The sequence below is a fragment of the Streptomyces sp. A0642 genome (assembly GCF_004795105.1).
GTDB lineage: Bacteria > Actinomycetota > Actinomycetes > Streptomycetales > Streptomycetaceae > Streptomyces.
Window position 1 is genome coordinate 1 of record NZ_SSBL01000009.1, and the last position, 114,535, is coordinate 114,535.

The 114,535-nt window shown below is 72.8% G+C and carries 97 protein-coding genes, 1 pseudogene and 1 riboswitch (1 of these 99 cut by a window edge); of the genes and pseudogenes, 58 read left to right on the plus strand and 40 right to left on the minus strand.

Features of this window, described 5'->3' with window-relative positions:
• Window positions 1-4: 4 nt before the first annotated feature.
• The 7 genes from E6R60_RS17780 to E6R60_RS17810 form a co-directional block, all read right to left on the minus strand.
• On the minus strand, window positions 5-970 hold the full coding sequence (locus tag E6R60_RS17780) for a DUF389 domain-containing protein (RefSeq protein ID WP_136327559.1): 966 nt from the start codon (window positions 968-970) through the stop codon (window positions 5-7).
• Window positions 971-997: 27 nt separating this feature from the next.
• Window positions 998-1,993, minus strand: coding sequence for a type I pantothenate kinase (coaA, locus tag E6R60_RS17785; protein ID WP_136327560.1), 996 nt, complete (start codon window positions 1,991-1,993; stop codon window positions 998-1,000).
• Between the two features lie 177 nt (window positions 1,994-2,170).
• Window positions 2,171-3,616 (minus strand): argininosuccinate synthase, encoded by a 1,446-nt coding sequence (gene argG / locus E6R60_RS17790; protein WP_136327561.1) that lies wholly within the window; start codon window positions 3,614-3,616, stop codon window positions 2,171-2,173.
• Between the two features lie 101 nt (window positions 3,617-3,717).
• Complete coding sequence (locus E6R60_RS17795; RefSeq protein ID WP_206309446.1) at window positions 3,718-4,641, minus strand: RNA polymerase sigma-70 factor; 924 nt, start codon at window positions 4,639-4,641, stop codon at window positions 3,718-3,720.
• Between the two features lie 139 nt (window positions 4,642-4,780).
• Window positions 4,781-5,254 (minus strand): carboxymuconolactone decarboxylase family protein, encoded by a 474-nt coding sequence (locus tag E6R60_RS17800; RefSeq protein ID WP_136327563.1) that lies wholly within the window; start codon window positions 5,252-5,254, stop codon window positions 4,781-4,783.
• A 403-nt stretch (window positions 5,255-5,657) separates the two neighbouring features.
• On the minus strand, window positions 5,658-6,164 hold the full coding sequence (locus tag E6R60_RS37015; RefSeq protein ID WP_206309447.1) for a carboxymuconolactone decarboxylase family protein: 507 nt from the start codon (window positions 6,162-6,164) through the stop codon (window positions 5,658-5,660).
• Between the two features lie 189 nt (window positions 6,165-6,353).
• Window positions 6,354-7,337, minus strand: coding sequence for an Lrp/AsnC ligand binding domain-containing protein (locus tag E6R60_RS17810; protein WP_136327564.1), 984 nt, complete (start codon window positions 7,335-7,337; stop codon window positions 6,354-6,356).
• Window positions 7,338-7,463: 126 nt separating this feature from the next.
• Here E6R60_RS17810 and E6R60_RS17815 point away from each other — a divergent pair, with 126 nt between their 5' ends.
• The 9 genes from E6R60_RS17815 (at window position 7,464) to E6R60_RS36765 (ending at window position 17,014) form a co-directional block, all read left to right on the plus strand.
• Window positions 7,464-8,957, plus strand: coding sequence for an MFS transporter (locus E6R60_RS17815; protein WP_136327565.1), 1,494 nt, complete (start codon window positions 7,464-7,466; stop codon window positions 8,955-8,957).
• Window positions 8,958-9,233: 276 nt separating this feature from the next.
• Complete coding sequence (glmS, locus tag E6R60_RS17820) at window positions 9,234-11,081, plus strand: glutamine--fructose-6-phosphate transaminase (isomerizing) (RefSeq protein WP_136327566.1); 1,848 nt, start codon at window positions 9,234-9,236, stop codon at window positions 11,079-11,081.
• Window positions 11,082-11,109: 28 nt separating this feature from the next.
• Window positions 11,110-11,478, plus strand: coding sequence for a holo-ACP synthase (locus E6R60_RS17825; protein WP_136327567.1), 369 nt, complete (start codon window positions 11,110-11,112; stop codon window positions 11,476-11,478).
• Window positions 11,479-11,545: 67 nt separating this feature from the next.
• Complete coding sequence (locus E6R60_RS17830) at window positions 11,546-13,012, plus strand: NAD(P)H-hydrate dehydratase (protein WP_136327568.1); 1,467 nt, start codon at window positions 11,546-11,548, stop codon at window positions 13,010-13,012.
• A 31-nt stretch (window positions 13,013-13,043) separates the two neighbouring features.
• A complete protein-coding gene (locus E6R60_RS17835; protein WP_136327569.1) occupies window positions 13,044-13,430 on the plus strand; it encodes a DUF488 family protein in 387 nt (128 codons plus the stop codon).
• Between the two features lie 82 nt (window positions 13,431-13,512).
• Complete coding sequence (alr, locus tag E6R60_RS17840) at window positions 13,513-14,682, plus strand: alanine racemase (protein ID WP_136327570.1); 1,170 nt, start codon at window positions 13,513-13,515, stop codon at window positions 14,680-14,682.
• 126 nt (window positions 14,683-14,808) lie between these two features.
• On the plus strand, window positions 14,809-16,032 hold the full coding sequence (locus tag E6R60_RS17845; protein ID WP_136327571.1) for an alpha/beta hydrolase: 1,224 nt from the start codon (window positions 14,809-14,811) through the stop codon (window positions 16,030-16,032).
• A gap of 109 nt (window positions 16,033-16,141) precedes the next feature.
• Window positions 16,142-16,702 carry a tRNA (adenosine(37)-N6)-threonylcarbamoyltransferase complex ATPase subunit type 1 TsaE gene (tsaE, locus tag E6R60_RS37020; RefSeq protein WP_206309448.1) on the plus strand — a complete coding sequence of 187 codons (561 nt, stop codon included), beginning with the start codon at window positions 16,142-16,144 and terminating at the stop codon, window positions 16,700-16,702.
• Window positions 16,703-16,843: 141 nt separating this feature from the next.
• Entirely contained in the window at window positions 16,844-17,014 is a 171-nt protein-coding gene (locus tag E6R60_RS36765; RefSeq protein ID WP_168713633.1) for a hypothetical protein, read from the plus strand.
• 84 nt (window positions 17,015-17,098) lie between these two features.
• Here E6R60_RS36765 and E6R60_RS17855 read toward each other — a convergent pair whose 3' ends face one another.
• A complete protein-coding gene (locus tag E6R60_RS17855; protein WP_240802610.1) occupies window positions 17,099-17,659 on the minus strand; it encodes a hypothetical protein in 561 nt (186 codons plus the stop codon).
• Between the two features lie 159 nt (window positions 17,660-17,818).
• Here E6R60_RS17855 and tsaB point away from each other — a divergent pair, with 159 nt between their 5' ends.
• From tsaB to E6R60_RS17900, 9 genes are all read left to right on the plus strand, one after another.
• Window positions 17,819-18,466, plus strand: a complete 648-nt coding sequence (gene tsaB, locus E6R60_RS17860; RefSeq protein WP_136327747.1) for a tRNA (adenosine(37)-N6)-threonylcarbamoyltransferase complex dimerization subunit type 1 TsaB — start codon at window positions 17,819-17,821, stop codon at window positions 18,464-18,466.
• Window positions 18,463-18,966 carry a ribosomal protein S18-alanine N-acetyltransferase gene (rimI, locus tag E6R60_RS17865; RefSeq protein ID WP_136327573.1) on the plus strand — a complete coding sequence of 168 codons (504 nt, stop codon included), beginning with the start codon at window positions 18,463-18,465 and terminating at the stop codon, window positions 18,964-18,966. The genes tsaB and rimI overlap by 4 nt, the downstream gene beginning before the upstream one ends.
• Window positions 18,966-20,069 carry a tRNA (adenosine(37)-N6)-threonylcarbamoyltransferase complex transferase subunit TsaD gene (gene tsaD, locus E6R60_RS17870; RefSeq protein WP_136327574.1) on the plus strand — a complete coding sequence of 368 codons (1,104 nt, stop codon included), beginning with the start codon at window positions 18,966-18,968 and terminating at the stop codon, window positions 20,067-20,069. The genes rimI and tsaD overlap by 1 nt, the downstream gene beginning before the upstream one ends.
• Window positions 20,066-20,344 carry a hypothetical protein gene (locus E6R60_RS17875; RefSeq protein WP_136327575.1) on the plus strand — a complete coding sequence of 93 codons (279 nt, stop codon included), beginning with the start codon at window positions 20,066-20,068 and terminating at the stop codon, window positions 20,342-20,344. The genes tsaD and E6R60_RS17875 overlap by 4 nt, the downstream gene beginning before the upstream one ends.
• A 135-nt stretch (window positions 20,345-20,479) precedes the next feature.
• On the plus strand, window positions 20,480-20,836 hold the full coding sequence (locus tag E6R60_RS17880; RefSeq protein ID WP_136327576.1) for a YciI family protein: 357 nt from the start codon (window positions 20,480-20,482) through the stop codon (window positions 20,834-20,836).
• Between the two features lie 55 nt (window positions 20,837-20,891).
• A complete protein-coding gene (locus E6R60_RS17885) occupies window positions 20,892-22,142 on the plus strand; it encodes an RNA polymerase sigma factor (protein ID WP_136327577.1) in 1,251 nt (416 codons plus the stop codon).
• Between the two features lie 63 nt (window positions 22,143-22,205).
• The gene (locus E6R60_RS17890; protein WP_136327578.1) at window positions 22,206-22,676 is read left to right on the plus strand and encodes a VOC family protein; all 471 of its coding nucleotides are present in this window, start codon (window positions 22,206-22,208) and stop codon (window positions 22,674-22,676) included.
• A 24-nt stretch (window positions 22,677-22,700) separates the two neighbouring features.
• Window positions 22,701-23,366, plus strand: coding sequence for a hypothetical protein (locus E6R60_RS17895; RefSeq protein ID WP_136327579.1), 666 nt, complete (start codon window positions 22,701-22,703; stop codon window positions 23,364-23,366).
• A 53-nt stretch (window positions 23,367-23,419) separates the two neighbouring features.
• Window positions 23,420-23,785, plus strand: coding sequence for a hypothetical protein (locus E6R60_RS17900; RefSeq protein ID WP_136327580.1), 366 nt, complete (start codon window positions 23,420-23,422; stop codon window positions 23,783-23,785).
• Window positions 23,786-23,797: 12 nt separating this feature from the next.
• Here the strand turns inward: E6R60_RS17900 and E6R60_RS17905 are convergent, their stop codons facing one another.
• Window positions 23,798-25,045 (minus strand): methyltransferase domain-containing protein, encoded by a 1,248-nt coding sequence (locus tag E6R60_RS17905; protein ID WP_136327581.1) that lies wholly within the window; start codon window positions 25,043-25,045, stop codon window positions 23,798-23,800.
• 96 nt (window positions 25,046-25,141) lie between these two features.
• Here E6R60_RS17905 and E6R60_RS17910 point away from each other — a divergent pair, with 96 nt between their 5' ends.
• Both E6R60_RS17910 and E6R60_RS37475 read left to right on the plus strand, forming a co-directional pair.
• Complete coding sequence (locus E6R60_RS17910) at window positions 25,142-26,164, plus strand: polysaccharide deacetylase family protein (RefSeq protein ID WP_136327582.1); 1,023 nt, start codon at window positions 25,142-25,144, stop codon at window positions 26,162-26,164.
• Window positions 26,161-26,286: pseudogene (locus tag E6R60_RS37475) on the plus strand (polysaccharide deacetylase family protein); the annotation flags it as partial. The gene E6R60_RS17910 and the pseudogene E6R60_RS37475, both read left to right, overlap by 4 nt.
• Here the strand turns inward: E6R60_RS37475 and E6R60_RS17920 are convergent.
• A complete protein-coding gene (locus tag E6R60_RS17920; protein ID WP_240802619.1) occupies window positions 26,277-26,864 on the minus strand; it encodes a hypothetical protein in 588 nt (195 codons plus the stop codon). The pseudogene E6R60_RS37475 and the gene E6R60_RS17920 sit on opposite strands and share 10 nt — an antisense overlap.
• Before the next feature lie 341 nt (window positions 26,865-27,205).
• On the opposite strand from E6R60_RS17920, the gene groES reads away from it, so the two are divergent.
• Both groES and groL read left to right on the plus strand, forming a co-directional pair.
• Window positions 27,206-27,514, plus strand: a complete 309-nt coding sequence (gene groES, locus E6R60_RS17925; protein WP_024490209.1) for a co-chaperone GroES — start codon at window positions 27,206-27,208, stop codon at window positions 27,512-27,514.
• A gap of 103 nt (window positions 27,515-27,617) precedes the next feature.
• Window positions 27,618-29,240 carry a chaperonin GroEL gene (gene groL, locus E6R60_RS17930; protein WP_136327583.1) on the plus strand — a complete coding sequence of 541 codons (1,623 nt, stop codon included), beginning with the start codon at window positions 27,618-27,620 and terminating at the stop codon, window positions 29,238-29,240.
• Between the two features lie 566 nt (window positions 29,241-29,806).
• Here the strand turns inward: groL and E6R60_RS17935 are convergent.
• The 5 genes from E6R60_RS17935 to E6R60_RS17955 form a co-directional block, all read right to left on the minus strand.
• Window positions 29,807-30,835, minus strand: a complete 1,029-nt coding sequence (locus E6R60_RS17935) for a hydroxyacid dehydrogenase (protein ID WP_136327584.1) — start codon at window positions 30,833-30,835, stop codon at window positions 29,807-29,809.
• Window positions 30,836-30,871: 36 nt separating this feature from the next.
• The gene (locus E6R60_RS17940) at window positions 30,872-31,726 is read right to left on the minus strand and encodes a carbohydrate ABC transporter permease (RefSeq protein WP_136327585.1); all 855 of its coding nucleotides are present in this window, start codon (window positions 31,724-31,726) and stop codon (window positions 30,872-30,874) included.
• Window positions 31,723-32,616 (minus strand): sugar ABC transporter permease, encoded by an 894-nt coding sequence (locus E6R60_RS17945; protein WP_136327586.1) that lies wholly within the window; start codon window positions 32,614-32,616, stop codon window positions 31,723-31,725. The genes E6R60_RS17940 and E6R60_RS17945 overlap by 4 nt, the downstream gene beginning before the upstream one ends.
• On the minus strand, window positions 32,616-33,944 hold the full coding sequence (locus E6R60_RS17950) for a sugar ABC transporter substrate-binding protein (protein ID WP_136327587.1): 1,329 nt from the start codon (window positions 33,942-33,944) through the stop codon (window positions 32,616-32,618). Before E6R60_RS17950 ends, E6R60_RS17945 begins: the two co-directional genes overlap by 1 nt.
• Window positions 33,945-34,091: 147 nt before the next feature.
• A complete protein-coding gene (locus tag E6R60_RS17955) occupies window positions 34,092-35,177 on the minus strand; it encodes a substrate-binding domain-containing protein (protein WP_136327588.1) in 1,086 nt (361 codons plus the stop codon).
• Between the two features lie 210 nt (window positions 35,178-35,387).
• On the opposite strand from E6R60_RS17955, the gene E6R60_RS17960 reads away from it, so the two are divergent.
• A complete protein-coding gene (locus E6R60_RS17960; RefSeq protein ID WP_168713634.1) occupies window positions 35,388-36,917 on the plus strand; it encodes a right-handed parallel beta-helix repeat-containing protein in 1,530 nt (509 codons plus the stop codon).
• 8 nt (window positions 36,918-36,925) lie between these two features.
• Here E6R60_RS17960 and E6R60_RS17965 read toward each other — a convergent pair whose 3' ends face one another.
• Window positions 36,926-37,699 (minus strand): SDR family oxidoreductase, encoded by a 774-nt coding sequence (locus tag E6R60_RS17965; protein WP_136327590.1) that lies wholly within the window; start codon window positions 37,697-37,699, stop codon window positions 36,926-36,928.
• 10 nt (window positions 37,700-37,709) lie between these two features.
• Window positions 37,710-38,423 carry an MOSC domain-containing protein gene (locus E6R60_RS17970; RefSeq protein ID WP_136327748.1) on the minus strand — a complete coding sequence of 238 codons (714 nt, stop codon included), beginning with the start codon at window positions 38,421-38,423 and terminating at the stop codon, window positions 37,710-37,712.
• A gap of 89 nt (window positions 38,424-38,512) precedes the next feature.
• Between E6R60_RS17970 and E6R60_RS17975 the strand changes: the two genes are divergently transcribed.
• A complete protein-coding gene (locus tag E6R60_RS17975) occupies window positions 38,513-39,403 on the plus strand; it encodes a LysR family transcriptional regulator (RefSeq protein ID WP_136327591.1) in 891 nt (296 codons plus the stop codon).
• Between the two features lie 94 nt (window positions 39,404-39,497).
• On the opposite strand, the gene E6R60_RS17980 is transcribed toward E6R60_RS17975, so the two are convergent.
• Window positions 39,498-39,824, minus strand: coding sequence for a WhiB family transcriptional regulator (locus E6R60_RS17980; RefSeq protein WP_018550557.1), 327 nt, complete (start codon window positions 39,822-39,824; stop codon window positions 39,498-39,500).
• A gap of 411 nt (window positions 39,825-40,235) precedes the next feature.
• On the opposite strand from E6R60_RS17980, the gene E6R60_RS17985 reads away from it, so the two are divergent.
• From E6R60_RS17985 to E6R60_RS18000, 4 genes are all read left to right on the plus strand, one after another.
• A complete protein-coding gene (locus tag E6R60_RS17985; RefSeq protein ID WP_003948568.1) occupies window positions 40,236-40,847 on the plus strand; it encodes a response regulator transcription factor in 612 nt (203 codons plus the stop codon).
• A gap of 417 nt (window positions 40,848-41,264) precedes the next feature.
• The gene (locus E6R60_RS17990) at window positions 41,265-41,840 is read left to right on the plus strand and encodes a sigma-70 family RNA polymerase sigma factor (RefSeq protein WP_136327592.1); all 576 of its coding nucleotides are present in this window, start codon (window positions 41,265-41,267) and stop codon (window positions 41,838-41,840) included.
• Window positions 41,841-41,999: 159 nt separating this feature from the next.
• Window positions 42,000-43,502 (plus strand): IMP dehydrogenase, encoded by a 1,503-nt coding sequence (gene guaB / locus E6R60_RS17995; RefSeq protein ID WP_136327593.1) that lies wholly within the window; start codon window positions 42,000-42,002, stop codon window positions 43,500-43,502.
• A gap of 104 nt (window positions 43,503-43,606) precedes the next feature.
• Entirely contained in the window at window positions 43,607-44,731 is a 1,125-nt protein-coding gene (locus E6R60_RS18000; protein WP_136327594.1) for a GuaB3 family IMP dehydrogenase-related protein, read from the plus strand.
• A gap of 76 nt (window positions 44,732-44,807) precedes the next feature.
• Here the strand turns inward: E6R60_RS18000 and E6R60_RS18005 are convergent, their stop codons facing one another.
• Window positions 44,808-45,401 carry a hypothetical protein gene (locus E6R60_RS18005; RefSeq protein ID WP_136327595.1) on the minus strand — a complete coding sequence of 198 codons (594 nt, stop codon included), beginning with the start codon at window positions 45,399-45,401 and terminating at the stop codon, window positions 44,808-44,810.
• 106 nt (window positions 45,402-45,507) lie between these two features.
• The gene (locus E6R60_RS18010) at window positions 45,508-46,770 is read right to left on the minus strand and encodes a nucleotide sugar dehydrogenase (RefSeq protein ID WP_136327596.1); all 1,263 of its coding nucleotides are present in this window, start codon (window positions 46,768-46,770) and stop codon (window positions 45,508-45,510) included.
• 248 nt (window positions 46,771-47,018) lie between these two features.
• On the opposite strand from E6R60_RS18010, the gene E6R60_RS18015 reads away from it, so the two are divergent.
• From E6R60_RS18015 to E6R60_RS18045, 7 genes are all read left to right on the plus strand, one after another.
• Window positions 47,019-48,725, plus strand: coding sequence for a glycerol-3-phosphate dehydrogenase/oxidase (locus E6R60_RS18015; protein ID WP_136327597.1), 1,707 nt, complete (start codon window positions 47,019-47,021; stop codon window positions 48,723-48,725).
• 377 nt (window positions 48,726-49,102) lie between these two features.
• Window positions 49,103-51,055, plus strand: coding sequence for a serine/threonine-protein kinase (locus E6R60_RS18020; protein WP_136327598.1), 1,953 nt, complete (start codon window positions 49,103-49,105; stop codon window positions 51,053-51,055).
• Between the two features lie 200 nt (window positions 51,056-51,255).
• Window positions 51,256-53,952, plus strand: a complete 2,697-nt coding sequence (locus E6R60_RS18025; RefSeq protein WP_136327599.1) for a protein kinase — start codon at window positions 51,256-51,258, stop codon at window positions 53,950-53,952.
• A gap of 134 nt (window positions 53,953-54,086) precedes the next feature.
• Window positions 54,087-55,751 (plus strand): serine/threonine-protein kinase, encoded by a 1,665-nt coding sequence (locus tag E6R60_RS18030; protein ID WP_240802611.1) that lies wholly within the window; start codon window positions 54,087-54,089, stop codon window positions 55,749-55,751.
• A gap of 263 nt (window positions 55,752-56,014) precedes the next feature.
• Window positions 56,015-57,643 carry a succinic semialdehyde dehydrogenase gene (locus E6R60_RS18035; RefSeq protein WP_136327600.1) on the plus strand — a complete coding sequence of 543 codons (1,629 nt, stop codon included), beginning with the start codon at window positions 56,015-56,017 and terminating at the stop codon, window positions 57,641-57,643.
• A 41-nt stretch (window positions 57,644-57,684) separates the two neighbouring features.
• On the plus strand, window positions 57,685-59,523 hold the full coding sequence (locus E6R60_RS18040) for a GMC family oxidoreductase (protein WP_136327601.1): 1,839 nt from the start codon (window positions 57,685-57,687) through the stop codon (window positions 59,521-59,523).
• Window positions 59,524-59,843: 320 nt separating this feature from the next.
• Window positions 59,844-61,682 (plus strand): peptidase, encoded by a 1,839-nt coding sequence (locus E6R60_RS18045; protein ID WP_136327602.1) that lies wholly within the window; start codon window positions 59,844-59,846, stop codon window positions 61,680-61,682.
• Between the two features lie 395 nt (window positions 61,683-62,077).
• On the opposite strand, the gene E6R60_RS18050 is transcribed toward E6R60_RS18045, so the two are convergent.
• Window positions 62,078-62,386: a chorismate mutase gene (locus E6R60_RS18050; RefSeq protein WP_136327603.1), complete on the minus strand. Its 309-nt coding sequence runs from the start codon at window positions 62,384-62,386 to the stop codon at window positions 62,078-62,080.
• Between the two features lie 371 nt (window positions 62,387-62,757).
• Between E6R60_RS18050 and guaA the strand changes: the two genes are divergently transcribed.
• The 4 genes from guaA to E6R60_RS18070 all read left to right on the plus strand — a co-directional run bounded on the left by guaA (window position 62,758) and on the right by E6R60_RS18070 (window position 67,349).
• The gene (guaA, locus tag E6R60_RS18055; RefSeq protein WP_136327604.1) at window positions 62,758-64,344 is read left to right on the plus strand and encodes a glutamine-hydrolyzing GMP synthase; all 1,587 of its coding nucleotides are present in this window, start codon (window positions 62,758-62,760) and stop codon (window positions 64,342-64,344) included.
• A gap of 181 nt (window positions 64,345-64,525) precedes the next feature.
• A complete protein-coding gene (locus E6R60_RS18060; protein ID WP_136327605.1) occupies window positions 64,526-65,296 on the plus strand; it encodes a class II aldolase/adducin family protein in 771 nt (256 codons plus the stop codon).
• Between the two features lie 127 nt (window positions 65,297-65,423).
• The gene (locus E6R60_RS18065; protein WP_136327606.1) at window positions 65,424-66,689 is read left to right on the plus strand and encodes a hypothetical protein; all 1,266 of its coding nucleotides are present in this window, start codon (window positions 65,424-65,426) and stop codon (window positions 66,687-66,689) included.
• A 150-nt stretch (window positions 66,690-66,839) separates the two neighbouring features.
• Entirely contained in the window at window positions 66,840-67,349 is a 510-nt protein-coding gene (locus tag E6R60_RS18070) for a DoxX family protein (protein ID WP_136327607.1), read from the plus strand.
• Here the strand turns inward: E6R60_RS18070 and E6R60_RS18075 are convergent.
• Both E6R60_RS18075 and E6R60_RS18080 read right to left on the minus strand, forming a co-directional pair.
• Window positions 67,256-67,519, minus strand: a complete 264-nt coding sequence (locus tag E6R60_RS18075) for a hypothetical protein (RefSeq protein WP_136327608.1) — start codon at window positions 67,517-67,519, stop codon at window positions 67,256-67,258. The two genes, E6R60_RS18070 and E6R60_RS18075, sit on opposite strands and share 94 nt — an antisense overlap.
• Window positions 67,506-68,822: a PspC domain-containing protein gene (locus E6R60_RS18080; RefSeq protein WP_136327609.1), complete on the minus strand. Its 1,317-nt coding sequence runs from the start codon at window positions 68,820-68,822 to the stop codon at window positions 67,506-67,508. The genes E6R60_RS18075 and E6R60_RS18080 overlap by 14 nt, the downstream gene beginning before the upstream one ends.
• A 172-nt stretch (window positions 68,823-68,994) precedes the next feature.
• Here E6R60_RS18080 and E6R60_RS18085 point away from each other — a divergent pair, with 172 nt between their 5' ends.
• Window positions 68,995-70,293: an ATP-binding protein gene (locus tag E6R60_RS18085; protein WP_136327610.1), complete on the plus strand. Its 1,299-nt coding sequence runs from the start codon at window positions 68,995-68,997 to the stop codon at window positions 70,291-70,293.
• A complete protein-coding gene (locus E6R60_RS18090; protein WP_136327611.1) occupies window positions 70,277-70,981 on the plus strand; it encodes a response regulator transcription factor in 705 nt (234 codons plus the stop codon). The genes E6R60_RS18085 and E6R60_RS18090 overlap by 17 nt, the downstream gene beginning before the upstream one ends.
• A gap of 29 nt (window positions 70,982-71,010) precedes the next feature.
• On the opposite strand, the gene E6R60_RS18095 is transcribed toward E6R60_RS18090, so the two are convergent.
• Together E6R60_RS18095 and E6R60_RS18100 are read right to left on the minus strand one after the other, a co-directional pair.
• Window positions 71,011-71,778 (minus strand): GNAT family N-acetyltransferase, encoded by a 768-nt coding sequence (locus E6R60_RS18095; protein ID WP_136327612.1) that lies wholly within the window; start codon window positions 71,776-71,778, stop codon window positions 71,011-71,013.
• Window positions 71,779-71,819: 41 nt separating this feature from the next.
• Entirely contained in the window at window positions 71,820-72,887 is a 1,068-nt protein-coding gene (locus tag E6R60_RS18100) for a C40 family peptidase (RefSeq protein WP_136327613.1), read from the minus strand.
• Window positions 72,888-73,241: 354 nt separating this feature from the next.
• On the opposite strand from E6R60_RS18100, the gene E6R60_RS18105 reads away from it, so the two are divergent.
• Window positions 73,242-73,595 carry a hypothetical protein gene (locus tag E6R60_RS18105; RefSeq protein WP_136327614.1) on the plus strand — a complete coding sequence of 118 codons (354 nt, stop codon included), beginning with the start codon at window positions 73,242-73,244 and terminating at the stop codon, window positions 73,593-73,595.
• A 122-nt stretch (window positions 73,596-73,717) separates the two neighbouring features.
• Here the strand turns inward: E6R60_RS18105 and E6R60_RS18110 are convergent, their stop codons facing one another.
• Both E6R60_RS18110 and E6R60_RS18115 read right to left on the minus strand, forming a co-directional pair.
• Complete coding sequence (locus E6R60_RS18110; protein ID WP_136327615.1) at window positions 73,718-74,620, minus strand: hypothetical protein; 903 nt, start codon at window positions 74,618-74,620, stop codon at window positions 73,718-73,720.
• Window positions 74,621-74,997: 377 nt separating this feature from the next.
• A complete protein-coding gene (locus E6R60_RS18115; protein WP_136327616.1) occupies window positions 74,998-76,161 on the minus strand; it encodes a C40 family peptidase in 1,164 nt (387 codons plus the stop codon).
• Window positions 76,160-76,325, minus strand: a riboswitch (cyclic di-AMP (ydaO/yuaA leader). It overlaps the preceding gene by 2 nt.
• 259 nt (window positions 76,326-76,584) lie before the next feature.
• Between E6R60_RS18115 and pcrA the strand changes: the two genes are divergently transcribed.
• Window positions 76,585-79,023: a DNA helicase PcrA gene (pcrA, locus tag E6R60_RS18120; RefSeq protein ID WP_136327617.1), complete on the plus strand. Its 2,439-nt coding sequence runs from the start codon at window positions 76,585-76,587 to the stop codon at window positions 79,021-79,023.
• Between the two features lie 55 nt (window positions 79,024-79,078).
• Here the strand turns inward: pcrA and E6R60_RS18125 are convergent, their stop codons facing one another.
• Together E6R60_RS18125 and E6R60_RS18130 are read right to left on the minus strand one after the other, a co-directional pair.
• Complete coding sequence (locus tag E6R60_RS18125) at window positions 79,079-80,620, minus strand: M23 family metallopeptidase (RefSeq protein ID WP_136327618.1); 1,542 nt, start codon at window positions 80,618-80,620, stop codon at window positions 79,079-79,081.
• Between the two features lie 285 nt (window positions 80,621-80,905).
• Window positions 80,906-81,796, minus strand: a complete 891-nt coding sequence (locus tag E6R60_RS18130; protein ID WP_136327750.1) for an alpha/beta fold hydrolase — start codon at window positions 81,794-81,796, stop codon at window positions 80,906-80,908.
• A 483-nt stretch (window positions 81,797-82,279) separates the two neighbouring features.
• Here E6R60_RS18130 and E6R60_RS18135 point away from each other — a divergent pair, with 483 nt between their 5' ends.
• Window positions 82,280-82,693 carry a cobalamin B12-binding domain-containing protein gene (locus E6R60_RS18135; protein WP_136327619.1) on the plus strand — a complete coding sequence of 138 codons (414 nt, stop codon included), beginning with the start codon at window positions 82,280-82,282 and terminating at the stop codon, window positions 82,691-82,693.
• 585 nt (window positions 82,694-83,278) lie between these two features.
• On the opposite strand, the gene E6R60_RS18140 is transcribed toward E6R60_RS18135, so the two are convergent.
• Entirely contained in the window at window positions 83,279-84,979 is a 1,701-nt protein-coding gene (locus E6R60_RS18140; protein WP_136327620.1) for a DUF5691 domain-containing protein, read from the minus strand.
• 14 nt (window positions 84,980-84,993) lie between these two features.
• A complete protein-coding gene (locus E6R60_RS18145; protein ID WP_206309449.1) occupies window positions 84,994-86,412 on the minus strand; it encodes an SWIM zinc finger family protein in 1,419 nt (472 codons plus the stop codon).
• A 117-nt stretch (window positions 86,413-86,529) separates the two neighbouring features.
• On the opposite strand from E6R60_RS18145, the gene E6R60_RS18150 reads away from it, so the two are divergent.
• The 5 genes from E6R60_RS18150 to sucD all read left to right on the plus strand — a co-directional run bounded on the left by E6R60_RS18150 (window position 86,530) and on the right by sucD (window position 93,857).
• Window positions 86,530-87,642, plus strand: a complete 1,113-nt coding sequence (locus E6R60_RS18150) for an AAA family ATPase (RefSeq protein WP_136327621.1) — start codon at window positions 86,530-86,532, stop codon at window positions 87,640-87,642.
• Entirely contained in the window at window positions 87,639-90,095 is a 2,457-nt protein-coding gene (locus E6R60_RS18155) for a DUF5682 family protein (protein WP_136327622.1), read from the plus strand. Before E6R60_RS18150 ends, E6R60_RS18155 begins: the two co-directional genes overlap by 4 nt.
• Before the next feature lie 29 nt (window positions 90,096-90,124).
• Window positions 90,125-91,393 (plus strand): VWA domain-containing protein, encoded by a 1,269-nt coding sequence (locus E6R60_RS18160; protein ID WP_168713635.1) that lies wholly within the window; start codon window positions 90,125-90,127, stop codon window positions 91,391-91,393.
• Between the two features lie 376 nt (window positions 91,394-91,769).
• Window positions 91,770-92,951 carry an ADP-forming succinate--CoA ligase subunit beta gene (gene sucC, locus E6R60_RS18165; RefSeq protein ID WP_136327623.1) on the plus strand — a complete coding sequence of 394 codons (1,182 nt, stop codon included), beginning with the start codon at window positions 91,770-91,772 and terminating at the stop codon, window positions 92,949-92,951.
• 21 nt (window positions 92,952-92,972) lie between these two features.
• On the plus strand, window positions 92,973-93,857 hold the full coding sequence (gene sucD, locus E6R60_RS18170) for a succinate--CoA ligase subunit alpha (RefSeq protein WP_136327624.1): 885 nt from the start codon (window positions 92,973-92,975) through the stop codon (window positions 93,855-93,857).
• A gap of 158 nt (window positions 93,858-94,015) precedes the next feature.
• On the opposite strand, the gene E6R60_RS18175 is transcribed toward sucD, so the two are convergent.
• The gene (locus E6R60_RS18175; RefSeq protein ID WP_136327625.1) at window positions 94,016-95,644 is read right to left on the minus strand and encodes a helix-turn-helix domain-containing protein; all 1,629 of its coding nucleotides are present in this window, start codon (window positions 95,642-95,644) and stop codon (window positions 94,016-94,018) included.
• 125 nt (window positions 95,645-95,769) lie between these two features.
• On the opposite strand from E6R60_RS18175, the gene E6R60_RS18180 reads away from it, so the two are divergent.
• Window positions 95,770-97,515, plus strand: a complete 1,746-nt coding sequence (locus E6R60_RS18180; protein ID WP_136327753.1) for a DUF6350 family protein — start codon at window positions 95,770-95,772, stop codon at window positions 97,513-97,515.
• Here the strand turns inward: E6R60_RS18180 and E6R60_RS18185 are convergent.
• On the minus strand, window positions 97,505-98,443 hold the full coding sequence (locus E6R60_RS18185) for a hypothetical protein (protein WP_136327626.1): 939 nt from the start codon (window positions 98,441-98,443) through the stop codon (window positions 97,505-97,507). The two genes, E6R60_RS18180 and E6R60_RS18185, sit on opposite strands and share 11 nt — an antisense overlap.
• A gap of 363 nt (window positions 98,444-98,806) precedes the next feature.
• Here E6R60_RS18185 and purN point away from each other — a divergent pair, with 363 nt between their 5' ends.
• Both purN and purH read left to right on the plus strand, forming a co-directional pair.
• Window positions 98,807-99,463: a phosphoribosylglycinamide formyltransferase gene (gene purN, locus E6R60_RS18190; RefSeq protein WP_136327627.1), complete on the plus strand. Its 657-nt coding sequence runs from the start codon at window positions 98,807-98,809 to the stop codon at window positions 99,461-99,463.
• Entirely contained in the window at window positions 99,450-101,003 is a 1,554-nt protein-coding gene (gene purH, locus E6R60_RS18195) for a bifunctional phosphoribosylaminoimidazolecarboxamide formyltransferase/IMP cyclohydrolase (protein WP_136327628.1), read from the plus strand. Before purN ends, purH begins: the two co-directional genes overlap by 14 nt.
• Before the next feature lie 116 nt (window positions 101,004-101,119).
• Here the strand turns inward: purH and E6R60_RS18200 are convergent, their stop codons facing one another.
• Window positions 101,120-101,890 carry an RDD family protein gene (locus E6R60_RS18200; RefSeq protein ID WP_136327629.1) on the minus strand — a complete coding sequence of 257 codons (771 nt, stop codon included), beginning with the start codon at window positions 101,888-101,890 and terminating at the stop codon, window positions 101,120-101,122.
• Between the two features lie 231 nt (window positions 101,891-102,121).
• Here E6R60_RS18200 and E6R60_RS18205 point away from each other — a divergent pair, with 231 nt between their 5' ends.
• From E6R60_RS18205 to E6R60_RS18215, 3 genes are all read left to right on the plus strand, one after another.
• On the plus strand, window positions 102,122-102,991 hold the full coding sequence (locus E6R60_RS18205) for a bifunctional methylenetetrahydrofolate dehydrogenase/methenyltetrahydrofolate cyclohydrolase (protein WP_136327630.1): 870 nt from the start codon (window positions 102,122-102,124) through the stop codon (window positions 102,989-102,991).
• Between the two features lie 20 nt (window positions 102,992-103,011).
• Window positions 103,012-103,626 carry a DUF3017 domain-containing protein gene (locus E6R60_RS18210; RefSeq protein WP_136327631.1) on the plus strand — a complete coding sequence of 205 codons (615 nt, stop codon included), beginning with the start codon at window positions 103,012-103,014 and terminating at the stop codon, window positions 103,624-103,626.
• 941 nt (window positions 103,627-104,567) lie between these two features.
• Window positions 104,568-105,557, plus strand: a complete 990-nt coding sequence (locus E6R60_RS18215) for a malate dehydrogenase (RefSeq protein WP_136327632.1) — start codon at window positions 104,568-104,570, stop codon at window positions 105,555-105,557.
• Between the two features lie 93 nt (window positions 105,558-105,650).
• Here E6R60_RS18215 and E6R60_RS18220 read toward each other — a convergent pair whose 3' ends face one another.
• Together E6R60_RS18220 and E6R60_RS18225 are read right to left on the minus strand one after the other, a co-directional pair.
• Window positions 105,651-106,379 carry an isocitrate lyase/phosphoenolpyruvate mutase family protein gene (locus E6R60_RS18220; RefSeq protein WP_136327633.1) on the minus strand — a complete coding sequence of 243 codons (729 nt, stop codon included), beginning with the start codon at window positions 106,377-106,379 and terminating at the stop codon, window positions 105,651-105,653.
• A 46-nt stretch (window positions 106,380-106,425) separates the two neighbouring features.
• A complete protein-coding gene (locus E6R60_RS18225) occupies window positions 106,426-106,932 on the minus strand; it encodes a carboxymuconolactone decarboxylase family protein (protein ID WP_136327634.1) in 507 nt (168 codons plus the stop codon).
• Window positions 106,933-106,979: 47 nt separating this feature from the next.
• Between E6R60_RS18225 and E6R60_RS18230 the strand changes: the two genes are divergently transcribed.
• A complete protein-coding gene (locus tag E6R60_RS18230) occupies window positions 106,980-108,383 on the plus strand; it encodes a PLP-dependent aminotransferase family protein (protein ID WP_136327635.1) in 1,404 nt (467 codons plus the stop codon).
• A 52-nt stretch (window positions 108,384-108,435) separates the two neighbouring features.
• Here E6R60_RS18230 and E6R60_RS18235 read toward each other — a convergent pair whose 3' ends face one another.
• Window positions 108,436-109,293, minus strand: a complete 858-nt coding sequence (locus E6R60_RS18235; protein WP_136327754.1) for a hypothetical protein — start codon at window positions 109,291-109,293, stop codon at window positions 108,436-108,438.
• Window positions 109,294-109,600: 307 nt separating this feature from the next.
• Window positions 109,601-110,806, minus strand: coding sequence for an ornithine--oxo-acid transaminase (gene rocD, locus E6R60_RS18240; RefSeq protein WP_136327636.1), 1,206 nt, complete (start codon window positions 110,804-110,806; stop codon window positions 109,601-109,603).
• Between the two features lie 196 nt (window positions 110,807-111,002).
• On the opposite strand from rocD, the gene trpS reads away from it, so the two are divergent.
• Together trpS and E6R60_RS18250 are read left to right on the plus strand one after the other, a co-directional pair.
• Window positions 111,003-112,016 carry a tryptophan--tRNA ligase gene (trpS, locus tag E6R60_RS18245; RefSeq protein ID WP_136327637.1) on the plus strand — a complete coding sequence of 338 codons (1,014 nt, stop codon included), beginning with the start codon at window positions 111,003-111,005 and terminating at the stop codon, window positions 112,014-112,016.
• 106 nt (window positions 112,017-112,122) lie between these two features.
• Entirely contained in the window at window positions 112,123-112,713 is a 591-nt protein-coding gene (locus tag E6R60_RS18250) for a 2'-5' RNA ligase family protein (RefSeq protein WP_136327638.1), read from the plus strand.
• Between the two features lie 139 nt (window positions 112,714-112,852).
• On the opposite strand, the gene E6R60_RS18255 is transcribed toward E6R60_RS18250, so the two are convergent.
• On the minus strand, window positions 112,853-113,653 hold the full coding sequence (locus E6R60_RS18255; protein ID WP_136327639.1) for a decaprenylphospho-beta-D-erythro-pentofuranosid-2-ulose 2-reductase: 801 nt from the start codon (window positions 113,651-113,653) through the stop codon (window positions 112,853-112,855).
• A gap of 80 nt (window positions 113,654-113,733) precedes the next feature.
• Window positions 113,734-114,535, minus strand: the 3' portion of a protein-coding gene (locus tag E6R60_RS18260) for an FAD-binding oxidoreductase (RefSeq protein WP_136327640.1). 560 nt of this gene lie beyond the right edge of the window; the window shows 802 of its 1,362 coding nt (coding positions 561-1,362); its start codon lies beyond the right edge, outside the window; its stop codon occupies window positions 113,734-113,736.

Sequence of the window (114,535 nt, forward strand, 5' to 3'; positions counted from 1 at the left end):
CGCCCTATGCGTCCGCGCCCAGCGGCGCCTTCGCGTTCGTCCGCTGGCGGCGGCGGGCGGTGCGCCACAGGGCCTTCTGGGCCAGCAGCGTGAGCGTCCCCGCCAGCACGATCCCGCCGAGGTTCGCCAGCAGCTGCTGGATCGATCCCGTCATCTGGCCGTAGTCGCCGTAGCTGAACGCCACCGCCGCGTTGGCCGCGGCCGGCACGGTCGTCACCGAGATCGCGACACCGATCAGCGCCCCGGACTTCGCCGAGGTCAGCGAGAGCGTCCCGGCGATGCCCGCGAGGAACGCCACCACGAACGACAGCCAGTCCGGCTGCCAGACGAACGCCGTGTTGGGCCGGGCCCCCTCGATCATGGCCTCGTCGAACAGTCCGAAGGCGTCCATCAGCCAGGCGAAGCCGGCGGTCACCGCCATGGCGGCGGCGAATCCGCCGATCAGCGCCCACAGCGACCGCCCCACCAGACGCGGGGCCCGTTGCACCAGCGCCGTGGAGATTCCGGCCAGCGGCCCGAACTCCGGGCCCACCGCCATCGCTCCCACGATCAGGATCGCGTTGTCGAGCATCACACCGCAGGCGGCGAGCATCGTCGCGACCGCGAGGAACGCCACGTAGGTGACGCTGAACGTCGAGTCCTCGTGGGTGACGTCGGTCAGCTCCTCCCACAGCACCGCGTCCGCGCCCTCGCCCGGCGCCTCCGCCTCGGCCAGGTCGGCGCGGGCGGAGAGCGTCAGGTCCATGTTCTCGACGGTGATCGCGCCGTACTTGTCGACCCCGAGCCGCCGCAACGCGCCGATCAGCTCGTCGCCGGCCTCGCGCGCCACGTCGCACAGGACGACGTCGCCCACCGGGTCGCGCGCCACCCCGGGCAGCACCGCGAGATGGGCCGTGCCGACGGTCCGTTCCAGCAGGCCCGTCACCTCGTCCGTACGGTCGGCCGGGACGATCAGGCGGAGATGCAGCACAACGCTCCTTGTGAGGACGTGATCCGGTCAGAGCTTGCGCAGGGACAGCCGCTGGACCTTGTGGTCGGGGCCCTTGCGCAGCACCAGCGTGGCACGGCCGCGGGTCGGCGCCACGTTCTCCACCAGATTGGGCTTGTTGACGGTCCGCCACATGGTCGCCGCGTACGCCATCGCCTCCGCCTCGGAGACCTGCGTGTACTTGCGGAAGTACGAGGACGGGTCCTGGAACGCCGTGGCGCGCAGCTTGCGGAAGCGGTTGAGGTACCAGGTCTCGATGTCCTCGGGCCTGGCGTCCACGTACACGCTGAAGTCGAAGTAGTCCGCGAGGCCGACGCGGGTGCGGCCGTCCTTGCCGGGCAGTGCGGGCTGCAGGACGTTCAGCCCTTCCACGATGAGGATGTCCGGACGCCGCACGGTGAGCCGCTCGTCCGGCACGATGTCGTAGATCAGGTGCGAGTAGACGGGCGCGGTCACCTCGTCCTTGCCCGCCTTGATGTCGGCGACGAAGCGGGTCAGCGCGCGCCGGTCGTACGACTCCGGGAAGCCCTTGCGCGACATCAGGCCGCGCGCGTGGAGCTCCTTCATCGGCAGCAGGAACCCGTCCGTGGTCACCAGCTCCACCCGCGGGTGCTCCGGCCAGCGGGCCAGCAGCGCCTGGAGGATACGGGCGCTGGTGGACTTGCCCACCGCGACACTGCCCGCGACCCCTATGACGAACGGTGTCCCGCGCTGCGCACCGTGCCCGTTGCCGGCGTCCCCGAGGAAGGTGTTCAGGGCCCCGCGCAGCCCGGATGTGGCCTGGACGTACAGATTGAGGAGGCGCGAGAGCGGCAGGTAGACGTCCCGCACCTCGTCGAGGTCGATGACGTCCCCGAGTCCGCGCAGCCGCTCCACCTCATCGGCGGTCAGCGGCAGCGGCGTCTTGTCGCGCAGCGCGCTCCACTCCGCCCGGGAGAGGTCGACGTACGGCGTCGCGGCGGGCTCGGCGCGTCGGTTCGTGCTCCGTGTGGGCGAGGTGATCACGGGTTCATTGTCGCGGGAGTTGCCGCGGAGTGGGGGGTGGGGTCGGTCACGTGGGGGACGGGGGCGGAGGGGCCGCCCTCCCCGCGCCCGGCCTCACGGCCGGGGGCGGGCTTTTCGACCCAGGAAAGCGGAAGGCCGCCCGGCGCACGGGGCGCCGGGCGGCCTTCCGCCCCGGAGCTAGTCCGTGCCGGACTCCATCGCGGCGCGGTCCAGCATCTCGTCCGTTTCGGAGACCTCGCCGCGGGAGGCGATGGCCTCGGCGCCGCCCTCCGGGAGGGAGCCGATCAGGCCGGTCGCGGCGGCCTGGGCCGCCCCGATGGCCGGGTTGGCGTTGCCGATCAGGCCGAGGCCCGCGTACTGCTCCAGCTTGGCGCGGGAGTCGGCGATGTCGAGGTTGCGCATCGTGAGCTGGCCGATCCGGTCGACCGGGCCGAACGCGGAGTCCTCGGTGCGCTCCATGGACAGCTTGTCCGGGTGGTAGCTGAACGCCGGGCCCGTCGTGTCGAGGATCGAGTAGTCCTCGCCGCGCCGCAGCCGCAGCGTCACCTCGCCGGTGACGGCGGTGCCGACCCAGCGCTGGATCGACTCGCGCACCATGAGCGCCTGCGGGTCCAGCCAGCGGCCCTCGTACATCAGCCGGCCGAGGCGGCGGCCCTCGTTGTGGTACTGGGCGAGGGTGTCCTCGTTGTGGATGGCGTTGACCAGACGCTCGTACGCGGCGTGCAGCAGGGCCATGCCGGGGGCCTCGTAGATGCCGCGGCTCTTGGCCTCGATGATCCGGTTCTCGATCTGGTCGGACATGCCCATGCCGTGGCGGCCGCCGATGGTGTTCGCCTTCATCACCAGGTCGACGGCGGACTCGAACTTCTCGCCGTTGATGGTCACCGGGCGGCCCTGGTCGAAGCCGATCGTGACGTCCTCGGTCCGGATCTCGACCGAGGGGTCCCAGAACTTCACGCCCATGATCGGGTCGACGCTCTCCACGCCGGTGTTCAGGTGCTCCAGCGTCTTCGCCTCGTGGGTGGCGCCCCAGATGTTGGCGTCGGTGGAGTACGCCTTCTCCGTGCTGTCCCGGTACGGCAGATCATGGGCGACCAGCCACTCCGACATCTCCTTGCGGCCGCCGAGCTCGGTCACGAAGTCCGCGTCGAGCCAGGGCTTGTAGATCCGCAGGTGCGGGTTGGCGAGGAGACCGTAGCGGTAGAACCGCTCGATGTCGTTGCCCTTGTACGTGGAGCCGTCGCCCCAGATCTGCACGTCGTCCTCAAGCATCGCCCGCACCAGGAGCGTGCCCGTCACGGCGCGGCCGAGCGGCGTGGTGTTGAAGTACGCCCGCCCGCCCGAACGGATGTGGAACGCGCCGCAGGTGAGCGCGGCCAGCCCCTCCTCGACGAGCGCCGCACGGCAGTCGACCAGGCGCGCGAGCTCGGCGCCGTAGGCCTTGGCGCGGCCGGGCACGGAGGCGATGTCGGGCTCGTCGTACTGACCGATGTCGGCGGTGTAGGTGCACGGGACGGCGCCCTTGTCGCGCATCCACGCGACCGCGACCGAGGTGTCGAGGCCGCCCGAGAAGGCGATGCCGACGCGCTCGCCGGTGGGCAGGGAGGTGAGGACCTTAGACATAGGAAGATTATGCATCATCTCGCATGATCATGCAACGCGAGGTTCCTTCCGCGTCTCCGGATCCGGCGGCCGGGGCCCGAGCCGGCTGCACCGCTCCCGGGTCACCCCCTGTCGTGGCGGGCCCGCTTCACCTCGTCGCTGACGGTCCAGGCGTCGGCGACCGGTCCCAGGTGGCCGAGCTTGTCGGGGTTGATCACCGTGCGGATGGTCTGGATCTGCCCGTCGAGCACGTCGAGGGCCAGCGCCTGGAGCACCTTGCCGTCCCTGTCGCGGAAGACGGCGCCGGGCTGGGCGTTGACCTCGTGGAGCTCGAACGTGACGTCGATCCGGGCCAGCAGCGGGAAGACGGACGCCAGCAGGCGCGCCACGTTATCGGCGCCGGCGACCGCCCTGGCCAGCTGCGGGGCCTTGCCGCCGCCGTCCCCGGCCATCTGCACGTCGGCGGCCAGCAGATCCCGCAGGGCGGTGACGTCGCCCTCGCGAAGCGCGTCGAAGAACCGCCTCGCCAGCTCCTCACGCTCCTGGCGGTCCGCCTCGAACCGCGGCCGCCCGGCCTCCATGTGCCGCCGCGCCCGTACGAGCAGCTGGCGGCACGCCGCCTCCGAACGCCCCACCGCCGACGCGACGTCGTCGAACCCGAAGCCGAACACCTCGCGCAGCACGAACACCGACCGTTCCAGCGGACTGAGACGCTCCAGCAGCAGCAACGCGGCCATCGACACCGAATCGGCCAGCTCCGCCGAGCGCGCCGGATCCTGATACGGATCGCTGAGCAGCGGCTCGGGGAACCACGGGCCCACGTACTCCTCCCGCCGCATCCGCGCGGAGCGCAGCACGTCGATCGAGATCCGCGTCACCGTGGTGGACAGGAACGCCTTGACCGACGTGGGAACGGTCGCCGAGCCGTCGAAGCGCAGCCATGCCTCCTGCACCGCGTCCTCCGCCTCGCTCACGCTGCCCAGGATCCGGTACGCGATCGAGAACAGCAGGGGCCGCAGTTCCTCGAACTCTCCGGCCTTGTCCACGCCGCATCTCCCTCGGGTCGTGCGCCCGCCGTTCCCCCGGGCGGGCATGTCCTGACTGACTGATCCTGTGCTCGTGGGGGGCCGTTCAAGCCCCCCAGGGCCCGGGGCGCACGACGGCGCCCCGGGGGTCGGCGGACCCTCAGTGAAACTGTCCGGCCTCGTAGTCGCCGGCCGGCTGCCGGGCGATGATGTTCAGCCGGTTGGCCGCGTTCATGAAGGAGACCAGCAGCGCCAGGGCGGTGAGCTGTTCCTCGTCGTAGTGCTTCGCGGCCCGCGACCACACCTCGTCGTCGACCCCGTTTCCCGCGTCGGCGACCCTGGTTCCCTGCTCCGCCAGCTCCAGCGCGGCACGCTCGGCCTCGGTGAAGACCGTCGCCTCGCGCCAGGCCGCCACCAGGTGCAGCCGCACCGGGGTCTCACCGGCGGCCGTGGCGTCCTTGGTGTGCATGTCGATGCAGACGGCGCAGCCGTTGATCTGGCTTACACGCAGGGCCACCAGCTCCTGCGTCGCGGGCGGCAGCGGCGACTCCTTGAGCGCCTTGCCCGCTGACATGAGGTGCTTGAGGGCCTTGGCGGCGGTGGGGTCGGTGAAGTAGTTCAGTCGCGCGTCCATGGTGTGCTCCTCCGTGCGTCCGGTGGTTACATCCCTGTGGACGAGACAGCCCGGCCCCCTGTGACACGGGCAGGACGGTTCCCCGTCCCACCGGCCGCTCACCCCACGTCAGCACCGCGATCCCCCGCACCCGTCGTCCCCGGATGTCCGCGATGACCTCGGCGGTCCGGGACTCGCCGTCGGCAGCCGCCCGTACGACCGTCCCGGCGGCGTCCTGGCCGGGCGCGTGCTGAGGGATCGACCGCGTCGGCCATCGAGTCGCACCTACTGACGCGCGTCCGGCCGTCACCCGCCGCTGCGCACGGCAGGCGAGCCGGCCCGGAGCGGCGGATGGCTGCGGTCCCCCGACGGCCCGGCGGCCGCGCGGTAGGGATGCGCCCGCCCGGGCCGGCGGGCCGGTTCGCTACTTCCAGGGGTCGGTGAACGACCGGCCGGGCACCGGCTTGGCGATGAGCGCCACGGCGATGAAGAAGTTGACCTGGCCGATCGCGAACATCAGCGTGGCGAGGGCCTTGTCCTCATAGTGCCCGGCCGCCCGGGCGAACAGTTCGTCCGAGACCCGCTCACCGCCCGCCGACGGCTGGAGCACGGCTTCCACCAGCGCCAGAGCGGCACGCTCGGCACCGGTGAAGTACGGCGAGTCCTGCCAGGACGCCACCGACGTGATCCGTTCCTCCGACTGCCCGGCCTTCCGCAGGAAACCCGTGTGCAGCACCGTCAGGTACGTGCTGCCGACGATCTGGCCGGCACGCAGCTGGACCAGGCTGATCGTGGAACGCGGGACCGAACCGTTGCCTGTGGCCCGGAACAGGGCCGCCGACACCTCCGCCAGCTCGGGGACGAGTCCTGCGGGGTCCTCGGCCATGCGCGGAACCATAGGGACCTCTGCTGTGATCGAACGCGGTGCCATCGCCGTCTCCTCAGGTGTTCGGATCGCTGTTGCTTCCCTGACGGAGCGCACGGGAGAGATGTGACCGGCCGGCGGAAGAGCGTCGTGATCCGCCCTCGGCCTCGCGCTCGCTCGAGGTACGGGGGGCATGGCGCCCGCGCGAGCGCGTCCCGCGGGTTCTCGGTGGCTGACGCCGCACGGCCGTGGCGGTCACCCCCGGAACGGCCGGTACGTCAGCTGCTTCACCCGGCGCAGGAACGGCATCGATTCCACGTGTTCGACCCCCTCCAGCTGCCCCAGGCGTTCGCTCAGATAGCGGTACAGGTGGCCCGAGTCGCGGGTGATCACGACCGCCACCAGGTTGGACGCGCCCGTGGTCGCCGCCGCGTAGGCGACCTCCGGGTGGGTCGCGAGTTCCTCTCCCACCGTGTGGAGGGCGCGGGGCGCTGCGGTGATGGAGAGCATCGCCGGATGGCCGAAGCCGAAGTGGCCGCAGTCGAACTCGACGTCCACGTACAGGGCGCCCGAGGCCACGAGCTGGGCCGTGCGGCGCTTGACCGCCGACTCGGACCGGCCCGTCGCCTTCTGGAGTGCGGGATACGTGGCCCGGCCGTCCGCCTCCAGCGCGGTGACCAGGGGTTCGTCCTCGGCGGTGATGACGGCCGGGCCGGGGTGGTCCGGAAGAGGGGGAGGAGTGAGGGCGGCGGACTGTTCCGGGGACAGGGCGCCGCTCTTGTGGAGCCAGCCGGACGGGCCGCCGTAGAAGCGGTGCAGCAGCTGGTGGGCGCGGATGTCGAGGATGTGCGGGGTGCGCGGGAGCTTGCCGAGGAGCAGGTCGTCCGCGTCGTCCCGGGAGCGGACGTTCGCCGTGCAGGTCACCTCCGTACCGCCCGAAGTGAGGCCGATCCACGCCGTGTCCGGGCGCTTGGCCAGGGCTTCGGCGATGGCCGGCGCGCCCTCGGGCGCGCAGCGCACGCGCAGCAGCCAGTGGTCGAGGGGGTCCTCGGCGGCCGCGCAGCGGACCCCGACGACCCGCAGGCCGGCCTCGGAGCGCAGTCTGCGGAAGCGGCGGGCCACGGTCTGGTCGGAGACGCCGAGCACGGTCGCGATCCGGCTGAACGGGGCGCGGGCGTCCAGTTCCAGTGCGTGCAGGATCTGGAGGTCGAGAACCTCGCCCCCTGCGTGGGATTCCATCGGTGGTGGCCTCATTCGCGTCGGATTCCGGCGCTCGGCGCCCTCCAGCCAGTGGCCTCCGCCGCGCTTCTCCGATCGTACGGGAGTGGTCGCCGGCCACGCCGAAGTCCGTACGAGGAGAAACACATGCGTAAGTGGGGGCCGCTCACCGCGGTCTGTCTGGGGACGTTCATGCTGCTGCTCGACGTCACGATCGTCATCGTGGCGCTGCCCGAGATGGCAGGGGTGCTGGACGCGTCGCTCTCCGACCTCCAGTGGGTCATCGACGGATACGCGCTCGCGCTGGCCGCGCTGCTGCTCGGCATCGGGGCCGCCGCCGATCTGCTGGGGCGGCGCCGGGTCCATGTCGCGGGCGTCGTGCTCTTCGCCGTCGCCTCCCTGGCGTGCGGGCTCGCGTCGTCGCCGGCGGTGCTCGTCGCCGCGCGCGGGGTCCAAGGGGTGGGCGCCGCCGCGATGTTCGCGACCACGCTGCCGTTGCTCGCCTCCGTGTACCGGGGCAAGGACCGGTCGGTCGCGCTCGGGCTGTGGGGTGCGGTGAGCGGGGGCGCCGCCGCGATCGGACCGGTGGTCGGCGGGCTGCTGACCGAGGGGCCCGGCTGGCGCTGGATCTTCTTCGTGAACCTCCCGGTCAGCGTCGCCGCGGTCTGGCTGACGGCCCGCACCGTGCCCGAGTCGCACGGGGCGCGGGGCCGGCGCATCGACTGGGCGGGGACCGCGAGCTTCGCGGTGTTCGCGGCGGCGGCGACGTACGCCGTCGTACGGGCGGGGAGCCTGGGCTGGACGTCGGGGCGCACGCTCGCCACGTTCGGGATCGCCGCGCTCGCCCTGCTCTGCTTCGTGCTCGTCGAACGGCGCGTCGCCCACCCGCTGCTGGAGCTGTCGCTGTTCCGGAAGTCCGCGTTCACCGGGGTGATGGCCGGGGCGCTCGCGTACAACATGGCGGCCTTCGCCGTCCTGCCGTACACCTCGATCTGGCTGCAGACCGTCCTCGGCCTCAGTCCCGTCCAGGGCGGACTGGCGCTCCTGCCGCTGGCCGCGACCGCGTTCGTGGTGGCGGCCGTCGGCGGACGGCTGCTGCACGGGGTGCAGCCGAGGCTGACCATCGGCATCGGGCTCGCCCTGATCGGCGCCGGCACGCTCGGCCAGGCGGTCCTGGGCGCGGGCTCCTCGTGGCCGGCGCTGCTGCCGGGGCTGATCGTCGCGGGCATCGGTACGGGCCTGGTGTCCCCGGCGCTCGCGGGCGCCGCGCTCGCCGCTGTGGAGCCGGAGCGGGCGGGCATGGCGGGCGGCGCGGTCAACACCTTCCGGCAGCTCGGGTACGCCTTCGGGGTCGCCGTGCTCGGGACGGTGCTGACCTCGCGGATCGGCGGGACGCTGAGCCAGGAGCAGTCCCACGCGCTCGCGGGCGGCGGCGCGTCCGGCCTGCGCGCGGCGGGGGTGCCGGAGCACGCGATGCGGGCGGCGTTCGCCTCGGGGCTGAACACGGCGGCCGTGGTGGCCGGGGTGGCGGGGATCGTCGCGGGGGCGGCGGTGCTGCTGCTGGTGAAGGGGGAGCGGGGGGCCCGGGAGGCTCGGAAGGACGCGGAGGCCCCGGGGCAGGAGGCGGTGCGCGTGGGGTAGGGCCGGGTGCGTGGGGGAGGCGGCGGCCGCCTTCGACGGCGCTGAGTCCTCCCGCGCCGGGCGGGCTTGGTTGGCCCTGTCCTCCCGCGCCGGACCGGGTCGGGTGAGGCCTTGTTCTCCCGCGCCGGGCGGGGGCGGTTGGCGCCGCTGCCTCCCACCGCCGCACAGGCGGGATCGGGATCGACCTGTCCGACCGGTCTCGTTCGTGGGCTTGAAATAGCGGTTGCTTCTGCGACTATGCGAAGAACAGGGGCTGGTGACCAGGAAAGGACCACTATGTGCGGAATCGTGGGTTACGTCGGTGGGCAGTCGGCGCAGGACGTCGTCGTCGCCGGTCTCAAACGGCTGGAGTACCGGGGATACGACTCCGCCGGGATCGCGATCCTGGCCGACGGGGGACTGGCCGCCGCCAAGAAGGCCGGGAAGCTCGTCAACCTGGAGAAGGCGCTGGTCGAGCGGCCGCTGCCGGCCGGCAGCGCCGGGATCGGGCACACCCGGTGGGCCACCCACGGCGGCCCCACCGACATCAACGCCCACCCGCACCTCGACAACGCCGGACGCGTCGCCGTCGTCCACAACGGGATCATCGAGAACTTCGCCGCCCTGCGCGCCGAGCTCGGCCGGCGCGGCCACGACCTGGTCTCCGAGACCGACACCGAGGTCGTCGCCCACCTCCTCGCCGAGGCGTCCTCGCAGAGCGCGGACCCGGCGGAGGCGATGCGGCAGGTCTGCCGCCGCCTCGAAGGGGCCTTCACGCTCGTGGCCGTCTTCGCGGACGCGCCCGACGTGGTGGTCGGGGCCCGGCGCAACTCGCCGCTCGTCGTCGGGGTGGGGGACGGAGAGGCCTTCCTCGCCTCCGACGTCGCCGCGTTCATCGCCCACACCCGTTCCGCGATCGAGCTCGGCCAGGACCAGGTGGTCGAGCTGCGGCGGGAGGGAGTCGTCGTCACCGGCTTCGACGGGGAGCCCGCCGACGTGCACGCGTACCACGTGGACTGGGACGCCTCCGCCGCCGAGAAGGGCGGCTACGCCTCCTTCATGCTCAAGGAGATCGCCGAGCAGCCCAAGGCCGTCACCGACACCCTCCTCGGCCGGATCGATCCGGAGGGCACGCTCCACCTCGACGAGGTGCGGATCACGCGGGGCGAGCTGCGCGAGGTCGACAAGGTGGTGATCGTCGCCTGCGGGACCGCGTTCCACGCCGGGATGATCGCCAAGTACGCCATCGAGCACTGGACCCGCATCCCCTGCGAGACCGAGCTCGCCAGCGAGTTCCGCTACCGCGACCCGATCCTCGACCCGCACACCCTGGTCATCGCCATCTCGCAGTCCGGCGAGACGATGGACACCCTGATGGCCCTGCGGCACGCCCGCGAACAGGGCGCGAAGGTCCTCGCCATCTGCAACACCAACGGCTCCACCATCCCGCGCGAGTCCGACGCCGTGCTCTACACGCACGCCGGCCCCGAGGTCGCCGTCGCCTCCACCAAGGCGTTCCTGACCCAGTTGGTCGCCTGCTACCTCGTCGCCCTCTATCTCGGCCAGGTCCGCGGGACCAAGTGGGGCGACGAGATCCGCACCGTCATCCGCCAGCTCTCCGACATCTCCGGCTCCGTCGGCCGGGTCCTGTCCACCATGGAGCCGGTCCGTGAGCTGGCCCGGTCGCTGGCCTCGCACGACACCGTGCTCTTCCTCGGCCGGCACGTCGGCTATCCGGTCGCCCTGGAAGGCGCGTTGAAGCTCAAGGAACTCGCGTACATGCACGCCGAGGGGTTCGCCGCCGGCGAGCTCAAGCACGGGCCGATCGCACTCATCGAGGAAGGGCTCCCCGTCGTCGTGGTGGTGCCGTCACCCGCCGGGCGGTCGGTGCTGCACGACAAGATCGTGTCGAACATCCAGGAGATCCGGGCCCGCGGCGCCCTCACCGTCGTCATCGCGGAGGAGGGCGACGACGAGGTCGTCCCGTACGCCGACCACCTCATCCGGATCCCCGCAACGCCTACGCTGCTTCAGCCGCTGGTCGCCACCGTGCCCTTGCAGGTCTTCGCCTGCGAACTGGCGACGGCCCGCGGCAACGAGGTGGACCAGCCGCGCAACCTGGCGAAGTCCGTCACCGTGGAGTGAGCCGTGAGCGAGCAGTGAGGGTGCGTACGTGATCATCGGGGTCGGGATCGATGTGGCGGAGATCGAGCGGTTCGACGCGGCGCTGGAACGTACGCCGCAGCTGGCCGCGCGCCTCTTCGTGGAGCGGGAGCTGCTGCTGCCCGGGGGCGAGCGGCGCGGGATCGCCTCGCTGGCCGCCCGGTTCGCCGCCAAGGAGGCCCTCGCCAAGGCGCTCGGAGCGCCCGCCGGGCTGCTGTGGACGGACGCCGAGGTGTACGTCGAGGAGAGCGGGCAGCCCCGGCTGCGGGTCCAGGGGACCGTCGCCGCACGCGCGGCCGAACTGGGCGTGCGGCAGTGGCACGTGTCGCTGAGTCATGACGCGGGGGTGGCCTCGGCGGTGGTGATCGCGGAGGGCTGAGCCGGGGGCGTACCCGCGGATTGCTGAGCCGGGGGCGTACCCGCGGATTACTGCGTACGTTGGTGCCATGCGTACCGCTTACAGCGTCTCGACCGTACGGGCCGCCGAACAGGCCCTGATGGCACGGCTTCCGGAGGGCGCGTTGATGCAGCGCGCCGCCGCCGGACTCGCGGCCGCCTGCGCCGACCTGCTGCGGCGCGGCGGCCGGGTCTACGGCTCCCGCGTCGTCCTCCTCGTCGGCAGCGGCGACAACGGGGGCGACGCCCTGTACGCGGGGGCCAGGCTGGCCCGGCGCGGGGCGGGAGTCGTGGCCGTGCGCGTCTCGGCCGGCCGGGCCCACGAGGGCGGGGTCGCGGCCCTGCTGGCGGCGGGCGGGCGGGTGGTGGACGCCGGTGAAGGCGGCCCGCACCGCGACCGGGGCGGGCACATCGACCTCGTCGTCGACGGCATCACCGGCATCGGCGGCCGCGGCGGACTGCGGCCGGACGCCGCCGCCGTGGTGGCGCACTACGCGGCGCACGGGGCGCCCGTCCTCGCCGTCGATCTGCCGAGCGGTGTGGAGGCGGACACCGGCGAGGTACCGGGGGCCGCCGTGCGCGCGGACGCGACCGTCACCTTCGGGGCGTACAAACCGGGGCTGCTCGTCGACCCGGCCGCAGAACGGGCCGGTGCGCTGCACCTCGTCGACATCGGGCTCGGCGCCGAACTGCCGGACGTGCCCGAGCTGGAGGCGCTGCAGTACGCGGACGTCGCCGCGCTGCTGCCCGTGCCCGCCGCGGAGACCGACAAGTACCGGCGCGGCGTCGTCGGCATCGCCGCCGGATCGGCGCGCTACCCGGGGGCCGCGGTCCTCGCCGTCTCCGGGGCGCTGCGTGGCGGGGCCGGGGCCGTGCGCTACGTCGGGCCGGGTGGCGACGCGGTGATCGCCCGCCATCCGGAGACCCTCGTCCACGCGGGCCCGCCCTCGAAGGCGGGGCGTGTGCAGGCGTGGGTGGCCGGACCGGGGCTCGGCGACGGCACGGACGCCGTCGACGCGGTCGCCGACGTGCTGGCCGCCGACGTGCCGGTGCTCGTCGACGCGGACGGACTGCGGCTGCTGGACGCGGACGTCGTACGCGCGCGCACCGCGCCCACCGTCCTCACCCCGCACGCCGGGGAGGCCGCGGCGCTGCTCGGCGTGGCGCGCGAGGAGGTCGAGGCGGGGCGGCTCGCCGCCGTACGGGAACTCGCCTCCCGGTTCCGTGCCACGGTCCTGCTCAAGGGGTCGACGACCCTGATCGCCACCGACGAGCCCCGCACCCCCGTGCGGGTCAACCCGACCGGCACCTCCTGGCTGGCCACCGCCGGCAGCGGGGACGTGCTCTCCGGGCTGACCGGTTCGCTGCTGGCCGCGGGCCTCGTGCCGCGCGACGCCGCGTCCGCCGGCGCCTACCTCCACGGCCTCGCCGCACGGCACGCCTCCGACGGATCCCCGGTCGCCGCGCAGGACGTCGCCGAGGCGATCAGGGCGGCATGGCGGGACGTACGGGCCTGAGCGATGCTGGAAGCGGCGAGAGGGGACACACGTGACCGCCGACGGTGAGCTGCGGATACGCCGGGTGTACGACCCGGCGGAGGACGGCGACGGCACCCGCGTCCTCGTCGACCGGCTGTGGCCGCGCGGCGTCTCCAAGGACCGGGCCGCGATCGACCGATGGCTCAAGGACGTCACCCCGTCGGACGAACTGCGCTCCTGGTACCACGAGGACCGCTCCGGGACCCGGTACGACGAGTTCGTCGACCGCTACCGCGCCGAGCTGGCCGACCCCGTGCACGCGGCGGCCGTGGACGAGCTGATGTCGCTCGTCCGCGAGGGTGGTCCGGTGACGCTGGTCACCGCCGTCAAGGACGTCCCGCACAGCCACGTCCCCGTCCTCGTCGACCAGGTGGACCACGAGCTGCACCACCGCTGACGTGCTTCCGCGCCGGCCCACCGGGCCCCGACGCGCCCGCCGCCCGGGAGTCTCGCCGTACGCCTCTGAGAGACTGGGCGCGATGAACGAGACAGCGCCCCTGAGAGCCCGTGCCGAGATCGACCTCGCCGCACTGCGCGCCAACGTGCGCGTGCTGCGTGCCCGGGCGGCCGGGGCGCAGCTCATGGCCGTGGTCAAGTCCGACGGCTACGGACACGGGGCCGAGCGCTGCGCCCGCGCCGCCCTCGAAGCGGGCGCCACCTGGCTGGGCACCGCCACCCCGCACGAGGCGCTCGCCCTGCGCGCGGCCGGGCTCGGCGGCCGGGTGATGTGCTGGCTGTGGACGCCGGGCGGCCCCTGGCGCGAGGCGATCGAGGCCGACATCGACGTGTCGGTGAGCGGCCTGTGGGCGCTGCGCGAGGTCACCGCGGCGGCGGCGGAGGCGGGCCGGCCCGCCCGTATCCAGCTCAAGGCCGACACCGGCCTCGGCCGCAACGGCTGCCAGCCCGCCGACTGGGCCGAACTGGTCGCCGCCGCCCGCACCGCCGAGCAGGCGGGCACCGTCCGCATCACCGGCCTGTGGTCCCACTTCGCCTGCGCCGACGAGCCCGGGCACCCCTCCATCACCGCCCAGCTCGACACCTTCCGCGACATGGTGGCGTACGCCGAGAAGGCCGGCGTCGAGCCCGAGGTGCGGCACATCGCGAACTCCCCGGCGACGCTCACGGTGCCCGAGTCGCACTTCGACCTCGTGCGGACCGGGATCGCCCTGTACGGCATCTCGCCCAGCCCCGAGCTCGGCACCCCGGCGGACTTCGGGCTGCGTCCCGTGATGACGCTCGCCGCGTCCCTCGCCCTGGTGAAGCGGGTGCCGGCCGGCCACGGCGTCAGTTACGGGCACCACTACACGACGTCCGCGGAGACCACGCTCGGCCTGGTGCCGGTCGGGTACGCGGACGGCGTCCCGCGCCACGCCTCGGGCCGCGGCCCCGTCCTGGTCGGCGGTGTCCGGCGGACGATCGCGGGCCGGGTGGCCATGGACCAGTTCGTCGTCGATCTCGACGGGGACGAGCCGCCGGTCGGCAGCGAAGCCGTGCTCTTCGGCCCGGGGGACCGGGGCGAGCCGAGCGCCGAGGACTGGGCGCGGGCGGCGGACACGATCGCGTACGAGATCGTCACCCGGATCGGCGGCCGGGTGCCGCGCGTCTACCGCGACGACGAAACGCCGGAGGCCCCCTCGACCGGGCCCTGACCGAACAACCGCCCCTGACCAGGCACGATCTGAGCATGTCCCGGGACGGCCGGACAAGAGCGCAGGAGACCGGCCGGCCCTGACCGACCCGACGGGCACGACACGACCGACGAGGAGCGCGGCACGGTGAGCGAGATCAGCGCGGGGGAAGCGGTGGTGACGGCCGCTTCGGCGGCCGGCTGGCGCCGGGCGGGTTTCGCCGGGGCCGCCATAGGTGTGATCGCCGCGGGCGCGGCGGCCGGCGTCGCGGTCGAGCGGCTGACCGTCGGCCGTGGCATGCGCAAGCGGGCCAGGCTGGCCCTGGACGCCAGCGGACCGTACGGCTCGCTGCGCGGGCTGCCGGGCCGGGCGGCGGCCGACGACGGCACCGAGCTGTACTACGAGATCGACGAGGTCGACCCCGGCAGCCGTCCGGGAGCGGGCGGCACGCCCCTCGGCTCCGCCGCCGCCGGTCCACGCCGGCGCCGGCTCTTCGGACGCAAGGCGCCCGCCCCGGTGACGGTCGTCTTCAGTCACGGCTACTGCCTCAGCCAGGACTCCTGGCACTTCCAGCGGGCGGCCCTGCGCGGTCTCGTGCGGACCGTCCACTGGGACCAGCGCAGCCACGGGCGCTCGGAGCGCGGCCGGGCGCAGGCGCAGGGGGTGCACGTCGGCATCGACCAGCTCGGCCGCGACCTCAAGGCAGTGATCGACGCGGCCGCCCCCGAGGGCCCGCTGGTGCTGGTCGGGCACTCCATGGGCGGCATGACGATCATGGCGTTCGCCGACCAGTACCCCGCCCTGATGCGCGACCGGGTCGCCGCGGTCGCCTTCGTGGGCACGTCGGGCGGGAAGCTGAGCGAGGTCAGTTTCGGCCTGCCGGTGGTGGGCGTGAACGCGGTGCGGCGGGTGCTGCCGGGCGTGCTGAAGGCGCTCGGCTCGCAGGCGGAGCTGGTGGAGCGGGGGAGGCGGGCGACCGCGGATCTGTTCGCCGGGCTGATCAAGCGGTACTCGTTCGGATCGCGGGACGTGGACCCGGCTGTCGAGCGGTTCGCCGAGCGGCTCATCGAGTCCACGCCGATCGACGTCGTCGCGGAGTTCTACCCCGCCTTCGCCGAGCACGACAAGAGCAACGCGCTGCCGCTGTTCCGGGACGTCCCGGTGCTGATCCTGGCGGGCGACAAGGACCTGGTGACGCCCAGCTCGCACAGCGAGGCCATCGCGGACCAGCTGCCCGACGCGGAACTGGTCATCGTCCCGGACGCCGGGCACCTGGTGATGCTGGAGCACCCGGAGACGGTGACGGACCGGCTGGCGGACCTGCTGGTGCGGGCCGGGGCCGTGCCGGAGTCGTCCGAGGCGCGTGGGTGAGGGCCCCGGGCCCGTCGCGCCGGGTGCGGACCGGGGCCCGGCCCCGTCGTCCCGGTGGCTCGCCGGCTGAGGGCCGGATCCGTACCGGAATCCTCTAACGTTGGCGGGCATGGAAGCACCGCACAACAGCCCGGCGGCCGAGCTCGCCGCAGGCGCCGCCCGCGACGCCGTCACCGTCACGCTGGCCGTGGAATCCCCCGAACAGATGCAGGCCCTGGGCCGCCGGATCTCCGGTGTGCTGCGCCCCGGCGACCTGGTGATGCTCAGCGGCGAACTCGGCGCCGGGAAGACGACCCTGACCCGTGGTCTCGGCGAGGGCCTCGGCGTGCGCGGCGCCGTCACGTCCCCCACCTTCGTGATCGCCCGCGTACACCCGTCGCTCGGCGACGGTCCGGCGCTCGTCCACGTCGACGCGTACCGCCTGGGCGGCGGGCTCGACGAGATGGAGGACCTGGACCTCGACGTGTCGCTGCCGGACTCGGTGGTCGTCGTGGAGTGGGGCGAGGGCAAGGTCGAGGAGCTCTCCGAGGACCGGCTCCACGTGCGGATCGACCGCGCGGTCGGCGACACGGACGACGAGCGGCGCGAGGTGAAACTCGTGGGCATCGGCACGAGGTGGGCGGGGCTGCGCAACGATTCCTGGGCCCCGTGGGCCGTGGCCGGGGCCTGAGAGGCCGGCCGCCACGGGCCGCGTTTCCGACAGGGTGTCGGCATATTGTTGCGCGGGGCGGTGCGGGCGTGGTGACATGGAGGACGAGAGCAGGTTAGGTCTGCCTAACCGTGCCTTCCACCGGAGCTCAAGGAGGCGTCCATGCCGGCATCCGAGCACGACGTGCAGCCACCGCGGGCGGTATCGATGAGAGACCTGCTCGCGGCGGGGGCGGCGGCCGACGCGGTCTCCACCCCGCCCGCCCCGCGCCCGCGCGGCACGGCGCCCGCACCCCGGGGAGGCCCGGGAACGAACCCCCCGAAGCGGGCCTGAGCCTCGTCCGCTCACCCGCCGGGGGAGGACGATCCGAGCTGTCGCCCCCACTGGCGGACGGCGCCGACGGCGGCCGTTCATCCGTTACGGGACGACGACGACCTTCGCGCCGACCGTGGCGAACGTCCACACCGCGTCGCCGTCCGCGCGGGACATGCGCACCCCGCCCGCCTTCAGCGTCGGGTCCGGGCTCTCCATCGAGCCGTCCTGCGCGGCGCTGAAGCCGATGGCCACGTCGTCGTTGGACGCGAACCGGACCACGTGCTCGATCGGCACCCCGTCGGAGCCCGTGACACGGCCGGAGCGCGAGGTCACCCGGTAGGTGCCCGGCAGCGCGCTCACCGCACTCGGCATCACCTTGAAGGTCCGGGTGGACTTGTTCTGCGCGTCCACCAGCCACACCCGGCGGTCACTCAGCGCGTACACCACACGCGGGCCCGTCCCGGACGCGGCGGGGACCGCCAGCGGGTTCTTCTTCGGCTTCGGACGGGCGCTGCCGCCCGGGGCCGGGGCGCTGCTGGACGCCTTCGGCCTGGCCCCGAGGTCGTCGGGGACGTTCGCCGACGCCTGGTAGGCCAGGAAGCCGACCGCGGCGACGGCCGCCGCGGTGAGTGCGGCCACGATTCCCGAGCTGCCCCTAGCCACCGTGCGCCTCTTTCGCCGTCGTATGTCGTACAAGCGTTTACACGTACTCCGCGTATACCCGGTGACGGTAGCACCGGAGCCACCTCGTCCCGGGACGCCGTACGGGGCGCGGTACCGCCCGCGCCGGAGCCGTAGGCTGTTTGCGTGCTCTTGCTCGCAATGGATACCGCCACCCCTGCCGTCACCGTCGCCCTCCACGACGGGACCCGCGTCGTCGCCGAGTCCGGTCAGGTCGACGCCCGAAGGCACGGGGAGCTGCTGCTGCCCACCGTCGACCGGGTCCTCGCCGAGGCCGGAGTGGCCCTCGACACCGTGACGGACCTGGTCGTGGGCGTCGGACCCGGCCCGTACACGGGACTGCGGGTCGGCCTGGTGACGGCCGCCACGTTCGGCTCGGCGCTGTCCGTGCCCGTGCACGGGATCTGCACCCTGGACGGCCTCGCGTACGCCGCGGGGCAGGCCGGGGTGGCGGGCCCGTTCGCCGTCGCGACGGACGCCCGCCGCAAAGAGGTCTACTGGGCGCGGTACGAGGACCCCCTCACCCGGACCGGTGAACCCGCCGTCGACCGGCCCGCCGACATCGCCGAGCGGCTCGCCGGCCTCCCCGTCGTCGGGGCGGGCGCGGTGCTCTACCCCGACGCGTTCCCGGACGCGCGCGGCCCCGAGCACGTCGCCGCCGGTGCGCTGGCCGCCCTCGCCGCCGAACGCCTCGCCGCGGGCGCCGGCCTGCTGCCGCCTCAGCCTCTCTACCTGCGCAGGCCCGACGCGCAGGTCCCGAAGAACTACAAGGTGGTCACCCCGAAGTGACCGCCACGACCGCAGTGCTGCGCGAGATGCGCTGGTGGGACATCGACCCGGTGCTGGAGCTCGAGCACGAGCTGTTCCCGGACGACGCCTGGTCGGCCGGCATGTTCTGGTCCGAGCTGGCGCACTCCCGCGGCCCGCACGCCACCCGCCGCTACGTGGTCGCCGAGGACCCGGTCAGCGGCCGGATCGTCGGATACGCGGGCCTCGCGGCGGCCGGCGACCTCGCCGACGTACAGACGATCGGCGTCACCCGCGCCCACTGGGGCGGCGGGCTCGGCGCCGAGCTGCTGACCGACCTGCTGAAGCACGCCACGGCATTCGAGTGCGCCGAGGTGCTGCTGGAGGTCCGCGTCGACAACACCCGGGCGCAGAAGCTGTACGAACGCTTCGGTTTCGAGCCCATCGGCTTCCGCCGCGGCTACTACCAGCCGGGCAACATCGACGCACTCGTCATGCGCCTCCACGTACAAGAGCACGTACAAGAAAACGAGACTGACTGATGGCTGACGAACCGCTCGTACTCGGCATCGAGACCTCCTGCGACGAGACCGGCGTCGGTATCGTCCGCGGCACGACGCTGCTCGCCGACGCCGTCGCGTCCAGCGTCGACACGCACGCCCGCTTCGGCGGCGTCGTCCCGGAGATCGCCTCCCGCGCGCACCTGGAGGCGATGGTCCCCACGATCGAGCGCGCCCTGAAGGAGGCCGGGGTCAGCGGACGCGACCTCGACGGCATCTCCGTCACCGCGGGACCCGGACTCGCCGGCGCCCTGCTCGTCGGCGTCTCGGCGGCCAAGGCGTACGCGTACGCGCTGAACAAGCCCCTCTACGGGGTGAACCACCTGGCCTCGCACATCTGCGTCGACCAGCTGGAGCACGGCCCGCTCCCCGAGCCCACGATGGCGCTGCTGGTCAGCGGCGGCCACTCCTCGCTCCTGCTCGCACCCGACATCACCAACGACGTGCGGCCGCTCGGCGCGACCATCGACGACGCGGCGGGCGAGGCCTTCGACAAGATCGCCCGGGTGCTGGACCTCGGCTTCCCCGGCGGTCCGGTCATCGACCGCCTCGCCAGGGAGGGCGACCCGAAGGCCATCGCGTTCCCGCGTGGTCTGAGCGGCTCGCGCGACCCCGCGTACGACTTCTCCTTCTCCGGCCTGAAGACCTCCGTCGCCCGCTGGATCGAGGCGAAGCGGGCCGCGGGCGAGGACGTGCCGGTACGGGACGTGGCCGCGTCCTTCCAGGAGGCCGTGGTGGACGTGCTCACCCGGAAGGCCGTCCGCGCCTGCAAGGACGAGGGCGTCGACCACCTGATGATCGGCGGCGGCGTCGCGGCGAACTCACGGCTGCGGGCCCTCGCCGAGGAGCGGTGCGAGCGGGCCGGCATCCGGCTGCGCGTCCCGCGCCCCGGACTGTGCACCGACAACGGCGCCATGGTCGCCGCGCTGGGCGCGGAGATGGTGGCCCGCAACCGGCCCGCCTCCGACCTGGAGCTCTCGGCCGACTCCTCGCTGCCCGTCACCGAGACCCACGTCCCGGGCGTGGGCCACACCCCCACGCACGACCATGTGCACGAGGTCAGCAAGGACAACCTGTACTCATGAGCGGGACGACGGTCGCGCTGATGTGGGAGGCCCGGGCCGCCGAGGGCCGGGGCGCGGAACTGCTGGAGTGGGCCCGCGCCCGCACCGGCGAGCTGGCACGCACCCCGCTGCGCGGCGAGCTGCTGCGCGCCCCGCAGGACCGCGTCCTGGTCATCACCTGGTGGGATGCGGCGTACGGCGACGAGCTGCCCGAGCTGCCCGAACCGGCCCCCGGGATCCTCGCCAGGCCGGTGCACCGCTGGCGCTTCGAGTCCCTCGGCCCGGCGGGCGGCTGAGGAGCGCGACCCCCCGGTGGCCGGTCCGGAAACTTCTCAGAAGAATTCCGGGGAGGCTGTCGATCCGGACGTCTCCCGTTCGACGCACAGGTGAGAGGCGGGGAAAGCCCCCGCCCTCCCGACCGAGGAGTCACCATGCCGCGCTTCATGTCCCTCATCCGCATCGACGAGCAGGCGGCGGCCGGCTTCGAGCCCGATCCCGGCTTCGACGAGCGGGTCACCGCCCTCTTCGAGGAGATCACCAAGGCGGGCGTGATGCTGGAGACGGCCGGCCTCACCCCGACCGCCCAGGGCACCCGGGTCCACTGGTCCGGGGGCGAGCTCAGCCACACCGACGGGCCGTTCACCGAGACGAAGGAAGTCGTCGGCGGGTACGCCATCCTCCAGTGCAAGGACAAGGCGGAGGCACTGGAGTGGGCCAGTAGGTTCCTCCAGGTGCACCCGGAGAGCTGGACCGTCACCTGCGAGGTCCGCGCCATCGACGAGGCCTGAGGAGACGCCGGGTCGCGCTTGCCCGGGCCCGGTGCGGCTGCTCTGATGGGTGGCCGTGACGGCAGCGAGCGCGATCGAGACGGTGTTCAGGATCGAGTCCGCGCGGATCATCGCCGGTGTCGCCCGGATCGTCCGGGACGTGGGCATCGCCGAGGAGCTCGCGCAGGACGCCCTGGTCGCCGCGATGGAGCAGTGGCCGGAGTCGGGCGTCCCGGACAACCCGGGAGCCTGGCTCATGGCCACGGCCAAGCACCGCGCCATCGATCTCGTACGCCGCCGGGAGACGTACGCCCGCAAGCTGGCCGAGATGGGCCGCGACCTGGACGGCGTCTCCGCTGAACCCGGCCCCGGCGCCGTGGACCCCGACGCCATCGACGACGACCTGCTGCGGCTGATCTTCACCGCCTGCCACCCGGTGCTCTCCACCGACGCCCGGATCGCCCTCACCCTTCGGCTGCTGGGCGGCCTCACCACCGAGGAGATCGCCCGCGCCTTCCTCACCACCGAGCCGGCCGTGGCCCAGCGGATCGTGCGGGCCAAGAGGGCGCTCGGGCGGGCCGGCGTCCCCTTCGAGGTGCCCTACGGCCCCGAGCGCGCCGCCCGGCTGCGATCGGTGCTCGACGTCATCTACCTGATCTTCAACGAGGGCTACGCCGCCACCGCCGGCGACGACTGGCTCCGCCCGGGCCTCTGCGAGGACGCGCTGCGCCTGGCCCGGGTGCTGGCCGGGCTGATGCCGGACGAACCCGAGGTGCACGGACTGGCCGCCCTCCTGGAACTCCAGGCCTCGCGCACCGCGGCCAGGACCGGGCCGGACGGGGCCGCGGTGCTGCTCGCCGACCAGAACCGGGCCCGGTGGGACCGGCTGCTGATCCGCCGCGGCCTGGCGGCCCTGCTCCGGGCGGGTGACACGGCCGCGAAGGCGGGGCAGCCCCTGGGGCCGTACGCCCTCCAGGCCGCCATCGCCGCCTGTCACGCCCGGACGGCGCGCTTCGAGGACACCGACTGGGCCGCCATCACCGCCCTCTACGACCGCCTGGCCGTCCTCACCCCGTCACCGGTCGTCGAGCTCAACCGCGCCGTCGCCGTGTCCATGGCCGAGGGCCCGGCCGCCGGTCTCGCCCTGGTCGACGCCCTCGCCGCCGACCCGGCGCTCAAGGGCTACCACTTGCTGCCGAGCGTCCGCGGGGATCTCCTGGAGCGGATGGGGCGTACGGACGAGGCGCGCGCCGAGTTCGTACGCGCGGCGGAGCTCACCCGCAACGAACGGGAACGGGCGCTGCTCCTGGGCCGGGCGGGCCGATGAGTTCCGGGCCCGCGACCGGTCTACCTTGCACGGCATTCAGCACCACCGCGTGAGGAGAAGACCATGCAGAAGGTCACCACGTTCCTGTGGTTCGACAAAAACCAGGCCGAGGAGGCGGCGAACCACTACGTGTCCGTCATCGGCGGTGACTCCCGCATCCTCGACGTGACCCGCTGGACGGCGGCGTCGCCGGGTGAGGAGGGAGCGGTGATGACGGTCCGCTTCCAGCTGGACGGCACCGAGTACATCGCCTTCGACGGCGGCCCCGAGTTCCCCTTCAGTGAGGCCGTTTCCCTCTCCGTCGACTGCGCCTCGCAGGAGGAGGCGGACCGGCTGTGGGACAAGCTCACCGCGGACGGCGGACAGGAGAGCCAGTGCGGCTGGCTCAAGGACAGGTTCGGCGTCTCCTGGCAGATCATCCCGCCGGGTCTCGGCGAGGCCCTGACCGACCCGGACCCGGACAAGGCGGCCCGCGCCATGAAGGCGATGCTCGGGATGAAGCGCCTCGACATCGAGGCCCTGCGCAACGCCTGAAACGGGCGGTCTAAGGTCTGGCCCATGGCCAACCGACCGGCGCTGCCGCCGCCCCCGCCGCCCGTGGAGATACGCACCTGGCCCGACCGGGGAGCGCTGCTCGCCGACCGGGCCCACATCCTGGGCGCGCTGGTGAGGATGCACATCGGTCCCGGCCGGTTCGGACTGCTGTGGACGTGGGGGGCGGTCGGTGCGCTCGGCTGGGCGCTGATCGGCGCCGCGTTCGTCACTTTCGAAGAGTCGTACGACGTCTTCAGCGCCTTCTTCGGCGTCATCATCCTTGCTCTGGGCGCCAGTTGCCTGGTGCCCGCCGTCATCCTCACCGTCATCGGCCTGCGCCGGGACCAGCGGGTGCGCCGACTCCTCACGCAGTGGGGGGCGTTGGACCGCGACCCGGCGAACGATGCCGCGTACCGGCTGCCCGGCGTGAGTCTGGTCTGGCTCCTCGGCTCCTTCGCGCTGTGCGCCTTCGGGCTGTACGCCTGCTTCGCGGTGCCGGCGGGCGCCGTCGGGGGCGATGACGGCTACGGGTTGACGGCCCTGATCATGGGCCTCGGATTCATCGCCTGGCTCATCGGCCTCATCGGCATCACCAAGGCCTTCTGGCACCGGCGTTGGGTCCTGCGGACACTGCTCGGCGTGGCCGCCCCCGAACCGCTGATCTCCGCGCCGGGCCGTGCCCGGCGCTGATACCGGCGCTATCCTGCGCGGGGCACGGACGGCTCCGGGGGAGGGCGGTATTCATGGCGTGGTACTGGTGGGTGCTCATCATCTTCTGGACGGGCGGCTTCGGCTGGGTGGCCGACAACGTCCGTACGGCGCTGCGCAATCGGCACACCCGCAAGCTGGAACTGCTGGAGGCGGGCCGCCAGGAGCGGCTGGCGGTGGAGGCCGCTCACCGGCCGCCGGAACCGGTCTGCGGCTGTACGCACCACCTCGCCAAGCACGACAAGCAGGGCAGGTGTCACGAGCGGGTCGAGGTGCCGACCGCGTGGGACGAGCAGAGGAAGCCGGTGCGCTTCGAGTCCGGGCAGTGCAACTGCCAGCAGTACGTGGGCCCGCAGCCGCTCTCGCAGGTGTACGCGGAGGATCTGACCGACCTCGCCTGAGCCCGGCAGCGGTCACCGGAGACCGGCCTCCGGGCCGGTCACGGGGCGGCCGATCAGCATCGTCGGCGCGTCCGCGACCCGGGTCAGGAAGACCGTGGCCGCGTTCGGTCCCTGAAGCTTCATCTTCCGGCGCAGTTCCTCCGGTTCGACCGCCGAGCCGCGCTTCTTCACCGTGAGGACGCCCACCTTGCGCTCCCGCAGCAGCGCCTTCAGCCGCTTCATGTTGAACGGGAGCTGATCGGTGATCTCGTAGCCGGCGGTGTACGGGGAGTCGTACAGCTCGTCGCTCGTGACGTAGGCGATCATCTCGTCGAACAGCCGGCCGTGGCACCGTTCCACGATCCCGGCGACCAGGTGCGCCCGGATCACCGCGCCGTCCGGCTCGTACAGATACCGCCCCACCGGCCCGACCGGCGGGGCGGGCAGCGCGGCCGGAGCGGACAGGGTGGCGCCGGACGGGAGCAGGGTGGCGCGGTAGGAGCCGGCCTGGAAGCCCTCGCCGAACCAGAGCACCGCCTCCTTCACGTCGCCGCCGTCCGAGATCCACTCGGCCTCCGCCTGCGGCCCGATCGCCTCGTGCGGGATGCCCGGGGCGATCTTCAGCGCGGCCCGGGGCGCCCTCAGCGCGGCCGCGGTCGCCCAGGACAGGGGCGGGGAGTACGCCTCCGGGTCGAAGATCCGGCCCCGTCCGCCCCGGCGGGCCGGGTCGACGAAGACCGCGTCGTACGGCGAGGTGTCGATCTGCGTCACGTCGGCGCACCGCACCTCGATCAGCGCGTCCAGGCCGAGCGCGGCGGCGTTGGCGCGGGCCACCTCGGCGGTCAGCGGGTCGCGGTCCACGGCCAGGACGGAGATCCCCGCCCGGGCCAGGGCGATCGCGTCGCCGCCGATCCCGCAGCAGAGGTCGGCGACGCTGCGCACCCCGGCGTCCGCGAACCGCCGTGCGCGGTAGCCGGCCACCGAGGTGCGGGTCGCCTGCTCGACCCCGTTCGGCGTGAAGAACATCCGGTGCGCGTCCTCGGCGCCGAACTTCGCCGCCGCCCGCTGCCGCAGCCGCGCCTGCCCCAGCGCGGCGGAGACGAGGGCGGCCGGGTGGGTGCGGCGGAGCCGGGTGGCGGTGGCCAGTTCGGTGGCGGGGTCGTACGACCGCAGCGCGGCCAGCAGCTCTGTGCCCTCGGGGGTGCGCAGGGCCAGGAAGGCGGCGAGGGGGTCGGGGGCGTCGGACGGGCCGGTCGGGTCGAGAGCGTTCACCCGCCCCATTGTGGGCCAGTCGCCTGTGCGCCAGCCGGGGGAGTGTGCGGGGCGGGCGTGGTGTCGGCCCGGCGGCCCGGCTCCGGGCTGGCAGGATGCGGCGCCATGCAGCTGGTACGACAAAAGGAAGAATCTGCCATGAAGAGGCGCAGACCGGGTGGGGTGTCAGGTGTGCGGGGCCCCGCGGGGCACGGCCGGAGCCGGCTGCGGTGCCGGCCGGCGTACGCGGTCCTCGCCGCGCTCCTGGTCGCCGCGGCCGGCTCGGGCTGCGCGGCCGGGACCGGTGCTCGCACCGCGTCCGACCCCGATCCCGGCCGCGTGGCCGCGGCCAGGGCGGGGCAGCCGGGCGGCCCCCCGGCGGGAGCGGCGGGTTCGGTCGCGGCGCAGGCCCGGAAGGCGCGCCTCGCCCAGGCCGCACGGGCCGTCGCCGCCAGGAAGTGGGGTCTGGCGAGCACCCCGCTGACTCCGCCGGCGCCACCCGCCGTGAAGCCGCGCCTCACCACCCGCGAAGGCTTCGAGGTCGAGGGCGGCGACGCCTCGCTGCCACCGGTCTTCACCACCGTCCCCACCGACAAGAAGATCGTCTTCCTGACGATGGACGACGGGGACGACAAGGACCCCGAGCTGCTGAAGATGATGGCGGAGCTGAACATCCCGTACAGCGCCTTCCTCACGGACTACCTCGTGCGTGACGACTACGCGTACTTCAAGGAGGCCCAGGCGCGCGGTGCGGTCCTCGGCAACCACACGATGAACCACCGCTACATGCCCGGCCTCTCCCACGAGGAGCAGGAGCGGGAGATCTGCGACCAGCAGGACATCATGGAGCAGCAGTTCGGCGAGCGCCCCCGGCTCTTCAGGCCGCCGTACGGCAACTACAACGGCGACACCCTGCGGATCGCCAAGTCCTGCGGCATCACGGCCGTGCCCCTGTGGGCGGCCGAGGCGTTCCCCGACCACATGGAGTGGCGGGAGGAGGACAGGGACCTGCACCCCGGCGACATCATCCTCACCCACTTCCGGGGCGAGAAGGACTGGAAGGGCAGCATGCCCGACATGATCCGCAACGTCATGAAGGTCGTCACGGACAAGGGGTACGCCGTGGCCCGGCTGGAGGACTACGTATGACAAGGGCGCACCGGCTGCTGGCCGGACTGCTGACCGCCGGTGCGCTCCTGACCGCGACCGCCGGCTGCGCGCAGTCGGTGGACCCGATCGAGCGCCTGGGCCGGAAGGCGGCTCAGCGGGTGAAGCCGTCACCGAGCGTGCCGGCGGCGCGCGGTGACCACGGGGCCCCGGGGGCGAGGGTCGTCATCGGCTGCGGCGGGCGCTCTCCGGTCCGCGGGTACGCGGAGCGGCTGGTGCGGTCGCGCGGAGGGGCCGCGGACGCGGGGTGCACGAGGCGGTAGTCGCTGTGCCACGCCAGGAACGTCAGGACGCACAGCACGCACGCGGCGAGCAGCTGGACGACGCCCGCCAGGGGCAGGCCGTGGCGCAGCAGCACCACGCCGATCAGGCAGGCCGCCGCGGTGAACGAGGCGAGAGTGAGCGTGGCGGACCAGTCCATGGCGGACGGTCCGCTCCCCGCGGTCGGGCGCGGGCCGGGGATCTCGGCGGGAATCCCGCCCTGGCCCGCGGACACCGGCCGGGCCCGGCCCGGCTCCGGGCGCGTGTGCGCGTACAGAACGACGCCACAGATCAAGGACTCCAGGGCGACGGCCAGCAGACCGAGCACCACGTCGAGGCAGCCGGTCACGAGCGGGCCCGGCCGTGAGGCGCCCCGCCGTGCGGTGCCCGGCCCGGAGGGTCCCCCGACTCGCATGCGCATGACGCCACCGTCGTACGGAACGGTGCGCCCGGCCCCGGCGTTGTCCCTACGGTGACCGGACCGTTGCACGGGCGCAGCCGCGCGGGAACCGGCCCGGGCGGTGCGAGAAGCAGGGCGTGGCCGCCGTACGAGCAGCGGGGCCCGTACGCCACGAGGGGCGTGAATTGGCACTCCGCTTGACCGAGTGCTAATCGCGGTCATAGTCTCAGTGCTGGCACTCCCCACTGGAGAGTGCCAGCAGTTCTGTGCGACCGGCAGGTCCGGCACCCGCGACGACGGGCCCACCTGGTCGCCACCCCAAAGACTGATAACCCCGTGAGATCTCCGAAGGGGGAGACCGGATCGTGTCGACCAGCACCAAGGTTGCGATCAAGCCGCTCGAGGACCGTATTGTGGTCCAGCCGCTCGACGCCGAGCAGACCACGGCCTCCGGCCTGGTCATTCCGGACACTGCCAAGGAGAAGCCCCAGGAGGGCGTCGTCCTGGCCGTGGGCCCGGGCCGCTTCGAGAACGGCGAGCGCCTGCCGCTCGACGTCAAGACCGGCGATGTCGTGCTGTACAGCAAGTACGGCGGCACCGAGGTGAAGTACAACGGCGAGGAGTACCTCGTCCTCTCGGCTCGCGACGTGCTCGCGATCATCGAGAAGTAATTCACTTAACGTTTGCTTCTGTTCTGCGCCCCTGGCCCCCTGCGAGATAACTAGCCGGGCGGCAGGGGCGCAGTTCTTGTTTTTGAGAGGACAGTTCAGCTCCATGGCGAAGATCCTGAAGTTCGACGAGGACGCCCGTCGCGCCCTCGAGCGCGGCGTCAACAAGCTTGCCGACACGGTGAAGGTGACGATCGGTCCGAAGGGCCGCAACGTCGTCATCGACAAGAAGTTCGGTGCGCCCACCATCACCAACGACGGTGTCACCATCGCGCGCGAGGTCGAGCTGGACGACCCGTACGAGAACCTCGGTGCCCAGCTGGTGAAGGAGGTCGCGACCAAGACCAACGACGTAGCCGGTGACGGTACGACCACCGCCACCGTGCTAGCCCAGGCGCTCGTCCGCGAGGGCCTGCGCAACGTGGCCGCGGGCGCGTCCCCGGCCGCCCTCAAGAAGGGCATCGACGCCGCGGTCAAGGCCGTGTCCGAGGAGCTCCTCGCGACCGCCCGCCCGATCGACGACAAGTCCGACATCGCCGCCGTGGCCGCGCTCTCCGCGCAGGACGCCCAGGTCGGCGAGCTCATCGCGGACGCGATGGACAAGGTCGGCAAGGACGGTGTCATCACCGTCGAGGAGTCCAACACCTTCGGTCTGGACCTCGACTTCACCGAGGGCATGGCCTTCGACAAGGGCTACCTGTCCCCCTACATGGTGACCGACCAGGAGCGTATGGAGGCCGTCCTCGACGACCCGTACATCCTGATCCACCAGGGCAAGATCGGCTCGATCCAGGAGCTGCTGCCGCTCCTGGAGAAGGTCATCCAGGCCGGTGCCTCCAAGCCGCTGCTGATCATCGCCGAGGACGTCGAGGGCGAGGCCCTGTCGACCCTGGTCGTCAACAAGATCCGTGGCACCTTCAACGCCGTCGCGGTGAAGGCCCCGGGCTTCGGTGACCGCCGCAAGGCCATGCTCGGCGACATCGCCACCCTCACGGGTGCGACCGTCATCGCCGAGGAGGTCGGCCTCAAGCTCGACCAGGCCGGTCTGGACGTGCTGGGCACCGCCCGCCGCGTGACCGTCTCCAAGGACGACACCACCATCGTCGACGGTGGCGGCAAGTCCGACGAGGTCGCCGGCCGCGTCAACCAGATCAAGGCCGAGATCGAGTCCACGGACTCCGACTGGGACCGCGAGAAGCTCCAGGAGCGCCTGGCGAAGCTCGCAGGCGGTGTCTGCGTGATCCGCGTCGGCGCCGCCACCGAGGTGGAGCTCAAGGAGAAGAAGCACCGTCTGGAGGACGCCATCTCCGCGACCCGCGCCGCGGTCGAGGAGGGCATCGTCTCCGGTGGTGGCTCCGCTCTGGTCCACGCCGTCAAGGTCCTTGAGGGCAACCTCGGCAAGACCGGCGACGAGGCCACCGGTGTCGCGGTCGTGCGCCGCGCCGCCGTCGAGCCGCTCCGCTGGATCGCGGAGAACGCGGGCCTCGAGGGCTACGTCATCACCTCGAAGGTCTCCGAGCTCGACAAGGGCCAGGGCTTCAACGCCGCGACCGGCGAGTACGGCGACCTGGTGAAGGCCGGCGTCATCGACCCGGTCAAGGTCACCCGCTCCGCCCTGGAGAACGCCGCGTCCATCGCGTCGCTGCTGCTCACGACCGAGACCCTGGTCGTCGAGAAGCCTGCCGAGGACGAGGCCGAGGCCGGCCACGGCCACGGCCACTCGCACTAGCGTGTAGCTGCCCCGCGTAAGCGGTGAGGCCCGGTACCCCGCAAGGGGCACCGGGCCTTTCGCGTGCGCGGAGGGAGCCGCGCCCCCTGCCCGGCGTTGAGGCGGCGTGGAGGCTCGCCGACCGCGTACGGCCTCGCCGGCCGCTTTCGGGTTGGCGGGACGCCGTCGGGCTGGCTGCCGCCTTCGGGCTGGCCGGTCGCCTTCGGGCTCCCGGCCCCCTTCGGGCTCCCGGCCCCCTTCGGCCTCGCCGGCCCCCTTCGGCCTCGCCGGCCCCCTTCGGTCTCGCCGGCGATGGGGGGCTCGGCCACATCAAGCCCCTCCGGCGATTGAGGAGCGGGGGTGCGGGGGCAGCGCCCCCGGGGCTCCGCCCCGGACCCCGCTCCTCAATCGCCGGAGAGGCTTGAGTGGCCGGTGTGGCCATATCGGCTGAAGGCCAGCGGGGCGAGCCCGGCCGTCCGGACGGGTTGAAGGCGAGCCGGGCCAGCCGGACGGGCTGAAGGCCAGCCGGACGGGTTGAAGCCGGCCGGGCCGTCCGGGCCAGCCGGGCGGAGCGGGCAACGCGTGCGCTATGCCGAGCGCGACAGCGCGCCCCCGTGGACCGGGTCCGCGAACGGCCGCCCGGACGCGAAGCGTTCCAGCTCGTCCAGCGCGTGGTCCGCCATCCGGTGCAGCTCGTCGCCCAGCGAGCCGGCGATGTGCGGGGTCAGCAGGACGTTCGGCAGGTCGTACAGCGGTGAGGACGCCGGAGGCAGGTCGGGGTCCGTCACGTCCAGGACCGCGTGCAGCCGCCCGCTCGTCACCTCCGGCAGCAGCGCCTCCTCGTCGACCAGCGAGCCGCGCGCGGTGTTGACCAGCGTCGCGCCCGCCGGCATCGCCGCCAACTGGGCGGCGCCGATGAGGTGGTGCGTCTCGGGCAGCTGCGGGGCGTGCACCGAGACGACGGAGCTGCTCGCGCACAGGTCGTCGAGCGTGGTGAGCCGGACACCCAGCCCGGCCGCCTCCTCCGCGCCGACGTACGGGTCGTACAGCAGGACGTCCAGGTCGAAGGGGCGCAGCAGCTCGATCACCCGCCGGCCGATGCGGGAGGCGCCGACGATCCCCACCGTGCGGCGGTAGTTGCCGGCGCCGTGCAGCTCCGCGAGCCAGTCGTGGCCCGCGCGCAGGGTCCGGTAGCGGTCCGCGGAGAGCAGGACGCGCTTGCCGGCGAAGAGGATCGCCGCGAGGGTGAACTCGGCGACCGGCAGCGCGTTGGCCCCGGCCGCCGAGGTGACGGCGATGCCCCGCTCCCAGCAGGCGTCGGTGATGTGGTGCTTCACGGACCCGGCGGCGTGCACCACCGCCCGCAGCCGGGGGGCGGCTGCCAGGACCGGAGCGGTGAGGGGCGTGGCGCCCCAGCAGGTGAACAGCACCTCGGCCTCGGCGAGCGCGGCCGCCACCTCGGGGGTCGGATCGGCCAGGTCGTGGGCGACGAGACGCGTGTCCGTCCGGGTGAGACCGGCCAGCCGGGTGTGGTGCCGTTCGGCGAGGAGGCGCCCGGCGATGCCGGGGCCCATCGCGAGCAGGGCGCGGGGCCGGTTGTCAGTGGCGTGCGGCATGGTGGGACTCGTACTCCTCGGGGCTCGCATGGACGGTCACTTGACGCTTCCGGCGGTCAGTCCCGCCTTCCAGTGCCGCTGCAGGGAGACGAAGGCGACGATCAGCGGGATGACGGCGAGGAGCGAGCCGGTGACGACGAGCGGGTAGAAGCCGGGCTCGCCATGGGTGTTGGTGTTCCACGCGTACAGGCCGAGGCTCAGGGGGAAGAGCTCGCGGTCCGAGAGCATCACGAGGGGGAGGAAGAAGTTGTTCCAGATCGCGGTGAACTGGAAGAGGAAGACCGTCACGAACCCCGGCATGACCATGGGCAGTCCGACGGACCAGAAGATCCGCAGCTCGCCCGCCCCGTCGATACGGGCTGCCTCCAGCGCCTCGTCCGGTATGTAGCCGGAGCTGAACACCCGGGCGAGATACACGCCGAACGGGTTGACGAGCACCGGGATCAGCACCGCCCAGTAGGTGTTCACCAGGCCGACCTCGGACGCCAGCAGGTACATCGGCAGGGCGAGCGCGGTGGTGGGCACGAGCACCCCCATCAGCACCAGGCCGAACAGCTGGTCCTTGCCCCGGAACGCGTACTTGTCGAAGGCGTATCCCGCCGCGACGCAGATCAGCGAGCAGACGACCGCCCCGCCGCCCGCGTACAGAAGGCTGTTGAGGTACCAGCGGAAGTAGATGCCGTCGCCGTAGGAGGCCAGGTTCGAGAGGTTCTCGCCGAGGTTGAAGCCGTCGAAGGAGAACGCGTTGCCGGCGAGGAGACCGCCGGTGTCCTTCGTGGCGGCGGTGACCAGCCACACCAGCGGGAAGAGCATGTAGACGACGGCGAGCAGCAGGAAGCCGTTGACGGCGGTCTTCGACATCCAGCGGCCGCGGGAGGCGGGGGAACTCATGCTTTCTTGCCCTTCCGGCCGGTGAGACGGGTGACGACGAAGGACAGCAGCGCTGCCGTGAGCGCCAGCAGGAGGGAGGCGGCCGCGGCGAGGCCGTAGTCGTTGCGTTCGAAGGCCGCGGTGTACGCGTACATGTTCGGCGTCCAGGTGGAGGTGACGGCGGAGCCGGTCCCCTTGTTGAGGATCAGCGGCTCGGTGAACAGCTGGAGCGAGCCGATGACGGTGAACAGGGCGACCATCACGACGGAGGCGCGGATCAGCGGGACCTTGATGCCGATCGCGATGCGCCAGGCCCCCGCCCCGTCGACCGTGGCGGCTTCGAGCACGGAGCGGTCGATGGCCTGCAACGCGGCATAGAAGATCACCATGTTGTAGCCGAGCCATTCCCACAGCGCGATGTTGACGACCGAGGGCAGGGCGCCTCCGGGGGAGAAGAAGTCGAAGCCGATGCCGCCGGACTCCATCGCGTCGACCACCGGGCTGAGCTGCGGCGTGTAGAGGTACACCCAGATCAGCGCGGCGATGATGCCGGGCACCGCGTGCGGCAGGAACAGCGCGAGCTGGAAGAACCGGCGGGCGCGGGCCAGTGTGGAGTCCAGCAGCAGGGCGAGGGCGAGGGCTCCGGCGAGGAGCAGCGGGATGTAGAAGAGGCAGTACCCGAGGAGTACGCCGAAGCCCTCGCGGAACGCCCGGTCGCCCAGGGCCGCCGTGTAGTTGTCGAGTCCGCTGAAGACGGTCTCGGTGCCGCCGAAGCCCAGGCCGGACTGCTTCTCGGTGAACAGGCTGAGCCAGACCGCGTAGCCGATCGGCAGCACCATCGCCAGCGTGAACAGTACGAAGAAGGGCCCCAGCAGGACGGCGGCGGCTCTGGTGGTCCGGGCGCGCTTCATCAGCCTGCGTCCTCGACCTTCAGGCCGCGCTTCTTCAGCTCGGCGACGGTGGCGTCATGCCCGGCCCGCACGGCGTCCTCGACGGTGGTGCCACCGCTCGCGACCTTGCCGAACTGGTCCTTCATGGTGGTGTTCGTGGTGCCGGTCGTCGGGCCCCAGGTCCAGTTCGGGCCGATGGACGTCGCCGCGTCCTCGAACACCCGGTAGATGTCCTCGCCGCCGTAGAAGTCCGCGTCGAAGGCCTTCTTCGCGACCGGCCGCAGGGACGCCGCGGCAGGGAAGGCGCTGGACGTGCCGGACTCGATGCGGGCCTTGATGCCTTCCTCGGTGGTCGACATCCAGGTGGCGAACTCGACCGCGGCCTTCGCCTTCTTGCTGGTCTTCGTCACCGCGAAGGTGGAGCCGCCGAGCATCCCGCTGGCCGGCTTGCCGTCCCAGCTGGGCATCGGGGCGACGGCCCACTTGCCGCTCTGCTCGGGCAGGGTGCCCTTGAGGACGCCGGCGCCCCAGGCCGCGCCGAGGTAGCCGATGGTGCCGCCGTTCTTGAGGGAGTTGGTCCATTCGGGGCTGAAGGAGGCGTTGGCGCGGATCAGGTCGTCGTCGAGCAGGCCCTGCCAGTAGTCGGCGACCTTGGCGGTGCCCGCGTCGGTGGTGTTCACCTTCCAGGTGTCGCCCTCGGGCTTGTACCACTGGGCGCCCGCCTGCCAGGCCATCGCCTGGAAGGTGGTCGGGTCGTCGGGGAAGAACGTGCCGATCCGGGCCTTGCCGTCGGCCTTCTTGACCTTCTCGGCCGCCTCGCGGAACTCGGCCCAGGTCTTGGGGACCTCGACGCCGTACTTCGCGAAGAGGTCCTTGCGGTAGTAGAACGACTGCGGCGAGGCGTCGAAGGGGACGGCCCAGTTCTTTTCGCCGAGGGTAGTCAGCTCCACCGCCTGGGGCAGCAGCTTCTTCCTGACGTCCTCGGTGAAGTACGGACCGATGTCCTGGAGCGCACCCTGGCTGACGTACTCGGGGAGCTGCGGGTACTCGATGGAGACGAGGTCGGGGGCGTTGCCCGCCTTCACGGCGTTGGAGATCTTGGCGTAGCCGCCCGCGTTGCCGGACGGGATCTCCTCGTACACCACCTTGATGTTCGTGTGCGAGGCGTTGAACGCGTCGACGACTTCCTTCGATCCCTTGGCCCAGCCCCAGAAGGTGATGCTGACGGGCTTGCCGTCACTTCCGGCGGCGGCATCGTCGTCTCCGCTGCCGCCACAGGCCGTGAGAACGGCGAGGGCGGTGGCGGCGCCGACTACGGCGAGGGACGTTCTGCTCCAACTGCGGCTCACGGCGAGGGCTCCTGAACAGGCGGCGACATGGCGATGGCCGTGATCCTTGGACCAGCCGTGACCGAAGTCAAGAGCGAAAGAGCGATTGATCGAAAAAAGATCAGAAGAGTTGCGTACGGAAGGTGCGCCGGAGGGTGCCGGAGCGCTCTACGGGAGGGGCCCTCCGCAGGAGTCCCTGACCCGCAGCTGGGGGAGCAGGGTCAGATGCCGCCGGGGGGCCCCGGAGCCTTGGCCCAGCCGCTCCACCAGCAGCTCGGTCGCATGGCGGCCCACCTCCCGCTTGGGCGGGGCCACGGCGGTGAGCGGGGTGTCCGCGAGCGCCGCCACCTCGTCGTCGTACGCGATCAGCGCGAGGTCCTCCGGTACCCGCACGCCCAGCTCCGCCAGACGCTGCACCACCTGGATCGCGTCCACGTCGTTGTGGATCAGGGCCGCGGTCGCCACCCCGGAGTGGACCGCCTCGCGCAGTGCCCGCACGGCCTCCTCGAAGGCGTCCGGGGCGAGTTCGGCCGGTACCGAATCGATCACCTCCTGCGGGGCGCGCAGTCCGAGCACGGTCAGCGCGTCCGCGTATCCCGAGCGCACCGCCAGCGCCGTCGGGGAGTCCGCCCGGGCCATCAGCAGCGGTGCTCCGTGCCCGAGGCCCACCAGGTGCCGCACGGCCAGCAGCACCCCGTGCGCGTGGTCCGAGCAGACGCGGTCCAGGCCGTCGAGGGACGACCCGGCGGCGGGCCTGCGCTCGAGCAGGACGGTCGGAACGGGCAGCGAGCCGATCCAGTCGCCGAACGCGGAGGGGTCGCCCGGATGCTGCCAGCCGGGCGCGACCAGCAAGCCCTCGGCGCCCGCGGCCAGCAGCCCCTCGGTGCGGGCGTGGTCCTCCTGCGGGCGGTAGTCCGAGATCCGGAGGATCAGCCGGGCGCCCGCCCGGGCGGCGGCTTCGTGGGCGCCCCGGATGACCTCGGCGAAGTAGTAGGTCGCGGAGGGCGCGAGCATGCCGAGGACCAGGCCGTTGCCCGCGCCGGCGGGACCGGTGGCGGGGGCGGAGTCCTGGGGCCAGGACACCGACCCGTGGACCCGGTCGAGCAGGCCGCGGCCGGCCAGGTCCTCGACGTCCCGGCGCACCGTGACGGGCGAGACGCCCAGCTGCGAGGCGAGGTCCGACACCCGGGCGGAGCCCCGGTCCCGTACCAGCCCGAGCAGGCGGTCATGGCGTTCAGCAGCACTTTCGCGCACGGCGGCAGTCCCCTCGCAGTGTGTGGCCCGGCCCCCGGCCGGGGCGCCGGAGCCGATGTCCGACCCTAGTCCAGCGTGATCGAACGATGGGAGTTTCGATCATTCAAACGTAATCCATTGACGTTCGATCAATCCGAGTCCAGGATTCCCGGCGACGCCGACCCGGCCGGTCCCGGCCGCCCCGAACCTGACTGTTCGTACGGAGGAATTGTGAGACATCGCGCCACCGCCGCCGCGCTCGCGGCCCTGACCGCCGCCGCCGGTCTGACCCTCGCGGGCCCGGGCCCCGCCCAGGCGGCACCCGCCGGCCGGACCTTCCACGTCGACTGCGGCGCTGCTCCTGAAGGGGCGACCGGAAGCAGGCGGCATCCCTGGACGACCCTGGCCGAAGCCAACGCACACCCCTACGGGCCGGGCGACCGGCTCCTCTTCAAACGCGGCGCCACCTGCACCGGCGGCCTCGCCCCCACGGGCGCCGGCTCCGCCCGCGCACCGTTCACCATCGCCGACTACGGCAACGCGCCGGCCCGCGCCCGCCTGGACGGCGCCGGCGCCCACGACACCGTTCTGCTCTCCAACACCCAGTACGTGCACCTCAGGAACCTGGAGATCACCAACGCCGACCACCCCGGCAGCGAGCGCAACGGCGTCCGCCTGCGCCTGACCGACTACGGCGTCGCCCGCGGCTTCGACATCCGCGGCCTCTACATCCACGACGTACGCGGCGGCGACCACAAGACCGTGTCCGGCTCCAGCGCCATCCACATCGCGGTCCAGGGCACGGCGAAGGCCAGCTGGTACGACGGTCTGGACATCGGCCACAACCGCATCGAGGACGTCGACCGTGAAGGCGTCTACTTCAAGTCGACCTTCTCCAAGCGTGATCTGGTCGGCCAGCAGCAGGACCCGAACGCCTACCCGGGGGAGTGGACCCCCAGCACCGGCGTCCGCGTCCACCACAACACCCTGAAGTCCCTGGCGGGCGACGGCATGAAGCTCGACACCACGAGCGGCGCCCGCGTCGACCACAACCGGATCGACGGCTTCCAGCTCCGCTCGCCCTCCGCCAACGCGGGCATCTGGACCTTCAACACCGACGACACGACCGTCGAGTACAACGAGGTCTCGGGCGGCGGCAACACCCACGACGGCATGTCCTTCGACGCGGACGGCGCCTCGCGGAACACCGTCTTCCAGTACAACCACAGCCACGACAACAAGGGCGGCTTCCTGCTGATCTGCCCCTACAGCGGTGCGAAGACCCTCGGCACGGTCGCCCGCTACAACGTCAGCAGCAACGACGGCGCCCGTCTGATCCAGAACTGCTGGGGCCCGATCCTCGGCACCGAGATCTACCACAACACCTTCCGCAACACGGAGCAGATCCCCGGGTACCTCGTCCAGGACGACGCCGGCAGCCCCGCCACCACCCAGCACGAACTGTCGATCCGCAACAACGTCTTCGTGAGCGGAGGCACCGGCGGCTACGCCTTCAAGAACCCCACCCCCGGGCTCTCCTTCGCGCACAACGCCTTCTACGGCATCGACATGACGCGCCCGAACCCCGGCGGCATCACGGCCGACCCGAGGCTCCGCGACGACTTCCGGCTCGGCGCGGGCTCGCCCGCCCTCGCCGCCGGAGCCGTCATCGAGGACAACGGCGGCAAGGACTACTTCGGCAACCGGCTGAAGCCCGGCGTCCCCAACATCGGCGCCTACGCGGGCCGCGGCGTGGGGTAACCCACCGCTCACCGGGGCCCGTACTTGCGGCCTGTCTTGGAGGTCACCCCTCCGAGCAGGCCGCGCGGCGTCACCTTCACCAGACCCATCAGCGCCTTGTACCGCGCGTCCGGCACCGAGACCTGCTTGCCGCGTGCCAGGTCCGCCAGGGCGGCGGCCACCAGCTTGTCGGCGTCGAGCCACATCCAGCCGGGGATGCTGCCGGTGCCCATCCCCGCCCGCTGATGGAACTCGGTCCGTACGAAGCCCGGGCAGAGCGCCATCATGCGCACCCCCGAACCGGCCAGGTCCTTCGCGACGCCCTGGGTGAACTGCACGACCCACGCCTTGGACGCCCCGTACGTACCGCGCGGCACGAACGCGGCCACCGAGGCCACGTTCACGACGCCGCCCCTGCCGCGCTCCCTCATGCCGGCCGCGGCCGCCGAGGTCAGCCGCAGAACCGCCTCGCAGTGCACCTTCAGCATCGTCAGCTCGTCGGCCATGGACACGTCGAGGAACTGGCCCTTGTTGCCGAACCCGGCGTTGTTCACCAGCAGATCGACCGCCTGCCTGCGGTCCGCAAGCCGGGCCTCGACGGCGGCGATCCCCTCGTCCAGGGACAGGTCCGCGGTCAGCACCTCGGCCTCGATGCCATGCCGGTCGTGCAGTTCGGTGGCCTGTTCGCGCAGCCGGTGGGTGTCGCGGGCCACCAGCACCAGGTTGTGCCCGTCAGCCGCGAGCCGCCGCGCGAAGGCGGCCCCGATGCCCGCGGTCGCGCCCGTAATCAGTGCAGTCGTCATACGCGGCACGTTAGTGCCCCGCGTGCGCCTCCGGACGACCCGACCGGCGCTCGCCGTCCGCCCCCTGGCGCGCCACGTACTCGCGCGCCTTCCGCAGGGCCAGGGGGTGCAGTGCCTCGCCGGCCGCCAGCAGCCGCGGCAGCAGCTCCCGCTGGGTCGTCACGGCCCGGAACTGCAGGTCCACGGTCACCCCGTGGACCGGCCGGTGCACGATCTCGACCCGATCGCCGCCCCGGATGCCGCCCGGCGTGATCACCCGCAGATACGCCCCGGGGGCCGCCGCCTGCGTGAACCGCCTGACCCAGCGGTCCTGGCCGAGGTGGCCCGCGAACGTACGGCACGGAATCCGGCCGGAGGTGACCTCCAGGACCAGCTCGGCGCCGATCCGCCAGCGCTCACCGATGAGCGCACCGCTGACCGTCACCCCGCTCGTGGTCAGGTTCTCGCCGAACGAGCCGTTGGCCAGCGGGCGCCCCAGCTCCCGCTCCCACGCGTCGAGCTCCTCACGGGCGAAGGCGTACACGGCCTGGTGCGAGCCGCCGTGGTGGCGCAGGTCGCAGACCGCGTCCCCGGCCACCCCGCTGCCGCCCTCGCCCTCCGGGCCCGGGTCGCCGACCGCTATGAGGCCCTCGACGGGGTGCTTGTCGATCCCGGTCAGACCGCCCGGGGAGTCGGTGTAGGACACGGGTGCCGGGCGGCCGGCGTTCACGGTCAGCACAGTCATCGCAGTCATGCCCGCACGGTAGCGACAACCGACCCAAAGGTGCGCGGCAATAATGCGCGAGGGGTCCAAGAGTCCCTTATATTCGAGGGGTGATCGAAGCCCGTCATCTCCGAGTCCTGCGCGCCGTGGCCGGCACCGGCTCCTTCTCGGCCGCCGCCCGCGAGCTGGGCTGCACCCAGCCCGCCGTGAGCCAGCAGATGAAGGCGCTGGAGTCCTCGGCGGGCACCCCCCTGCTCATCCGCACCGGACGCGAGATGCGGCTGACCCAGGCCGGCGAGGCGCTCGTACGCCACGCGTCGGGCATCCTCGCCGGGCTCACCGCCGCGGAGGAGGAGGTCGCCGCGATCGCCGGGCTGCGGGCCGGCCGGGTCCGGCTGGTCTCGTTCCCCAGCGGCAGCTCCACCCTCGTGCCGGGCGCCCTGGCCGCGCTCCGGGCCGCTCACCCCGGTACCCGGGTCTCCCTGGTCGAGGCGGAGCCGCCCCGCTCGGTCGAGATGCTCCGCGACGGCGACTGCGACATCGCGCTGGCCTTCCGGTACGGCACGCAGGGCGCCGAGTGGGACGACCTGGTGGTGCGGCCGCTGCTCACCGACCGGCTGATCGGCCTGGTTCCCGAGGGGCACGGGCTCGCGGACCGGGACGAGGTGGGCATCGGCGAACTCGCCGGGGAGCCGTGGATCGCCGGCTGTCCGCGCTGCCGCCGGCAGCTGGTGGAGGTCTGCGAGGCGTCCGGCTTCACGCCCCGGATCGACTTCGCCACCGACGACTACCCCGCGGTGATCGGCCTGGTCGGCGCGGGGCTCGGGGTGGCCGTCCTCCCGGCGCTGGCGATCGAGTCGGTACGCCCGAGGGGGGCCAGGACCGTCTCGGTGGAACCCGCCATCGAGCGCGAGATCGTCGCGCTGACCCTGCCCGACCTGGCGCACGTCCCGGCGGTGGCGGCCACGCTGGACCAGCTGTCGCTGGCGGCCGCGCGCTGAGCGGCCGGGCGCGGTCCCGCCGGCCCCGGCGCGTGCCCCGGTGCGGGCCGGGCTTGGTGAAGAAACGTTTCTGTTGTGCTCCGCCGCGGTGGGGTCAGCCGTGCCCGGGCGGGGACGAGGGCGCGGCCGCGCTGATCAGCCGGTTGCGTGCGCGGCCCATGAGCTCCTCGCGCTCGTCCTCGGTCAGCCCTCCCCACACCCCGTAGGGCTCGCGTACCGCCAGCGCGTGCGCGGCGCACTCGGCGCGTACCGGGCAGCGCATGCAGACCTCTTTCGCGGAGGTCTCGCGGGCGCTCCGGGCGGCTCCGCGTTCCCCCTCGGGGTGGAAGAACAGTGAGCTGTCGACCCCGCGGCAGGCCGCCAGCAGCTGCCAGTCCCACAGATCGGCGTTGGGTCCGGGAAGGCGGGAGAAATCTGCCATTGCTTGTCCCCTCGAAACCGTGCTGAGTCGGAAACGTCGTGGTCGTCCGTCGTGCCGTGCCCCTGACCGTACATCTACGGTCGTAGTAGATGTAAATATGACTGATTGCGAATCTAGCCACAGACACCAGCAAAAGGGAAGAAATCCCGCTAAATGGTGCATAAGTTCGCCGGAAGGTTCGGTTGACGGCTGGACCACCCCGTGGCGTTCTCCTCCGTGTACGGCCCCTCACGTAGAGTGCCGAACTCGGTTGTCCGACCCGTAACTCTTTCGAGTGACCATCGTTGAGAGTGCGGAGGCGGTTGGCAGAGAAGGCGATCGGGCAGATGTCCGAGAGCGTCAACCGCACAGGTGACGACTGGTAACAGCCTGGAGGCTCAAGGTGACGCGCATCAGCTTCGGAGGGCGGTCATGACATCCGTTCTCGTCTGCGACGATTCCCCGCTTGCCCGAGAAGCGCTCCGCCGCGCGGTCGCGACCGTGCCCGGCGTCGAGCGTGTGACGACGGCGGCCAACGGGGAGGAAGTCCTCCGCCGCTGGGGCGCCGACCGTTCGGATCTGATTCTGATGGACGTACGCATGCCCGGTCTGGGCGGTGTGGAGACCGTCCGCCGGCTGCTCTCCGCCGATCCCGGGGCGCGGATCATCATGCTGACCGTCGCCGAGGACCTGGACGGGGTCGCTCTGGCGGTCGCCGCCGGGGCCCGCGGCTATCTGCACAAGGACGCCTCCCGGGCCGAGCTCCGGGCGACCGTCACCCAGGCCCTGGCCGACCCGACGTGGCGGCTCGCCCCGCGCCGGCTGCGGTCGGCGGAGATGGGTGCGGCGCCCACGCTCACGGCACGCGAGATCCAGGTGCTCGAAGGGATGAGCCACGGCCGCTCCAACGCGGAGATCGGCCGTGAGCTGTTCCTCTCGGAGGACACGGTGAAGACGCACGCCAGGCGCCTCTTCAAGAAGCTCGGCGCCTCCGACCGCGCGCACGCGGTGGCGCTCGGCTTCCGCTGGGGCCTGGTCCGCTGAGCGGCTGCCGGGTGTCCTCGGGCCCACCCCGGTCCGGGATGACCCGACGGACTCCGTCGGCCGGCCGGGACCGGCCGGCCGATCCACTCCCCGTCCGCTCGCGGGCGGACGGGGCGACCCCGGGCCGGGCACCGCTCCGCGGACGGCGGTCCGGCGGCGCGTCCCAGGGGTGCGGAGCCGGCCCGAGTCCCCGGACGCGACCGCTCGTACCCCGGCCGTGCGGCCCGTCGCCCCGCGGTATGTGACGCTTCCCGGCCGATGACGCATCCTTGATACGTGGAGTTCCTCGGGAACGATTCGGTCGAGCGGAAGGGGAGGGCGCAGGACATGACTTCCGGCGCACCCGCTCATAACGCTTCAGTGCACAACTACGGACGCGGTGCCGCGGATGATGCGGCGCCGGGGCACCATGGTCCGATGCGCGAGGACGGAACGACGGCGATCGGCGCCCTGGTGCATCGCGCCGTCGAGGGCGACGCGCAGGCCACGCACGACCTGCTGGCCCATGTCCACCCCCTCGCCCTGCGCTACTGCAGATCCCGGCTGAACCGGCTGCCCGGTGATGCCCGTCACTTCGTGGAGGACCTGGCGCAGGAGGTCTGCGTCGCGGTGCTGATGGCGCTGCCGCGCTACAAGGACACCGGCAGACCCTTCGAAGCCTTCGTGTTCGCCATCGCCGGCCACAAGGTGGCCGACCTCCAGCGGGCCGCGATGCGGCACCCGGGATCGACCGCGGTGCCCTCCGACGAGATGCCGGAGCGGCCCGACGATTCGCTGGGGCCCGAGGAACGGGCGCTGCTCAGCAGCGATGCCGCCTGGGCGAAGAAGCTGCTCGCCAACCTTCCGGACAACCAGCGCGAGCTGCTGGTCCTGCGGGTCGCCGTCGGGCTCACCGCCGAGGAGACCGGACAGATGCTCGGCATGTCACCGGGCGCCGTCCGGGTCGCCCAGCACCGTGCGCTCAGCCGGCTGCGCGCCCTCGCGGAACAGTGAGACCGCGGCGGCCGGCCCGGCGGGCGAGCCGCCGTGGGCCGTGCCCGGGCCCGTAGAAAGCTACAGAACCCCCGGGTGATCTTGCTCGTGGAATGAGACGCCTCCGGAGGCCGTTAGCATGGACATCCGCACCGATCAAGGCCATTTGGGGAAGGTGTCATGACTGCAAACGTCGACGGAGTGCCCGAGAAATTCGCGACGCTCGGGCTGACATACGACGACGTGCTGCTGCTGCCGGGCGCATCAGAGGTGCTGCCCAACGCGGTCGACACCTCGACGCTCATCTCGCGGAACGTACGCGTGAACATCCCGCTGCTCTCCGCCGCGATGGACAAGGTGACCGAGGCGCGCATGGCCATCGCCATGGCCCGTCAGGGCGGCGTCGGCGTACTGCACCGCAATCTGTCGATCGAGGACCAGGTCAACCAGGTCGACCTGGTGAAGCGGTCCGAGTCCGGCATGGTCACCGACCCGATCACGGTCAGCCCGGACGCCACGCTCGGCGACGCGGACGCGCTCTGCGCCAAGTTCCGCATCAGCGGCGTCCCGGTCACCGATCCGGCGGGCAAGCTGCTCGGCATCGTCACCAACCGCGACATGGCCTTCGAGTCGGACCGCTCGCGCCAGGTCCGCGAGGTCATGACGCCGATGCCCCTGGTCACCGGCCGGGTCGGCATCTCCGGCGTGGACGCCATGGAGCTGCTGCGCCGCCACAAGATCGAGAAGCTTCCGCTGGTCGACGAGGCGGGCATCCTCAAGGGCCTCATCACGGTCAAGGACTTCAAGAAGGCCGAGCAGTACCCGACGGCGGCCAAGGACGCCGAGGGCCGCCTGCTCGTCGGCGCGGCCGTCGGCGCCAGCCCGGAGGCGCTGGACCGCGCCCAGGCGCTGGCCGGCGCCGGGGTGGACTTCCTGATCGTCGACACCTCGCACGGCCACAACAGCAACGCCCTCAACTGGATGGCGAAGATCAAGTCGGCCGTCAACGTGGACGTCATCGGCGGCAACGTCGCGACCCGCGACGGCGCCCAGGCCCTGATCGACGCCGGCGTGGACGGCGTCAAGGTGGGCGTCGGACCCGGTTCGATCTGTACGACGCGTGTGGTCGCCGGCATCGGCGTCCCGCAGGTCACCGCGATCTACGAGGCCGCGCTGGCCGCCCGTGCGGCGGGCGTCCCGGTCATCGGTGACGGCGGCCTCCAGTACTCCGGCGACATCGGCAAGGCGCTCGCCGCCGGTGCCGACAGCGTGATGCTGGGCTCCCTCCTCGCGGGCTGCGAGGAGTCGCCGGGCGAGCTCCAGTTCATCAACGGCAAGCAGTTCAAGTCGTACCGCGGCATGGGCTCCCTGGGCGCGATGCAGTCCCGTGGGCAGGGCCGCTCGTACTCGAAGGACCGCTACTTCCAGGCCGAGGTGGCCTCCGACGACAAGCTCGTCCCCGAGGGCATCGAGGGCCAGGTGCCCTACCGCGGCCCGCTGGCCAACGTGCTGCACCAGCTCGTCGGCGGTCTCCGCCAGACGATGGGCTACGTGGGCGCGGCCTCGGTCGACGAGATGGAGAGCAAGGGCCGCTTCGTCCGGATCACCTCGGCGGGGCTCAAGGAGAGCCACCCGCACGACATCCAGATGACGGTCGAAGCACCGAACTACAGCAGGAAGTAACACGACAGCGCAGGTGAGGGGCGGACCGGGGACTCCGGGCCGCCCCTCACCTGTGTGTCGGGGATACTGGACAGCGCAGACGTAGAGGGAAAGGCCACACCATCGTGACTGAGATCGAGATCGGGCGCGGCAAGCGCGGCCGCCGGGCGTACGCATTCGACGACATCGCCGTCGTCCCGAGCCGCCGGACCCGCGACCCGAAGGAGGTCTCGATCGCCTGGCAGATCGACGCCTACCGCTTCGAGCTGCCGTTCCTGGCCGCTCCCATGGACTCCGTCGTCTCCCCGCAGCACGCCATCCGCATCGGTGAGCTCGGCGGCCTCGGGGTGCTCAACCTGGAAGGCCTGTGGACCCGGCACGCCGACCCGCAGCCGCTCCTCGACGAGATCGCGGAGATGCCCGTCGAGTCCGCGACCCGCCGGCTCCAGGAGATCTACTCCGCCCCCATCCAGGAGGAGCTGATCGGCCGGCGCATCAAGGAGGTGCGCGACGCGGGCGTCGTCACCGCCGCCGCGCTCTCCCCGCAGCGCACCGCCCAGTTCTCCAAGGCCGTCGTCGACGCGGGCGTGGACATCTTCGTCATCCGCGGTACGACGGTCTCCGCCGAGCACGTCTCGGGCGCGGCCGAGCCGCTCAACCTGAAGCAGTTCATCTACGAGCTGGACGTCCCGGTGATCGTCGGCGGCTGTGCCACGTACACCGCGGCCCTCCACCTGATGCGCACGGGCGCGGCCGGTGTCCTGGTCGGCTTCGGCGGCGGCGCCGCGCACACCACCCGCAACGTCTTCGGCATCCAGGTCCCGATGGCGACCGCGGTCGCCGATGTGGCCGGGGCCCGCCGCGACTACATGGACGAGTCCGGCGGCCGGTACGTGCACGTGATCGCGGACGGCGGCGTCGGCTGGTCCGGTGACATCCCCAAGGCCGTCGCCTGCGGTGCGGACGCCGTGATGATGGGCTCCCCGCTCGCCCGTGCGACGGACGCGCCGGGCCGCGGCCGGCACTGGGGCATGGAGGCCGTCCACGAGGACGTGCCGCGCGGCAAGCTGGTCGACCTGGGCTCCGTCGGCACGACGGAGGAGGTCCTCACCGGACCCTCGCACACCCCCGACGGCTCGATGAACATCTTCGGCGCGCTGCGCCGGGCGATGGCGACGACGGGGTACAGCGACCTCAAGGAGTTCCAGCGCGTCGAGGTCACGGTGGCGGACTCGCAGCACCGGCGCTGAGTCCTCGGGACATGACGGGAGGGCCCGTACCGCGCTTCGCGGTACGGGCCCTCCGTCATACAGGGGGAGCCCGGGACTAGTCCGCGGCCTTCTTCGTACCGGAGAACGCGGCCACGGCCGCGATGACGAAGAAGAGGTACGTGATGAAGTCCGAGTCGGCCTTCCACGCCTCGTTCAGCAGGCTGAAGTGGTCGAAGAACAGCTCGGAGACCGTGACGGGCAGTTCCTTGGAGCCGATGATCGCCTCACCGAGCAGCTGCCCGAAGTAGACGGCGACCAGCGAGAGGACGGCGCTCAGGACCGGCAGGACCGGGTTGCGGCCGCCCACCTTGCCCGCGGCGAAGCCGACGACGAAGCCGACACCCACGGCCGCATAGCCGATCTCGTGCTTGGTCGCACCGATGATCGCGCCGTAGATGGCTGCGGCGACCACAGCGGCGACCACGGCGGCGAGGATGCCGAGACCGATGTTGTCCCGCGCGGGCGCCACCGGCGCGAACGGTGCGCCGCCGCCGAACGGGGCGCCGACCGGCTGCTGGCCCGCGAACGGGTTGCCGGTCGGGGCGCCGGGCTGCGGCTGGCCGGGCTGCGCGGCGTACGGGTTGCCGTCCTGGGGCTGGGCGCCGTACGGCGGCTGCGGCTGGTTCGGCGGTGGTACGGGCGTGCTCATGGTGGGTTCCCCCTGGGACGATGACGCACGAGTGTGCGATGAGTGACGCCGCAGGCTAGCAGTCGGTTCGGACATCGACCCACCGGAATCCTTGGGGGAACTGCGATCAGAGCCGGTGCGCGGCCCCGGCCGGGGTCGCGCCACGGGTGTCGAGGAGGAGTTGCGCCTTCACCGCGAGTCCCTGGAGGTCGTACGTGCGGTGGTGCTGGAGCAGCACTGTCAGATCGGCGCTGGAGGCCGCTTCGTACAGCGAGTCGGCACGGGGCACCGGGAGTTCGCGTACGCGCCAGTCCAGGACGTGCGGATCGTGGTAGCCGATCTGGGCGCCCATGTCCATCAGCCGGGTGGCGATCTCGCGGGCGGGGGACGCCTCCTGGTCGGCGAGGTCCGGCTTGTAGGTGACGCCGAGGAGCAGGATCCGGGCGCCGCGCACGGACTTGCCGTGCTCGTTGAGGAGGGTGGCGCAGCGCTGGATCACGTACTGCGGCATCCGGTCGTTGATCTCCTGGGCGAGCGAGACCATCCGCAACGGGTGCCCGGGGGTGCGGGTGTTGTACGGGAGGTAGCCCGGGTCGACCGGGGCGCCGTGGCCGCCGACGCCGGGGCCGGGGCGGAAGGGCTGGAAGCCGAAGGGTTTGGTCTCGGCGCACCGGATGACGTCCCAGAGGTCGACGCCGAGGTCGTGGCAGAGCACGGCCATCTCGTTGACCAGGGCGATGTTGACGTGCCGGAAGTTGGTCTCCAGGACCTTCGTCATCTCCGCCTCGCGCGGGCCGCGGGCGCGGACGACCTTGTCGGTGAGCCGGCTGTAGAAGGCGGCGGCCGATTCGGTGCAGGCGGGGGTGAGGCCGCCGATGACCTTGGGGGTGCTGGCGTAGCCGTGGGTGCGGTTGCCCGGGTCGAGCCGGCTGGGGGAGTGGGCGAGGTGGAAGTCGCGTCCGCCGCGCAGTCCCGAGCCCTCTTCGAGGAGGGGGAGCAGGAAGTTCTCGGTGGTGCCGGGCGGGACGGCCGATTCCAGCAGCACGGTGGTGTGCGGGCGCAGCCGGGCCGCCAGGGCGCGGGCCGCGTCACCCACGCCGGTGAGGTCGAGGGTGCGGTCCGGGCCCAGGGGAGTGGGCGCGCAGATGACGGCGGTACGGACCCGGCCCAGCTCGGCCTGGTCGGTGGTGGGGCGGAATCCTCCGGAGAGCATCCGGCGGATGTCGGACGCGGTGAGCGATCCTTCGACGGGGGTGCGGCCCGCGGAGAGCTCCGCGAAGGCCCGGGGGTCGGTGTCGTAGCCGACGGTCTGGATACCGGCGGCGACGGCGGCTTGGGCGAGGGGCAGGCCGAGGTGACCGAGTCCGATGACGGCGAGGTCTGCAGGCACGTGGGTGGCCGTCCTTCCCTAAGACCATGGAGACAGAAAGCGCAACCGCTGAGGGCAGCGCAATGTCAGACTAGGCGTAAATATGACCTATATGTCGCATTGCGCGGCCCTTGTCGCCCGGGTGTTGTCCACAGGCGGTGGCTGAAGTCGCGGACCCCGGACAGAATCGAGAGGTGGGCACGGGCGCCCGACCCCGCGGTCGGACCGCATCCCCGTGCCGGACCACCCCGATCTACCGGGAGGCAGCAGTGAGGACAGCGACACTGGGACCCGCGGAGCGTGCCGAGGCGCTCGCCGCGATGGCCGAGCGCGAACTGGACGTGCTGGTCGTGGGGGCGGGCGTGGTCGGCGCCGGGACGGCGCTGGACGCGGTGACGAGAGGGCTCTCGACCGGACTGGTCGAGGCGCGTGACTGGGCGTCCGGCACGTCGAGCAGGTCGAGCAAGCTGATCCACGGCGGGCTGCGCTATCTGGAGATGCTCGACTTCGCGCTCGTCCGCGAGGCACTGAAGGAGCGCGGGCTGCTGCTGGAGCGGCTGGCCCCGCACCTGGTGAAGCCGGTCCCGTTCCTGTACCCGTTGCAGCACAAGGGCTGGGAGCGGCTGTACGCCGGTTCCGGCGTCGCGCTGTACGACGCCATGTCGGTGTCCTCCGGGCACGGCCGCGGACTCCCCGTGCACCGGCACCTCTCCCGCCGCCAGGCGCTGCGGGTCGCGCCGGCGCTCAAGCGGGACGCCCTGGTGGGGGCCCTTCAGTACTACGACGCCCAGATGGACGATGCCCGGTACGTCGCGACGCTGGTGCGGACCGCCGCCGGATACGGCGCACAGGTGGCGAACCGGGCGCGGGTGATCGGCTTCCTCCGGGAGGGCGAGCGCGTCGTCGGCGCCCGGGTGGAGGACGTCGAGGAGGGCGGTGCGTACGACATCAGGGCCAAACAGGTGGTCAACGCCACCGGCGTCTGGACGGATGACACCCAGGCGCTGATCGGTGAGCGCGGCCAGTTCCACGTACGGGCGTCCAAGGGCATCCATCTGGTCGTCCCGAAGGACCGCATCCACTCCTCGACGGGCCTGATCCTGCGGACCGAGAAGTCCGTGCTCTTCGTCATCCCCTGGGGACGGCACTGGATCGTCGGGACGACGGACACCGACTGGGACCTGGACAAGGCGCACCCGGCCGCGTCCAGCGCGGACATCGACTATCTGCTCGAACACGTCAACTCGGTCCTGGCCACGCCGCTGACCAGGGACGACGTCCAGGGCGTGTACGCAGGGCTGCGCCCGTTGCTGGCCGGCGAGTCGGACGCCACCAGCAAGCTGTCGCGCGAGCACACGGTGGCGCACCCGCTGCCGGGCCTCGTCGTCGTCGCGGGCGGGAAGTACACGACGTACCGGGTGATGGCCAAGGACGCCGTCGACGAGGCGGTGCACGGCCTCGACCAGCGCGTCGCGGAGTGCGTCACGGAGGACATCCCGCTGCTGGGCGCCGAGGGCTACCGCGCCCTGTGGAACGCCCGGGCCAGGATCGCCGCCCGGACGGGCCTCCACGTCGCCCGGGTGGAGCACCTGCTGAACCGTTACGGCTCCCTGACCGAGGAGCTCCTGGAGCTGATCGTCGCCGACCCGGTGATGGGCGAACCCCTGCCGGCCGCGGACGACTACCTGAAGGCCGAGATCGTGTACGCCGCCTCGCACGAGGGGGCCCGCCACCTCGACGACGTACTGACCCGGCGCACCCGCATCTCCATCGAGACCTTCGACCGCGGCACCCGGTCCGCCCGGCTGTGCGCGGAACTCATGGCGCGGGTACTCGGCTGGGACCAGGGCAGGATCGACCGGGAGATCACCCACTACGAGAAGCGGGTGGAGGCGGAGCGGGAGTCGCAGCGCCAGCCCGACGACCTGACCGCGGACGCGGCACGGCTGGGCGCACCGGACATCGTGCCCATTTAGGGCCTCTCGTGGGAAGCACGCCGGGCTCGCCGGGTCCGGCCCACGCGACCGCCCCGGAGCCTCACGCCGGGCCGCCGCCCCGCCCGCCGGTCGCACGCCGGCGGGCGGGGCGTCAGGTTGCGCCGGAAATGGGGCGGTTCGGAGCGTCGCCACCGAGGGCGGGCCGTGGTAGGCAGGAATGGTCCGGCCGTGATGTGGTTCGCTGGGCGGTGCGGGGCGGGAGTTCGCGGTCCGGGCACGGCGGGACGCGCGCACGCACCGGGCGGACCTCCCTTTCGCCCGGCACCGAGGACGTCCCCGGACCCGGCACCAGGACCGGTCCCGGGGTGAGGGACAATGAACGCTCTGCCAGGGCGGGTTGATCGCAGAGGGGACGCATGTCGGAGGCGGAGCAGGCACGGGAGCCCGGGCGGGACAAGGACGGACGTCTTCTCGCGGGGCGGTACCGGCTCGGAGAGGTCCTCGGCCGGGGCGGAATGGGCACGGTCCACCGCGCCGTCGACGAGACGCTGGGCCGCACGGTGGCGGTCAAGGAACTGCGGTTCCCCTCGGCCATCGACGACGACGAGAAGCGCCGGCTCATCACGCGCACGCTGCGCGAGGCCAAGGCGATCGCCCGGATCCGCAACAACGGCGCGGTCACCGTCTACGACGTGGTCGACGAGGACGACCGGCCGTGGATCGTCATGGAACTCATCGAGGGCAAGTCGCTGGCCGAGGCGGTGCGCGAGGACGGCGTCCTCACGCCGAAGCGGGCGGCCGAGGTCGGTCTCGCCATCCTCGACGTGCTGCGCTCGGCGCACCGCGAGGGCATTCTGCACCGCGACGTGAAGCCGTCCAACGTGCTGATCGCGGAGGACGGGCGGGTGGTGCTGACCGACTTCGGGATCGCCCAGGTCGAGGGCGACCCGTCGGTCACCTCCACCGGCATGCTCGTCGGCGCCCCCTCGTACATCTCGCCGGAGCGGGCGCGCGGGCACAAGCCCGGCCCGCCCGCCGACCTGTGGTCGCTCGGCGGACTGCTGTACGCGAGCGTCGAGGGCTCCCCGCCGTACGACAAGGGGTCTGCGATCGCGACCCTGACCGCGGTGATGACCGAGCCGCTCGACCCGCCGAAGAACGCGGGCCCGCTGGAGGAGGTCATCTACGGGCTGCTCGCCCGGGACCCCGAGCAGCGGCTCGACGACGCGGGGGCGCGCGCCCTGCTCAACGACGTCATCAACGCCCCGGAGAAGCCGCAGGCGCCGGTTCCGCCGCCGGCCGACGCCACCCAGGTGATCGCGCTCCCGACGAACGTGGCCGACGCCCCGCCCAAGGCGGCGCAGAAGTCCGGCGAGACCGGGGAGAGCGCCCGGGACCGGCTGCGCGGGGCGCTGCGCTCCGTGCGGAACGCGAAGACCGCGCCCGCCGCGGCCGCCGCCGTGGCCTCCGCCCCGCCCCGCCCGGCCGCGGCTCCCACGACGGCCACGGCCTCCCCCTCGGGAGCCGTACCGCCGCCGCGTCCGGCCACCTCGCCGGTCAGCCCGCCCCGCGCCTCCCTCACGGACGTGGTGCCGCGCCGCACGCTGGCGATCATCGCGGCCGTCATCGTGCTCGCCGTGCTCGGCACGGTCCTCGCGCTCACGCTCGGCGGGGACGACGAGGGCTCCGGCGCCGCGGGCAAGGCCAAGGACGGCACGTCCGCCTCGGCCGGATCCTCCGCCGGCAGCGGCTCGGACGGCTCGGGCGGCTCCAGCGGCTCCGCCGGCACGGAGCAGGGCAGCGGCAAGGAGCAGGGCAAGGACGACGCCGGGAAGGGCGGCGGCCAGGGCACGGACGACGACTCCGGCAAGGGATCGGACGACTCGCAGGGCGGCAAGAAGGATGACGCCGTGCCGGCCGGCTACAAGGTCGTGGAGAACAAGAAGTTCCACTTCTCCATGGTGATGCCCGAGGGCTTCCGGTTCGACAAGACGGCCGGCGCCAACTCCGGCGGCATATACAACGTCAGCGGCGGCTTCCCCCGGATCCAGGTCGACTTCACCGACTCGCCGGGCGGCGACGCCGCCGCTGCCTGGAGGGCCGCCAGGGCGGCCGTCGCGGCCACCAGCAACGGCTACCACCACCTCGGCATAGACGACGTCCAGTACAAGGGCTACCCGACCGTCGCCGACTGGCAGTTCGAACGTACGCAGCAGGGCCAGCGGGTCCGGGTGGTCAACCGGGGCTTCAAGGTCGACGGCGGCCACGGATACGCGATCATGATCAGCTGCAAGGCCGGCGAGTGGGACGGCGCGGAGTGCGAGAAGCTGCGCAAGACGGCGTTCGACACGTTCAAGCCGCTCGACTGAGGGAACTCGACCGAGGGAGACGGGAAACCGCACGGCCGGGTTGCGCCGACCCTGCCGCGCGGCAGCCCCGTGCCACGTATTGTGAGAGCTCGAAGACCGTACGCAGCCGAAACCACAGGTCAATTGCACAGTAAGTGACCGCAATTGACGATTTCGTGCGGTCTGCGTGACCGGGGGACAGCGCGCTCTGGGGAGGCGTCGTGGACGACTATGCGGGTCGGGTGCTTGCCGACCGCTACCGCCTTCCGCTGCCCCCGTCCGACGCGTACGAACTGGTCGAGACCCGGGCGTTCGACACGTACAGCGGCCAGGAGGTGCTGGTCCGTCAGGTGCCGTTGCCCGAGGTCGTGGACGCCGAGGTGCTCGACGCGGACGGGCTGCCCACGGCCGCGCGCCGCGCCGGCGGGCGCACCGTGCGGCGGTCCACCGACCCGGCGGTCCGGCGCGCCATCGAGGCCGCCCAGGCGGCGGCCCAGGTGCCCGACCACCCGCGCCTGGACCAGGTCTTCGACGTGTTCGCGGAGGCGGGTTCGCTCTGGATCGTGAGCGAACTGGTCGCGGCCCGGCCGCTGGCGGCCCTGCTCGCCGAACGCCCGCTCAACCCGTACCGGGCCGCCGAGATCGGCTCCGACGTCCTGACCGCGCTGCGCGTCCTGCACGCCCACGGCTGGACCCATCGCAACATCACCGTCCGCACGGTGCTCATCTGCGACGACGGACGCGTCGTGCTGACCGGCCTGGCGGCCGGGGCGGCGGAGGAAGCGCTCTGCGGGTACGTGCCGGTGCCGCGCACCGACGACGACGCCGACGACGGTTACGGCGGCCCCGCGATCGAGTCGGGTCCCACGGGCCCGTACGAGCCGCCGGCGGTGGAGGCGGGCGAAGCGGGTGCGTACGGGCCGCCGGCCGTCGAGCCGGGTGGCTCCGGTCCGTACGGTGCTCCCGTCGAGCCGGGGCCCGCGGGCGGTTCCCCCCAGCCCTACGGTTCCGGTGAGCTGGAGGCCGTGCGCAGGCCGCAGCCGCCCGCCACCGGGCCCGTCCCCGCCTCCGAGGCCGGCAGCGCGCAGGCGCGGGCCGCGCGGGCGGGCGCCATCGCCGCGTACCGTGCGGGCGCCCGCGCCGCCGCCCGCCTCAGCGAGGAGGAGCGCCGCGCCGGAACGGGCCGGGAGCAGGGCGCCGGCGCCCTGCCGGTGCAACGGCCCGCCGAGCCCCAGCAGCCCTTCGCCGGGCCCGCCGCCCCGGACCCGTACGACGACGAGGACCTGTACGACGACGAGGGTCCGTACGACGACGAGGGTCCGTACGACGACGAGGGCGACGACGGGCCGCCGCCCCGGCGGCTCCATCTCACCGGTTCCTGGGACGACGGCCCCGCGCGCGGGCGCCCGGTGCCCGCCGGGGGCTCCAACGAGGACGCCCTGCGCGCGGACTCGCGGCGGCAGGGCGCCACCCCGGCCGTGCGCCCGCAGCTGCCGGCCACGACGCGGGAGCCGTCCCCGGGCCGCTGGGACGAGATCGTCGCCGGAAACCGCGACACGTCCGCGTACCGCGGCCCCGCGACCACCCTCGCCGCCGAGCGCGCCCGGCAGGCCCGCATCGCGGTCGTCGGCGCGGTCACCGAGCGCTGGGCGCCCGAGCAGGCCGGCCCGGTCCACGAGAACTGGCAGCTGGCGCCGCCCATCGGCCCCTCCACCGACCTCTGGGCGCTGGGCGCCCTGCTCTTCCGCGCCGTGCAGGGCCACGCCCCGTACCCGGAGGAGAACGCCGCCGAACTCGTCCAGATGGTCTGCGGCGAACCGCCCGCCTTCGCCGAGGAGTGCGGCCCGCTGCGGCCCGTCGTCGAGTCGCTGCTGCGTCAGGACCCCGACGAACGGCCCGACTTCGAGGAACTGCGCGGCTGGCTGCGCTCCCTCGTGCGGTCGGCGCCTGAGCCGGAGGCCGGTCTCGACGTCGTGCCGATGCCGTCCGCCGACGCCACCCGGCTGCCCGTCGTACGCCGACGCGGCGAACTCGTCCGCAAGCGCCGCGGCCGCCGGGGCGGGGCGGCGCACGGCCGGCACCGCCACACCGGGGAACGGCTGGAGCCAGCGGAGCGGGCGGTCGCACCGCCGCCGCGCGAGCCGAGGAGCCCGAGGCCGCTCCGGGAGCCCAAGGGCCCGAAGGCGCTGCGCACCCCGCCCCGGCCGCAGCAGGGCGGGGGCCGCCCGCCGCGCCGGCTCGGCCGGCTGCTGCTCGTCCTGATCCTGCTGCTCCTGGCCGCGGCGGTCGCGTACGCGGTGATGTTCATGCCCAAGTCCGGCAGTGGTGCCGAGTCGGGGGCCGGCGCCTCGCCGTCCCGTACCGCTTCCGGAGCGCCCGACCCCGGCGGCCAGGACTCGGCAGAGCCCTCCCCGCCGCACTCCTCGGGCGCACAGCAGCCGCAGACCAGCCGCTCCGCCGTCGCCCTCGCGCCCGGTTACGCCCTGCGCAAGGACCCGGAGGGCTTCGAGGTCGGGACGCCCAAGGGCTGGGCACGCGTCGCCGCCACAGCGGACCGTCAGATCCGTTACCGCGACGGCGGCTTCAGCATGGTGATCGTCCCGGGGCGCGACCCCGTCGAGGCCGGCGGGGCGGACCCGCTCGGCTACCAGCGGGACAAGGAGCCGGAGCTGACGGAGTTCCGGGACTCCAGCTGGGCGACGGCGAGCGGACTGCGCCGGATCGACGTCGGGCAACAGGCCATGGCAGAGGGCCAGTTCACCTGGCAGACGGCCGGGGGCGGCGAGGTCTACGTCCGCAACCTGGTCATGGCCGTCAAGGGCAAGTACCACATCCTCCAGGTGATCGGCCCGGAGAGCCAGCGGGACAAGGTGACCGAAATCTACCAACAGGCGACCGCCTCCTACCGCGTGACGTAGCGAAAGGGAACGCTTCCGCGCCGCGCGGGCCAGGGAGCGACAAGCATCACAGTGCGATCTCGTGAGCGGTGCGAGGTTCCGTGGCCGTGTCTCCCCTCCGTAACCTGTCATCCGAAGGAACGGGGCGGGGACACGTGGATCGATCACAGGGTACGGAAGCGGGACTGCTGCTCGCCGGGAGGTACCGGCTCGGCGAAGTCCTCGGACGCGGCGGCATGGGCAAGGTGTGGCGCGCCCACGACGAGGTGCTGCACCGCACCGTCGCCGTCAAGGAACTGACCGCCGGGCTGTACGTCGCCGAGGCCGACCGGGTCGTGCTGCACGCGCGCACCCAGAAGGAGGCCCGCGCCGCCGCCCGCATCACACACCCCGGCGTGGTTACCGTCCACGACGTGATCGAGTACGACCAGCGGCCGTGGATCGTCATGCAGTACGTCGACGGGCCCTCACTCGCCGACCACGCCAAGGAATCCGGCGAGATGGCCCCGCGCGAGGCCGCCCGGATCGGGCTCCACGTGCTGGGCGCCCTGCGCGCCGCACACGGCGCCGGAGTGCTGCACCGCGATGTGAAACCGGGCAACGTGCTGCTCGCCCGGGACGGCCGGGTGCTGCTCACCGACTTCGGGATCGCGGCGATAGAGGGCGACTCCACGATCACCCGGACCGGCGAACTGGTCGGCTCCATCGACTACCTGGCGCCCGAGCGGGTCCGCGGCGGCGATCCCGGCCCCGCGTCCGACCTGTGGTCGCTGGGCGCCACGCTGTACACCGCGGTCGAGGGGCGCTCGCCGTTCCGCCGCACCTCCCCGATCTCCACGATGCAGGCCGTCGTCGCGGAGGAGCCTTTGGCGCCCACGAGGGCCGGCGCCCTCGGCCACGTCATCACGGCGCTGCTCCGCAAGGATCCCGAGGACCGGCCGTCGGCCGCCGAGACGGAACGGATGCTGCTGGAGGCCATGGAGGGGCGCGAGCCCCGGTCGGCCCAGGCGTACGTGCCCACCCAGCGGGTCCCCGAGGAGGCCCTGCACGCCATGGGCGCCGACGGTGCGCGCGGCGGCACGACGAACGGCGGTACGGCCCGGCTGCCCTACCCCGGACCGCCGCCCCCGGCCCCCGGCACCGCACCGGTGCCCCGGCGCAGCCGCTGGCGGACCACGCTCCTGGTCGTCGCGCTGGCGGCCCTGGTGGGGGGCGGCGCGGGCATCGCCGCGATGCTGTACGGGAACGGCACGGAGGCGGACGCCGGGAACCGCGGCACGGCCTCCCACGGCACCCGCTCCCCGGGGCCGACCGGCACCAAGCCCACCCCCGGGCCCACGCCGGACAAGACGAAGGGCGGCGTGCCGGACGGCTGGCGGCGTGTGGAGGACCCGGCCGGGTTCAGCATCCTCATGCCGATCGGCTGGGAGCGCCGGGTGGAGGGCACCAACATCGACTACACGCCGGACGACGGGGTGCACTACTTCCGCCTCAGCATCGACCCCGCACCGGACTTCGAGGACTCGTACACGCACATGCAGAGCATCGAGACGAGTCTGCGCAAGCGGCTGCCGGACTACCAGAGCGTGGAGATGAACTCCAACGTCTACCGCGACTGCCCCGGTTCCATCTGGGAGTTCACCTGGACCGAGAAGGACGGCGTCGGACCCCGGCACGCGATCGACCAGATGTACTACGCGCAGGAGGGCGGCCCGGAGTACGCGCTGTACATGACGGGGCCGGAGGAGGACTGGGACATCACCCGGGACCGGTTCAACACGATGCTCCGCAGCTGGCGTGCACCGGCCGACTCCAACTGATCCGGCGGTGCCGCCACGGATCGCCCGCCGACCGGGACAGGGCCGGCGGCGTGGGACGGGGAGAAGAATTCCGGGCAGGTGACAGAGGGCCTCAAGATTCACTCCTCCTGGGCGGGGAGCGGAAGATAGCCGCTGATCAGCGGTTATTCAGCCAGTGGTCACTGGCTGAATTGGCGGGTGGCGGGCGAGGGCTGTGGGAGGGACTGTGAAAAGCTGTTACCCACGGGTACCCAAAGCATCCGGGCCGACGTACTCTCGCCCTCATGACGGACTCGCAGGCCTCCACGCCCCCCTCCGCCGCCGTTGTCGGCACCAACCCGGTGGCCGCCGCGCCCGCGGGCGTGCGCACGGCCGCCGACGTCGTGACGCCCGAGGTGATCGCCCAGCTGACCCGCGGCGTGGCCGGCTCCGGCCGTACGGCCAACCACACCCCCTTCACCGGCGAGAAGCTGGCCGACCTGCCCGAGTCCACCCCCGAGGACGTGGCCTCCGCCTTCGAGCGCGCCCGCGCCGCCCAGCCCGCCTGGGCCGCGACGCCCGTACGGGCCAGGGCCGCCGTGCTGCTGCGCTTCCACGACCTCGTCCTCGCCCGTCAGTCGGAGGTCCTCGACCTCATCCAGCTGGAGACCGGCAAGGCCCGGCTGCACGCCCACGAGGAGGTGCAGGCCGTCGCCGTCGCCGCCCGGCACTACGGCCGCAAGGCCGGCGCGTACCTGAAGCCGAAGCGGCACACCGGCGTCGTCCCGACCCTCACCAAGGTCACCGAACTGCGCCAGCCCCGCGGCGTCATCGGTCAGATCGCCCCGTGGAACTACCCCCTCGAACTGTCCGTCGGCGACGCGCTGCCCGCGTTCGTCTCCGGCAACGCCGTGGTGATGAAGCCGGACACGGAGACCGCGCTGACCGCGCTGTGGGCCCGTGACCTGCTCATCGAGGCCGGGCTTCCGGCCGAGGTGTTCCAGGTCGTCCTCGGGGACGGACCCGTCGTCGGCCCCGAGGTCGTCAAGCACGCCGACTACGTCTCGTTCACCGGCTCCACCCGCACCGGCCGCGAGGTCGCCCAGGGCGCCGCGGCCCGGCTCGTCGGCGTCTCGCTGGAGCTCGGCGGCAAGAACGCCATGCTGGTGCTGAAGGACGCCGACGTGGAGAAGGCCGCCGCCGGCGCCGTCCGCGCCTGCTTCTCCTCCGCCGGCCAGCTCTGCATCTCCATCGAGCGCCTGTACGTCCACGAGTCGGTCGCCGACGACTTCCTGGCCCGGTTCGCCGCCCGTACGAAGGCGATGCGGCTCGGCAACTCCCTCGCCTACGGAGCCGACATGGGCTCGCTCGTCGGCGAGCGCCAGCTGGAGACCGTCAGCCGGCACGTCGCGGAGGCCGTCGAGAAGGGGGCCACGCTCGTCGCCGGCGGCGTCGCCCGGCCCGACATCGGCCCGCTGTTCTACGAGCCGACGATCCTCGACGGCGTCGAGGCCCCCATGGCCGTCTGCACCGAGGAGACCTTCGGACCGGTCGTCTCCGTCTACCGCTTCAGCGACGAGGACGAGGTCGTCGCCCTCGCCAACGCCACCCCCTACGGCCTCAATTCGAGCGTCTGGACCAAGGACGGCCGGCGCGGCCACCAGGTCGCCGCCCGGCTGCGGACCGGCACGGTCAACATCAACGAGGGGTACGCCCCCGCGTACGGCAGCGTGCAGTCCCCGATGGGCGGCATGAAGGACTCCGGGCTCGGCCGCCGGCACGGCTCCGAGGGCATCCTCAAGTACACCGAGGCCCAGACCGTCGCCCAGCAGCGGCTGATCCCGCTCGCCCCGTCCTTCGGGATGGACGACGAGAAGTACGCCGCGTTCATGAGCCGCAGCCTCAAGGCGATGAAGGCCCTCCGCCTTCGCTGACCCCCCGCACCACTTCTGTCCTTTTCGTACCGAGGAGTGCCATGTCCCAGGACAGCCCTGCCCAGATTCAGGCCGGAGAGGCCGGTGCGGCCGACGACGAGGGGTACGACTACGACGTCCTGATCGTCGGTTCGGGCTTCGGCGGTGCGGTCTCGGCGCTGCGGCTCACGGAGAAGGGATACCGGGTCGGCGTCCTGGAGGCGGGCCGCCGCTTCACCCCCGCCACGCTCCCCAAGAACTCCTGGGACCTGAAGAACTACCTCTGGGCCCCCGCCCTCGGCCTCTTCGGCATCCAGCGCGTGCACCTGCTCGGCAAGGTGATGGTGCTGGCCGGGGCCGGCGTCGGCGGCGGATCGCTGAACTACGCCAACACGCTGTACGTGCCCCCGGCGCCGTTCTTCGAGGACCGGCAGTGGGCGCACATCACCGACTGGCAGGACGAACTCGCCCCGTACTACGAGCAGGCGAAGCGGATGCTCGGGGTCAGGCTCAACCCGACCATGACCCCCTCCGACGTCCACCTGAAGGCGACCGCCGAGGTCATGGGCGTCGGCGACACCTTCCATCTCGCCCCCGTCGGCGTGTTCTTCGGCGACGGCGAGGACGCCGACGGCACGGCCACGGCGAAGCCCGGGGGCACCGTCGCCGACCCGTACTTCGGCGGCGCCGGCCCGGCCCGCAAGGCCTGCACCGAGTGCGGCGAGTGCATGACCGGCTGCCGGCACGGTGCGAAGAACACCCTCAACGAGAACTACCTCCACCTCGCGGAGAAGGCGGGAGCGGTCATCCACCCGATGACGTCCGTCGTCGCGATCACGGTCGACCCACAGGGCGGTCACCGCGTCTCCACCGTGCCGACCGACCGGCGGAAGAAGGCGAAGCCCACCGTGCTGCGCGCACGCGAGGTGGTCGTGGCGGCGGGCACGTACGGCACCCAGACCCTGCTGCACACCATGAAGGACCAGGGACTGCTGCCCCGGCTCTCGGCCCGCCTCGGCGAGCTGACCCGGACCAACTCCGAAGGTCTCGTCGGCGCCCAGACCTCCGAGCGCCGCTACCGCAAGAAGCACGGCACCGACCCCGACTTCACCCGGGGCGTCGCCATCACCTCCTCGATCCACCCCGACGCGAACACCCACATCGAACCGGTCCGCTACGGCAGGGGCTCGAACGCGATGGGCAGCCTCACCATCCTTCAGGTCCCCTACAGCGCGCACCGGGTGCTGGGCTGGGTCGGCGGCATGGTCAGGCACCCCGCGCTCGCCGTGCGGTCGCTCTCCAACCGGCGCTGGTCGGAGCGGACCATCATCGGGCTCGTCATGCAGTCGCTGGACAACTCCCTGACCGCCTACCGCAAACCGCGTGGCGTCGGGAAGGGCCTGCTCACCGCCCGCCAGGGCCACGGCGCGCCCAACCCCACGCAGATCGCCGAGGCCACGCAGAGCGCGTCGCTGCTCGCCGCCGAGATCAACGGCTTCGCGGGTTCCAACATCGGCGAACTGCTGGGCACCCCGCTCACCGCGCACTTCCTCGGCGGCTGCCCGATCGGCGCGAGCGCCGAGGAGGGGGTCATCGACCCGTACCACCGGCTGTTCGGCTACCCGGGCATCTCGGTCGTCGACGGTTCCGCGGTCTCCGCCAACCTCGGCGTCAACCCTTCGCTGACGATCACTGCGCAGGCGGAGCGGGCCATGTCCTTCTGGCCCAACAAGGGTGAGCAGGACCCGCGCCCGGCCCAGGGTGAGGAGTACCGGCGGCTGGCGGCGGTCGAGCCGCAGGCGCCCGCCGTCCCGAAGGAGGCGTTCGGCGCCCTGAGGCTGCCGTTCCTGGGGATGCCGGCGGTGCCGCCGAAGGCGGAGAAGGCCGAAGCGGTGGAGTAGGGCGGAGCGGGGGCGCCGAAGGCGGGCAGCAGAAGGGGCTGCACCCCCCTCCGAGTGCAGCCCCTCACGCTCTACCGGTGAAGCCGCGTGACGGATGTGACCGGTGGTTCCGCATGCATGACCTGCAAGGCGGTCCGATGGTTGTCCCCGGACTGACATATTCCTTATGTGACGCCGATCACGTCCGGCTCGACGCTTCCGTCTCCGGCGTGCCCAATCCGTGACCTGGACCCGCGCAACTCTTCGCACCGTCCCTGGGTCGAACTCGTATCGCTGCCCCGGCAGCCGCACAGTTCCCACCGACCCCAGAAGGTCCCGCGATGAGAAGCACGCCTCCGAGAGCCGTTCCGCGCCGCGCCGCGGGCGCTCTCGCCGCCGCCGGCCTGCTGGCGGCCGGACCGCTCGCCCTGAGCGCCCCGGCTCGCGCCGCCGGGCCGGTCATGGGCTTCGGCGGCCCCGCCGTGACCGCCCTGCGCCCCTACCCGGCGAGCGGCGGCCCGCAGCGGACCTCCGTCGCGATCACCGTCGACAACCCCTCGCGGGACGAGGAGAGCGGCCGCTTCGAGGGCGCGTACACCGTGACCTTCGACCTCAGCGGGATCGCGGGCGTCGCCGACGCGGCGTTCAGCGCGGAGGGCGGGACCAGGAGCGGCCCGGGAGCCGGCGGGGACGACGACGCGGAGAGCGGCACACGGGGCGGCGCGGACTGTGAGATCACCGGCGCGACCGGCGTCTGCCACGGCTCGGGCCTCTCGCCCGGTACGAACCCGCTGCCCGCCCTCCGCGTCAGCGCCGCCGAGGGCAGCGAGGACGGGGCCTCCGGCGCCATCAGGGTCACCGGCGCCTCGGACGGAGCGTCCTTCACCCCGTTCACCACCCGGATCCAGGTCGGCGGCCCCGACCTGGTCATGGAGCGGGCCCCGCTGAAGCAGGAACTCAGACCCGGCATGACCCAGCCGTTCTCCCTCGCCTTCGCCAACCATGGCACCCGCGCGGCCGACGGCGTCGTGCTCACGCTCAGGTACACGCGCGGCATCGAGTTCACCGAGCGGTACGCGAACTGTGTGTACAGCGAGGACGACGCCGGCCGGGGCGTCCCCGTGTGGACCACCGCGCGCTGCTCGGTCGAGGGCGAGTACGAGGCGGGCGCCGCCTACGAGCTGGCCGAACCCCTGATCCTCAGGGCCACGCAGCGCGCCTACCGGGACACCCTGGTCTACCGCATCGACGAGGCCGGCCCTGCGGAGCACGGCGCCGAGGGGACCGGTGCGCGGTCCGCCCCGGGCGCCCGGGGCCGCATCCTCACGCTCAAGGAGGCCCCCGCCGCCCGCTCCGCCAGGGACACCCCCGCCATGCGCTCCGCCGATCTCGACCCCGGGGACAACCAGCAGGAGGCCGATTTCCGCACCGCGAACACCGCCGACTTCGTGGCGTACGGGGACGAGGCGGCCGGGCGGCCCGGCAGCACGGTCGGCGTCGGCATCGGTTTCCGCAACGAGGGGCCGGCGTGGATCGGCGGCCTCCGCTCGGGCGAACCGGTCGCCACGGTCGACTTCACCGTCCCCGAGGGCGCCTCGGTCACCGCATGGCCAGGCGCCTGCCGGGGCGTGACCGCCGACGGGCGGGACCGCGAGCGGCAGGCCGGCGCTCCGCGCTATGTGTGCGACACGGCCACGGCCGTCCGCGAGGACGCCGACTTCGCGCTGCGCTTCGACCTGAGGATCGACCAGGCCGTCACCGGGGCCTCCGGGACGGTCGAGGTGCGGAACGCGCGGCAGCGGGGCCGGTTGCTGCCGTTCGACCCGGACCGGGCGAACAACACGGCCGCCCTCGTCCTGAACGCGGCCGGCACCGGATCATCGGGCGGTCCGGGGGATACCGACGGCACCGGTGACACCGACGGCACCGATAGCACGGGCGGCACGGGAAGCGCCACGTCCGGTTCCGCCGGAGGTTCGTCCACCACCGCGTCCCCCACCGGCGGCTCCCCGGCCTCCGGCTCCACGGGGTCCGCCGGCGCGACCGCCCGGGCATCCGGGACCGGCGGGGTTCTCGCCTCGACCGGGACCGGCGCCCTGCCGGCCGCGGGCGCGGCGGCGGTGGCACTGCTCGCGGGGGCCGTGCTCCGCGCGACCGCGAGACGGCGGGCCGCCCGCTGAGGGCCGCCCCGCTCCGGGCGACGGAGCGCACGGCCGGACAGCCCCTCGGGCACAGGAACGTCCAAGGGCCCGCGGACCGGTTCTTCCGGTCCGCGGGCCCTTGGACACGGCAGGCTCCAGGCGTCCCCGAAGCCTGCCGTGAGTGACCGGGCTGCTGTCCCCTGCCGACCGGTCACGCACGCCGGTGCGCGGTCCCACGGCGTACACGCGGTACGCCACACGCTCCGGCGGAGCCACGCGTGGTTTCTTACCGAAGCCGCCCCTGGATGGCACGGACACCGGGACCAACGAAGCCGTGCGGGGCCCGGTCACGCGCCGTACGGGTGAGAGTCCACCCGAACTGGGATACGCCCGTACAGCCCTGCCGCCCCTTGCGGCACCCGGCCTGCGGCGCGTCACACGCGGCCGCGGCACAGCTCCAGCAGGGTCATCGCGAGGGAGGTGCCGGGCTTGCCCAGGGCGTCCCGGTACTGGCCGAGGATCTCCATCTCGCGGGAGAGGTTGACCCGGCGTCCCCCGGAAGTGATCCGGGCCTCCTGGATGACGGTGGAGACGGCCATCCGTTCCTGGACGAGGCCGATGATCCGGTCGTCGAGTGCGTCGATGCGCGTCCGCGCGTCCGCGATCAGGGACGCGGCCTCGTCGGTGTGCGCGCCGGTCACCTCGGCGGCGGTCCTGGCGGTGGTGGTGGCGGTACTGCTCATGACGGTCTCCCGGTGGAGTGGGGCTCCCCGGGGCCCGACCGGCCCGAAACGCCAGAACGCCCCGGGCCTGTCGGCCCGGGGCGCCTGGAACGTTGCTTGTCAGTTGCTCAAGCAGCACGACCATGGCAGCCGGCGGGCCGGGTGCCATAGGTAAAGACGAAGGTCGTGTGCTGACGCATGGGGACAGTATGGACCCGGCGCGGACCTGGCCGGCGCCCGGCCCGGATCGTGAGACGGCGGTGGCACCCGGCGCCGTGCGGGCCGTGCCACGAGGCGTGGGTCACGGCGTTCCCCGCGCGACGAGGGCTACTCCCGCGCGCCGGTAGAATTGGGAGGACCGACCCCCTCTCCACCGCCGGAAGGCCGCTCCCGTGCCAGCAGCACCCCCCGCCGCCCCCGACATCACCACCGACGTGGTCCTCGTTGTCGACTTCGGCGCGCAGTACGCCCAGCTCATCGCCCGACGCGTCCGTGAGGCCCGGGTCTACAGCGAGATCGTGCCGTCCACGATGCCGGTGGCCGAGATGCTGGCCAAGAACCCGCGGGCGATCATCCTGTCCGGCGGTCCTTCCTCGGTGTACGCCGAGGGCGCGCCCTCGCTCGACCGCGCGCTGTTCGAGGCAGGGGTCCCCGTCTTCGGCATGTGCTACGGCTTCCAGCTGATGGCCACCACGCTCGGCGGCACCGTCGACGACAACGGTGCCCGGGAGTACGGCCGGACGGGGCTCACCGTCTCCAAGACCGGCTCCACCCTCTTCGAGGGCACCCCGGCCGAGCAGCCGGTGTGGATGTCGCACGGCGACGCGTGCTCCGCCGCCCCCGAGGGCTTCACCGTCACCGCCTCCACGGACGTGGTGCCGGTCGCCGCCTTCGAGAACGACGAGAAGAAGCTCTACGGCGTCCAGTACCACCCGGAGGTCATGCACTCCACGTACGGCCAGCAGGTCCTGGAGCACTTCCTCTACCGCGGTGCGGGCATCGAGCCGAACTGGACGACGACCAACGTCGTCGAGGAGCAGATCGCCCTCATCCGCGAGCAGGTCGGCGACAAGCGCGCCATCTGCGGCCTGTCCGGCGGGGTGGACTCGGCCGTCGCCGCCGCCCTCGTGCAGAAGGCCATCGGTTCGCAGCTGACCTGCGTGTACGTCGACCACGGCCTGATGCGCAAGGGAGAGACCGAGCAGGTCGAGAAGGACTTCGTCGCCGCCACCGGGGCGAAGCTGAAGGTGGTCGACGCGGAGAAGCGCTTCCTCGACGCCCTGGCCGGCGTGTCCGACCCGGAGCAGAAGCGGAAGATCATCGGCCGCGAGTTCATCCGCGTCTTCGAGCAGGCGCAGCTGGAGATCCTCCAGGAGGACGGCCCCGAGGTCGCCTTCCTGGTGCAGGGCACCCTCTACCCGGACGTCGTCGAGTCCGGCGGCGGCACCGGCACCGCCAACATCAAGTCCCACCACAACGTGGGCGGCCTCCCCGACGACATCGAGTTCCAGCTCGTCGAGCCGCTGCGCCAGCTGTTCAAGGACGAGGTCCGGATGGTCGGCCAGGAACTCGGCCTGCCCGAGGAGATCGTCCAGCGCCAGCCCTTCCCCGGCCCCGGCCTCGGCATCCGGATCGTCGGCGAGGTCACCAAGGAGCGGCTCGACCTGCTGCGCGACGCCGACGCCATCGCCCGCGAGGAGCTGACCAGGGCCGGCCTCGACCGGGACATCTGGCAGTGCCCGGTGGTCCTGCTCGCGGACGTCCGCAGCGTCGGCGTCCAGGGTGACGGGCGCACCTACGGTCACCCGATCGTGCTGCGCCCGGTCTCCTCTGAGGACGCCATGACGGCGGACTGGTCGCGACTGCCGTACGAGACCCTCGCGAAGATCTCGACCCGCATCACCAACGAGGTCGCCGATGTGAACCGCGTCGTGCTCGACATCACGAGCAAGCCGCCGGGCACCATCGAGTGGGAGTAGCGGGGACCGGCCCACGGGCCACCGTCCCGCCGATGCCGCCGTCCGTTCCCACGGGCGGCGGCATCGCCGCGTTCCGCGCCCGAATCGATCCCCGATCCCTCTGGCCACCTGCGGCGACCGGCGGTAACTTCCGATCCCGTACGTCTGATCCCGTACGCCAGGGAGCACCCGAGGAGTCGCCATGCCCGAGCCCACACCCGTGCCCGTGGACCAGCTCCACTTCGCCATGCCGCCCGTCCACGCCTCCGTGGAGGAGGAGCGCGCCCATCGCAAGGAACGGCTGGCGGGGGCACTGCGCCTGTTCGGTGCGTACGTGTACGAGGACGGCGTCTCCGGGCACATCACGGCGCGGGACCCGGAATTCGGCGACTGCTACTGGGTCAACCCGTTCGGCGCCCCGTTCGACGGGCTGCGGCCGGACGAGCTGATCCTGGTCAACGGCGAGGGGCAGGTCGTCGAGGGCGGGCAGCACGTCAACCAGGCCGCTTTCGCCGTCCACGCGCAGGTGCACCGGGCCCGTCCCGATGTCGTCGCCGTCGCGCACACCCACTCGGTGCACGGCAGGGCGCTGGCCGCGCTGGGGGAGCTCATCGAACCGATCACCCAGGAGTCGTGCGCCTTCTACGAGGACCACGCGCTCTACGACGCGTACACCGGCGTCGTCGTGGACGAGGACGAAGGGCGCCGGATCGCGGCCGCGCTCGGGTCCCGCAAGGCCATCGTGCTGCGCAACCACGGGCTGCTGACCGTGGGCGACTCGGTGGACGCGGCCGCCTGGTGGTTCCTCACCCTGGAGCGGTCCTGCCAGGTCCAGCTGGCCGCGCGGGCGGCCGGGAAGCCGGTGCTGATCGAGCACCGGGACGCGGTGGCCACCCGCGAACAGCTCGGCAGCGACCTCGTCGCGTGGATCAACTACCAGCCGCTGTGGCGCCGGATCTCTCGAACATTCTGACGGTCCCGCCCGTCCGGTGTGCCCCGATGCGCGAACGACCCGCCCCGTACGGCACAATTCGCAGCAATCACAGCCGAGTTGGGTTGATCAACGGCTGTACCGGGGCGGAAAAGGGGCGAAGTTCTCCGTGGCGTTGGACGAGGCGAGACAGGGCACGCACGGCGGTGGCTGCACGTGCGGCGACTGCCCGCACGGAGCACGCCAGGGGCACCGGCGCGCGGTGGCCGCCTTCCTGGCCAAGCGGGACGAACTCGCCGCGGGACGGGGCCTTCCCGCCGGGGTCGCGCAGTCCGCCTCCGCGACCCGGCAGTGGGTCTCGGACGAGCTGACCCAGTCCGCGCGCGCCGTCGCGGACCGGGGCCGGGAAGCCGGGGAAGCCTGGCTGTACCGGGTCTGGCAGCGCACCCTGGTCATCGTCTGGGGCGCCGTCGCCGTGCTGGCCGTCGCCGAGGCCGCCACCGCCATCGGGGCGGGCTGGACCCAGGCCCGTACGGCGGGGCTGATCGCCGGACTCGTCACCGCGGGGCTCCTCTCCGCCGCCGCGCACGTCCACCGGGCCCGCGGCGGCGTCCTCGCCCCGCTGATCGGCGAGGACAACCGGCTCTCCACCTCCCGCGCGGTCGCCGCGTCCTGGGTGCTGCTCGCGGTCTTCTCCGTCCTCGTCCTCGCCCTCCAGCTGGCGGGCGCCTCCGGCCACGCGCAGCGCGACGCGCTGATCGAGGGCCTGGACCTGGCGCGCGGCGCCGGTGTGGTGACCGTGCTGGCCCTGGTGTGCGCCATCGCGGTCGTCGTGCGGCGGGTGGTGAGCGTACGGGTGCTGTCCGGGCGGTTGCAGAAGGTGCGGGCGGACCGGCCGCGCGCGGCGGACCTGCTCACCGACGACTCGGGGCGCGGCGGGTTCACGGATGTGCAGTACGTGCTGGTGTCGACCGTCGCGGTGGTCTTCGCCGCGGTCCGGCTCGCCCGCCGGCCCGAGCAGCTGCCCGATCTGCCGTGGGGGCTCGCCCTCCTGGTGGCCGTGTCGGCGGCGGCCTACTTCGCCGGGAAGTACACGGAGGGCGGGCGGCCCGTGGTGCTGTCGGTGGTCCGGTCTCGCGAGGCCGGAGACCTGGACGCGCCGATCCGCACCGGCGACGACATCGAGATCCGCGGCGCGGGGTTCGTGCCGCCCGGCGCCGGGTCCCCGGACCGGCTGGCCCGCATGGTCGTGCGGATCGGTCCCGTCCACGTACACGTACCGATGGTCCCGGTCACCGGCGGCTTCGCGAACCCGACCGACACCGTGCTGACCGTGCCGGTGCCGGTGGAGGTGGAGCCCGGGGTGGTCGAGGTGCAGGTGGTGACCGCGTCCGGGGCGGAGTCGAACCGGGTCGCGATCGACGTGACGGACTGAACGCCGCCGGAACCCGACCGCCCACCTGGTGAGCCGTGCGTCCGTGCCGTACGTATCGTCGGGTGACGGATCGAACGGTCCGGCGAGGGTCGAACGGCCCCGTGGACGGACCCGGCGGTCCGGCGGCGGGCCGCGGAAGGCGGGAGAACCATGCGCGGGTACGGCACGAACGGGCGCGGTCTTGGCGAGGCCAGGAGCCTCGGGGAGCTGGCGCGGGAGCACGCCCTGCTGCCCTTGCGGATCTTCCTCGGGGTCACCTTCGTCTACGCCTCGCTCGACAAACTGACCGACAGCGCCTTCTTCCACGCCACGGGGCCGGGATCGATCGGCGAGCAGATGTCCGCCGTCCGCGACTCCGCCGCGATCCCGGCCCTCGTCGACCTCGCCCTGAAGAGCCCGGCCGGCTTCGGGTACGCCATCGCCTTCGGTGAACTCGCCGTCGGCATCGGTACGCTGCTCGGGCTGTGGACCAGGCTCGCGGCACTCGGCGGGGCGCTGATCTCGCTCAGCCTGTGGCTCACCGTCAGCTGGCAGGTGTCGCCGTACTACCTCGGCAACGACCTGATCTACCTCATGGCCTGGCTGCCGCTGCTGCTCGGCGGAGCCGCCTCGTTCTCCGTGGACGCCTTCCTCGCGACGCGGCGGCGGCGGATCCGGTAGTTCACCCAGGTCACCGTGGCGGCCAGCCACAGACCGCCGACGAGGACCGGGACGAAGAAGGTCCACGGGGCGTCCCACATGCCCGCCGCGTCGGCCGCGTAACCGGCCGCCAGCGTCAGCATCACCAGCCCCGCGACGCCCCGCCCGGGCCGGAACTCACGACTTGGCACGGATGACCTCCACCTGTCCGAGACCCACTTCGAGATCGAGCACGACCGTGCCGGCCGGTGTACCGCCCACCGCCGGAGGCAGCGTCCGGTACTCGTTCTGCGAGGGGCGGACGTCCACATCCTCCTGGCGCCGGTCGCCGGGCAGGGTGATGTCACCGATGCCGGCCCGCGCGTGCACCCGCACGGTGGCGGTCTCCGGCACGTGCACGACGATCCGGCCCGCACCGACCTCCACCTCGGTCCTCACCGTCCCGCCCGCGGGCACGGTCACGCGGGCCAGATCCAGCTTCGCCTGCCCGGAGCCCACCTGGTAACGCGGCTGCACCGCGGCGACCGACGCCGGGTGCCACTCCTCGCGCACCCAGTGCGTGGTGATGTCCTTGGGGAGCGCCGACGCCCCCGCCAGCAGACCGGCCGTGATCATCGCCAGCAGGAGCGTGCCGAAACCGGTCCGGCCGGCGAAGGCGGTGATCAGCATCCCCGCCCCGAAGACGGCGAGCGCGGCGGCCAGGCCGATCTGAAGACTCGTGCCGAGCGGGTGGGAGTCCCAGCTCAGGCCCGTCCCCAGCCCGCCGGCGACCATCGCGGTCACGAAGACGGCGCCGCCCACGGACCGCGGCCGCCCCCTGACCTCGCGCGACCGCTGCGGGGGAAGGAAGGGGGTGGCCGCCGCCCCGCGCGCGCCCGGCGCCGGGCCGTCGGCCACGGCGTCCGGCGGGCCCCACAGATAACCGGTCGCGACCGGCCCCGTGGTGCCGTCCTTGACGATCGGGTCGCGCCACCAGGACGGGCCGGACGGCTTCGGCGGGGCCTTCACCTCGGGCGGCGCGTCCGCCACCGCCCGGTCGGCCGCCGGGCTCGTCCCCTCCTGCGGATCGGCCGTCCTGCGGTGCTGCGTCCAGACGGTGAAGCCGATCACTGCGACCGCGAGCATCGCGGAGAACGCCAGCGTGCCGCTGTTGCCCAGCATGGACAGGAACAGACCGCAGCCGATCAGCGCGCACAGCACGGCGATCAGCGACGCCCCCTCGACCCGGCCCGACAGCAGCCGACGCGCCTCGTTCTCCTCGTCGCCCTCCGCGGGGATCAGCAGCCACGCGAAGCCGTAGAAGATCAGTCCGAGGCCGCCGGTCACGGAGAGCACACCGAGCACGATCCGGAAGATCACCGGATCGACGTTGCAGTACCGGCCGAGCCCGCCGCACACCCCGGCCACCACCTTCTGCCGCGGGGTGCGGCACAGCTGCGGTACGGGCCCGGGGGGCGGTGCGCCGCCGGGCGGCGCGTCCTGGGGAACGGTCATGGCTCCATGGTGACGGTCGCCCGACCCGTCCGGCACCCGTCCCGACCCTGGCCGGTCCCTGATATTGGCCCGGCCGACCCTGAGACGGCCGCGCGGCTCCCCCGGGGTCTCAGGGTCGATCTCGGGGCCGACCCTGATGCCACCGCCCGCACGCACGTGTGACGATCGGGTCATGCCAGCCGCCACGCCCCGAGCCGCAAGCTCCCTCGCCCCCGACCCGGAGGAGCCGCCCCGGCGCAAGCTGTACCGCAGCGCCGACGGACGGCTGCTCGGCGGCGTCGCGCGCGGGCTGGCGGGACACCTCGGGCTGCCGGTCGCCTGGGTGCGCTTCGTCTTCCTCGGACTGTTCCTCGCGGACGGCCTCGGCTCGCTCCTGTACGCCGTCTTCTGGATCGTCGTCCCGCTGGGCGTCGGCGGGGTGGACGGCCCGCGCTCCCTCTTCGAGACCGCCCCCGACGGCACCCGCAGACTCCGCAAGCCCGACAAGGGCCAGGTCTTCGCCCTCATCGCGCTGCTCGTCGGCGCCCTGATCTTCGTCGGCAACGTCGACATGGGCGGCAAGGCCGACCGCTACATCTGGCCCACCCTGCTGATCGGCGCAGGTTCCGTCCTGGTGTGGCGCCAGGCGGACAACGCCCGCCGGGCCCGCTGGATGGAGGTCGGCAGCCGCCGCCAGGTCCTGCACCTGGCCCGCGGACTCGCCGGGGTCGCCCTGGTCGGCCTCGGACTCGCCGGATTCATGGTCGTACGGGGCTCCGCCGCCCAGCTGGGCAACGTCATGACCGCGGCGATCGCCGTGCTCACCGGCATCGCCCTGCTGGCCGGCCCCTGGCTCGTCCGCATGACCCAGGACCTCTCCGAGGAACGCCTGATGCGCATCCGGGCCCAGGAGCGCGCGGAGGTCGCCGCCCACGTCCACGACTCGGTGCTCCACACCCTCACCCTGATCCAGCGCAACGCCGAGGACGCGGGCGAGGTCCGCAGGCTCGCCCGGGCCCAGGAACGTGAACTGCGCAACTGGCTGTACAACCCCGGGGGCACGGGCAAGGACGAGGGCGACGAGCCCGAGACCCTGGCCGAGGCCGTCAAGCGGGCCGCGGCCGAGGTCGAGGACAAGCACGGCGTCCCGCTGGAGGTCGTCGTCGTCGGCGACTGCCCGCTCGACGAGAAGCTGACCGCACAGATGCAGGCCGCACGCGAGGCGATGGTCAACGCCGCCAAGTACGGTGGCGAGGGCGGCGCCGTCCAGGTCTACGCGGAGGTCGAGGGCCGCACGGTCTTCGTCTCGGTCCGCGACCGGGGCCCCGGATTCGACCTGGATTCCGTACCGGGGGACAGAATGGGCGTACGAGAGTCAATCATCGGCCGGATGCAGCGCAACGGCGGTACCGCACGGCTGCGTTCGGTGCCCGGCGGGGGCACGGAAGTCGAGCTGGAGATGGAGAGGACGAGCGATGAACGGGACCACTGAGGCGACCGGGGGCCACGAGGGCCCGGAGCGCCGGGTACGAGTCGTGCTCGTCGACGACCACCGGATGTTCCGCACCGGAGTACAGGCCGAGATCGGCCGCACCGAGGAGACCGGGGTCGAGGTCGTCGGCGAGGCCGCCGACGTCGACCAGGCGGTCACCGTCATCACGGCGACCCGCCCCGAGGTCGTGCTCCTCGACGTCCACCTCCCGGGCGGCGGCGGCGTCGAGGTGCTGCGCCGCTGCGCCCCCTTCATGGGCGCGGTCGAGAACCCGGTGCGCTTCCTGGCGCTGTCCGTCTCCGACGCCGCGGAGGACGTCATCGGCGTCATCCGCGGCGGCGCCCGGGGCTACGTCACCAAGACCATCACGGGCGCCGACCTCGTCGACTCGGTGTTCCGGGTCCAGGACGGCGACGCGGTGTTCTCGCCCCGCCTGGCCGGCTTCGTCCTCGACGCCTTCGCCTCGACGGACGCCCCGCCGGTCGACGAGGACCTCGACCGCCTGACGCAGCGCGAGCGCGAGGTGCTGCGGCTGATCGCCCGCGGCTACGCCTACAAGGAGATCGCCAAGCAGCTGTTCATCTCGGTGAAGACGGTCGAGTCCCACGTCTCGGCGGTGCTGCGCAAGCTCCAGCTCTCCAACCGGCACGAGCTGACGCGGTGGGCGACGGCGCGACGGCTGGTCTGAGCCGGCGCGGTCGCGCCCGGCCGCTGACGTCAGGCCCGTTCCGGGTCGAGCGAGATGTTGAGCTTCTCGCCGATCCGGCGGTAGCCGATCCCGGCGTAGATCCGCTCCACGTCGGCGTCGCCCGGCTCCAGCCACACCACCCGGCAGCCCCGTGCGAACGCCGTCTCCGTCAGATGGACGGAGAGCGCGGCCCCGATGCCGCGGCGGCGGAAGTCCGCGGCGACGGCGAGTCCGGCCAGTTCGCTGAGGCCGTCGACGGGGACCGAGCAGCCCCCCGCGCCCGCGGGCGTGCCGTCGACGGTCGCGAGCGCGGCGACCCCGCCGTCCGTCGCGGCGGTGCGCAGCCACTGGACCGTGCCGGGTTCGGGCTCGCCCGTCCCGCCGTAGCCCAGGTGCTGGACGAGCGCGGCGGCGTCGAACTCCGCGTCCGTCGCGGGCTCCGCCATCACCAGGCCGTCCACCGGCTTCGGCGGCAGCAGACCGCCCGGGGCGCAGGCCAGCAGCGGGGCGCGGTTCTCCTCGGTGAACCCGGCGGCCAGCAGCGCGGGTTCCACCGAGGGCGCCCAGGCGGGCAGGTATTCCAGGCGCGGCATCCGGTCCAGGTCGCGGAACGCCGCGATCAGCGCCCCGACTTCGGCGGCCGTCGGCTCGGCCCCCTGGTCGGGGATCGCGTAGTTGGCGTACTTCAGCGACCAGCCGGGGTTGTAGCGGATCGCGAACGGGCCGACCCGGACGTGGTCCGGGGAGCGCAGGGTGAGCGTGCGGGCGTGGGTCTGGACGTCGACGTCCATGGGCATGGGTGGGTGTCCTTCGGGCAGTTGGCTCGGAAGGCGGGAGCCTATGCCACCCGGGTCGCGCCCGCGAAGGGCATCTGGTCGATCGGGGCGATGCGGACCGGGGCGCCGGGGCGCGGGGCGTGGATCATCTGGCCGTTGCCGATGTAGAGGCCGACATGGCTGATGCCCGAGTAGAAGAACACCAGGTCCCCGGGGGCGAGTTCGGAGCGCGAGACGCGCGTGCCCGCCCCGATCTGCGTGTACGTGGTCCGGGGGAGCGAGACGCCCGCGGAGCGCCAGGCGGCCTGCGTCAGGCCGGAGCAGTCGAACGAGGAGGGTCCGGTGGCGCCCCAGACGTACGGCTTGCCCAGGGCGGTGTACGCGAAGGCGACTGCCGCGGCGGCACGGGAGTTGGGCGCCTGGGCCGAGCCGCGCGGGGCGCTGCGGCCGGCGTGGACGCCGCCGCGGCCGCCGTCGGAGGCCGGGGACGCGCCCTCGGAGGCCTCGTACGAGGCGCGGTCGGCGGGGGAGAGGCGGGCGAGCAGCTGCCGGGCCTCGGCGAGCTTGGTGCGGACCGTGGCCTTGTGCTCCTTCAGGGCCGCCTGGCGGCTCGCGAGCTCCGTCAGCTGACCGGCGGCCTCGGCGCGGACCTGGGCCACGTCCGCGACCTGGCGCTGAACGGTGCGCACCTCGGTGGCGCGGCGCAGGCCGGCCCGCTCCACGTAGGAGGCGCGCTGGAGGTACTGGTCGGGGTCGGAGGAGAGCGCCAGCTGCACGGCGGGGTCGATTCCGCCGGAGCGGTACTGCGCGGCGGCGTACGAACCGAGCGCGTCCCGGGCGGCGTTGAGGCGTTCGGTCCGGCGGGCGGCCTCGTCGCGCAGGGCGTCCACGGACTTCTCGGCGGCGGCGGCCTTCACCTTGGCCCCGTTGTACTGCTCGGTGGCGACCTCCGCCTCCCGGTACAGCCGGTCCACCTCGGCCTTCACCTGGGCGGGGGTCGGCGCCGGATCGGCGTGCGCGGATCCCGGCAACGCGGCAGCGGTCGCGGCCCCGGCGAAGGCCAGTGTCGCTGCGGTGCGGGCAGCAGAGCCGGTGTACGGGCGCCGCTTGGGTTTCCGGTGCGCTGCCACGAGGGCGGGCGTCCTTCCTCTCGACAGCCCGCCGGGGTCTACCGACGGGCCCGCCCGGTCCGTCGGCGGGCCGCCGACAGGGAGCGGCCCGGCGCCGAACCTCGGCGGGGTGACCGGGGAACGCCGCCCGGGTACGGATCGGCACTGTGCCGGCCACCTGGATAGGGACGCTAAACCCGGGACACGGGGAAGAGTTGTCATGACGCTTATTGTGTGAATTTGGCGTTGCGTTGTCGTCTGGCGATCGGGGAAATTGCATCAGAGTCAGGCAATCGGTACATCTCGCGGTCAGGTGATCACTCACTACCACCTGGCTGTGAAGTGCTGATATGGCCGGGGCTAGGCTGCGGAACCATGCGCGTACTCATCGATGTCTTCGTCGCCCTGCACATCATCGGCATCGCCTCCCTGCTGGGCGGATTCCTCACCCAGATGAAGGCGATGGGTGCGGGTACGGCACGGTTCGTCCCGGCCATGCTGCACGGCGCGCTGACCATGCTCGTCACCGGAATCGCCCTGGTCGGCCTCGACCAGGCCGACGACCACCCCGTGAACAACGTCAAGATCGGCATCAAGCTGCTGATCCTGGTCGTGATCCTGGGACTCGTCTACGTCAAGCGCGACGAGGAGAAGGTCGACAAGGGCCTCTTCGCGGCGGTCGGCGGACTGACGATCGTCAACATCTTCATCGCCACGCTCTGGACCTGAGCGACCGGCCGCCGGGGCCGGGGGACCGGCGCTCGTCTTCGTCGCCCCGCCCCCGAACGGAGCGACCGCACGCCGGGGCCGGGGGCCGCGGGGCGAGCGCCTGACGCCGGCGGGGCGGGCCCCTACGGCGCCGCGTCCCAGTCGACCTGCCGGCCCTCCCGCCGCAGCGCCTCCTCGACGCCCGCCCAGTCCTCGGCCCACTCGCCCACGCACTCCCGCGTCATCGCCGGATCGGCGGCCACGAGGATGTCCACCCCGGCCGCCCCGGCCCGCTCCTCGGCGGTCGTGGCCGGATCGGTCAGCCGGTCGACGCGGAGGTAGCGGCCCGCGTCCGAGCCCGAGGTGATCCGCCCGACCACCCCGTACCGGGCGCGCTGCTCGGCCGCCGCCACATCGCCGCGGTCGGCGGTGGCCGTGACCCGGGGCCGGTACGGACCGGCCCCCACGGGCGCCCCGTCGCCGAGGCCGTAGCGGACCTCCGCCGCGGTCAGCCGCTCGCGGCCCGTCTCGGCGGCCGACGCGCGCAGCCCGTGGACGTGCAGGGTCTGCTCCTCGGGGCTCCAGGACATGATCCGCTCGGCGTCCCGGTCCTGGATCACGTCCTCCTCGGCGGCCGTCGCGCCGTCCCCCGCGTCCAGGGCCCGGGCGAGCGCCCGCGCGGACTGGGAGGGGCCGACCGCGCCGTCGGGTCCCTGGTCGATGAGCATCGCCACCCCGGCGCACAGGGCCCTGAGCCCGAGCACCGCCGCAGCCGTGAGGCCGTCCGGCCGGAGCTCCGGAGCGAGTTCGGGAAACACGCTCAGCCGGCGGTGCATGGCGGCGGCCGCGTCCTCGTCCGGCGGCGCGATCTCCCACAGCAGCTCCAGGGCGGCCACGCAGGTGTCCTGGTCCTCCGTGCGCCCCTCGTCGGAGAGATACCGCAGGAGCACTCCCGCGGTGCGCTCGGCGCAGGCCGCCGAGAACAGCCTGGCCTGGCGGAAGCTCCCGAGGAAGGCCACACCCCGCACGCTTTCCAAGATCTTCACGGTCGTCCGCTCCTGCCGGCTGCTCGTCCGGTGTGGGGTGCCCGCCCGGCGCCGGGCGCCTTCCGCACGGTACCCGGCACGGGTCGGGCCACGGCCGCGTCCCGTACGTGCGTCCGCCCGGCCCGGTCGTGTCGCCGTTGACCGCACCCTCGAAGCCCTTGACGACCGGCCCGCCCACGCCGCCGGCCCGGACCCGTCACGCGCGCTTCCGTACGCGGCGCCGCGCGCCCCGCCCGCCGGCGTGCCCGGCGTCGTGATTCCCCGCCGCGGGCGGCACGAAACGGCGTCGGCGGCCCCGCGAGGCGCACACCCCGGGCCCGTGGTCCCCGTGCACGAACCCCGCGGGGCAGCTCCGGCGCGTCTGCCGCCGGGGGGTTCTAGGCGGGCCGCACGCTCCCGTAGATGGGCATGTAGAAGATCGACTCCTCGCGCACGTTCGCCCCGGGCTTCGGCGCGTGGATCATCATGCCGTCGCCCTTGTAGATGCCGACGTGGCTGATGTCGTCGTAGAAGAAGACCAGGTCCCCCGGCTGCAGATCCGCCGTGGCGATCCGGGTGCCCACGTTCACCTGGTCCCAGGTGGTCCGCGGGATGTCGACGCCGGCCGCCTTCCAGGCCGCCTGGGTGAGCCCCGAGCAGTCGTACGAGGCCGGGCCGGTCGCCCCCCAGACGTACGGCTTGCCGAGCTGCGCCCTGGCGAAGGCCATGACCTTCTCCGCCTTGGTCGAGGCGTCGGCGTCCGCACCCGTGCCGGAGCCCGTGCCCGTCCCGGTGCCCGTGCCGCTGCCGGCCTCGTCGGCGGCAGCCTTGGCCTCGCGCGCGGCCTGGGCCTTCGCGGCGGCCTGCTTCTTCGCCAGTTCCGCCGCCCTGCGCCTGGCCTCCGCCTCCTTCTTGCGCTCCAGCTCGGCCAGCCGCGCCTTCTCCTCCGCGGTCAGCTTCGACAGCAGGGCGCGGGCCTCGGACAGCTTCGTCTGGACGTTCTGCTTGCTGGTGCGCAGCGTCGTCTGCGACTCGGTGAGCGTCTCCAGGCTCACCACGGCCTCGGCCCGCTGCTCGGACGCCTTCGCCTGCTGCGTACGGAAGTCCGACACGGCGCGCTGCTGCCGCTCGGTCATCCGGTCCATGAGGTGCGTCTGGTCGAAGAACGACTGCGGGTCGTCGGCCAGGAAGAACGTGGCGGTCGGGGCGAGGGTGCCACCGCGGTACTGGGCGGCGGCGTACGTGCCCAGCGTCCTGCGGGCCTCGTTCAGCTTCTCGGTGCGCTGGGCGACGTCGTCCAGCAGGATGTCCACCTTGGAGCGCTGCTTGGCCGTCGCCTCCTTCGCCTGGTTGTACTGCTGCGTCGCGGTGCCCGCCTGGCGGTAGAGGTCGTCGACCTTCTTCTGTACGTCCTCGATGCTGGGCTTGGGGGCCGGTGCGGCCAGTGCGCTCTGCGTGGACAGCAGGGTCACCGACGCCAGTGCGGCCGTCGTGAACCCGACGGCGGGGCCGGTACTGCGCAGGGGGGTGCGCGGTTTGCGATGCGATGCCAAGGCCGGCATCTCCTTCCGTGGACCGCCTACCGGGTTAGCTGTCGGGTTCGGGCGGAACGGAAGGCTGCCCTACGGTCCTGGTGGGGGGTTGTGGACCGATTCACCCCGGTGATGCGTGTGGGTCCCCGGTTCCCGGCTCCACGAGGGCAGCCCGGATTCGGCGTGGACGCCCGCTCGGCGTGGATCGCCTCTTGGGGGTACGGGCCGCCCGAACGAGCACGCTAGCCAAGACATGGTGCCGCTGTGAAGGTTGATGTTCGATATGCCCGATACATTTTCGTGACCTGGGCGGATCCGGGTGCGGTGGGCGGGCGGGGCCCGGGATTCCCGGACGCGGTGCGGTCCGGCGGTCGCTCTGTGTGCGCGGTCGCGGGTGCCTGGTTCGTCACTCCGCACCTGAGTGTCAGTGCGCACGCCTAGACTCGGGAGGCGATGAGCAGCCTCTTTGACGACAGCTTCCTGGCCGGCCTCCAGCACACGGAGGAAGGACCCCCGCCGCCCCCCGAGGACTCCGCACCCGAAGTGGTGCCGGAGGGCCTCTTCGCGGGCGTGTTCGAGGGGCCCCCGCCGCCCCGCGACGCGTACTACCGCGACGGGGCCCACCGCCCCGTGATCGACGCGGCCGCGCTGCTCGAAGGGCTGAACACCGAGCAGCGCGCGGCCGTCGTACACGCCGGGTCCCCGCTGCTCATCGTCGCCGGCGCCGGTTCGGGCAAGACCCGCGTGCTGACCCACCGCATCGCCCACCTGCTGGCCGAGCGCGGGGTGCACCCGGGCCAGATCCTGGCGATCACCTTCACCAACAAGGCCGCCGGCGAGATGAAGGAGCGCGTCGAACAGCTCGTCGGGCCCCGGGCCAACGCCATGTGGGTCATGACGTTCCACAGCGCGTGCGTACGGATCCTGCGCCGCGAGTCGAAGCGGCTCGGCTTCACCTCCTCGTTCTCGATCTACGACGCGGCCGACTCCAAGCGGCTGATGGCCCTGGTCTGCCGGGATCTCGACCTCGACCCGAAGCGCTTCCCGCCGAAGTCGTTCACGGCGAAGGTCTCGAACCTGAAGAACGAGCTGATCGACGAGGAGACCTTCGCCGGCCAGGCGACGGACGGTTTCGAGAAGACCCTCGCCCAGGCGTACGCGCTGTACCAGGCCCGGCTGCGCGAGGCCAACGCCCTGGATTTCGACGACATCATCATGACGACGGTGCACCTGCTCCAGGCGTTCCCGGACGTCGCGGAGCACTACCGCCGCCGCTTCCGCCACGTCCTCGTCGACGAGTACCAGGACACCAACCACGCCCAGTACACCCTCGTACGGGAACTGGTCGGCCCGGCCGGTCCCGAGAACGGCCCGGCGGAGCTGTGCGTCGTGGGTGACGCGGACCAGTCGATCTACGCCTTCCGCGGCGCGACCATCCGCAACATCCTCCAGTTCGAGGAGGACTACCCCGACGCCACGACGATCATGCTGGAGCAGAACTACCGCTCCACGCAGACGATCCTGTCCGCGGCCAACGCGGTGATCGAACGCAACGAGAGCCGCCGCCCGAAGAACCTGTGGACCAACGCGGGCGCCGGCACCAGGATCACCGGATACGTCGCGGACACCGAGCACGACGAGGCCCAGTTCGTCGCCGACGAGATCGACCGGCTCACCGACGCCGGGGACGCGAAGGCGGGCGACGTCGCCGTCTTCTACCGGACGAACGCCCAGTCCCGTGTCTTCGAGGAGATCTTCATCCGCGTCGGACTGCCCTACAAGGTGGTCGGCGGCGTGCGCTTCTACGAGCGCAAGGAGGTCAGGGACGTCCTGGCCTACCTCCGGGTCCTCTCCAACCCCGAGGACACCGTCCCGCTCCGGCGCATCCTGAACGTGCCCAAGCGCGGCATCGGCGACCGCGCCGAGGCGATGATCGACGCGCTGTCGATGCGCGAGAAGATCTCCTTCCCGCAGGCACTGCGCCGCGTCGACGAGGCGTACGGCATGGCCGCCCGCTCGGCCAACGCCGTCAAGCGGTTCAACACGCTGATGGAGGAGCTCCGCACGGTCGTGGAGTCCGGCGCCGGACCGGCGGTCGTGGTGGAGGCCGTCATGGAGCGGACCGGCTATCTCGCCGAACTCCAGGCGTCCACCGACCCGCAGGACGAGACCCGCATCGAGAACCTTCAGGAACTCGCCTCCGTCGCCCTCGAGTTCGAGCAGGAGCGGGCGGAGGACGAGGGCGCGGGCACCCTGGCCGAATTCCTGGAGAAGGTCGCGCTCGTCGCCGACGCCGACCAGATCCCCGACGAGGACGAGGACGGCTCCGGCGTCGTCACGCTGATGACGCTGCACACCGCCAAGGGCCTCGAGTTCCCGGTGGTCTTCCTGACCGGCATGGAGGACGGCGTCTTCCCGCACATGCGGGCGCTGGGCCAGGTCAAGGAGCTGGAGGAGGAGCGCCGCCTGGCGTACGTCGGCATCACACGCGCCCGTGAGCGGCTCTACCTCACCCGGGCTGCCATGCGCAGCGCCTGGGGCCAGCCCTCGTACAACCCGCCGTCGCGGTTCCTCGAGGAGATCCCGGACCAGCACCTGGAATGGAAGCGCAAGGGCCCGATGGCGGCCGCGGCCGGACCGACGTCGGGCATCACCTCATCGCTCTCCGCGTCGCGCGCTCGCTCCGGCCCCTCGGGCTTCGCGACCCGTCGCACCTCGGACAAGCCGACGATCACGCTGGTGGCCGGCGACCGGGTGACCCACGACCAGTTCGGTCTGGGCACGGTGACGGCGGTCGAGGGCATCGGGGACCAGGCGAAGGCCACGGTCGACTTCGGCGACGAGCGCCCGAAGAAGCTGCTGCTGCGGTACGCACCGGTCGAGAAGCTGTAGCGGGCGGACCGGCCGGGGTGTCACCGCCCGGCCGGTTCCCGTCGGCGTGCGCCGGTCAGTTGGGGTTGACGTTGTGGCTGCGGAGCCACGGCAGCGGGTCGATGGCCGCGCCGCCGCCGGGCCGCACCTCGAAGTGCAGGTGCGGGCCGGTCGAGTTGCCGGAGTCACCGGAGTACGCGATGACGTCGCCGGCCTTGACCGGACCCGATCGGATCCGGGTGCTGCTGAGGTGGCAGTACCAGGTCTCGGTGCCGTCGGCGGCGGTGACGATCGCCATGTTTCCGTAGGCGCTGTTGATCTGCGTGCGTACGGTGCCGTCCGTCGCCGACATCACGGGTGTGCCGTAGTCGACGGGGAAGTCGATGCCCGTGTGCACCGACATCCAGTTGACGCCCGCCTGGCCGAAGTACGCGCTGAGCCGGTGATTCATGACCGGCATGACGAACTTGGGGCGCAGGGCCTCCTTGCGGGCGGCCTCCGCCAGACGCCTCTTCTTCTCGGCTGCCTGCCGCTCCTTCAGGTCGAGGCGCTCCTGGGTGCGGCTGGCGCGATCGGCGAAGTTCTCCGCGTCGGCGCTGAGGTTGGCCAGCTGGGTGTCGAGCTTGTTGTTGGCCGCGACGGGCTTGACCGTGCCGGGGTCGGCGGCCGCCATCGCCGTGGTCTCGTCCTTCTTCTCCTCGCCGCCGCCCATACCGCCCACGGAGGCCGCGGCGATTCCCGCCACGCTCATCACACAGGCGGAGGGAACGGCGACGGTGAGGAGCGCGGAACGCTTCGCGGGAGAGCGCCTGCGGCTTCGGCTTCCGCCGCTGCGGGCGGCGGTGCGGCCTGCGGGGCGGTGACCGGCGGCCGGGGCGGCCGCGGCCGCGGAGTCCTCGTCCTCGGCGGGGCCGTCGGCGGCCTCCGGGTCGAGGTCCGTCTCCGGGACACTGAACTCGGCGGTCCTGTACGGCTCCGGCTCGTAGGAATCGTACGAGTCGAAGGCGGGCTGCGCCTCGTAGTCCTCGGTGGCGGCGTAGGAGTGCTGGCCCGTTTGTTCGACCTCGTACGGCGATGTCTCGGCGGGCTCGGTTCGCTGTTCGTGCTCGGGCGTGGCGCCGGTGTTCCAGGCGGTGGCGTCGTAGGCGCCGGTGTCGTAACCCGTCGTGCCGGCGTCGGTCCACTGGCCGTTCTGCTGCCAGGCGGTGGTGTCCCACTGGCCGGAGGAGTCGGGGGCGGGGTGCTGGGCCGGGACCGTGGGGCCGTAGCCGCCGTCCGCCGGGACCCAGGTCGCGCCGGTGTCGTACGGCGAGGCGCCGTCGTACGGGTGGTGATGCTCCTGCTGGGGCTGCGCGGTGTAGGCCGTGTACTCGGCGGAGTGGCCGTACGCGGCGGTGTGGTGCGCGCCCGTGTCCCATGGGGAGGAGTCGTACGTGCCGCTGTGGCCGGTCTGGTCGCCGCCGTACGGGGCGGCGTAGCCCGTCGTGGTCTCGTACGAGCCGTCGTGCCGGTCGTCGTACGTGCCGGGGAGGGAGCCGAAGAGCGGGTCGCTGTCGAAGCCGCCCGTGGAGTGACCGTCGTATCCGGCGTACCCGGCGTGGGGGTGCTGGTCGTTCACCAACTTCTCTCTCGCCTCGGCAGCAGGGCCAGTGTGTCCGGGGTCCAGGGGGGACGCCTTGGGACAGCAGTGGCCGCGACTGTACCCGGCGGTATGCGACGCCGACAATCTTCGGCGGCCCCCGAGCGCTCAGGAAACGGGCAATCGGCCGCCTTTCGGAGGGCCGCTCACACAGCCTTGGCTCTATGTTCGAAATTCGTTCTATTCACGGGCGGTGTGCGGCGTTGACGGCACGGGCTGCGGCTTCCGAAATCCACGGATTCAGGCGGATTGAGAAGGACCGGTTCACGCCACGGAGGCGGCGTCGGCGGACCCCTGGGCCGACGCGGACGCATCGAGCGCCTCGCGGACACCGGCGGCCACAGCGGGGTGCACGGGCAGGGCGAGATGCCCGACGCCGCTGACGCGTACGTTCACCGCGTCCAGATCCGGGTGGTCGATGCAGGCCGCCTCGACCGGGACGATCACCTGGTCCAGCTCGCTCCAGAAGCTGACGAACCGGGTGCGGCAGCCGGGCGCGGGCAGCCGCAGTTCCTCGATCGGCACCGAGCCGCTGCGCATCTGGCGCACGATGGGGTGAGCGGCGGCCAGCGGGGCGACGGCGGTGCCGCCGTGCGGTGTGCCGAGGGTGACGAGCGTACGGACCCGTCGGTCGCCGCCCAGCCGCTGGACGTAGTACCGCGCTATCAGGCCGCCGAGGCTGTGCCCGACGATGTCGACCTCGCGATGGCCGGTGCGGGCGCAGATCTCCTCGATATGGCGGTCGAGCAGTTCGGCGGCCGTGCGGATGTCGCAGGTCAGCGGGGAGTAGTTGAGCGACTCCAGGTGGTGCCAGCCGTACCTGGCCAGCGAGCGGCGCAGCAGGACGAAGACGGACCGGTTGTCGATGAAGCCGTGCAGGAGCACGACGGGCGGCCGCTCGGGGGCGGTGGGGAGGGCGGTGGTCCCCGCGGGAGCGGTCGTCGGGGAGGAGGCGGGGCCGGTCCGTCCCGAGGTGCCGCCTTCCGCCCCTCCGCCTTCCGCCCCTCCGCCTTCCGCCCCTCCGGCTGCCGGGCCGGCCGCGGGGTGCCGCTCGCCGGTGATGCCCGTGGGATACAGGAGCGTGTGCCCGGCGAGGACCACGAGCTCCAGGGCGGTGGCCCTCAGCAGGGCCGCGGGCAGCCGGGTGGACGGCATCCGGGCGGACGGCAGCCAGGTGGCGCCCGTACACAGCCGGCGCAGCAGTAGGGGAAGGAAAGGCAGGGTCTTCACGGTCGACCTCCCGCTCCGGCACCCGGGGAGAAGCGGCTCGCTGCCCCGTTTGCCCTCGTGGGGCCCCGTGTCGGAGGTCCGGGCCCGGCCGGTCGCCGTCCCGGGACCGCCGCCCGCCGTGACCTCCGGATCACCTCCTGTGACCGGCGGCCGGACGGATGGCGAGCCGTGTCACCGTGCCGTGCGGCTGACGGCGCGGTGACACGGCGACCTCGTCGCGGCTCCCCTGGCGGCCGGTCCCGCACGGCATGGCTGCCGCGTGCTGCAGGAACGGTGCCCGGTGAACATGTCCCACGTGTGATTTCCCCCTCCCCGTCCACCGCGAAACTGCGGCTTGCGGGATGCTGTCGATAACGTTCGTTCACATCCCCGGGCCTTCAGGCACGGGAGACGCGTGTGGAGGCAGTGATGGGTGTGACCGGTCCGATCCGTGTGGTGGTGGCCAAGCCGGGCCTCGACGGCCATGACCGCGGGGCCAAGGTGATCGCGCGAGCGCTGCGTGACGCCGGTATGGAGGTCATCTACACGGGGCTCCACCAGACGCCCGAGCAGATCGTCGACACCGCGATCCAGGAGGACGCCGACGCCATCGGCCTCTCGATCCTCTCCGGTGCGCACAACACGCTCTTCGCGAAGGTGATCGAGCTGCTGAAGGAGCGCGAGGCAGCGGACATCAAGGTCTTCGGCGGCGGGATCATCCCGGAGGCGGACATCGCACCGCTGAAGGAGCAGGGTGTCGCGGAAATCTTCACGCCGGGTGCGACGACGGTCGCCATCGTCGACTGGGTCAACGCGAACGTCCGCCAGCCGGCGGAGGCCTGAGCGGCCTCGCCGGGAGGCGGGGCTGAGCTGCTTGGCCGGGCGATGGAGAGTTGAGGTGCCTCGTCGGGCGGCGGAGGTCTGAGCTGCTTCGCCGGTCGGCGGCGGGTTGAGCGGCTTGGCGGGGCGGCGGGGGCCTGAGGGGCTTCGCCGGGTGGCGGGGCTGAGTCGCCTGCGGGCGATAGAGGTTGAGCTGCTTGGTCGGGCGGCGGAGGTCTGAGCTGCTTCGCCGGTCGGCGGGGCCTGAGGTGCTTGGCCGGTCGGCGAGGCTGAGTCGCCTGCGGCCGATGGAGACCTGAGCCGCCTCGCCGACTCGCGAAGGCTGAGCCGGTGGCGGGCTCGGGGCCGGGTGTGGCTGGCCCCCGAGCCGTTACGCGGTCCGGCGCGCTGCGTGCCGGACCGCGTCGGCCGGCTCCAGGGCGGCCGGCGGCAGGACTGCCCGGTGCCGGGCTGCGCCGGGCCGTCTGGTGGGGCTGCCCCGGGCCGTCTGCCCCGCGCCTGGCCGGGACGGGAGCAAGCCGCATCCGACCGGACACCGGCTTAGGCCCCCACCGCCCGGCCGGATGCGGCGAGTCGCCGCCCGCCTGGTCAGGGGGCCGGTATCAGCTCCCGGTCCATCGCCGCGCGCAGCCGCAAGGTGGAGACCAGGCGCTGGAACGCCTCCGACCAGTAGCCGTTCGCACCCGGTGAGGCGTCCGCGGGCTCGTCGGGCGTGGTGGTGAGCACTTCCAGGCGGTCCGCCTCGGCCGGGTTCAGGCAGCGTTCGGCGAGGCCCATCACCCCGCTGAAGCTCCAGGGGTAACTGCCCGCGTCCCGGGCGATGTCGAGGGCGTCCACGACGGACCGCCCCAACGGCTCCGCCCAGGGGGTCGGGCAGACGCCCAGCAGCTGGAACGCCTCCGACAGGCCATGGGCCGCGATGAACCCGGCCACCCAGTCGGCCCGTTCGGCGGCGGGCAGTACGGCCAGGAGCTTCGACCGCTCGGCGAGGGACGCCGTGCCGGGACCGTTCGACGGAGGGGTCGACGGGGCGCCGAGCAGCGCCCGCGCCCAGTCGGGGTCGCGCTGGCGCACCGCCGCCCGGCACCAGGCCGCGTGCAGTTCCTCACCCCAGCCGTCGGCCACGGGCAGTTCCACGATCTCCTCGGCGGAACGGCCGCCGAAGCGCGCCGGCCACACGGACAGCGGCGAGGATTCCACCAGTTGGCCCAGCCACCACGACCGCTCACCCCGCCCGGACGGCGGAACGGCCACCACGCCGTCGCGCTGCATCGCCGCATCGCATTCGTGAGGGGCCTCGACGGCCACGGACGCACCGGTGCCGGTGAGCCCGGGGCTGACGCAGGACAGGGCGCGGGCGGCCATCCGACGGGCCAGCGCCGATTCGGGCAGGGCGGACAGCAACTCCGCGGCCGTGGCACGCACGTTGCGGCTGCGGTCGGCGAGGCCCTGCTCCAGGAACTCCTCGTCGGCTCCGGACAGCCCGGTGCGCAGCGAGTCGAGGAACATCAGCCGGTCCTCGGCCCGCTCCGTGGACCAGGTGGTGGCGAGCAGAGCGCGGGCGGCGTCCGCGTCATGCGTCCGTACGGCGGACAGCAGGGCGACGCGCTCGGCGAACAGGCCCTCCTCCCACAGACGGCGCACCGCCTCCCGGTCCGTCACCTCGGGCAGCAGCGCACTGCCGGACGCGCCCCGCAGCGCGAACTTCCAGTCGGGGTTCAGCCCGGCCAGCCACAGCCCGCGCGGCCCGGCGAACGTCAGGGCCTGCGGCCGCAGATCGGTACGCGCCCGGGCCGCGTCCAGCAGGGGCGGCAACGCGGCGTCCGGGGCCCGGTATCCGTACTGATTGGCGACGGCGAGCCACTGCGGGATCAGTTCCGTGAGGTCGGGAGCCGTGCCGCGTCGGCCTCCCGAACCGCTGGGCGCCGCCCGGTCCGCGAGCAGCTGCGCCAGTCTGCTCCTGGCGGCCTCAGGAAGCGCCGGCCGCGGGTCCGCGGGCGCGGGAGCGGGCCGCGGCCCGGCGGGGGCGGGCAGCAGACCCGCCCGGCGCCGCACGGTGTGCAGCGCGGCGGCGTCCAGCAGTGCGGCCGCGGCGGCGTCCGGGCCGGTGCCGGACGATGCTCCGGACGGACGGCGGTCCGTGCCGAGCAGCGCCGAGGTGACGAGTTCCTCCCACGGCGGGGTCACCGGTCCGCCGGCAGGCGCGGCGGGGGAAGAACCGGTCCGGGTCGCAGTCCTGCGGGCGGCCGTGCGGGGGGTGGTGGGCACGGCGGTGGTGGTGCGGGGCATCGTTCCTCCTCCAGTCAGATGAGCGGCACGGCGCCGGTGTCCGGCCGGGCGTGCGACGACGGATCAGCCGACCCGGCGCCGCCGGCCCCGCCTTCGGACGGCCATGCCGCGAGGGGGTCGAAGCCGCGGTGGCCGCACTCACCGAAGACGGTGACCGGGCCGCCGCCGGAGAGCGCGACGAGCTTCCACAGCGCCGGCCGGGACAGGGCCGCGGTGGCGACGGGCAGGGCGGCATCGCCGTGCGCGTCCGCCAGTTGCCAGCCGCCCGGGGACGGCACGGGTATGACATCGCTCAGCGTCACCGGCCAGGAGTCCAGCCACGGGTCCGCGCTCAGTGCCCCGCCGTACGCGGCGATCGCCCCGCCGACCGGGACACCGGGCGGCGGCGGTCCGGCCGCCAGGGGCACACCGAACTGCTCGCCCAGCTCCGCACGCAGCTGTCCGGAACCGGGGTGGAACGTGAGCTCGGCATCGAGCGTGGACCCGACGGGCAGCGCCTGCGCGGGGGAGCGCCCCGCGGCCCCGAAGGACAGCAGCAGCGCGATGCGGGCCGAGCCCCTGCCGTACAGCCAGATGCGCCGCGTGACGATCTTGCCCTCCGGCGTGTCGTACTGCGCGAGGACCAGCCACTGATCACGCACCGGCGGTCCTTCGGCGGCGGCCGTCAGGCCCACGCGGGTCCGGATCGTCGCCGCCAGCGGCTGCGGGAGCCGGTCGATGCCCAGCCACGCCGTGTCCAGCAGGTGGAGCAGCGCGCACTCCTCCAGCAGCCGCACCGGCCAGCCCGGCCCGGAGGCCGGGATCGCGCCCAGCTCCCGCACGCGGCCCGCCAGACCGGGCGCCTGCGCGTCGACCATGCGGGCGGCCGTCTCCTCCCAGAGTCCGTATCCCGCCTGCTCGGCCGCGGCCAGCCCGCCACGCAGCAGGTCGGTCAGGCGCTGCTCCAGCTCCTGAGCACCGCCGCCGATCCGCTCCGCGCGGCGCTCGGCGCGGCGCCGGGCGGCCTCCGGATCGGCCGGTCCGCCGCCCGCGGCCTGTTCCTTGACCTGGGCGCGGGCGCGACGGCCCACCAGCCACTCGCCCGCCCAGTCGGGCGGATCGCCGGCGGGAACCGCCGATTTCTCGGACGCGTGGAGCAGCAGCAGGCCCAGCGCGTGCTTGCAGGGAAACTTCCGGCTGGGGCAACTGCACTTGTACGCGGGGCCCGTCGTGTCGATCACCGTCCGGTACGGCGTGCGCCCGCTTCCCCGGCACAGCCCCCACACCGCGCCCGAACCGTCCCCGCCGGTCTCCGACCAGGGACCGGCCGAACCCAGCTTGTTGCCCGCCTTGCGTGAAGCGTCGTCAGGAGCCAGGGCCAGGACCTGCTCCACCGTCAGGTGCGCCGCCGGAGCAGCGGCGCCCAAGGGTTTTCCCCCGTCAGTCAGCAGCATGGGTACGACGGTAGGCGGCACCACTGACAACCGGCTCCCACCTGCGGAAAGGTCGATTGTCAGTGCCATGGTGCACCGTGGTGAGCACATCAGGCCGAACGACCTGGAGGGGGATCCATGTCCATGTCCGACACCACCACGACCATCGGCGCGGAAGTCCTGCGCCCGCATGCCGAGGACGCCTTCGCCGACGAGCTGAAGGCACTCGCCGCCGCCGACGACCGCCCCCGCCCCGAGCGCTGGCGCCTGTCTCCGTGGGCCGTCGCCACCTATCTGCTCGGCGGCGCCCTGCCCGACGGCACGGTGATCACGCCGAAGTACGTGGGCCCGCGCCGCCTCGTGGAGGTCGCCGTCACCACCCTCGCCACCGACCGGGCGCTGCTGCTCCTCGGCGTGCCGGGCACCGCCAAGACGTGGGTGTCCGAGCACCTCGCGGCCGCCGTCAGCGGTGACTCCACGCTCCTCGTCCAGGGCACGGCGGGCACGCCCGAGGAAGCCGTCCGCTACGGATGGAACTACGCCCAGCTGCTCGCCCACGGCCCGAGCCGCGACGCGCTGGTGCCCAGCCCGCTGATGCGCGCCATGTCCGAGGGGATGACGGCCCGGATCGAGGAGCTCACCCGCATCCCCGCAGATGTGCAGGACTCCCTGATCACGATCCTGTCGGAGAAGACCCTGCCCCTGCCGGAACTGGGCCAGGAGGTCCAGGCCGTCCGAGGCTTCAACGTCATCGCCACGGCCAACGACCGCGACCGCGGGGTCAACGAGCTGTCCAGCGCCCTGCGCCGCCGCTTCAACACCGTGGTGCTGCCGCTGCCCGCCACCCCCGAGGCGGAGGTCGACATCGTCTCCCGGCGCGTCGACCAGGTCGGGCGCTCGCTCGACCTGCCGCCCGCGCCCGACGGCCTCGCGGAGATCCGCCGCGTGGTCACCGTCTTCCGTGAACTGCGCGACGGGGTCACCACCGACGGCCGCACCAAGCTCAAGTCACCGTCGAGCACGCTGTCCACGGCCGAGGCCATCTCCGTCGTCACCAACGGCCTTGCGCTCGCCGCCCATTTCGGCGACGGCGTGCTGCGCCCCGGGGACGTCGCCGCCGGCATCCTCGGCGCGGTGGTCCGTGATCCGGCCGCCGACCGCGTGGTCTGGCAGGAGTACCTGGAGACCGTGGTGCGCGAGCGGGACGGCTGGAAGGACTTCTACCGCGCCTGCCGTGAGGTCTCCGTATGACCGCCGCCCGCCCGTCGGGGCCGCTGCTGCTGGGGGTGCGGCACCACGGCCCGGGGTCCGCCCGCGCCGTCCTCGCCGCGCTGGACGCGGCCCGCCCCCAGGCGGTGCTCATCGAAGGGCCGCCCGAGGGTGACGCGCTGCTGCCGCTCGCCGCCGACGAACAGATGCGCCCGCCCGTCGCCCTGCTCGCCCACGCGGTGGACGATCCGGGCCGGGCGGCGTTCTGGCCGCTCGCCGCGTTCTCGCCCGAATGGGTCGCGATCCGCTGGGCGCTGGCGCACGGGGTTCCGGTCCGCTTCATCGACCTGCCCGCGGCCCACTCCCTCGCCATGACGGAGGAGGGCGGACCGGGCGGGCGTCCGGAAGAGGAAGGCGAGCGGGGCGGCCGTCCGGAGCAGGAGGACGAGTCCCGGCCCGTTCCCGTCGACCCGATCCGGGTGCTGGCGGAGACGGCGGGTTACGACGACCCCGAGCGCTGGTGGGAGGACGTCGTCGAACATCGCGTCCCCGGAGCACCGGGCGCCGCGGTGGCCATCGACGCACCGGGCGTCTCCGCACCCGCGACGGTCCCGGCCCCCGCCGGTCCGCTGGCCGCCTTCGCCGCGCTCGGCGAGGCGATGACGGCGCTGCGCGAGGTGTACGGAGACGGCGGACACCCCAGGGACGCGGTGCGGGAGGCGTACATGCGCATCCAGATCCGCGCCGCTCGCAAGGAGTTCGGCGGCGCCTTCGCCGTGGTCTGCGGAGCCTGGCACGTTCCCGCGCTCGAAGCGAAGACGACGCAGACCGCCGACCGGGCCCTCCTCAAGGGCCTCCCCAAGGTCAAGGCCGAGCTGACCTGGGTTCCCTGGACCCACCAGCGGCTGGCGCGGCACAGCGGATACGGGGCGGGGATCGACTCGCCCGGCTGGTACGAGCACCTCTTCGCCTCTCCGGACCGCCCGGTCGAACGGTGGATGACCAAGGTCGCCGGACTCCTGCGCGACGAGGACCGGTTCGTCTCCTCCGCCCATGTCATCGAAGCCGTCCGCCTCGCCGACACCCTCGCCGCGATGCGGGGCCGGCCGCTCGCCGGACTGAGCGAGACCACCGACGCCGTCCGGGCCGTGATGTGCGAGGGCTCCGACGTGCCGCTCGCCCTCGTCCGGGACCGCCTGGTCGTCGGTGTGGCCCTCGGCGAAGTTCCCGACACCGCGCCCGCCGTACCGTTGCAACGCGACCTCAACCGGCAGCAGCGCACTCTCCGCCTCAAACCGGAGGCAGCCGAACGGGAGTTGGACCTCGACCTCCGCAAGGACACCGACGCCGCACGCAGCAGGCTGCTGCACCGGCTGCGCCTCCTCGGCATCGGCTGGGGAGAACCCACCGCTGGCCGGGGGAGCACCGGCACCTTCCGGGAGAGCTGGCGACTGCGCTGGGAGCCCGAGCTCTACGTACGGGTCGCGGAGGCGGGCGTCTGGGGCACCACCGTGCTCTCCGCCGCCACGGCACGCGCCGAGTCGGACGCGCTGGCAGCCCCCACCCTCGCCGAGGTGACCGCCCTGGCCGAGCGCTGCCTGCTCGCAGAGCTCACGGAGGCCCTCCCCGTCGTGATGCGGGTCCTGGCCGACCGCGCGGCCCTCGACGCCGACGTCGGCCACCTCGCCGACGCCCTGCCGGCCCTGGCCCGCACCCTGCGCTACGGGGACGTCCGTGCCACGGACACCGCCGCCCTGGGGGAGGTGGCGGCCGGGCTCGCGGAGCGGATCTGCGTCGGCCTGCCGCCCGCCTGCACCGGACTCGACGCGGACGGGGCCGCCGCCCTGCGCCGCCAGGTGGACGGCGTCCACACGGCGATCGGACTCCTCGCCGGCGCCGTCCCGGAGAACGCGGACGGGCTGCGCGAGCGCTGGAGGGCGGTCCTGCACAAGCTGGCCGCCCGGGACACGGTCGCCGGCGTGATCCGCGGCCGGGCCGCCCGGCTGCTGCTCGACGACGGACACCTCGCCCACGACGAGGCCGCCCGTCTGATGGGCCTCGCCCTGTCACCCGGCACGCCTCCCTCCGACGCCGCCGCATGGATCGAGGGGTTCGTCGGAGGCGCGGCCGGCGGCGGCATGCTCCTGGTCCACGACGAGCGGCTGCTGGCGCTGGTCGACTCCTGGCTCAGCGGCGTCCCCGCGGACACCTTCACCGACGTGCTGCCCCTGCTGCGGCGCACGTTCTCGGCGTACGAACCGGGTGTGCGGCGCACCCTGGGCGAGCTCGTCCGGCGCGGTCCGGCCGTCGGCACGGACCCGGGCGCGGGAGCGGTTCCGGGCGGTGAGTCCACGGCGCCCGGATTCGGCCCCGTCCTCGACGCGGTCCGCGCGGACGCGGTGGTGCCGGTCCTGCGCCTGCTGCTGGGAATGGACGCCGAACCGATGACGGAGACACCCGACAACCACGAGGAACGGCTGGGGGCAACGGGATGACGGCAGTAAGCGGCACGGACGCGGCGGACATGGCAGCGACGACGACCGACGGGACGACGACCGACGGGACGGCGACCCCGGGGGCGGCGGCACCCGCACGACCTCCCCTCGACGACGGGGAACGGCTGCGGCGGTGGCGCCTGGTGCTGGGTGCGGACAGCGCGGAGAGCACCGGATGCACCCTCACCGGCCGCGACGCCGCGATGGACGGTGCGCTGACCGCGCTGTACGAGAGCGGGGGCCGGCCCGGAGGCAGGGGCGGCGGCGGACGATCGGCCGGACTCGGGGCCTCCGCCCCCTCCGTGGCCCGCTGGCTCGGTGACATCCGTACGTACTTCCCCACGTCCGTCGTCCAGGTCATGCAGCGCGACGCCATCGACCGCCTCGGCCTCTCCGCCCTCCTGCTCGAACCGGAGATGCTGGAGGCCGTCGAGGCGGACGTCCATCTCGTCGGCACTCTGCTCTCCCTCAACAAGGCGATGCCCGAGACGACGAAGGAGACGGCCAGAGCGGTGGTGCGCAAGGTCGTCGAGAAGTTGGAGAGGCAGCTCTCCACGCGGACCCGAGCCACGCTGACGGGGGCACTCGACCGGTCCGCGAAGGTCACGCGGCCCCGGCACCACGACATCGACTGGGACCGCACCATCCGGGCGAACCTGAAGAACTACCTCACCCTCCCCGGCGAGGACGGGGCCGGCACGATCGTCCCCGAGCGGCTCATCGGCTACGGGCGGGCCGCGCAGTCCGTGAAGAAGGACGTCGTCCTCTGCATCGACCAGTCGGGCTCGATGGCGGCGTCCGTCGTCTACGCGTCCGTCTTCGGCGCCGTCCTCGCCTCGATGCGCTCGCTGCAGACCCGGCTCGTCGTCTTCGACACGGCCGTGGTGGACCTCACCGACCAGCTCGACGACCCCGTCGACGTGCTCTTCGGCACCCAGCTCGGCGGCGGCACCGACATCAACCGCGCGCTCGCCTACTGCCAGTCCAGGATCACCCGCCCCGCCGACACCGTCGTCGTGCTCATCAGCGACCTCTACGAGGGCGGCATCCGCAACGAGATGCTGAAGCGGGTCGCCGCGATGAAGGCGTCCGGGGTGCAGTTCGTGACCCTCCTCGCCCTGTCCGACGAGGGAGCACCGGCCTACGACCGCGATCACGCGGCGGCGCTCTCCGCCCTGGGCGCTCCCGCCTTCGCCTGCACGCCGGACCTCTTCCCGGACGTGATGGCGGCCGCCATCGAGAAGCGGCCCCTGCCGATACCGGACAAGGAGACCGCTCATGGGGGGCCCGGTCACTGACGCGGGCCCGGCCAGATCCTCCCGCACCGGGAGACCGCGCAGAGGTCCGGACGCCGGCGCAGGCCCGCCGGCCCGCAGACCCGGCCGGGTCCGGGACGGGGAGGCCGCCCGGCCCGCGCCCGGCGCTCCCGGCCTCTTCCCGCGCCGATTTGTCCACTGCGACCCGGCTACCAGCGCGATCTGTGACCGTAATCACCGCCCAGGTGTGATCTGCGATTTAGGGTCATGCGGGGCGCGGGGATAACCTGCGAGATGGACATGCCGCGTATTCGGTCACCGTGTGCGCCTCCCTAGTGACAGAGCAGTCACGTTGCCCCTCGCGGCACGCCCACGCAGAAAACCAACCGCGAGACCATTTGATAAGGGACGGACGCGCGTGGACCTGTTCGAGTACCAGGCGAGGGACCTCTTCGCCAAGCACGGTGTACCGGTGCTGGCCGGTGAAGTGATCGAGACGCCTGAGGCAGCCCGCGAGGCGACCGAGCGGCTGGGCGGCAAGTCGGTCGTCAAGGCCCAGGTGAAGGTCGGCGGCCGCGGCAAGGCCGGTGGCGTGAAGCTGGCCGCCAACCCCGACGAGGCGGTCGCCCGGGCGACCGACATCCTCGGCATGGACATCAAGGGCCACACGGTCCACAAGGTGATGATCGCCGAGCTGTCCCCGGAGATCGAGGCGGAGTACTACGTCTCGTACCTCCTCGACCGCACCAACCGCACCTTCCTGGCCATGGCCTCGGTGCAGGGCGGCATGGACATCGAGGAGGTCGCGGAGAAGACCCCCGAGGCCCTCGCGAAGGTCCCGGTCAACGCCGTCGACGGGGTCGACATCGTCAAGGCCCGCGAGATCGTGGCCCAGGCGAAGTTCCCGGCCGACGTGGCCGAGGGTGTCGCCGAGGCCCTGGTGACCCTGTGGGACACCTTCGTCGCCGAGGACGCCCTCCTCGTCGAGGTCAACCCGCTGGTGAAGACCAAGGACGGCCGCATCCTGGCGCTCGACGGAAAGGTGTCTCTCGACGAGAACGCCGACTTCCGCCAGCCCGGGCACGAGGCGCTCGAGGACAAGGCCGCAGCCAACCCGCTCGAGGCTGCCGCCAAGGCCAAGAACCTCAACTACGTCAAGCTCGACGGCGAGGTCGGCATCATCGGTAACGGTGCCGGTCTGGTCATGTCGACCCTGGACGTCGTCGCGTACGCCGGTGAGAACCACGGCAACGTGAAGCCCGCCAACTTCCTCGACATCGGTGGCGGCGCCTCCGCAGAGGTCATGGCGAACGGCCTGGAGATCATCCTCGGCGACCCGGACGTCAAGTCCGTGTTCGTCAACGTCTTCGGCGGCATCACCGCCTGCGACGAGGTCGCCAACGGCATCGTCCAGGCGCTCGAGCTGCTCAAGTCCAAGGGCGAAGCGGTCACCAAGCCGCTCGTCGTCCGCCTTGACGGCAACAACGCGGAGCTGGGTCGCAAGATCCTCTCCGACGCCAACCACCCGCTCGTGCAGCGCGTGGACACCATGGACGGCGCGGCCGACAAGGCCGCCGAGCTCGCCGCGGCTGCGAAGTAAGGAAGAGGGACTCAGACCACCATGGCTATCTTCCTCACCAAGGACAGCAAGGTCATCGTCCAGGGGATGACCGGCGCGACGGGCATGAAGCACACCAAGCTCATGCTCGCCGACGGCACCAACATCGTCGGCGGCGTGAACCCGCGCAAGGCCGGCACCACCGTCGACTTCGACGGCACCGAGGTACCGGTCTTCGGCTCCGTCGCCGAGGCGATGGAGAAGACCGGCGCGAACGTGTCCGTCCTCTTCGTGCCGCCGGCCTTCTCGAAGGCCGCCGTCGTCGAGGCGATCGACGCCGAGATCCCGCTCGCCGTCGTGATCACCGAGGGCATCGCCGTCCACGACTCGGCCGCCTTCTGGGCGTACGCCGGCGCGAAGGGCAACAAGACCCGGATCATCGGCCCGAACTGCCCGGGTCTCATCACCCCCGGCCAGTCCAACGCCGGCATCATCCCGGGCGACATCACCAAGCCCGGCCGCATCGGTCTGGTGTCGAAGTCCGGCACGCTGACCTACCAGATGATGTACGAGCTCCGTGACATCGGCTTCTCGTCCGCCGTCGGCATCGGTGGCGACCCGGTCATCGGTACGACGCACATCGACGCCCTCGCGGCGTTCGAGGCCGACCCCGACACCGACCTGATCGTCATGATCGGCGAGATCGGCGGCGACGCCGAGGAGCGTGCGGCGGACTTCATCGCGAAGAACGTCACCAAGCCGGTCGTCGGTTACGTCGCGGGCTTCACCGCTCCCGAGGGCAAGACCATGGGCCACGCCGGCGCCATCGTCTCCGGCTCCTCCGGCACCGCCGCGGCGAAGAAGGAGGCCCTCGAGGCCGCAGGCGTCAAGGTCGGCAAGACGCCGACCGAGACCGCCAAGCTGGCGCGCGAGATCCTCGGCGCCTGACACCTGGCGCCTGAAACCTGACGGCTGGTGCCGACGCCTCGTCGCGTCGGAGCACCGCCGCAGGAACGCGACACCGCACAGGACCGCGGGCCCGTACCCCGAGCAGGGGTACGGGCCCGCGTCTTCGTGGACCCGGCGGAGTGCCGCGGCCGGCCGGGTCAGCCGGCCCGGGGGACCAGCCGGGCGGGGCCGCGCACCAGTTCACCGCCGAGCTTCTTCTGGAGCTTCTTGTCCTGCGGCGTCAGCTTCTGCGGTCCACCGAGCGGAGGCACCCCTTCCACCCGCTGTGCGGGCGACGGGGGTGTCTCGTACTGTCGCGGGGCCGTGGCCAGGGTGATCAGCGTCAGGCCGATCAGCAGCACGGTGAACGCGATGGCCGCCCGGGTCCAGAGCTCCGCCTTGCGCTCGCTCCCGGTCCGGATCAGCTCGGGGACCGGGAGTGAGGACGCGGGCTGGGTGAGGGCGAGAGCGCCGAGGCGTTCGTGGAGGAGCGCGGACTGTTCGGCCGGCGTCGGAGGTTCCGCCAGCTCGGGGAGCTGTTCGGCGAGCGCCGCCCGCGCGGTCATCAGCCGCCCGGCCGCCGCCGGAGTGCTGGCCTCCGTCTCCGCCGCGGTCTCCGGCAGCCCCAGACCCACACCGTCGTACAGCAGCAGGGTGCGGCGGTACGAGGGCGGCAGGGCCAGCATCGCGTCGAGCAGGGCGCGCGCACCCGGCGCCTCGGGCGGCGGATCGGGGTGGCGGTGCTCCCGGCGCCACCGGTGCCACGGCGACATCGCGTACTCGTAGGCGGCCGCCCGCACCCAGCCCACCGGATCGCGGTCCACGGCGACCTCGGGCCAGCGCTGCCAGGCCAGTTCGAAGGCCTTGCCGACGGCTTCCCGGGAGAGGGCGCGGCGGCCGGTCAGCAGATAGGTCTGGCGGTAGAGCGCGGCGGCGGAGTGCCGGTACAGCGCGTCGAACGCCGCGGCGGGGGAGAGCCGGAGCTCTTCGGCCCCAGCGGCCCCGCCGGCCCCAGCGCCCCCACCGACGCCGTCCGCCGCGTCCGCGTGGTGGGCGGCTTCGACTCCGCCAGGCATGTCCGCCGCCTCAGCCCCTCCAAGCGTGTCCGCTGCTTCGGCCCCGGCGGCTGCTCCCGTCCTCTCGGCTCCCACGGACCTCTCGGCCTCCACGGCCTCGGCCGGCTCAGGTGCGGCGGCGGTGCCGGAACAGGTCGGATCCATGACGTCGCTCCCGATGACCGCCTCGGCCCCGGCCCCGGCTGCCCCGGCCTCGGTCCCGGCCGCCCCGGCCTCGGCGTCGACCGCCCTGGCCTCGGCCCCGGCTGCCCCCGCCTCGGTCCCGGCCGCCCCGGTCTCGGCTCCGGGCGCCTCGGCTGCCGCGACCCCTACCCGGGCCGCTTCGGCTCCGTCTGGCTCGGTGCCGGTTACCTCGCTCCCGGCCGCAGCCGCCTCCGCCGCAGCCGCCTCCGCCGCCGCCACTCCGCCCGCAACGGCGCCCCTGGTCCAGTGGGGCGGTGTGGGCGGCTCGTGCGGGGTGGCCGGCTTGACGGACGAGGGGGGTGGGGTGGACCCCGGGCCGGCGGTCCCGATCAGTCGCGCGTACACCTCGCGCTTGCGCCCGCGAGGGCTGGTGCGGCCCGTCTCCCAGGCCCGGACCGTGGCCGGGGTGACGCCGACGGCCGCTGCGACCTGCGCCTCCGTCAGAGACTTGGCCTCCCGCAGTCTGCGTCGCTCCTTGGGCGGGGGGAGCGGAGGGGCGGCGGGCGCGCCCGTCGTGCTCTGGGTCATGACGGCTCCCCGGCCGGCCCGCACTGGGTGAAAAAGTACATAAACGTATATTGGGCGACACAACGGCCGTTCGCCCGTTACACGGAATAAGCGCGTGTCGTTGGGAGCATTGCGGCGTGACCCAATTGACCGAACGCGGCCCGTCGTTGTCGGCAGAGCACGGGCGGTCCGCCGTGCAGGCCCGGGCCCTGCTGCGCGGGGCCGTCGCGGCGGGGCTCGGCCTCGGCTCCGTCGTCGTGCTCGTCGTGCTCCTGTGGATCAGCTCGCCGGACCCCGACAGCGGCCCCCGCGACGCCTTCCACGCCGCGGCGGGCCTCTGGCTCCTCGCGCACGGCGCGGACCTGATCAGGACCGACACGCTGACCGGAGCCCCGGCCCCCGTCGGGGTCGCTCCGCTGCTGCTCACCGTCCTGCCGGTCTGGCTGGTGCACCGGGCGGCCAGGGATGTGCTGGAGCCCGACGAGGGGCGCGGCGCTCCCTCGCCCGGGGGTGCGTTCGCGCTGGTGACCGGGGGATACCTGCTGGTCGGGGCGGCTGTGGCGCTGTACGCCCGGGGCGCCTCGCTGTCGGCGCGGCCGCTGTCCCTGTTGTTCCCGGCGGCCCTCGTCGTCGCGGGTGCGGCCGCGGCCGGTGTGTGGACGGCCACGGGGCACCCGCTCGGACCGCCGCCCGCGTGGGCCCCGGTGCGGGTGCACGAGGCGATGGCGCGCTCCCGGTTCGCGCGGCGCGCGGAGGCGGTGGGCCGGTCCGCGGCGGCCGGGGTGGCGGTCCTGCTGGGCGGGGGCGCGCTGGTGGTCGCGGTGGCGCTGGTGCTCCACGCGCAACCGGTCCAGGAATCCTTCCTGCGGCTCTCCGACGACTGGGCCGGGCGGGGGGCGGTGCTCCTGGTGGCGCTCGGCCTGGTGCCGAACGCGGCCGTGTGGGGCGCCGCGTACGGACTCGGCCCCGGTTTCGCGCTCGGCACGGCGTCCACTGCCGGCCCGATCGCCTTCACCGGACATCCGTCGATGCCGGACTTCCCACTGCTGGCCGCCCTTCCGGCGCAGGGGCCCGGGACGCCCCTGAACTGGGCGGCCGCCGCCGTGCCGGTCGCCGCCGCAGTGACCGTGGCGTGGTTCACCGTACGAAGGGCGGCGCCCGCCCACGGCGAGCGCGAGGCGGTGTGGGGTCCGGGGGAGACGGCGCTCACGACCGCGCTGGCGGCCACGGGCTGCGGAATCGGCGCGGCCCTGCTCGCGGCGGCGGCCGGCGGCCCGCTCGGGACGCACGCTCTGGCACGGTTCGGCCCGGTGTGGTGGCTCGTGGGCGCGGCCGCCCTGGCCTGGACGCTGGTGCTGGCGGTCCCGGCGGCGCTGCTGCTGCGGGCCTGGCGGCTGCGCGGCCCCCAGCCGGCCGAGGCGGCGGACGCCGGACCGGGCGGAACGAGTGGTACGAGCGAGACGCGCAAGCCCGGCGAGGCCGTGGAGGGCGGGAGCGGCACGACCGGCCGCAGGTGGTGGCCGAGGGGTGGCACCCGGCCGGAGAAGCAGGCACCCGGGGCGGACGAGGCCCCCGTCCCCGTACCCCCCACCGCAGGCCCTTCCGGGGCCGACGCGGACGACGAGTTCGAGGCGTACGACTTCCTGCCGATCGGTCCCTGGAACGCGGAGGCGCCGGGAGTGCCCCCCGCCGCTCCCGAAGAAGCCCCCGCACCGGCCACGGACCCGGCACCTCCGGCCACGGACCCGGCACCTCCGGCCGCGAACCCCACAGCCACCACGAACCCCGCAGCCACCACGGACGCCGCAGCCACCACGAACCCCGCAGCCGCCATGGACTCGGAACCGGCCGGTCCCGCAGGGCCGGCCGGTCCGCAGGACGCTACTTCTTGACGCCGAAGAAGGGCTCGAGCGGCTTCGGGAGCAGGTTGTTGCAGGACAGCTGCCCCGACTTGGTGAGGGCGTCGTTCACGCAGGTGTAGTAGTCGCGGTAGACGAGCTGCACCGTGAACGTCGTCGCGACGATCGACAGGGCGATCAGCCCCGTCACCAGGCCACTGACCGCGGCCGTCGTCTGCTGGCGGCTTCCGCGCTGGACGTAGTTGGTTCCCTGCGGGTCCGCCGGAGGGCTGGACCCGGCGGCGGACGCCGAGCCGGGAGTAGTGGTGGGGCCCTGGCCCACGTGGGAAACCCCCCGGTCGGCCGCCCCTTCCTGTGCCGACGGTTCCTCCGGCTTGGCGCGGAGCGCGCTGATCGACCAGTAGGTGGCGAGTGCGCCGAGCAGCAGCGCGATCTCCGGGAAGTCGAAGAGCGCGAAGAAGAAGGCCCACATGCCGGAGAGCAGCGAGTAGCGGGCGCGGCGCTGGACCGGGTCCTTCGGGTCCCAGCGCAGGGTGCCGCGGGGACCCTCCGGGCCGCCACGGCCGCCGCCCTGGCCGTTCGGTCCGCCGGGCCCGGTGGGGCGGCCGCCGAAGGTGCCGCTCTGGCGCCCCGGCTGGTGGCTGCTCCACTGGCTGCCCCAGACGGGCCGGTTGTCGGAGGATCCGCCCTCGGGCGCGTCCCCGGGGCCGTCGTCGCCCTCGCCGTTTCCGTTCGTACCGCCGCCGGCCTGGTGGCGCGGCTGCCACGGCTGGTCGGGCCGGTCCTCGGGCGGCGGGGCGAACGGGTTGTCGTCCCCGGGGCCGGAGGAGCCGGACGACCCCGACGAGGACGGAGCGGAGGAAGAGGAGGAGCCCGGCGTGGGGGACTGCTCCCGCATCAGAGGTGAGGACCGCTCGGGCAGCGGACGGCGGAAGGCGGTGCGGCGGCGTCGGTCCGGCATGTGGTGAACGTCTTCCCCATCTCGTCATTTCCGCCCTGCGGGCGGCTCGCTGACCCTGACGCTACCCTCCGGCGAGGAGGGGCCGGAAGCTGGGCGTACAGGCGCGGTGGCCGACAGCTGTCACCCGGACCGCCCGCCTCTCCCGGGCCCGCGGCCGGCGGCCCCTCACCCCCGTCAGACGAAGGCCTCCCGAGGTGCCGGTATCGTTGCTGACGGTCGGCTCGTTCGTAGAGTTCCCCGTATCGGGGGGCGTGATTCTTTCGTACGACCGCACAAACAGCATGGCCATCGTGCCGCCGGTCCCGCAATGCGGCGGGCGGTGCGGCCGCTTCGAACTGCTTCACACGCGAGAAAGGGCCAGCCGTGGCCTCCCCGCTCTCCTCCGCCGGACCGGCCCGCCTGGTCGTCCTGGTCTCCGGTTCCGGTACGAACCTCCAAGCCCTGCTCGACGCGATCGCCGACGACCCCGAGGGGTACGGCGCCCGGGTCGTCGCCGTCGGTGCCGACCGCGACGGCATCGCCGGCCTGGAGCGGGCGGAGCGGGCCGGGCTCCCGACCTTCGTGTGCCGGGTCAAGGACTACGGGACGCGCGCCGAGTGGGACGCGGCGCTCGCCGCGGCCACCGCCGCGCACCGCCCGGACCTCGTCGTGTCCGCGGGCTTCATGAAGATCGTGGGCAAGGAGTTCCTCGCCGGGTTCGGCGGCCGGTTCGTCAACACCCACCCCGCCCTGCTCCCCAGCTTTCCCGGTGCCCACGGTGTGCGCGACGCGCTCGCGTACGGCGTGAAGGTCACCGGGTGCACCGTCCACTTCGTCGACGACGGCGTCGACACCGGTCCGATCATCGCGCAGGGCGTGGTCGAGGTGACCGAAGAGGACACCCCGGAGGGTGAAGCGGCCCTCCACGAACGCATCAAGGAAGTCGAGCGCAAGCTGCTCGTCGAGGCCGTGGGGCGGCTCGCCCGTGACGGCTATCGCATTGAGGGACGAAAGGTTCATCTCGGTCATGTCGGTGAATAAGCCCATCCGCCGCGCCCTGGTCAGCGTCTACGACAAGACGGGGCTCGAAGACCTCGCGCGCGGTCTGCACGAGGCGGGTGTCGAGCTGGTCTCCACCGGCTCCACCGCCGGGAAGATCGCGGCCGCCGGAGTGCCGGTCACCAAGGTCGAGGAGCTCACCGGGTTCCCCGAGTGCCTCGACGGCCGCGTCAAGACGCTGCACCCGCGCGTCCACGCCGGCATCCTGGCCGACCTGCGCCTGGACGCCCACCGCGAGCAGCTCGCCGAGCTCGGCGTGGAGCCGTTCGACCTGGTGGTCGTCAACCTCTACCCGTTCAAGGCGACCGTCGCCTCCGGCGCGTCGGACGACGAGTGCGTGGAGCAGATCGACATCGGCGGCCCGTCGATGGTCCGCGCCGCCGCCAAGAACCACCCGTCGGTCGCCGTCGTCACCAGCCCCGAGCGGTACGCCGACGTCCTCGCGGCCGTCAAGGCGGGCGGCTTCGACCTGACCGCCCGCAAGCGGCTCGCCGCCGAGGCGTTCCAGCACACCGCCGCGTACGACGTGGCCGTCGCCGGCTGGTTCGCGGACGACTACGCCGCCGCCGACGACTCGGGCTTCCCCGAGTTCCTCGGTGAGACCTTCGCGCGCAAGAACGTCCTGCGCTACGGCGAGAACCCGCACCAGCCCGCCGCGCTCTACACCTCGGGCGAGGGCGGTCTGGCCGAGGCCGAGCAGCTGCACGGCAAGGAGATGTCGTACAACAACTACACGGACACCGACGCCGCGCGCCGGGCCGCGTACGACCACGCCGAGCCGTGCGTCGCGATCATCAAGCACGCCAACCCCTGCGGCATCGCGATCGCCGACGACGTGGCGACGGCGCACCGCAACGCGCACGCCTGTGACCCGCTCTCCGCGTTCGGCGGCGTGATCGCCGTCAACCGTCCGGTGACCGTCGAGATGGCCGAGCAGGTCGCGGAGATCTTCACCGAGGTCATCGTCGCTCCGGCGTACGAGGACGGCGCCGTCGAGGTGCTCGCCCGCAAGAAGAACATCCGCGTGCTGCGCTGCCCGGAGGCCCCGTCCGCCGAGGTCGAGGTCAAGCCGATCGACGGCGGCGCGCTGCTCCAGGTCACCGACCGCCTCCAGGCCGAGGGCGACGACCCGGCCAACTGGACCCTCGCCACCGGTGACGCGCTCTCCGCCGACGAGCTCCGGGAGCTGGCCTTCGCGTGGAAGGCGTGCCGCGCGGTCAAGTCGAACGCGATCCTCCTCGCCAAGGACGGCGCCTCGGTCGGCGTCGGCATGGGTCAGGTCAACCGCGTCGACTCCGCGAAGCTCGCCGTCGAGCGCGCCGGCGAGGAGCGGGCGCGGGGCGCGTACGCGGCCTCCGACGCCTTCTTCCCCTTCCCCGACGGGCTGGAGATCCTGACGGCGGCCGGCATCAAGGCCGTGGCCCAGCCGGGCGGTTCGGTCCGCGACGAGCTGGTCGTCGAGGCCGCGAAGAAGGCGGGCGTGACGATGTACTTCACCGGTACGCGCCACTTCTTCCACTGACACGGGCCACGCCCGGTCGCCCGGGCTCGTAAGACCGAAGGCCGCCGGTTCCCCGGAAAGAACGGGGAACCGGCGGCCTTCGCCGTGCCGTGAGGGTGGTTGCTCCCTCGCCGCGCCTACTTCGTCTTGATGACGATCGTGCTGCCGGCGCGGTCGTGCCAGCCCTGGAGCTTGCCCGAGTTGTCGAAGAAGGGGGAGAGGTAGACCAACAGCGTCCCCAGACCGCAGAAGAGCGAGCCGACCATCGGGATGATCCAGCGGATGAAGCCCGCACCCAGACCGGGAGCCTGGCCGGTGCTCTCCTTGACGACCTTGACGTTGAGGACCATCTTGCCGAGCGTGGCGCCCCAGATGGAGACCATCAGCCACTCGTAGAGCAGCGCGATCAGCGCGAACACGGCGATGAAGCCGAAGAAGCCCGCGACGATGCCGACGCTGGCGTCCGCCGCGTCGTTCACGCACTGGCTGTAGGCGGGGGTGCCGTACTCCAGGCCGCTGCAGTCGTCGATGGACTTCGAGGCGCCCACGATGCTCGCGACGCCGATCGCCGAGAAGATCGCGTAGAGGATGCCGTACGCGACGCCGTCCAGGGCGCGCGCGCCCAGGCGGCGTCCCATCGTGGCGAGTTCGACGGTACCGAGGCCCGCGACGTTGATGAAGCCGTTGTTGGCCTGCAGGGTGCCGCCCGGCTGGGGCGGGTAGCCGTAACCCGGCTGGCCCTGCGGGGGGATGCCGGGCTGCTGCTGCGGGTAGCCGTAACCCGGCTGGCCCTGCGGCGGGACGCCCTGGGGGGCCTGCTGCGGGTAGCCGTAGCCGGGCTGGCCCTGGGGCGGCTGACCGGGCTGCTGCCCGTAGGGGTTGTTCGGGTTCGGGTCGCCGAAGCTCATCTGGGGCGTTCCTCCAACGGGACGTACGGGGACGAATGCGGCCGCGCGGAGGAAAGAAAACATCAGCGGTCCGCCCCCCGGGTACTTCTGCGGCACTGCGGCCTTCATCGTTATAAGCAGGACGTAAGTTTGTCCAGTCGCTGCACGAGAAGTTGTCCAAGTGCAACCTTGTGTCCACGGTCGGCACCTGCAATTGGTACGCGGGCGGGGTCATCCGCGAGTATGGGGAACATGACTGCCCAGATTCTCGATGGCAAGGCCACCGCAGCCGCGATCAAGTCCGATCTCACCGTCCGCGTGGCGGCTCTCAAGGCCCGGGGCGTCACGCCCGGCCTGGGAACCCTGCTGGTCGGGGACGACCCGGGCAGCAGGTGGTACGTGAACGGCAAGCACAAGGACTGCGCGCAGGTCGGCATCGGCTCCATCCAGCGCGAACTCCCCGACACCGCCACGCAGGAGGAGATCGAGGACGTCGTCCGCGAGCTCAACGCCGACCCGGCGTGCACCGGTTACATCGTGCAGCTGCCCCTGCCCAAGGGCATCGACACCAACCGCGTCCTGGAACTCATGGATCCGGCCAAGGACGCCGACGGCCTGCACCCGATGAGCCTGGGCCGGCTCGTGCTCAACGAGCAGGGCCCGCTGCCCTGCACCCCGCAGGGCGTCGTGCAGCTGCTGCGCCACCACGGCGTCGAGATCAACGGCGCGCACGTGGTGGTCGTCGGGCGCGGCGTCACCATCGGCCGTTCGATCCCGCTGCTGCTGACCCGCAAGTCGGAGAACGCCACGGTGACCCAGTGCCACACCGGCACCCGTGACCTCTCCTCGCATCTGCGCCGGGCCGACATCATCGTCGCCGCCGCGGGCGTGCCGCACATCATCAAGCCCGAGGACGTGAAGCCGGGCGCGGCCGTGCTCGACGTCGGCGTCAGCCGCGACGAGAACGGCAAGATCGTCGGCGATGTCCACCCGGGCGTCGCCGAGGTCGCCGCCTGGATCTCGCCCAACCCGGGCGGTGTCGGTCCGATGACCCGCGCCCAGCTGCTCGTCAACGTGGTCGAGGCGGCCGAGCGCGACGCCGACGCCGTCTCCGCCGGCTGATCCGGCCCGGAAGGAACCCCATGGGTGCTGGTACGAGCCCGGCCGACCGGGCCGCCTCGGCGACCGGGCCGGCCGACGAGCAGGCCGGGGCCACGGCGGACGCCGCGGCCGAGGGCTCCACGGCAGCCGCCTCCGCGGCGGACCCGGGCGACGCCTCCGCGGCGGACGCCGCCGACGTCCCCGCGAGCGGTGCGGGCGAACGCACCGGCAGCCATCCGGAGCCCGGCCCCGCGGCGCGCCGGTCGCGGCGCTTCCCGTCGTTCACCCGGGACACCGCGCGTCCCGAGGGCGGCGGCCGGGCGGCCGGCGGGGACGCACCCGCGCCCGCCCGCCAGTGGCCGCTGCTCGCCGTGCTCTGCACGGCCGGGGCCGGGCTCCTGATCGTGGCCGCCGACCCCTTCGACCAGGCCTTCCGGATCGGCACGATCCTGATCGGCGTGGCGCTCGTCGGCGGCGCGGTCCTGCGCCTCCTGGTCCCCTCGGTGGGCATGCTCGCGGTGCGTTCCCGCTTCACCGACCTGGTGACGTACGGACTGCTGGGCGTCCTCATCGTGATGCTGTCGCTCATGGCGCAGCCCGAACCGTGGCTGGACATCCCGTTCCTGGAGGACGCGGTCCACTTCACGATCCGCTGAGGCCGTCGGCCCGGACGGTGTCCGTCCCCTCCCCCGAGAAGGGACGGACACCCGGGACGGGGCCCACCGGCGCAAAATGCTCCGGTATGAGGCGAGTTGAGCGGCCTTGCCCCGTCCTGAATCCAGCCTTGTCCACGGGGTTCGAGGGTTCAAGGAATCGCTGTGGCCTGTGGCACGGAAGTGACCATTCCGCCACTGTGTGATCGCCGGGCAACGGTGGCGGACCGGCCCGGCCGTCCCCACGGCAGGGGCGCGCGGAGTGCGCCCGGACGCCTGCGTGCCCCTGTGCGCCCGCTCCCCGGGAACTGGCGGTCCGCGTTCACGCATCTCCCCGGGTGGTCCGGAACGGACCACCACCGGTTCCGGCCAGGGGGCCGACCGTGTGCGGCGCGGCGGTAGCGCGTACACCCCGAGGTCGCCGGGAAGCGGATCGCCGACGTCCAGGCGTGCGCCACGCTCGCCTCCGGTGCGCAGGGGTGCACGGCCGAAGCGGCCGGCCAGGGAGCGTGACGCGGCCTCAGCGCGTCCGGCTGAGCGGACGGGGAGGGTGATCCGGCCCGCCTCGGCCGGAGGAGTGGCCGGAGCAGGTGAGGCGGGTTCGCTCGACCGGGGGAGCGGCCGAGAGAACGTGACGCGGGCTCGTCTCGGCCGTAGGAGCGCCCGGAGAACGGGACGCGGGTTGGCTCGGTCGGAGGAGTGGCCGAGAGAAGGTGACGCGGGCTCGCTCCCCCGGAGTAGGCGGCCGGGCGGCGTGGCGCCCGCCCGCCTCGGCCGGGTGAGCGGGCGGTGACCGGTTGTGTGCGGTGCCACAGGGGGGCGGGCGGCCCCGGGCTTCCGGGTCGGATAGCCTGACCGCTGGATATCTCTTCACATCAAGATTCAGGGATGTCCAGCACCAGGGGCCAGGAGCCCCCACCGCCAGCTGTCTAACGGAGATCGCCATGACCCGCACTCCCGTGAATGTCACCGTGACCGGCGCAGCCGGCCAGATCGGCTACGCGCTGCTCTTCCGCATCGCCTCCGGCCACCTGCTCGGCCCGGACGTGCCGGTCAACCTGCGTCTCCTGGAGATCCCGCAGGGGCTGAAGGCCGCCGAGGGCACCGCGATGGAGCTCGACGACTGCGCCTTCCCGCTGCTGCGCAACATCGAGATCACCGATGACGCCAACGTCGGCTTCGCCGGCGCCAACGTCGCCCTGCTCGTCGGCGCCCGCCCGCGCACCAAGGGCATGGAGCGCGGCGACCTGCTCTCCGCCAACGGCGGCATCTTCAAGCCGCAGGGCAAGGCGATCAACGACAACGCCGCGGACGACATCAAGGTCCTCGTCGTCGGCAACCCGGCCAACACCAACGCGCTCATCGCGCAGGCCGCCGCCCCGGACGTACCGGCGGAGCGCTTCACCGCGATGACCCGTCTGGACCACAACCGCGCGATCTCGCAGCTGGCCGCCAAGACCGGCGCCGCCGTCTCCGACATCAAGAAGCTGACGATCTGGGGCAACCACTCGGCCACCCAGTACCCGGACATCTTCCACGCGGAGGTCGCCGGGAAGAACGCCGCCGAGCTCGTCAACGACGAGGCGTGGCTGGCCGACACCTTCATCCCGACCGTCGCCAAGCGCGGCGCCGCGATCATCGAGGCCCGTGGCGCGTCCTCGGCCGCCTCGGCCGCCAACGCCGCCATCGACCACGTGCACACCTGGGTCAACGGCACCGCCGCGGGCGACTGGACCTCGATGGGTATCCCGTCGGACGGCTCCTACGGCGTCCCCGAGGGCATCATCTCGTCCTTCCCCGTCACCACGGAGAACGGCACGTACAAGATCGTCCAGGGCCTGGACATCAACGAGTTCTCCCGTGCGCGCATCGACGCGTCGGTGAAGGAGCTCACCGAGGAGCGCGACGCGGTCCGCGAGCTCGGCCTGATCTGATCCGTACGTCCCCTGGGACACGCGGACGCCACCGCCCCCGGCAGCAGCGAGTCGCTGCCGGGGGCGGTGGCGTCCGTCGGTACGGGGAAGTCCTCAGGCCGTACGGAGCCCGTCGGCGAATCCGCCCAGCGCCGCCATGGCCCGGCGCTGGAGGCCGGGGCCGAACGTGACGCGGGCGGCGCCCAGTTCACCCAGGCGGCGCGGGCCCGGACCGTCCGGCCGGGCCAGGGCGTTCAACGGCGCGGGAACGGCGGCGGACAGGCGGGGGAGCACCTCGGGCGGTGCCATGATCGGGTAGACGCCGTCGGCGCCGGCGGCCACGTACAGCAGCGCACGCCGCACCGTCTCGGCCTCCTGGTCCACGCCCTCCGGAACGCCGGTGACATACGTGTCCACCCGGGCGTTGACGAACAGCTCGTCCCCGGCCGCCGCCCGTACCTCGGCCAGCCGGTCCGCCTGCCACCGGGCGTCCACGAGGACGCCGTCCACCGTGTCCTCCAGATTGCAGCCGACCGCCCCGGCGGTGAGCAGCCGCTCCACTAGCTCCCGGGGCTCCAGCCCGTACCCGGCCTCGATGTCGGCGGACACGGGTACCGGGACGGCGCGGGCGATCCGCGCCACCGCCGCGATCATCTCGGCGGCGGGCGTGGCCCCGTCCTCGTACCCGAGCGAGGCCGCGACCCCCGCGCTCGGGGTGGCGAGGGCGGGGAACCCCGCGTCGGCGAGGACGCGGGCGCTCGCGGCGTCCCACGGACCGGGAAGGACCAGCGGATCCCCGGGAGTGAGGCCGCGGTGCAGCGCGCGGAGGTGGTGGGCGGTCATCGCGGAAGGCTCCTGAGGTGGGCGGCGCGGGGTGGGCGGGGCCGGATCAGTGGTCGCCGGGCGTGTAGTGGCCCGGGACCATCCGCGTGGTCACGGCGAACCGGTTCCAGGCGTTGATCGCGATGATCGCGGCGATCAGGTGGGCCAGCTCGGTCTCGTCGAAGTGCTTGGCGGCCTTCGCGTACACCTCGTCGGGGACGAAGCCGTCGGTCAGGACGGTGACCGCCTCGGTCAGCTCGATCGCCGCGATCTCCTTCGGCGTGTAGAAGTGCTGCGACTCCTCCCAGGCGCTGAGGTTCACGATCCGCTGCACGGACTCGCCCGCCGCGAGGGCGTCCTTGGTGTGCATGTCGAGGCAGAACGCGCAGTGGTTGAGCTGCGAGGCCCGGATCTTCACGAGCTCGCCCAGGACGGGGTCGATCCCCTTGGACGCCGCGCCGTCCAGGCGGGCCATCGCCTTGTAGACGTCGGGCGCGTGCTGCGTCCACTGCATGCGCGGGGTGTGCTCGGCGGTGTACTCGGAGGTCGTCCGGCTGTTCTCGTTCGTCGTCATGGATACGACGTTACGGGGTCAGTGGCGCACCGGTATGGTCCATTTCCATGACAGATCCCTGGGCCACTTTCGGTGCAGACCTGCACCTCGACCTGACCGGATCGGCCGGGCTGCGGGCCGGTCTCATGGACGCGCTGCGGGAGGCGGCCCGGACCGGCAGGCTGGCGCCCGGGACCCGGCTGCCGTCGTCCCGGACCCTCGCCGCCGACCTCGGCATCGCCCGCAACACCGTCGCCGACGCCTACGCGGAACTGGTCGCCGAGGGCTGGCTCACCGCCCGGCAGGGCTCCGGTACCCGGGTGGCGCAGCGGTCCGCGCCACGCCCGTCCGCCACCAGGACGCCGCGGGCCCGGCCGCCGCGCAGCAGCCCCGCGTACAGCCTGATGCCCGGTTCACCCGACGTGGCGACGTTCCCGCGCGCCGAATGGCTGAAGGCGGCCCGCCGCGCCCTCACCCGCGCACCCCACGACGCCTTCGGCTACGGCGATCCGCGCGGCCGCATCGAGCTGCGCACCGTGCTCGCCGGCTATCTGGCCCGGGCCCGGGGGGTGTACGCGGATCCCGAACGCATCATGGTCTGCGCCGGCTTCGTCCACGGGCTGAGGATGCTGGGGACGGTGCTGCGGGAGCGCCGCGTGCGCGAGGTCGCCGTCGAGTCGTACGGACTGGAGCCGCACAACAGCCTGCTCAACGATGCCGGGCTGCGGACCCCCTGCCTGCCGCTCGACGGACTCGGCTCGCGGACCGGGGAGCTGTACGGGGCGCGGGGCGCGGGCGCGGTGCTCCTGACGCCCGCCCACCAGTTCCCGACCGGGGTGCCGCTCCACCCCGACCGGCGGGCCGCGGCGGTCGACTGGGCGCGCAGCACCGGCGGGCTGATCCTGGAGGACGACTACGACGGAGAGTTCCGCTACGACCGCCAGCCGGTCGGCGCGCTCCAGGGCCTGGATCCCGAGCGGGTCGTCTACCTGGGCACGACCAGCAAGTCCCTGGCGCCGGGGCTGCGGTTGGGGTGGATGGTGGTGCCGGAGTCGCTGATGGGCGAGGTGACCGCCGCCAAGGGCTGGAGCGACTGGTCGTCGAGTGCGCTGGACCAGCTGACCCTGGCGGAGTTCATCGCCTCCGGGGCGTACGACCGCCATGTGCGCTCCATGCGGCTGCGCTACCGCCGCCGCCGCGACCAGCTCGTCGCGGCACTGGCGGAGCGGGCTCCGGCCCTCCGCGTCAGCGGAATCGCCGCCGGGCTGCACGCCGTGCTCGAACTCCCGCCGGGCAGCGAGGCCGAGGTCGTCCGGGCGGCGGCCTGGCAGGGCCTCGCGGTGCAGGGCCTCTCCTTCTTCCGGCACCCCGACGCGGAGGTGCGACGCGAGGCCCTCGTCATCGGTTATGGAACGCCGCCCGACAGCGCCTGGGCGGGAGCGCTGGACGCCCTGTGCCGGATCCTGCCGTAGGCGGTCAGGCGGTCAGGCGGTCAGGCGGTCAGGCGCTCAGGCGCTCAGGCGCTCAGGCGGTCGTGCCCGGGACCGCGGGCTCCGGGGTGTCCGCCGGGGCCTCGCCGAACCGGGCCAGCGCCAGCGCTCCCGCCACGGCCACCGCGAATCCGGTGACCGCGACCCAGCCGAGGCCGTCGCGGGTACGGTCGCCGAGCCAGACGACGCCCACCAGAGCGGGACCGATCGTCTCGCCCAGGACCATGCCCGCGGTCGCGGTGGTCACCGAACCACGTTGCAGCGCCGAGGTGAGCAGCAGGAACGCCGAGCCGCCGCCCACCAGCAGCGCGTACGCGGCGGGGTTGGTGACGAGCGCGGCGGGCGACATGTCGTCGATCAGCCGGACGGCCACCTCCACCACACCGAAACCGCAGCCGGCGCCGAGACCGAGGACGAGGGCACGCGCCCGCTCGGGCAGCCGGCCCGCCGCCGTGCCGATCAGCAGGATACCGACGGCGATGCCGAGCATCGACCAGCGCAGCGCGGCCGATCCGGTCGCGTGCCCCTCCTCGCCGGAGGCGAGCCCCAGCATGCCGAGTCCCGCGCAGACCACGGCGACGGCCGTCCACTCGGTGGAACTCAGCCGCACCCCGAGCAGCCGGGCGGCGACGACCGCGGTCACGGCGAGGCTCGCGGCCAGGGCCGCGCCCACCGCGTAGATGGGCAGGGAGCGCAGGGCGATGATCTGGAAGACGAAACCGAGGCCGTCGAGCGCCAGCCCGGCCACGTAGCGCCACTGCCGAAGGGCCCGCAGCAGCAGCGCCGGGTCCACCCCCGCCCCGGTCCCGGGCTCGGCGGCGGCCCGCGCGGCGACGGCCTGAAGGACGGAGGCCGTGCCGAAGCAGACCGCGGAAGCGAGCGCACAGATCATCCCCAGGAGCACACCGGGACTCTACTGGTGCCGGAGCGGGCGCCCGGCCTCCAGCCGGGCGCCCCCTGGCCCCTGACCCCTGGCCCCTGACCCCTGGCCCCTGACCCCTGGCCCCTGACCCCTGGCCCCTGACCGCAGAACCCGGAGCACCGAACTCCCGGGCACCGAACCCCCGAGCGCCTGGCGCCGCCCCTCCGAGCCCGTGGGCGCCGAACCCCGAGCGCCGGACCTCAGAGCGCCTGGCACCGTCCCTCCCAGCCCCCAACTCCCGAGCGTCGAACCTCACCGAGTGCCCGGGCGTCCCGGATCAGCCCCGCAGCACCCCGCGCAGCTGCTCCAGGCCCCAGTCCAGGTCCTCCTTGCTGATCACCAGGGGCGGGGCGATCCGGATCGTCGAGCCGTGGGTGTCCTTCACCAGCACCCGGCGGTCCATCAGCCTCTCGGAGATCTCCCGCCCCGTGCCGCGTCCCGGATCGATGTCGACACCCGCCCACAGGCCGCGTCCCCGGACCGCCTCCACCGCGCCCCCGCCCACCAGCAGGCCCAGCTCCTGATGGAGGTGCTCGCCCAGCTCCGCGGCACGCTGCTGGTACTCGCCGGTGCGCAGCATCGCGATGACCTCCAGCGCGACCGCGCACGCCAGCGGGTTGCCGCCAAACGTCGAACCGTGCTCGCCCGGCCGGAAGATCCCCAGGACCGCCGCGGACGACACCACCGCCGACACCGGCACCACACCCCCGCCCAGCGCCTTGCCGAGGACGTACATGTCGGGCACGACGCCCTCGTGCTCGCAGGCGAACGTCCTCCCGGTCCGGCCCAGGCCCGACTGGATCTCGTCCGCGATGAACAGCACGTTCCGCTCGCGGGTCAGTTCCCGGACGCCGGGGAGGTAGCCGGCCGGCGGCACCAGCACCCCGGCCTCGCCCTGGATCGGCTCCAGCAGCACCGCCACGGTGTTCTCGGTCATCGCCTCCCGCAGCGCGGTCAGGTCCCCGTACGGCACGATCTCGAACCCCGGGGTGTACGGGCCGAAGTCCGCGCGCGCCTCGTGATCCGTGGAGAAGCTGACGATCGTCGTCGTCCGGCCGTGGAAGTTGTCGGCGGCGACGATGATCTTGGCCATCCCGTCCGGGACGCCCTTGACCTGGTACCCCCACTTGCGGGCGGTCTTCACCGCGGTCTCCACGGCCTCCGCCCCGGTGTTCATCGGCAGGACCATCTCCATGCCGCACAGCTCGGCGAGCCGCGCACAGAAGTCGGCGAACCGGTCGTGGTGGAAGGCCCGCGAGGTGAGCGTCACGCGCTCCAGCTGGGCCTTGGCCGCGTCGATCAGCCGGCGGTTGCCGTGGCCGAAATTGAGCGCCGAGTAACCGGCGAGCATGTCGAGGTAGCGCCGGCCCTCGACATCGGTCATCCAGGCGCCGTCCGCCGTGGCGACGACGACCGGCAGCGGATGGTAGTTGTGCGCGCTGTGCGCCTCGGTGGAGGCGATGGCGGTTTCCGTGGTCGACACGGGATCTCCGTTCGTCGTGCGGCGTGGATGTGCCCACTTTGTATCGTCGGTCGGATCTCCCACGAGGAAACCTTCAGTTCGCGGCGCGCCCGCGTTCCGCGCCGCCGGGACCCGCCCGTGGGCCCCCTCCGGCGTCCTCACGCCTTTCTCACACCGGCTGCCCGGGATCGGTTCCGTACCTGAGACAATGAGTTCCATGGCCTCTGAACGTCCCCGTGTGCTTTCCGGAATCCAGCCCACCGCAGGCTCGTTCCACCTCGGCAACTACCTCGGCGCGGTCCGCCAGTGGGTGGCTCTGCAGGAGTCCCACGACGCCTTCTACATGGTGGTCGACCTGCACGCGATCACCGTCCCGCAGGACCCCGCGCAGCTCCGTGCCAACACCCGGCTCGCCGTCGCCCAGGTGCTCGCCGCCGGGGTGGACCCGGAGCGCTGCACGCTCTTCGTCCAGAGCCACGTCCCGGAGCACGCCCAGCTGGGCTGGGTCATGAACTGTCTGGCCGGGTTCGGCGAGGCGTCCCGGATGACGCAGTTCAAGGACAAGTCGGCCAAGCAGGGCACCGACCGCACCACCGTGGGGCTCTTCACCTATCCGCTGCTGATGGTCGCCGACATCCTGCTCTACCAGGCCGACCAGGTCCCGGTGGGCGAGGACCAGCGCCAGCACCTGGAGCTGACCCGCAATCTCGCCGAGCGGTTCAACGGCACCTACGGGGACACGTTCACCATTCCGGACCCGTACATCCTCAAGGAGACGGCGAAGATCTACGACCTCCAGGACCCGTCCGCGAAGATGAGCAAGTCGGCGGCGACCGCCAAGGGCCTGATCAACCTCCTGGACGAGCCGAAGGCGACCGCCAAGAAGGTGAAGAGCGCCGTCACGGACACCGACACCGTGATCCGCTTCGACCAGGTGGAGAAGCCGGGCATCAGCAATCTGCTGTCCATCTACTCGACCCTCACCGACACGGCCATCGCGGACCTGGAGCAGAAGTACGAGGGCAAGGGCTACGGTGCGCTGAAGACGGACCTCGCCGAGGTCATGGTCGACTTCGTCACACCGTTCCGCACCCGCACCCAGGAATATCTGGACGACACCGAGACGCTGGACTCCATCCTGGCCAAGGGAGCGGAGAAGGCACGGGCCGTCGCCGCCGAGACCCTGGCGCGGACCTATGACCGCATGGGCCTTCTGCCCGCCAAGCACTGAGTCCAAGGACCCTGGCGCCGGGACCTTCACAGGCGGCACACTGGCGGCGTGAAGCATGCGGCCGTCGGTGGCTGAAAACAGATGCTCGAAGATTGAGGAGAACGACGTGGGGACCGTAACGCTCGGCGTTTCGATCGCGGTCCCGGAGCCCTACGGCAGCCTGCTCCAGGAGCGGCGCGCGAGCTTCGGGGACCCTGCCGCACACGGCATTCCCACCCACGTCACCCTCCTGCCGCCCACCGAGGCGGAGGCGGCCGCCCTGCCCGCGATCGAGGCGCACCTCACCACGATCGCGACGGGCGGCCGTCCCTTCCCGATGCGGCTCTCCGGCACGGGTACCTTCCGTCCGCTCTCCCCGGTCGTCTACGTCCAGGTCGTCGAAGGGGCCTCGGCCTGCTCCTGGCTCCAGAAGCGGATCCGGGACGCCTCGGGGCCGCTGGTGCGCGAGCTGCTGTTCCCGTACCACCCGCACGTGACCGTGGCGCACGGCATCTCCGAGGCCGCGATGGACCGGGCCTACGCGGAGCTCGCCGACTACGAGGCGTCGTGGACCTGCGGATCCTTCGCGCTGTACGAGCAGGGCGCCGACGGCGTCTGGCGCAAGATCAACGAGTTCCCGTTCGGAGCGGGCGGCGGCAGCCCGGCCGTGCCCGCCCAGAGCGGCAGCTCCGTGGACGCGACCTCGCTCCACGGCTGAGCCGCTCCATCCCCTGAGCCGCGCTCCCTCCCCGAGTCGCTTCATCCCGTGACCCCGGGTTCCCTCTCCGAGTCGCTTCCCCCTGCCCCGCTCCGCAACTGAGGGGGCCGGGGCCGCCCCGCCACCGCTCCGCGCCGCCTCAGACGGGCAGCCGCCGGAACAGCGGCCGTGGCACGTGCCGCAGCGCCGACATGACCGCCCGCAGCGCCCCCGGCACCCACACCGTCTCCGAACGCCGCCGCAGCCCCGTCACGATCGCCTCGGCGACCGCGTCGGGCGTGGTGACGAGCGGGGTCCGGGTGAACGGGATCATCGCGAGCGGCGCCACGGCCGCCGCCGCGCCGGACCCGGCGGGCGCGGTCGCCGGCCGGACGAGACCGGGGCGTACGACCATGACGTGCACCCCCGTCCCGTGGAGGGCGTCCCCGAGCCCCTGCGCGAACGCGTCCAGGCCCGCCTTGCTCGATCCGTAGATGAAGTCCGCGCGCCGGGCGCGCTCCCCCGCCACCGAGGAGAGCACCACCAGCGAGCCGTGCCCCTGCGCCTGGAGTGCGCCGGCGCACACCAGACCGGCGGAGACGGCCCCCGTGTAGTTCGTCTGCGCGACCCGGACGGCGGCGAGCGGCTCCTCCTCGTCGCGCTCCTGGTCGCCCGGGATGCCGAAGGCGAGAAGCACCATGTCGATGTCGCCCTCGGTGAAGATCTTGCCGAGGCCGGTCTCGTGGGACCCGGTGTCCAGGGCGTCGAAGTCGACGGTACGGACGTAGGCGCCCCGGCCGCGCAGTTCGGCCGCTGCCGACTCGAGGGCGGGGGAGGGCCGGCCGGCCAGCCAGACCGTGCGAGTGCGGCGGGCGATCAGGCGGCGTGCGGTGGCGAGCCCGATCTCCGAGGTGCCGCCGAGGACGAGCAGGGACTGCGGGGCACCGAAGGCATCCTTCACGAGAACGCTCCTTAAGGGCGGGTGGCGGAAGGCGGGGGGTGGTGGGGCGCGCGGCGGCCGGGGTGGTGGCCGCCGCGCCGTCAGAGGGAGAGCCGGCGCGACAGATCCGACCGGAACGCGCCGTTGGGGTCCCACTCGGCCCGGAGCTGCCGGAACGCCTCCAGCCGGGGGTACATCGCGGCCAGCGCGTCCGGGCGCAGCCGGGAGTCGGCCGTCAGGCAGACCCGGCCGCCCGCCGCCGCCACCTCCTCGTCCATGCGGTCGAGGAAGCGGGCCAGCCCCGGCAGGGCCGCGGGCAGGTCCACGGCGAGGCTCCAGCCCGGTTCCGGGAACGACAGCCAGCCGGGGCCGCCCGGGCCGAAGCGTCTGAGCACGGCGAGGTACGAGGGGCAGCGCCGCTGCGCGAGCTGCCGGACGATCCGGCGCAATGTCTCCGCCCGCCCGTCCCCGACGGCGAACTCGTAGCGCACGAAGCCGCCCCGGCCGGGGAGTCCGTAGGCGTGCGGTGCGGTGTCCTGCGGGTGGAAGAACGTGGTGATCCGCTGGAGTTCGCCGGTGCGGGACCGGGGTGCGCGGCGGTAGCGCAGCTCGTTGAACGCCGCGGCGGACATCCGGCCGAGCAGGCCGCCGGGCGTCAGGTCCGGCACGAGGGAGTGCGCGGGAGACAGCGGGCCGGTGCGGAAGTGCAGCGGTGTACGCCGGGCGTGCGCCGGGAGCATGTGCAGGGGTGCGTGCTCCCCCCGGGTCAGGACACCGCGCCCGGTCGACCGGCCGCGCGCGGTCAGGTCGATCCAGGCGGAGGCGTAGCGGTGGCGGCGGCTGCCGGTGGCCAGCCGTGTCATCAAGTCGTCGAGATCGAGGGCCCGTTCGGTGTCGACGGCC

Excerpts from the sequence above, each read along its gene's own strand:
- argG (WP_136327561.1), bottom strand. The coding sequence starts at position 3,616 with ATGTCTAAGGTCCTCACCTCCCTGCCCACCGGCGAGCGCGTCGGCATC.
- E6R60_RS17800 (WP_136327563.1), bottom strand. The coding sequence starts at position 5,254 with ATGGACGCGCGACTGAACTACTTCACCGACCCCACCGCCGCCAAGGCC.
- E6R60_RS37015 (WP_206309447.1), bottom strand. The coding sequence starts at position 6,164 with ATGGCACCGCGTTCGATCACAGCAGAGGTCCCTATGGTTCCGCGCATG.
- E6R60_RS17810 (WP_136327564.1), bottom strand. The coding sequence starts at position 7,337 with ATGGAATCCCACGCAGGGGGCGAGGTTCTCGACCTCCAGATCCTGCAC.
- E6R60_RS17815 (WP_136327565.1), top strand. The coding sequence starts at position 7,464 with ATGCGTAAGTGGGGGCCGCTCACCGCGGTCTGTCTGGGGACGTTCATG.
- glmS (WP_136327566.1), top strand. The coding sequence starts at position 9,234 with ATGTGCGGAATCGTGGGTTACGTCGGTGGGCAGTCGGCGCAGGACGTC.
- E6R60_RS17830 (WP_136327568.1), top strand. The coding sequence starts at position 11,546 with ATGCGTACCGCTTACAGCGTCTCGACCGTACGGGCCGCCGAACAGGCC.
- alr (WP_136327570.1), top strand. The coding sequence starts at position 13,513 with ATGAACGAGACAGCGCCCCTGAGAGCCCGTGCCGAGATCGACCTCGCC.
- tsaE (WP_206309448.1), top strand. The coding sequence starts at position 16,142 with ATGGAAGCACCGCACAACAGCCCGGCGGCCGAGCTCGCCGCAGGCGCC.
- E6R60_RS36765 (WP_168713633.1), top strand. The coding sequence starts at position 16,844 with ATGCCGGCATCCGAGCACGACGTGCAGCCACCGCGGGCGGTATCGATG.
- tsaB (WP_136327747.1), top strand. The coding sequence starts at position 17,819 with ATGGATACCGCCACCCCTGCCGTCACCGTCGCCCTCCACGACGGGACC.
- tsaD (WP_136327574.1), top strand. The coding sequence starts at position 18,966 with ATGGCTGACGAACCGCTCGTACTCGGCATCGAGACCTCCTGCGACGAG.
- E6R60_RS17875 (WP_136327575.1), top strand. The coding sequence starts at position 20,066 with ATGAGCGGGACGACGGTCGCGCTGATGTGGGAGGCCCGGGCCGCCGAG.
- E6R60_RS17880 (WP_136327576.1), top strand. The coding sequence starts at position 20,480 with ATGCCGCGCTTCATGTCCCTCATCCGCATCGACGAGCAGGCGGCGGCC.
- E6R60_RS17890 (WP_136327578.1), top strand. The coding sequence starts at position 22,206 with ATGCAGAAGGTCACCACGTTCCTGTGGTTCGACAAAAACCAGGCCGAG.
- E6R60_RS17895 (WP_136327579.1), top strand. The coding sequence starts at position 22,701 with ATGGCCAACCGACCGGCGCTGCCGCCGCCCCCGCCGCCCGTGGAGATA.
- E6R60_RS17900 (WP_136327580.1), top strand. The coding sequence starts at position 23,420 with ATGGCGTGGTACTGGTGGGTGCTCATCATCTTCTGGACGGGCGGCTTC.
- E6R60_RS17905 (WP_136327581.1), bottom strand. The coding sequence starts at position 25,045 with ATGGGGCGGGTGAACGCTCTCGACCCGACCGGCCCGTCCGACGCCCCC.
- E6R60_RS17910 (WP_136327582.1), top strand. The coding sequence starts at position 25,142 with ATGCAGCTGGTACGACAAAAGGAAGAATCTGCCATGAAGAGGCGCAGA.
- E6R60_RS17920 (WP_240802619.1), bottom strand. The coding sequence starts at position 26,864 with ATGCGCATGCGAGTCGGGGGACCCTCCGGGCCGGGCACCGCACGGCGG.
- groL (WP_136327583.1), top strand. The coding sequence starts at position 27,618 with ATGGCGAAGATCCTGAAGTTCGACGAGGACGCCCGTCGCGCCCTCGAG.
- E6R60_RS17935 (WP_136327584.1), bottom strand. The coding sequence starts at position 30,835 with ATGCCGCACGCCACTGACAACCGGCCCCGCGCCCTGCTCGCGATGGGC.
- E6R60_RS17940 (WP_136327585.1), bottom strand. The coding sequence starts at position 31,726 with ATGAGTTCCCCCGCCTCCCGCGGCCGCTGGATGTCGAAGACCGCCGTC.
- E6R60_RS17945 (WP_136327586.1), bottom strand. The coding sequence starts at position 32,616 with ATGAAGCGCGCCCGGACCACCAGAGCCGCCGCCGTCCTGCTGGGGCCC.
- E6R60_RS17965 (WP_136327590.1), bottom strand. The coding sequence starts at position 37,699 with ATGACGACTGCACTGATTACGGGCGCGACCGCGGGCATCGGGGCCGCC.
- E6R60_RS17970 (WP_136327748.1), bottom strand. The coding sequence starts at position 38,423 with ATGACTGTGCTGACCGTGAACGCCGGCCGCCCGGCACCCGTGTCCTAC.
- E6R60_RS17980 (WP_018550557.1), bottom strand. The coding sequence starts at position 39,824 with ATGGCAGATTTCTCCCGCCTTCCCGGACCCAACGCCGATCTGTGGGAC.
- E6R60_RS17985 (WP_003948568.1), top strand. The coding sequence starts at position 40,236 with ATGACATCCGTTCTCGTCTGCGACGATTCCCCGCTTGCCCGAGAAGCG.
- E6R60_RS17990 (WP_136327592.1), top strand. The coding sequence starts at position 41,265 with ATGCGCGAGGACGGAACGACGGCGATCGGCGCCCTGGTGCATCGCGCC.
- guaB (WP_136327593.1), top strand. The coding sequence starts at position 42,000 with ATGACTGCAAACGTCGACGGAGTGCCCGAGAAATTCGCGACGCTCGGG.
- E6R60_RS18005 (WP_136327595.1), bottom strand. The coding sequence starts at position 45,401 with ATGAGCACGCCCGTACCACCGCCGAACCAGCCGCAGCCGCCGTACGGC.
- E6R60_RS18020 (WP_136327598.1), top strand. The coding sequence starts at position 49,103 with ATGTCGGAGGCGGAGCAGGCACGGGAGCCCGGGCGGGACAAGGACGGA.
- E6R60_RS18035 (WP_136327600.1), top strand. The coding sequence starts at position 56,015 with ATGACGGACTCGCAGGCCTCCACGCCCCCCTCCGCCGCCGTTGTCGGC.
- E6R60_RS18040 (WP_136327601.1), top strand. The coding sequence starts at position 57,685 with ATGTCCCAGGACAGCCCTGCCCAGATTCAGGCCGGAGAGGCCGGTGCG.
- E6R60_RS18045 (WP_136327602.1), top strand. The coding sequence starts at position 59,844 with ATGAGAAGCACGCCTCCGAGAGCCGTTCCGCGCCGCGCCGCGGGCGCT.
- E6R60_RS18050 (WP_136327603.1), bottom strand. The coding sequence starts at position 62,386 with ATGAGCAGTACCGCCACCACCACCGCCAGGACCGCCGCCGAGGTGACC.
- E6R60_RS18060 (WP_136327605.1), top strand. The coding sequence starts at position 64,526 with ATGCCCGAGCCCACACCCGTGCCCGTGGACCAGCTCCACTTCGCCATG.
- E6R60_RS18070 (WP_136327607.1), top strand. The coding sequence starts at position 66,840 with ATGCGCGGGTACGGCACGAACGGGCGCGGTCTTGGCGAGGCCAGGAGC.
- E6R60_RS18080 (WP_136327609.1), bottom strand. The coding sequence starts at position 68,822 with ATGACCGTTCCCCAGGACGCGCCGCCCGGCGGCGCACCGCCCCCCGGG.
- E6R60_RS18085 (WP_136327610.1), top strand. The coding sequence starts at position 68,995 with ATGCCAGCCGCCACGCCCCGAGCCGCAAGCTCCCTCGCCCCCGACCCG.
- E6R60_RS18090 (WP_136327611.1), top strand. The coding sequence starts at position 70,277 with ATGAACGGGACCACTGAGGCGACCGGGGGCCACGAGGGCCCGGAGCGC.
- E6R60_RS18095 (WP_136327612.1), bottom strand. The coding sequence starts at position 71,778 with ATGCCCATGGACGTCGACGTCCAGACCCACGCCCGCACGCTCACCCTG.
- E6R60_RS18105 (WP_136327614.1), top strand. The coding sequence starts at position 73,242 with ATGCGCGTACTCATCGATGTCTTCGTCGCCCTGCACATCATCGGCATC.
- E6R60_RS18115 (WP_136327616.1), bottom strand. The coding sequence starts at position 76,161 with ATGCCGGCCTTGGCATCGCATCGCAAACCGCGCACCCCCCTGCGCAGT.
- pcrA (WP_136327617.1), top strand. The coding sequence starts at position 76,585 with ATGAGCAGCCTCTTTGACGACAGCTTCCTGGCCGGCCTCCAGCACACG.
- E6R60_RS18130 (WP_136327750.1), bottom strand. The coding sequence starts at position 81,796 with ATGCCGTCCACCCGGCTGCCCGCGGCCCTGCTGAGGGCCACCGCCCTG.
- E6R60_RS18135 (WP_136327619.1), top strand. The coding sequence starts at position 82,280 with ATGGGTGTGACCGGTCCGATCCGTGTGGTGGTGGCCAAGCCGGGCCTC.
- E6R60_RS18140 (WP_136327620.1), bottom strand. The coding sequence starts at position 84,979 with ATGCCCCGCACCACCACCGCCGTGCCCACCACCCCCCGCACGGCCGCC.
- E6R60_RS18145 (WP_206309449.1), bottom strand. The coding sequence starts at position 86,412 with ATGCTGCTGACTGACGGGGGAAAACCCTTGGGCGCCGCTGCTCCGGCG.
- E6R60_RS18150 (WP_136327621.1), top strand. The coding sequence starts at position 86,530 with ATGTCCATGTCCGACACCACCACGACCATCGGCGCGGAAGTCCTGCGC.
- E6R60_RS18155 (WP_136327622.1), top strand. The coding sequence starts at position 87,639 with ATGACCGCCGCCCGCCCGTCGGGGCCGCTGCTGCTGGGGGTGCGGCAC.
- E6R60_RS18160 (WP_168713635.1), top strand. The coding sequence starts at position 90,125 with ATGGCAGCGACGACGACCGACGGGACGACGACCGACGGGACGGCGACC.
- sucD (WP_136327624.1), top strand. The coding sequence starts at position 92,973 with ATGGCTATCTTCCTCACCAAGGACAGCAAGGTCATCGTCCAGGGGATG.
- E6R60_RS18175 (WP_136327625.1), bottom strand. The coding sequence starts at position 95,644 with ATGACCCAGAGCACGACGGGCGCGCCCGCCGCCCCTCCGCTCCCCCCG.
- E6R60_RS18185 (WP_136327626.1), bottom strand. The coding sequence starts at position 98,443 with ATGCCGGACCGACGCCGCCGCACCGCCTTCCGCCGTCCGCTGCCCGAG.
- purH (WP_136327628.1), top strand. The coding sequence starts at position 99,450 with ATGTCGGTGAATAAGCCCATCCGCCGCGCCCTGGTCAGCGTCTACGAC.
- E6R60_RS18200 (WP_136327629.1), bottom strand. The coding sequence starts at position 101,890 with ATGAGCTTCGGCGACCCGAACCCGAACAACCCCTACGGGCAGCAGCCC.
- E6R60_RS18205 (WP_136327630.1), top strand. The coding sequence starts at position 102,122 with ATGACTGCCCAGATTCTCGATGGCAAGGCCACCGCAGCCGCGATCAAG.
- E6R60_RS18210 (WP_136327631.1), top strand. The coding sequence starts at position 103,012 with ATGGGTGCTGGTACGAGCCCGGCCGACCGGGCCGCCTCGGCGACCGGG.
- E6R60_RS18215 (WP_136327632.1), top strand. The coding sequence starts at position 104,568 with ATGACCCGCACTCCCGTGAATGTCACCGTGACCGGCGCAGCCGGCCAG.
- E6R60_RS18220 (WP_136327633.1), bottom strand. The coding sequence starts at position 106,379 with ATGACCGCCCACCACCTCCGCGCGCTGCACCGCGGCCTCACTCCCGGG.
- E6R60_RS18225 (WP_136327634.1), bottom strand. The coding sequence starts at position 106,932 with ATGACGACGAACGAGAACAGCCGGACGACCTCCGAGTACACCGCCGAG.
- E6R60_RS18230 (WP_136327635.1), top strand. The coding sequence starts at position 106,980 with ATGACAGATCCCTGGGCCACTTTCGGTGCAGACCTGCACCTCGACCTG.
- E6R60_RS18235 (WP_136327754.1), bottom strand. The coding sequence starts at position 109,293 with ATGATCTGTGCGCTCGCTTCCGCGGTCTGCTTCGGCACGGCCTCCGTC.
- trpS (WP_136327637.1), top strand. The coding sequence starts at position 111,003 with ATGGCCTCTGAACGTCCCCGTGTGCTTTCCGGAATCCAGCCCACCGCA.